Raw genomic sequence first — 110,973 nt, 5'->3', positions numbered from 1 at the left:
CTTCGGCGGCCAGGCGTTCGCGTTCGGCGTCCAGCAGCACGAGGAAGTCCACGGTGCCTTCGCGGTAGCGGGTGGCAGCCTGCTCGGCGGCGGCGCGGGTGGCTTCCGACTGGCGCACCAGGGACACCAGGCGCTGCTGGCGCTTGCCGTAGTCGCTGAAGGCGTTCTCCGATTCCTCCAGGGCGAGCAGCACCTGCTGTTCATAGCTGGCCAGCGCGCCTTCGGCGTCGGCTTCGGAGGCGCGGATCTGGGCGCGCACGCTGCCGAGGTCGAAGGCCGCCCAGGAAATGGTCGGCGCCACGGCCCAGGCCCGCGCGGCGGAGGAGCCGATCTGCGAGCCGCGCCCGGCGGTGAAGCCGAGGAAGCCGGACAGGCTCACGCGGGGGAACAGGTCGGCAGTGGCCACCCCCACGTTGGCGGTGGCGGCAGCCAGTTGGCGCTCGGCGGAGCGCACGTCCGGACGACGCCGCAGCAGTTCGGCGGGATCGCCAATGGGCAGCGCCTTGGCGATCACCGGCAGCGGCTTGGGCGCGAGGTCCACGGAGAGCTGTTCCGGGCGCTGGCCGAGCAGGGTGGCAATGCGGTTGCGAGCGCGGGCTTCCTCGGCCTGCAGCTGCGGCAGGCTGGCCTCGGTGGCGGCCAGGCGGCCGTCGGCGCGCAGCACGTCCAGTTCACTGCCGACGCCGGCGTCACGCAGTTGCTCGGTCAGGCCACGGGATTCCTGCTGGTTCTCCAGGTTCTCGCGAGCGATGCGTTCGCGCAGCTGGGCGCCGCGCAGGTTGCCGTAGGCGTCCACCAGTTCGGCGATCAGGCTGACCTGCAACTGCTGCAGGTCGGCCTTGGCCGCGTCGGTCTCGGCTTCGCTGGCTTCGATCTGCCGCTGGATGCGGCCGAACAGGTCCAGCTCCCAGGCCATGTCCAGGCCCAGGTCGTAGCGTTCGGTGTTGACCCGCGATTCCGTGATGCCGGGCTGCTGGCCCTTGCCGATCTCGGCGCTGGCGCCAGCGGTGACCACTGGCAACTGGTCGTTGCCAACGTCGTCCTGGATGGCGCGGGCGGCCTTGAGGCGGGCGAAGGCCACGCGCAGGTCACGGTTTTCCTGGAGGGACTGCTGCACCAGCTGGTTCAGGGTCGGGTCGTCGAACTGCTGCCACCAGAGGCTCTCGAAACGGGCGCGGTCGACCTTGACACTATCCGCCGAGGCGAGCCGCGCGGGCTCGCTCTCGGGGGCCTTGTAGTCCGGGCCCACGGCGCAGGCACTCAGGGCCAGGGCCAGCAGGGCGGGGGCAAAAGCCTTGTGCATCATGCGTGTACTTCCTTCAGTTGCGGGGCGCGAGCGGCCTTGCGGGCTTCGCGCTTCTCGACGAAGCCGCGGATCAGGACATAGAACACCGGGGTCAGCAGCAGGCCGAAGAAGGTCACGCCGATCATCCCGCTGAACACCGCTACACCCATGGCATGGCGCATTTCCGCGCCGGCGCCGGAGGACAGCACCAGGGGCACCACGCCCATGATGAAGGCGATGGAGGTCATCAGGATCGGGCGCAGACGCAGGCGGCAGGCTTCCAGGACGGCGGAGACGCGGTCCAGGCCTTCTTCCTGTTTCTCCTTGGCGAACTCGACGATGAGGATGGCGTTCTTGCACGCCAGGCCCACCAGTACGATCAGGCCGATCTGGGTGAAGATGTTGTTGTCGCTGCCGGCCAGGATCACCCCGGCAATGGCGGACACCAGCACGGTCGGCACGATCAGGATCACCGCCAGCGGCAGGCTCCAGCTCTCGTACTGGGCGGCCAGCACCAGGAAGGCCAGCAGCACGCAGAGCGGGAAGATGAACACCGCGGTATTGCCGGCGAGGATCTGCTGGTAGGTCAGGTCCGTCCACTCATAGGTCATGCCGTTGGGCAGTTCTTCCTTCAGCAGTTTCTCGATCGCCGCCTCGGCCTGGCCGGAGCTGTAGCCCGGGGCGGCCGCGCCGTTGATTTCGGCGGTGATGAAGCCGTTGTAGTGCATCACCCGGTCAGGGCCCGAGGTGCTGTCAATCTTGACGAAGGTGGACAGCGGGATCATCTCGCCACGGTTGTTGCGCACCTTCAGCTGGCCGATCTGCTCCGGTTCCATGCGGAACTGCTGGTCGGCCTGGACGTTGACCTGGTAGGTACGGCCGAAGCGGTTGAAGTCGTTGGCGTACAGCGAACCCAGGTACACCTGCATGGTGTCGAAGATGTCGCTGATGGCCACGCCGTGGGTCTTGGCCTTTTCGCGGTCGATGGCGGCATCGACCTGGGGCACGTTGACCTGGTAGCTGGTGAACAGCGACATCGGGTTCAGCTCGGGCAATTGGCGCGCCTTGGCGATGACGTTCTGGGTCTGCTTGTACAGCTCCTCGTAGCCCAGGTTGCCGCGATCCTCGACCTGCAGGCGGAAGCCGCCGATGGTGCCCAGGCCCCGCACCGGTGGCGGCGGGAAGATGGCGATATAGGCATCCTGGATGTCCGCGAACTGCTTGTTCAGCTCGGCGGCGATGGCGCCGGCGGACATGGACGGGTCCTTGCGCTCATCGAACGGCTTGAGCGGGGTGAACACGATGCCGCTGTTGGGGCTGTTGGTGAAGCCGTTGATCGACAGACCCGGGAAGGCCACCGAGTTTTCCACGCCCGGGTGCTTGCCGGCGATTTCCGACATGCGCTTGATCACCGCCTCAGTGCGGTCCAGGGTCGCGGCGTCCGGCAGTTGGGCGAAGGCCACCAGGTACTGCTTGTCCTGAGGCGGCACGAAGCCGGTCGGGGTGCTGGAGAAACCCAGGTAGCCCAGTACCAGCAGGCCGCCGTAGACGAACATGGCGATGCCGCTGCCGCGCAGCACGCGACGTACGGTGCCGACATAGCCGAAACCGGCGCGATCGAAGACGCGGTTGAACGGATTGAACAGCCAGCGGCCCAGCAGTGTGTCGAGGACGCGCGAGAAGCGGTCCTTGGGCGCGTGGTGATCCTTCAGCAGCACGGCGGCCAGGGCCGGCGACAGGGTCAGGGAGTTGAAGGCCGAGATCACCGTGGAGATGGCGATGGTCAGGGCGAACTGCTGGAAGAACTGACCGGTGAGGCCGGAGATGAAGGCAGTCGGCACGAACACGGCGCACAGCACCAGGGCGGTGGCGATGATCGGGCCGGTCACTTCCTTCATGGCCTGGCGGGTGGCCTCGATGGGCGACTTGCCGAGACCGATGTTCCGTTCGACGTTTTCGACCACCACGATGGCGTCGTCCACCACGATGCCGATGGCCAGCACCAGGCCGAACAGCGACAAGGCGTTGAGGGAGAAGCCGAACAGGTGCATCACCGCGAAGGTGCCGATCAGCGATACCGGTACGGCGGCCAGCGGGATGATCGACGCGCGCCAGGTCTGCAGGAACAGGATCACCACCAGCACCACCAGCACTATGGCTTCGAGCAGGGTGTGCACCACCGCCTCGATGGAGCCGCGCACGAAGATGGTCGGGTCATAGACGATTTCGTAGTCCATGCCCTGGGGGAAGCTCTTCTTCAGCTCGGCCATGCGAGCCCGGACTTGATCGGAGATGTCGATGGCGTTGGAGCCTGGACGCTGGAAGACCGGGATTGCGACCGCCGGCTTGTTGTTCAGCAGCGAACGCAGGGCGTACTGGTTGGAACCCAGCTCGACACGGGCGATGTCCTTCAGACGAGTGATTTCGCCGTCGTCGCCAGCACGGATGATGATGTTCTCGAACTCTTCCTCAGTGACCAGGCGGCCCTGGGTGTTGATCGAGAGCTGGAAGCTGTTGCCACCGTCCACCGGCGGGGCGCCGAGGGCACCGGCGGCGACCTGGCGGTTCTGTTCGCGGATGGCGTTGATCACGTCCGTGGCGGTGAGGTTGCGCGACGCCACCTTGTTCGGGTCGAGCCAGACGCGCAGGGAGTAGTTGCCCATGCCGAACAGTTGCACGTCGCCCACGCCGTCCAGGCGTGCCAGCTCGTCCTTGATGTTGAGTGCCGCGTAGTTCGACAGATAGAGCATGTCGTAGCGGTCATCCGGCGAAGTCAGGTGCACCACCATGGTCAGGTCCGGCGAGGACTTGTCGACGGTCACGCCCAGGCGCTGCACCTCGGTGGGCAGGGTGGGCAGGGTGCGGGTGACGCGGTTCTGCACCTGCACCTGGGCGTTGTCCAGGTCAGTACCCAGGGCGAAGGTGACGGTCAGGCTCAGCTTGCCGTCGTTGGTGGCCTGGGACGACATGTAGAGCATGCCTTCCACGCCGACGATGGCCTGTTCCAGCGGCGAGGCGACGGTTTCACCGATCACCTTGGGGTTGGCGCCGGGGAAGTTGGCGCGCACCACCACCGTCGGCGGGACCACTTCCGGGTATTCGCTGATGGGCAGCTGGAACAGCGAGATGGCACCGCCGATCAGGATCAGCAGCGACAGCACGGCGGCAAAGATCGGCCGCTGGATGAAGAACTGGGAGAAATTCATGGCGTGCTACCTCAGCCGCGCGGGCCGACGGAAGTTTTGGCGTTGCGCTCGGCCACACGCGGGGACTCGCGCTCTTCCACGGACTGGCGCAGGCGCGCCAACTGGTCGAGGGTGGATTCGTCGGCCATCGGCACCGCTTGCGGCTCTACCGGTGAACCGGGCATCGCGCGCTGCAGGCCGTTGACCACGATTTTCTCGCCCTTGGCCAGGCCATGGCGGACGATGCGCAGGCCTTCCAGCTTCGGCCCCAGCTCGATGGCGCGGTAATTCACCTTGTTGTCGTCACCCAGGACCAGGACGAACTTCTTGCCCAGGTCGGTGCCGATGGCCTCGTCCTTGACCAGCGCGGCCGGGTAGGTCTCGCTGCCCACCAGCTTGATGCGGGCGTAGAGGCCGGGGGTGAACTGGCCATCGCTGTTGTCGAACACGGCGCGGCCACGGATGGTGCCGGTGCGCGGGTTGACCTGGTTGTCGAGGAAGTCCAACTGGCCCAGGTGCGGGTTGCCGGTCTCGCTGGACAGGCCCATGTACACGGGGCTGGCGGCGCGGGTGTCGGAGCCGGACTTGCGGGCCAGTTCGACGTACTTGAGGAAGGCGCGCTCGTCGGCGTCGAAGTAGGCGTACACCTTGTCGGTGGATACCACCGAGGTCAGCAGCGACTGGCCGGCATTGACCAGGTTGCCTTCGGTGATCTCGGCCCGGCTGACGCGACCGTTGATGGGCGAGGTGACGCGGGTGAAGCTGAGGTTCAGTTTGGCGTTGTCCAGCTCGGCCTGGGTGGCGGCGACGGCGGCCTGGGCTTCGACAGCGGCAGTGGTGCGGGCGTCGGCCAGTTCGGCGGAAATGGCGTTGGTCTGGCGCAGGCGCTCGCCGCGACGGGCCTCATTGGCAGCACGGTTCTGGTTGGCGCGGGCCTGCTGCAGCTGGGCTTCCAGGCGCTTGACCTCGGCCTCGAAGGGGCGCGGGTCGATCTGGAACAGCAGGTCGCCTTTCTTCACCAGGCTGCCTTCATCGAAGGCTACGCGGTCGATATAGCCGGAGACGCGCGGACGGATCTCGACGGATTCGGGGGCTTCCAGGCGGCCGGTGAATTCGTCCCACTCGTTGAGGGGCTGCTCGATCACCTCGGCGACGCTGACCTTTGGGGTCGCATGGTTGAGCCCGGCTTCCGGTGCCCTGCCGCAGGCCACCAGCACCACCGCCGCCGCGAGGGTCAGGGGGTAACGCCAGAGATTCTTGTGAAGTGCTTCCATGGGACAGCTCCGCCATTTGGTTTTTTGATTGGGCGGAGTCTGCTTTCAGCGGTTGTGACAGACGAATCGAACGGCCTGAAGATGACTATCACTGGAAGTGATTGATTTGATCGGAGTTGCGGAACTGCTGATGTTTCGGATCATGGGACGTGGTGTTGTAGGGGCGAATTCATTCGCCAAGCAGGCCGAAGGTCTGCCCCATGGGCCATGTGGGGATGCTGCGCATCCCTTGGCGAATGAATTCGCCCCTACAGGAATCGGTGCAGATCAGCCTTATTCCAGGCTATCCGGGTCCCCGCAATACATTTGAATGCGCGAGCGCAGCCAGCGCTCGGCGGGGTCGTTGTCCTGGGCGCCGCGCCAGGCCATGGAGAGTTCGAAAGGCTGGGTAGGGAGAGGCGGGTCTTCGGCACGCAGGCCGCCAGCGGCGGTCAGGGCGGCAGCGGTGTAGTCCGGCACCATGGACACCAGGTCGGTGCCTGCCAGCAGGGTGGCGAGGCCATTGAACTGGGGCACCGCCAGCACCACCCGGCGCTTGCGGCCGACCTTGGCCAGCTCGTCGTCGACGAAACCGTTCAGGTCGCCGGCGAAGGACACCAGGGCGTGGGGTCGCTCGCAGTAGTCGTCCAGGCTCAGCGCGCCGGGCACCGTGTCGGCGCGCAGCAGCTTGGGCTTCGAGCGGCGCAGGGTCTTGCGCTTGGCGTTGGCCGGCAGTTCGTCGGTGTAGCTGACGCCCACGGATATCTCGCCTGAGGCCAGCAGGTTGGGCATCAGCAGATAATTGGTGCGCCGCACCACCAGCACCACGCCCGGCGCCTCGGCGCGCAGGCGACGGAGCAGGGCGGGGAGCAGGGCGAATTCCACGTCGTCCGACAGGCCGACGCGGAACACCGCGGTGCTGGTGGCCGGGTCGAAATCGGCGGCGCGGCTGACGGCGGTAGAGATGGAATCCAGGGCCGGGGAGAGCAGGGCGAAGATTTCCATGGCCCGTGCCGAGGGCTCCATGCTGCGGCCGGTGCGGACGAACAGCGGATCGTCGAACAGGGTCCGCAGGCGGGCGAGCGCCGCACTGATGGCTGGCTGGCCGAGGAACAGCTTTTCTGCCGCGCGCGTCACGCTCCGCTCGTGCATGAGCGTCTCGAACACGATCAGAAGGTTGAGGTCAACTCTTCGCAGGTCGTTCCTGTTCATGGAATCATCCGTAATTAATGTGTGAAAGGTGCAACCCCCGTGTCCGGTCGTCAAGGCTCACATCATCGCCGTTTATGACAACTATCAATGGTCGCGGGTGGTTTAATGGATAAAGCCCGGATAGAGTCCGTGGCTATGAAGAGTCACAGGCGAGGTATGTGATGTCCCGCATGATCCGTTTTCACCAGTTCGGGGGACCCGAGGTCCTCAAACTGGACGAGTTGCCAACCCCCGTTCCTGGCCCGGGCGAAGTCCTGGTGCGCACGCAGGCTTTGGGGGTGGGCTGGAGGGACGTGCTCTGGCGGCAGAACCTGGCAGCCGAGCAGCCGGCCCAGTTACCTTCCGGTCTCGGCTCCGAGTTGGCCGGCATTGTGGAAGCCGTGGGCGAGGGCGTTGACGACCTGGCCCCCGGCACGCCCGTGGCCAGCTTCCCGGCCAGTACGCCGAGCCACCATCCGGCCTGGGGCGACCTGGTGCTGATGCCGCGCAACGGCCTGGTCGCCTATCCCGACGTCCTGACGCCGGAGCAAGCCTGCATCCATTACACGCCGCTGCTGATGGCCTATTTCGCCCTGGTCGACCTGGGCGGCTTGAAGCCCGGCCAGCATGTGCTGGTCACCGAGGCCGGGCATTGCCTGGCGCCGCAGACGGTGCAGCTGGCCAAGGCGCTGGGTGCCAAGGTCATCGCGTCGACCAGCAACCCGGAAAGCCGAGCCTTTATTAAAGAGCTGGGCGCCGACAAGGTCATCGTCACCGAAGAGCAGGACCTGGTCCTGGAAGTCGAGCGATTCACCCAGGGCAAGGGTGTCGAAGTGGTTCTGGACCAGTGCGCCGGCCAGCAGATGAAGCTGCTGGGCGACGTCGCCGCGCAGCGCGGCAAGCTGGTGGTTTACGGCTGCAACGGTGGCAACGACACCGCGTTCCCGGCCTGCGCCGCGTTCAAGAAGCATCTGCAGTTCTATCGCCATTGTGTACTCGACTTCACCGGTTCTCCGGAGCTGGGCATCGAGGCCAATGAGGCTTCGGTCCAGCGGGCGCTGGACCATATCAATCAGATGACCCGTGATCATCTGCTGAAGCCTCCGGTTGATCGCGTCTTCGCGTTCGAGGACTTCGTCGAGGCCAACCGTCATATGGAAACCTGCCCGGCGGGTGGCCGGGTGGTGATGAAGGTCGCCGACTGAGGAAGGCGGGGCGGGCATTTTGCCCGCCCCGAATCTGTGTTGTTTTCGAATGTTGGGCAGTGTGCCGCGCGAGGCGCCCGGGTCGATAGCCGATTCCTGCTGGATTATTGCCTGATCCTCCTGAACCGCCTCCGGGCGCGAGACTAGCCTGCAATCCGTGGGTAGAGTTGGCCTATCTCCATCGAGGGTCATAACCATGAATGCACGCGCATTCGTCGCTCCGCAGGAGTCCGATACGGGCTCGCGCCAGCAGCGGGAGCTGGTGCAACTCATTGAACGATTCACTCGCCATGATGGCCTGCAGGAGACTGCCGTCCCGGGTCTCATCCTGTACCGCACCAGCAAGCCCAGCGAGCCGATTCACTGCCTCTACGAGCCCGCGCTTGGCCTGACCGTGCAAGGTCGCAAGAAGGTCCTGCTGGGTGAGGAAACCTTCGTCTATGGGCCCTCCCAGTATTTGGTGGTATCCGTGGACCTGCCGGTGATCGGCCAGGTCATCGAAGCCAGTCCCGAGGTGCCCTATCTCAGCCTGCGCCTGACCCTTGATCCCAAGGAAATCAGCACGCTGCTGATGGAACTACCGGTTCCCCCGCCGACGACCCAATCCTGCGCGCGTTGCCTGGCTATCAGCGGCCTGGGCGTTTCGCTGCAGGACGCGGTGCTGCGTCTGGTGCGGCTGTTGGACACCCCGGAAGATATTCCCGCCCTGGCGCCGCTGGTGCGCCGCGAGATCCTCTATCGTCTCCTGCGCGGTGAGCAGTGCGCTCAATTGCGCCAGATCGCCAGCAGCGGTACTCAGGGCCACCGCATCAGCCGCGCGGTGAACTGGCTGCGGCAGAACTTCCACCAGCCGCTGCAGGTCGAGCGCCTGGCCAACGAGGTGAACATGAGCACCTCGGCCCTGCACCACCATTTCAAGGCGATGACCGCCATGAGTCCGTTGCAATTCCAGAAGCAGCTGCGTCTGCAGGAAGCGCGCCGGCTGATGCTGGTGGAGTCCCTGGATGCCGCCAGCGCCGGCGGCCGGGTGGGCTACGAGAGCCCGTCGCAGTTCAGTCGTGAATACAGCCGGCTGTTCGGTGCTCCGCCGCTGCGGGACATCGCGCGCCTGCGCCAGTCGGCGTGAAGCTGCCCCGCGAGGGGCTCCCTGAACCATCATTGTCATTCCCCTGAATGTCCGTTCGGTGCTGCCGGACGGTCTTCCCCGAACCATCCAGCCAGAGGTGGTAAGCCTGATGATTACCCTGAACTTGAACGGCAAGGACCATGAACTCGACGTGCCCGCGGACATGCCCTTGCTCTGGGCCCTGCGCGACGTCGCCAACCTGACCGGCACCAAGTACGGCTGCGGCATGGCCCTGTGCGGTGCCTGCACTGTGCATATCGACGGCCAGGCGACCCGCTCCTGCATCACCCCGGTCTCCATGGTAGTGGGCAAGAAGGTCACCACCGTCGAAGCGGTGGCCGAGGACCCGGTGGGCAAGGCGGTTCAGGCAGCATGGCGCAAGCTCGACGTGGTGCAGTGCGGCTACTGCCAGTCGGGACAGATCATGTCCGCCACCGCGCTGCTGCACGGCAACCCCAAGCCGAGCGATGCCGACATAGACGCGGCCATGAGCGGCAATATCTGCCGCTGCGCCACCTACGTGCGGATTCGCGCCGCCATCCATGAAGCGGCCGGCGCGCTGGCGTGAGGAGAACCGATATGGGCACTTTCGAAACCGAAACCCGCGCCGCCAGCGGCATCCTCAATGTCAGCCGGCGCACCTTCCTCAAGGGCAGCGGCGGTCTCGCGCTGGGCGTCGCCCTGGCACCGCTGCTGCGGGGCGGCGAGGCGTTGGCCGCCAGCGCTGAACCCATCATGGCCAATGCCTTCGTGCGCATTGCGCCGGACAACACGGTGACCATCCTGGCCAAGCACGTAGAAATGGGGCAGGGCAGCTATACGGGCCTCGCCACCCTGCTGGCCGAGGAGCTGGACGCCGACTGGAGCCAGGTCCGGGTCGAGGGCGCGCCGGCCAATGCGGCGCTCTACAACAACCTGGCATTCGGCCCGATTCAGGGCACCGGCGGCAGCACCGCCATCGCCAACTCCTTCGAACAGATGCGGAAGGCCGGCGCCAGCGCCCGTGCCATGCTGGTCGCCGCCGCCGCCCAGCAGTGGAAGGTGCCGGCAGGGGAAATCACCGTGAGCAAGGGGGTGGTCAGCCATGCCGCTTCCGGGCGCAAGGCCGGCTTCGGCGAACTGGCCGAGGTGGCGGCTGGGCAACCGGTGCCGAGCGAGGTGAAGCTCAAGTCGCCCAAGGATTTCACCCTGATCGGCCAGGAGCGCCTGTCCCGCAAGGACAGCGCGGACAAGACCGACGGCAGCGCCGTCTTTACTCAGGACTTCAAGCTGCCCGGCATGCTGGTGGCGGTGGTGGCCTACCCGCCGCGCTTTGGCGGGGTGCCAAAGTCGGTGGATGCAGGCAAGGCCAAGGCCGTGCCCGGCGTGGTGGAAGTGGTCGAGTTCAAGGACACGCCCCACGGCCGCGCTGGCGTGGCGGTGCTGGCGACCAACACCTGGGCCGCGCGCCAGGGGCGTGATGCGCTGGTGATCGAGTGGGACGACAGCCGCGCCTTCAAGCTGGGCAGCGAAGAGATCTTCGCCCGCTACCGCGAGGCCGCCGGCAAGGAAGGACGGATCGCCAACAAGCAGGGCGATATCGGTGCCGCCATGTCCGCACCGGCCAAGCTGATCGAGGCTGACTACGAGTTCCCCTACCTGGCCCATGCCGCCATGGAGCCGATGAACTGTCTGGTGAAGCTGTCCGCCGGCCAGTGCGAGGTCTGGAACGGTGAACAGTTCCAGACCGTGGACCAGATGGCTATCGCCAAATACCTGGGCATTCCGGTGGAGAAGGTCAGCCTGACCCAGCTCTACGCCGGCGGCAGCTTCGGCCGCCGCGCCAACCCGCTGTCCGACTACCTGCTGGAAGCCGTGGCCATTGCCAAGGCGGCTCGTGCCAAGGGGCAGGAGGTTCCGGTGAAGCTGGTCTGGACCCGCGAGGACGACACCCATGCCGGCTTCTTCCGCCCGGCGTACCTGCACCGTGCGCGCCTGGCGCTGGACGCCGAGGGCCGACTGCAGGGCTGGCACCAGCGGCTGGTGGGGCAGTCCATCCTCAAGGGCACGGCCTTCGAAGGGGCGCTGGTGAAGGAAGGCATCGACCACACCTCGGTGGAGGGGGTTGCCAACCTGTCCTACGAAGTGCCCAACCTGCAAGTGGAGCTGTCCACGCCGGAGGACATCGGTGTGCCGGTGCAGTGGTGGCGTTCCGTGGGCCACACCCATACCGCCTACGCGGTGGAAACCCTGATCGACCAGGCCGCTACCACTGCTGGCAAGGACCCCTACGAATACCGTCGCAGCCTGCTCGCCAAGCACCCGCGCCACCTCGGCGCGCTGGAGCTGGCGGCGCAGAAGGCCGGCTGGGACCAGCCGTTGAAACCGGGCGCGGAGGGCGAGAAGCGCGGGCGTGGAATTGCCGTGCACGAGTCCTTCAATTCCTTCGTCGCCCAGGTGGCGGAGGTGACGGTGAAGGCCGACGGCAGCTTCAAGGTGGATCGGGTGGTCTGCGCGGTGGACTGCGGACTGGCGATCAACCCGGACGTGATCCGTGCACAGATGGAAGGTGGTATCGGCTTCGGTCTGGCGGCGGCGCTGCATGGCGCCATCACCCTGAAGGACGGGGTGGTGGAACAGTCCAACTTTCACCAGTTCGAGGTGCTGCGGATCAACGAGATGCCGGTGGTGGAGGTGCACATCGTGCCATCGGCGCAAGCGCCCTCCGGTGTGGGGGAGCCGGGCGTGCCGCCCATTGCGCCGGCGGTGGCCAACGCGCTGCATGCGGCGGTGGGCCAGCGATTCTACAGGCTGCCGTTGCCCAGGCAGGTGGGGCAGGCTTGATGTCGGCCGCCTGGGGGCGTCCCGAACGGCGTCGCGCTCAGGCGGCGAGACTGGCGTAGATCAGTTCGCGCAAGGCCTTGCGCTCGCCCGCCGGCGTGGGCGCCTTGCGCACGGCCAGGCTGCCATCGCCCAGGCTCACCACCACTTCGGTCTCGAAGTGCAGGTGGACTTCATCCAGGGTTACGTGGGTGACCTGATAGAGGTTTTCACTGATGCGTGGGTCGGCGGACATGGCGTTGGTCTCGTTCCGATGGGCCGCAAGGCCGATGAAACAATGGTGCCGCCGGTGCGCCCAGCGCGGAATTGAAAGGGCGTGATGGTGAAAATCATTCCCGTCGATGACGGAGGCTGGACCCCGCAACGCCGAAATGAGAAAGGCGGCCTGGGTGGCCGCCCTTTTTGTTGTGCCTATTTGCTCAGGAGTACCGCCAGTTCATCGGCCTCCTCGGCCCAGTCGGAGTCGTCCAGCAGGGCATCGCGCAGGAAGGAGGACTGCGCCTTGTTCCAGAAGGGGGCGTCGGGCAGGGCCTGGCCCACCGCCAGGCGATGTCCAGCGACAAAACGCTCTATTCCGCCCTTGTCGGAGGGCAGGCCGAGTTGGTCGAAGAGGGCGCTGAGGCTGTGGTGACTGGTGTCCATGGCGGGACCTCCGGGGACGTTCACTGGGAGAAAAAGGGCTCCATGGACTATAGACCCTGTGCCGACCAGGGGCGTCGGACGGCAGCATGTCGGCTGCGCAAGGCTTGGGGTTGCGCCTGCCGCAGCCTTGGCTAGCCTCTCAAAAAAAGCGCGGTCGTCGAACCGCAGGCCACCTGGCAGGGGGCGACATGAACGTTCATAGCGAGCAGAAACGTTCCTTGTGGAATCCGGTCGAGGCCACGCTGCTGCTGGCCCCCGTCTGGTCGCCGGTGCTTTTCATCTTCGTCGCCGAGCTTCTCCACGAATTCTTCCAGATCAACTGGCTGTTCAACTCCAGCCTGAGCACCTTCGGCATGTACCTGGTGCCGGCGCTCTCGGCCTTGCCATTGATCCACGATTCGCCCCGCCCGCTGGCCGTCAAACTGTTGCTGGCGGGCGGTTACTACCTGGTCGGGCTGGCGGCGATCTTCCTGATGTCCTGGGGGATGCTGCTCTATACCGGCTATTCCTGATCCGGCTGAGGAACCCGGCGCGGGGCGATGGATCAAAGGCCCCGGGTCCGCATATTCGGCGGATCGTCCCATTACGGAGTTATCCATGTCCCCTGTGAAGAAACTCGCGCTCGTCGGCCTTGTTGCCCTGCCATTGGTTGGCTGCCAGAAGGAGGAGCCCATCGACCAGGCAGTGCTCTGCACCTACAGCACCGATGCCGAGGCCAAGCTGTGCAAGCCTGGCCAGATGTCCTGGTTCAAGGCGGGGAAGGCGGTCAGCGCGGCGCTGCCGCTGAGCGTGGCGGCGGCCTATTGCGACTTCAATCATCAGGTCATGTACAACGAGGCGGGGGTGATCTGTGTCTTCACCGACAAGCGCCTGAGCCTGGTGAAATAGGGCTCTGCCAAGTAGGCGCATTTTCTCGTGGGAGCAAACGGGCGGGAGGTTGCAGGGCAGTTCTCCAACCTGCATTGCGATTGAAATCGCCCCCACAGGTAGAGCGGCGCTCTACCTCTTCGCTTTTGCTCCCTCCAAAAAGACTGAAGGCGCCACAGGTGGCGCCTTCTGCCTTTCGAGGGTTTGCATACATCGTGATTGCCTGCCTCTGAACGGCTCCGGGATCAGCTGATGCGGTTGGCGCCGCTGCGGTCGGCACCACCTTCGGCGACGCGGAAGGCGTTGGTGCGGTCGGAACCGCTTTCAGCCACGTCGAAGCCCTTGGTGCGATCGGAGCCACCTTCGGCGACGCGGAAGGCATTGGTGCGGTCGGAACCGCTTTCGGCCACATCGAAGCCCTTGGTGCGATCGGAGCCACCTTCGGCGACGCGGAAGGCGTTGGTGCGGTCGGAACCGTTTTCAGCCACATCGAAGCCTTTGGTGCGGTCGGAACCACCTTCGGCAACCCGCAGGGACTCGGAGCGCTCGGCACCACTTTCAGCCACACGGACGCTCTGGGTGCGATCGGAACCACCCTCAGCGACGACGGCACCCTGGGGCAGGGCAAAAGCGGTGGCGGACAGGCTGGCGATGAACAGGCTGGCAAGGATTTGCTTTTTCATGTTGGGCACCTCGGTGAGGGGGGTGAAATTCGTCTACGGGGCCCATGTTACTGATGTGATTTCGATGATGAAGTGATCCTGAGTGATGGTTGCCATCGACGCCATTGATAGTTGTTTTAGTCCTATAAAAAACAACATGTTAGGTGTGTTGAAAGAGCGCTTTTGCGCAAGGTGGAAAGGCTTTTTACTTGAATTGGTATAATCGATTTATTCGATAAAATTGCGCCATGGAAGCACTCCATCGCGGCCGGCCAAGGGGCGAGGCCTCATCGACTTCCTGGCGCGGCGCTTTTCTCCCTAGCCGCCGGGGACTAGGCTAGTGGCACTTTTCAGCAGACGGATAGTGCCATGTCCACCGAGATCCACGCCCAGTTCGCCGAAGCCCCCCTCAATGCCATCGAGGCTCGCCTGCTCGGCAGCCTGATCGAGAAGCAGGCCACCACCCCCGAGTCCTACCCGCTGACCCTCAATGCCCTGGTGCTGGCCAGCAACCAGAAGACCAGCCGCGAGCCGGTGATGAACGTCACCCCCGGCCAGGCCGGGCAGGCACTGCGTAATCTGGAGGCGCGCGGCGTGGTGAAACTGGTGATGGGCAGCCGCGCCGACCGCTGGGAGCAGCGCGCCGACAAGGCGCTGGAGCTGGTGCAGCCGCAGCTGATCCTGATCGGCCTGCTGCTCCTGCGCGGGCCGCAGACCCTGGGCGAATTGCTCACCCGCAGCAACCGCATGGCCGACTTCGATGACACCGAAGATGTCCGCCACCAGCTGGAGCGCCTGATCGGCCGTGGCCTGGTGGTGCTGATGCCACGCCAGGGCGGCCAGCGGGAGGACCGCTACATGCACCTGATGGGCGAGCCGGCCGATCTCGAGGCCCTGCTGGAGGCCCGCGCCAGCCAGCCGGAGCGGGGCGAGTCCCGCGCGGCTGCCGATGCCCGTATCGAAGAGCTGGAAGCCCGGGTCGCCGACCTGGAAGCGCGCCTGGCTCGCCTGGAAGACCGGGGCGAGTGACCCCCGTACGGGGCGCGCCGGCTATCCGTCGATGTCGCCCCGACGATTTCCCCGCACGAGAGGACCTGCGATCCTTTCCCGACCGTGAAACACCGCCTCTGAGGTATCCATGAAGATCAGCTCGGACTTCGACAGCGGCAATATCGAAGTGATTGACGCCAGTAACCCGCAACAGGTGCTCCTGGCCATGCGTCCGGACCTGAAGAGCCACCACTTCCAGTGGTTCCACTTCAAGGTCGAAGGCCTCACCCCCGGCCAGCGCTATGGTTTCAGCCTGACCAACGCCGGGCAGTCGGCCTACGCCCATGCCTGGACCGGCTACAACGCCGCCGCTTCCTATGACCAGGTCAACTGGTTCCGCGTCCCCAGCAGCTTCGACGACAAGGGCCTGCATTTCGCCCTGGAACCGACCCATGAAGACATCTGGTTCGCCTATTTCGAACCCTACAGCCGTGCCCGCCATGATTGGCTGATCAGCGAGGCCCTGGACAAGGCCGGCGCCGAGGCGATCGCCATCGGCAAGAGCATCGAGGGCCGCGAGATTCCGTTGTTGCGCATCAGCCGCAACCCGCAGGCCCAGCGCAAGGTCTGGATCATCGCCCAGCAGCACCCGGGCGAGCACATGGCCGAGTGGTACATGGAAGGGGTGATCGAGCGCCTGTCGCGCCGTGATGACGCCGAACTGGACGCCCTGCTGGCCAAGGCCGACCTCTACCTGGTGCCGAACATGAACCCGGACGGCGCCTTCCGCGGCCATCTGCGCACCAACGCCGCCGGCAAGGACCTCAACCGTGCCTGGCAGTCCGCCGACGACACGGAAACCCCCGAGGTGTTCTTCGTCCAGCAACAGATGCGCAAGGTCGGCGTGGACCTCTTCCTCGATATCCACGGCGACGAGGAGATCCCCCACGTGTTCACCGCCGGCTGCGAAGGCAACCCCGGCTACACGCCGCGCCTGGAAGCCCTGGAAAGCGAGTTCCGCCAGCGCCTGGTGGAGATGGGCGCGGAGTTCCAGACGGCATTCGGCTACCCCCGCGACGAACCGGGCAAGGCCAACACCACCCTGGCCTGCAATGCCGTGGGCATGGCCTTCGACTGCCTGTCCTTCACCATCGAGATGCCCTTCAAGGACCACGACGACAACCCGCATCCGCGCACGGCCTGGAATGGCGAGCGTTCCAAACGCCTGGGCAAGGATGTGCTGTCGGTGGTGGCGGCGATGGTGGACAAGCTGCGCTGAGGGCGAAGAAAACCGGCCCCGCAATGGGGTCGGCTCTAGTTGCGATGTAGGGTGGACCACGCTTTACCGGTCCACCATTCGTGGCCCACCCGGGCGACGGGTGGTGGAAATGAAAAGCGATTTCCACCCTACGATCTGGAACTCACACCCCGCTTTCGTTCTGCAGGTTGGCCTGGGTGATGTTGCTGCCTTCCGGCACGCTGCGGGTCAGCCAGACGTTGCCGCCGATGGTCGAGCCCTTGCCGATGGTGATGCGGCCGAGGATGGTGGCGCCGGCGTAGATCACCACTTCGTCTTCCACGATCGGGTGGCGTGGCTGGCCCTTCTGCAGGTTGCCTTCCTCGTCCGCCGGGAAGCGCTTGGCGCCCAGGGTCACCGCCTGGTAGATGCGCACCCGCTCGCCGATGATCGCGGTTTCACCGATGACGACGCCTGTGCCGTGGTCGATGAAGAAGCTCTTGCCGATCTGTGCGCCGGGGTGGATGTCGATACCGGTGGCCGAATGGGCGATCTCGGCGATCATCCGCGCCAGCAGCGGCAGGCCGGCCTGGTAGAAGTAGTGGGCGAGGCGGTGGTGGATCACCGCGTGCACACCCGGATAGCAGATCAGCACTTCGTCCACGCTGCGCGCCGCCGGGTCGCCCTGGAAGGCGGCGAGGACGTCGGTGTCCAGCAGCACCCGCAGCTTCGGCAGGGTGGTGGCGAAGCCCTTGACGATTTCGATGGCCTGGCAGGCGATGTCATCGCCGCTGGCGCCGTTGTGCCGCGCGGCATAGCTCAGTTCCCGGCGCACTTCGCCGGCCAGGGCGTTGAGCGCGACGTCCAGGGTGTGGCCGACGTAGAAGTCCTCGCTCTCTTCGCGCAGGTCGGCCGGGCCGAGGCGCATGGGGAAGAGGGCGCCGGAAAGGGCTTCGATGATATGCCCGACGGTGATGCGCGAGGGCAGTTCACGGCCGCCGCGGTCCTGCAGCCGGCCATGCTGGCTGCGCCATTGGGCGCGGGCGTCGCGCAGCTCGCTGACGATCTGGTCGAGCTGCCAGTTGACCGGCCGGCAGCCGGTGGCGACATAGGGAAGTCTGTTCATTGGGGTACCTGTAAGGCGCGGACCGGATCGCTATAGCCTGCGGAGAATCACCTGTTGTGCGCAAGCGCTTCTTCGCAGGATTCAGTCCGTCGGCACCAGCGGCTGGGCCTGTTGACGCGGTGCGGCGGTCAGGGTGCAGCCGACGGAGGCGAGGATAATGCAGCAGATGGCCAACCACTGCAGCGCCGACAGGTGCTCACCGAGGAAGATCAGTCCGGACAGCGCGGCGAAGGCCGGCTCGATGCTCATCAGGGTGCTGAAGGTCTGCGCCGGCAGGCGGGTCAGGGCGACCATTTCCAGGGTGTAGGGGATGGCGGTGGAGAGCAGCGCGACGCCCAGGGCCACCGGCAGCAGTTCCGGACGCAACAGCTCGGCGCCGGCGTGGGCGATGCCCACCGGGGCGACGAAGACGGCCGCCACCAGCACGCCGAGGGCGGCGCCCTGCATACCGTGGTCGCTGCCGGCGCGCGCACCGTAGAGGATGTAGAGCGCCCAGCAGATTCCCGCGCCCAGGGCGTAGGCCATGCCGGTCAGGTCCAGGTGGCCCTCGGCCTTGCCCAGCGGCAGCAGCAGCCAGAGCCCCACGGCCGCCAGGCCAATCCAGACGAAGTCGATGGCGCGCCGCGAGGCGAACAGCGCCACCGCCAGGGGGCCGGTGAACTCCAGGGCGACGGCGATGCCCAGGGGAATGCTGCGCAGGGACATGTAGAACAAGAGGTTCATCCCGCCCAGGGCCAGGCCGTACAGGATCAGTGGCCGCAGGGACTCCGTGCTGATGCGGGTGCGCCAGGGGCGCAGGATCAGGGTGAGCATGATGGCGGCGAATACCAGGCGCAGGGTCGTGGTGCCCTGGGCGCCGATCACCGGGAACAAGGATTTGGCCAGGGACGCGCCGCTCTGGATGGACGCCATGGCCACCATCAGGACGGCAACGGGCAAAAGGGTCGAAGCAAGGCGACTCGACAGCGAAGGCATGAAGGCTGATCCGACAGGCAAGTAAAGGGGTGGCGCGTTTGCGTGCTAATGTGCAACATAATGCGCAAAAAACAGGGTATGAGCAATATGTTGCCCAAATCGGATGAACGCCCCAACGTCCTGGAACATGTCTCCGAGAACGTCCGCCGCCTGCGCCGTGCGGCGGGTCTCAGTCAGGAAGCCCTGGCCACTGCCGCGGGCGTCAGCCGGCGCATGCTGGTGGGTATCGAGGGGGGCGATGTGAATGTCAGCCTGGCCACCCTCGACCGCATCGCCGCCGCCCTTGGCGTGCTGTTTCCCGACCTGGTGCAGCAACCGGACCGCCCCGACCGTTCACGCATCAACGCCGTGGCCTGGGTCGGCACCCGGCCCGGCAGCCGGGCGACCCTGCTGGCCAGCGCCGCCGCACGCCATGAAGTGGAACTCTGGAGCTGGTCCCTGGAGGCCGGTGAGCGCTACACCGCCGAACCCGATGCCGAGGGCTGGCGGGAGATGGTCTACGTGATCGAAGGCAGCCTCAGCCTGTTTCGCGGCGAGCAACGGCAGCAGGTGGAAGCGGGGGATTTCCTGGTCTTCGCCAGCGACAAGCCCTACACCTTCGCTAACGAAGGCGACGCCACGCTGCGCTTTGTCCGCAATGTGCTGACCTAGACCCGCTTCGCGGCCCAGCCTTGTGTAGGGTGGACCACGCTTCACCGGTCCACCATTCGCACTCCGGGTTGGCGCCGATGGTGGATGGAAAAGCGCCATCCACCCTACGGGATCAGGCGTTGCGTTGTGGGGGCGATTTCAATCGCTGTGCTGACCTGGACCCGCTTCGCGGCCCAGCCTTGTGTAGGGTGGACCACGCTTCACCGGTCCACCGTTCGCACTCCGGGTTAGCGCCGATGGTGGATGGAAAAGCGCTATCCACCCTACGGGATCAGGCGTTGCCCGATGGGGGGCGATGGGGCAGCCAGGCTGCCCATAGCGAATGAATTGCCCCCACAGGGGTTACTCCTGCTCGTTCTCATCCTCGGCGTCGCCACCGAAGGCATCCAGGCAGCGCAACGCGTGTTCGCCCTCTGTCCCGGTGAGTTTCCAGCAACCGCTGTCGGCATCGAAGCGCGCGGCTTGCACGACGGCCTGGGTGAAGCGCCATTCCCGGCGGGTGCGGCCATCCATGCATTCGATCCGCAGCAGTTGGGCCTCGGGCTCGCCCGGTTGCCCGGCCTCCAGGGCTTCCACCAGGGTTTCGTCCAACTCGAATTCCCAGGCGTGCAGGTCGTCGATGAACAGCATGTCGGCGGCCAGCAGGGCCTGAAGTAGCGTCTCGTGGGTCATGGAAGCGATCCGTCAATCAATCGAAGGCGCGGGATGATAAGCCAGGACTCGCGTCATTGCTCGTTGGGGATCTCCAGGTACTGCTGGTTCTCGTCGCGGATGCGCTTGCCTTCCTCGTCATAGAGGAAGGGCAGGAACATGTAGCGCTTGCCGGCGGTGACCGGCGTGGCTTCGTGCAGCAGCGAGCAGGAGAACACCACGGCGCCGCCCGTAGGTGCGCTGAAGAGGCTCTGGCCGAATTCCGGAAAGCGCAGGCAGCCGCCTTCGTATTCTCCGCTGTTGAGGAACAGCGAAACGGCGAAGCGTCGGTGGGCGGTGCCCTTGGTGGTGTTGTCGCGGTGCGGGCGGAAATGGCCGGCTTCTTCGGCGTCGTAGCAGGACACCAGGTAGCGTTCCATGCGCGTGGCCTGAAACTGAAAGGCCTTGCGGATCTCCGGGAGCAGGCGCGAGTTGATGCGCTGCAGGCAGCACTGGCGCAGGTTTTCGTCCTCCAGGGCGCGGTCGCGGCGGCGCTTGTGATCGTACTTGAGCACCTCCACCGTCTTGCCGTCGCGTTCGATCATGTAACCCGAGTCGGTGCCTCCATGGTGCTCGTAGTAATCGATCAGGGTCTTGCACAGGGTCGGCCCGAAAATGCGCGGCACCACCAGCACCGGTGCCTGGGGTTGGGCGGGCACGGCGGGGGGGATCGGGTCCTGGGCCTGGAGCAGGGCGAGGAGCGTGTCCACGTGTCCTTCGCCGCCGGGGGGGATCGGCACCACGGCGATCACCCGCAGGCGCGGGTCCAGCAGGTAGGTCATCTGGCGCACGGCGCCGCTGGGCTGTTGCACGCCGTAGAGGTTGCAGACGGCGCGGTCGAAGTCCCAGAAGAAGCGGATACCCGGCAAGAGGTCGCGGACGCGCCGCTGCTCGCGGTCACGCGGGTCGACGCTGACACCGAAGAAGGCGGCACGGCTGTCGTCGAAACGCTCGCGGCGGGCCAGCAGATCGGTGAGCACCCGCGCGGCCGTCGGGTCCGCCGAGGAGCCGAGGAAGGACAGGGCGATGTAGCGCCCGGCGACGGTGTCGAAGGTGAATTGCTCGCGGCTCGGGGTGCTGGTGGTGAACCAGGGCACCGCTTCGCCCGGGTCGAGGGGGGAATTGCGCTGGGTCATGGTTGCCTCCGCTGGCTTGCACTCAACCTAGACCAATTGCCGTCCACGTGCTTCTCCCGGCGCCGGACGCGTATTCACAGGGTCCGACCGGTGCTTGACTCACCTCCAGATGGTTCAAATGGAAAGGCTGGTCCTGACTCAGGGCCGAAGGGCGCAGGAGCGAGCTCTGCTCGCGAGCCGAGCTCGCTCCTGCGCGGGATACCGCGCGGTGCGGTGATCAGTATTCGTTCTTGCACCCGGTTCCCCAGACCAGGTACTCGAGGACTTTCGTCTGCATCTGGCTGTCTTCATAGGTCATGCGCGCCGGTCCGATACCACAGAAGGTGGTCAGGTCGGTCATCTCCACCACCCGGGCGATATCCAGGTGGACACCGTACTCGTACTGGGTGACCGGCGGGGATTCCTGGCCGTTGCTGGCGGCCAGCGCGGCGGTGGAGGCGAGACTGAAGCCGAAGGCGATGACGAGGGTTTTCATGGTGGATTCTCCTGCTGGAGAGGGTGAGTTGCGGGTGGCCCCTACTGACCGCCAGGCGTTGGCCGGATGCCGCTGCCGGTGGTCATGCTCGAGAGCACGCCATCCCTGCGGATGAGCGCGTGGTAGAGGGCCGCCGCCAGGTGCGCCAGGACGCCGATGAACAGCAGGTACGCCAGTACAGTGTGGGCCAAGCGCAGCAAGGCATAGAGCCGCGCGTCCTGCGGGACGATGGGCGGCATCGGCAGGCTGTCGTGCAGCGCCAGCGGATAGCCGCCGGCGGACTGCATGGCCCAGCCCACCAGGGGCAGGGCAAGCATCAGGGCATAGAGGAACAAGTGGGACAGCCTGGCGATGCGTTGTTGCCAGGCGGGCATGTCGCCGGGGAGGGGCGGGGTGGGGCGGGTGAGGCGTACGGCCAGGCGGATCAGCACCAGCACCAGCAGGATCAGTCCCAGGGGCTTGTGCACGGCCACCAGGACACTGTGGCGCGGGGACAGGTCGGCCACCATGCTGACGCCGATAAACAGCATGGCCAGCAGGAGAATCGCCATCAGCCAGTGGAGGATTCGCAGCAGCGGGGCGAAATGGGTGGGTGCGTTCATGGCCGGGCTCCTTGCTCGGGGCTGGGCGCACCTTCGCGGGTGCGGCGATTGAAGGACACGGCATAGGCGGCCGAGCGCGCGCTGAGGATCGGGTCGTCGGAGGCCTGGATACCGTCCGGCAGCACCAGGGGGTCGTAGTTGATGTCGCGGCAGGCGCCCCGGTCCTGGGGCTCGGCGCGCTCCACCACCAGGGTGCCGGCATCCACCTGGCGGCGGTCGGCGGGCCATTGGCGGGTCGCATCGCTGGTCGGGTCGCCGGGCTCGGCCAGGGTCAGCACCAGGTGCCAGCGCAGCGGGCCCCGGGCCAGGCGCTGTTGCAGGTCATGGCTGAGGAAGTCCGCATCCTTGCCGGCCTCGCCCAGGGGCTCGAAGGGCGTTTCCGGCTGCACCGCCCAGCGCACGGGGTGGCGCCCGCCGGCGGCATCTTCCAGGCGGAAGGCATTGATGCTGTGGTAGGCGACGTTGGCGAAGCTGTTGCTCGGCTTGACCGTCTGCGCCCATTGGCGGAACGCGGCGCTTTCCGGGTGGGCGGCGAAGAAGGCCTGCATCTTTGCCGGGTCGGGCTTGCCGGTGGCGGGATCGGGGCGAGACGCCAGCAACTGCTCGTAGAAGGCTTCCGGCGTGGCCACCGCCAGCACCGGCGGCGTATTCATTCCCGTGCGCCACTGCTCGCCCCCGGGCAACTGGAACAGCAGGGCCATGCTGCGGGTGGGCACGCCGGCATCCGGCGCGTGGGGATTGCTGCCGCCGATGGCCAGGCGCCCGATCACCGGCACCCGGCCGGGCGCGAAGACGCTGGCGCGGGAAAGGGCTGCCGCCTGGCCGTTGCTCTCGAAGTAGCCGGCGAAGCACATGCCTTTCGCGTGGTTCTTGCGGTAGCCGGGAAACTTGCCGGCGTTGTTCTCGAAGGCGTCGATGACGTGTTGCGGCGTCAGGCGTTCGCCGCCTATCCAGCCCGCGGCATAGGCGAATCCCGCCGCCAGGCCGCCAACGGCGAGACCGATCAAAGCCAGCCGTGCGGCCAGGTCGATCCCCGTGGGGGTTGCGTTGCTCATGCGATACTCCCGGGCACTGTGCCCTTGTCCATGAGCCGGTGAGACGCACTGGGCGATGCCTTATTCCCATCCGGGAATAAAATCCCGGCTCGTGCGTCTTTCCGTCGCACAATTGGCGAGAGACACAAGACCAGGCCATGAACATGATCGATGACGCGGAACTACGGGAGTTGCTGCAACGGCTGCGGCGCTTCGCGCTGTGGCTGACGCGCAATGCCAGCAGTGCCGACGACCTGGTCCAGGCGACTCTGGAGCGGGCGCTTTCCAGGTGGAGCAGCAAGGGTGACGGCAATCTGCGTGCCTGGCTGTTTTCCATTCTCTACCGGCAGTTCCTCGACGGTCAGCGCCGGGCCCGCCGCCATGCGCGGCTGCTGGAGTTCTTCGGCGTCTGTCGCGACGAAGCGCCGTCCACCGAGGAGCTGGTGGTCAACCAGGCCACCCTGGAGGCGTTCGGCCGGTTACCGGCGGAGCAACGCGCGCTGTTGCTGCTGGTGAGCGTCGAAGGGCTCAGCTACAAGGAGACTGCCGAGGCCCTGGGGATTCCCATCGGCACCGTAATGTCCAGGCTGTCCCGCGCACGCAAGGCGTTGCGCGAACTGGCCGAGGGCGAGATATCCAACCCTCAGCTGCGGGTACTCAAATGAATGCATTCCATCCCAGCGACGACGATCTGCACGCCTATCTCGACGGCCAGCTCGATGCCGAGCAGCAGCAGGCGGTGGAGGCTTACCTGGCGACCAATCCGCAAGTGGCTGCCCAGGTGGAGGCCTGGCGGCGCGATGCCCAGCAGCTTCGCGCAGCCCTGGCGCGTCACGGCATGGCGCTCAATCCACGCCTCGATCCGCTGGCGATTCGGGCTTCGCTGCGCACCCGCAAGCGGCGTCGCCTGGCCCTGGCGGCGTCCTTCGTACTGGCCCTGGGGGCGGGCGGCCTGGGCGGTTGGCAGGCCCGGGACATGAGCCTGCTGGCGGCCAACCCGCCCATGCAGGATGCCCTGCAGGCCCACCGGCTATTCGCCTCCAGCCCGGTGGTGGACATCCAGGTGCGCCGGCCCGGCGAGTTGCAGGCCTGGCTGGACCAGCGCTTCAGCCATGCGGCGCGGATTCCCGACCTCAGCCCCTATGGCTTCACCCCGGTGGGCGGACGCTGGCTGGTGACCGAGCAGGGTGCCGCAGCCTTGCTGCTGTTCGAGGATGGCCAGGGGCAGCGGGTCAGCCTCTACCTGCGCGCGCCGGGTTTGCTCTACCCGCGCATGCAGAAAGGGCAGCGCACCGATGGCGAGCTGGAAGCGCGCTACTGGTCGCGGGACGGCTACAACTACGCGCTGGTGAGCCGGGAAGGAGATCCGCGAGGGGAGGTGCTGGGGCGGGCGCTGGCGTTCTGAGCCTTTGGTGCCGCATTGGTCCGCCGGCCCCTCTCCCTGAAGAGAGAGGGATCATCAAAGGTAGGATGGGTATCGCTTCGCTCGCGGAACGCCGCCCGACCCTATCTTGGACTGAGCCTGGTGAGGGACCCCCGTTGTAGGAGCGAGCTCTGCTCGCGAAGACCTCCGCGCTGGATTCGCGAGCAGAGCTCGCTCCTACGCCATTACCTGGCTGCCAGGGATGGGATCAGGCCTGCATCGCCCCGCCATGCACGTCCATGGCCGCCTGGCGCAGGGCCTCGGAGCGGGTCGGGTGGGGGTGGCAGATCAGCGCGATGTCTTCGGCCGAGGCCGAGAACTCCATGGCCACGCAGTACTCGCCGATCATTTCGCTGACGCAGGGGCCCACCATGTGCACGCCCAGCACTTCGTCCGTGCGCTCATCGGCCAGCACTTTGACGAAGCCTTCGGTCTCGTGATTGATCTTGGCCCGGCTGTTGGCGGTGAAGGGGAACTTGCCGACCCGGTAGGGCCTGCCCTCGGCCTTCAGCTGTTCCTCGCTCTTGCCCACGCTGGCCACTTCCGGGCGGGTGTAGATCACATTGGGGATGACGTTGTAGTTCACCTCGGCGGCCTGGCCCGCGATGCGTTCGATGCAGACGATGGCCTCGTCTTCGGCCTTGTGCGCGAGCATCGGGCCAGAGGTGACGTCGCCGATGACGTAGACGCCCGGCGCGCCGGTCTGGTGGCGCTCGTTGGCGAGCATGCCGCGGGCGTCAGTGGCCAGGCCTACGCTCTCCAGCCCCAGGCCTTCGGTGTAGGGGCGGCGACCGATGGCCACCAGCACATAGTCGGCCTTGAGGGTTTCCGCCAGGCCGCCGGCGGCGGGTTCGATGGCGAGTTCCACGGCGCTCTTGCCGGCCTTGGCACTGGTGACCTTGGAGCTGAGCTTGAAGCTCATGCCCTGCTTGGTCAGGGCGCGCTGCAGGGTCTTGGCGGTTTCATCGTCCAGGCCGGGGCAGATGCGACCCAGGTATTCCACCACTGTCACCTGGGCACCCAGGCGGCGCCAGACCGAGCCCAGTTCCAGGCCGATCACCCCGGCACCGATCACCACCAGGTGCTTGGGAACCTCCGGCAGGGACAGCGCGCCGGTGGAGTCGAGAATGCGCTTGTTGTCGATGGTCACGCCGGGCAGCGGGGTCGGCTCGGAACCGGTGGCGATGACGATGTTGCGGGTTTCCAGGGTTTGCTGCTGGCCATCGGCGGCAGTCACCACCACTTTGCCGGCGCCGTCGATACGGCCCCAGCCCTTGACCCATTCCACCTTGTTCTTGCGGAAGAGGAACTCGATGCCCTTGGTCAGGGCGGCCACGCTTTCGGCCTTCTGCTTCATCATCTGCGCCAGGTCGAGGCTGGGCTGGACCTGGATGCCGAGCGTGGCGAATTCCTTGCCTGAGGCCGCTTCGAAGAGTTCGGACGCATGGAGCAGGGCCTTGGACGGCATGCAGCCGACGTTCAGGCAGGTGCCGCCCAGGGTTTCACGACCCTCGACGCATGCCACCTTCATGCCCAACTGGCCGGCCTTGATCGCCGCGTTGTAGCCGCCTGGGCCGCCGCCTACCACCACCACGTCATATGCGCTCATGGGAAGTACCCCGGTCGAAAAGTCCTAAAGGGAAAGCTCAAGCCTAGTGGACAACCCGCAGCCTTCCAGCCGGGTCGCATCCTGTTTGAATTATGCTTGTAATATTGTTTCCGTCATATCACTCGTCAAGCGCGGTAGCGTTCGCTGGGGTTTACCAGTCCAGGCGCAGGCGGCTCTCGAAGCGGCGTGGTTCGCCACTGATGGGGTCGTCGAAGGCGAGGTCGCGGGCCAGCAGCTTGAGGGGACGCTGGTAGTCGTCCGGGCCGCCCCTGTCGGTCAGGTCCGGATAGAAGCCGTCGTTGCAGATGGGCGCGCCGAGGGCGGCCAGGTGCACCCGCAGCTGATGCTGCTTGCCGGTGATGGGGGTGAGGGCATAGCGCCAGAGGTCGCCGTGCTTCTCCAGCACCTCCAGACGGGTACGGGTGTTGGGCGTGCCGGGCACTTCCTGCATGCGGAAGAAGGGTTCGCCCTTGGCCAGGCGCGTTTCCCGCAGCAGCGGGAAGCCGAGACCAGGCAGCGCCGGGGCTATGGCTTCGTAGCGCTTGTCGATCTCCCGGTCGCGGAACAGCGCGTGGTAGAGGTTGCGGCTGGCCGGGTTGGCGGAGAACAGCACCAGGCCGGCGGTGTGGCGGTCGATGCGGTGCAGCGGCACCAGGTGGGGATTGCCCAGGCGCCGGGTCAGGCGCGCCTGCAGGGTTTCCTCAACGTACTCGCCCGCTGGCATCACGGGCAGGAAGTGGGGCTTGTCGGCTACCACCAGGTGCTCATCGACGTGCAGGACCTGTTCCTGGAACGGAATGGACCTTTCTCCCTTCACCTCGCGGAAGTAATGCACCCGCAGCGCGACCTGGTAGGGATGCTCCGGCCCGAGGGGCTGGCCCTGCCCATCGGTCACCTTGCCGCCGGCCATGCGTTCCAGCCAGGTCTCGCGGGAGATGGCGGGAAAACGGTCGCAGAGGCAATCCAGTACGGTGCGCCACTCGCCCTGGGGGAGGTGGAGAGTGCTGGGGCGGATGCTCGGGGTGCGGGACATGGAGTGTATCGGCGAGTTTCAGGAGCGGGGCATTAGGCCGCACCTGACTGACCGGAGTCAAAGCTGGAGGATAGAATGCACCTCCTCGTGCGCCAGCGGGCAGGAGCCCCGCTGCGATGGAAGGTCCATTGCAGGCGCACGCCAGGATATTCGTTCAGAAGAGGACCGTTGTATGTACTTCAAGTCGATTTCCCTGAGTCTCGCCCTGGCCGGCCTGCTCCTGGCCGGTTGCAGTTCGGCGGACAAGCCCGCGGCCCCCGCTGCCGTCGCGCCGGCCGCCGCCGAAGAGTCTACGAGTGCCGCTGCGCCGTCCGTGTCCGGTACCTGCGACGCCGCCGCGGTGGCCTCGCTGGTGGGCAAGACCGCCACCGTTGCCCTGGTGGAACAGGCCAAGCGCCAGGCCGGTGCCGAGACCGCCCGGGTGCTGCGGCCCCAGGACCCGATGACCATGGACTACAACTCCCGCCGGCTGAATATCGACGTGGATGCCACCGACGTCGTCAAGCAGTTCACCTGCGGCTAGCGAACCGTCGGAACCCGGCCGCGTCGCCGGGTTCAGCCAGCGACCTGTCAAAGCGCTCGCAGCAGCACGACCCCGGCGGCGATGACCCCGCAGGCCAGCAAGCGGATCGGCGGCAGCGGCTCCTTGAGCAGCAGCGCGCCGATCAGCAGGGCGAACAGCACGCTGGTCTCCCTCAGTGCGGAAACCAGCGCCACCGGGGCCCGGGTCATGGCCCAGATGGCGATGCTGTAGGCCGCCAGGGACATCGCCCCGCCCGCGAGGCCGCCGCGCCAATGCGGCCCCAGTTGCAGGAAGGTCCGTGGGCCGCGGGTGATGGCGATCACCAAGGCCATCACCAGGGCATTCACCGTGAACAGCCAGAGCGAATAGGACAGCGCGTCGCCATTGCGCCGGGCCCCGCTCGCATCGGCGAGGGTGTAGCCGGCGATGAACAGCGCCGTCATCAGGGCACAGCCCAACAGCTCCGCGTTGATGCCAGCGGCGCCACGCCCGCCGCGCACCGCCATCAGCCAGATGCCGCCCACCAGCACCAGCAGGCCCACCAACTCGCCGGGACTCAGCCGATCCCCGAGCAGGGCCACCGACAGCAGCGCCACCAGCAGCGGCGAGCTGCCGCGCGCCAGTGGGTAGACCTGGCCCAGGTCGCCGTGCTGGTAAGCGCGGGCCAGATAGCTGTTGTAGCCGATGTGGAAGAGGGCGGAGAGGCCGATCCAGGGCCAGGCTTGCGGCTTGGGTATGGCAACGAAGGGCAGGGCGGCCAGGGCCACCACGCCGGCGGCAATCTGGATCAGCGAAGCGGTGAGGAAGCGATCCAGGCCGATTTTCAGCAGGGCGTTCCAGCCCGCATGCAGGGCGGCGGCGGTGAGGACCAGGAGAAAGACCGGGGTTTCCACGCGGGACTGTCCTTGTGCGCTTCAAGAAGCCGGGTTGGTGGATGGGACATAAAAATGACCACGACGCAGGTGAGGGCCTAGGACGCCTGCTGCGCCGTGGTCACCGGGGTCTAGCACGACCCCTGAACTCAGAGCTGCTTGAGCATCTCCTCCAGGTGCACGTAGTCCATGTGGTGGGCCGCGGCGACGCTGCCGTTGGTCAGGCGCCCCTTGGCCACATTCAGGCCATGGCGCAGGTGCAGGTCTTCTTCCAGCGCCTTGCGCGTGCCCTTTTGCGCCAGGGCGATGACGAAGGGCAGCGTGGCATTGTTCAGCGCCAGGGTGGAGGTCCGCGCCACCGCCCCGGGCATGTTGGCCACGCAGTAGTGCACCACGTTGTCCACCACATAGGTGGGCTCGGCATGGGTGGTGGCGCGCGAGGTTTCGGCGCAGCCGCCCTGGTCGATAGCCACGTCCACCAGCACCGCGCCGTCCTGCATTCGCGCCACCATTTCGGCGGTGACCAGTTTGGGCGCGGCCGCACCGGGGATCAGCACGCCACCGATGACCAGGTCTGCCGCCAGCACCTGTTCACGCACGGTGCCGTGGGTGGAGTAGAGGGTGGTGATGCGGTTGCCGTAGAGGGAGTCCAGGCGGCGCAGGGCGTCCATGCTCTTGTCCAGCACCGTGACGTCGGCGCCCAGTCCCACCGCCATGGCCAGGGCATGGGTGCCGACCACGCCGCCGCCGAGGATCACCACCTTGCCGGGGGCCACGCCGGGCACGCCGCCGAGCAGCACGCCACGGCCCCCCCGGGCTTTTTCCAGGCAGCTGGCGCCCGCCTGGATCGACATGCGCCCGGCCACTTCCGACATGGGGGCCAGCAGTGGCAGGCGGCCGTGGTTGTCGGTGACGGTTTCATAGGCGATGCAGGTGGCGCCGGAGGCGATCAACTCGTCGGTCTGGGGCCGGTCGGGGGCCAGGTGCAGGTAGGTGAAGAGGGTCTGTTCGGGGCGCAGGCGGGCACGTTCCTGGGTCAGGGGTTCCTTGACCTTGACGATCAGTTGGGCCTGCTCGAAGACCTCGGCGGCGCTGCCCGCCACCCGGGCACCGGCCGCCTGGTAGTCCTCATCAGCGAAGCCGATGGCGGCGCCGGCCCGGGTCTCCACCCAGACCTCATGCCCCAGGCGGGTCAGCTCGGCCACCGATTGAGGTGTCAGGCCGACCCGGTACTCGTGGTTCTTGATCTCCTTCGGCACTCCGATACGCATGACGACCTCCAGGGTTCTTGTTGTCCTTTCAACAAGTGTAGAAACCCGGCCACCGCGCCTCCGCCGAATAGTGGCGGCTTTTCAGGGAATCTCCCTGAAAATTGCGGGGAAAACAGGCGCTCTCGGGAATCCTGTCAGCTTTCCTGGTCCTTTCGCCCACCCTTGGCAATGCCGCCGAGCAAGTCCACTGGCAGGGGGAAGACAATGGTGGTGGTCTTGTCGTTGGCGATGGAGCCCAACGTCTGCATGTAGCGCAACTGCATGGCGCCAGCCTGGCGGCTGAGCATTTCGGCGGCCTGCATCAGTTTCTCCGAGGCCTGCAGCTCGCCTTCGGCGTGGATCACCTTGGCCCGCCGCTCCCGTTCCGCCTCGGCCTGGCGGGCGATGGCGCGGACCATGGATTCATTGATGTCGACGTGCTTGATCTCGACGTTGGAAACCTTGATACCCCAGGCGTCGGTCTGGGAGTCCAGGGCCTGCTGGATATCGACGTTGAGGCGTTCGCGCTCGGCCAGCATCTCGTCCAGCTCATGCTTGCCGAGCACCGCGCGCAGGGTGGTCTGGGCCAGCTGGCTGGTGGCCATGAGGAAGTTCTCCACCTGGATGATGGCGCGTTGCGGGTCCAGCACCCGGAAGTAGACCACCGCGTTGACCTTCACCGAGACGTTGTCGCGGGAAATCACGTCCTGGGGGGGGACGTCCAGCACCACGGTGCGCAGGTCCACCCGCACCACCTGCTGGATGGCGGGGATGATCAGCACCAGCCCCGGTCCCTTGACCTTCCAGAAGCGTCCGAGCTGGAAGACCACGCCTCGCTCGTATTCGCGGAAGATGCGGATGGCCGAAACCGCCAGCACGATCAGCAGGAACAGGAGGGTGGCAAAACTCAGCGGAAAGGCCATGTTCAGTCTCCTTCGGGCGGACCTTCAGCCGCCATGACGTCCAGCAACAGTCCGTTGCGCGCCAACACGAGTACGCGCTGGCCGCTCCTCAATGGGGATTCGCTGCGTACCTGCCAGCGCTCACCCTGCAACTGCACCCAGCCGCTGCGCGGGTCGTTCGCCATCAGCTCGAGCAGGATGGTCTGGCTGCCCACCAACCCGGCGTCGCCGCTGACCAGCGCACGCCGGCGGGCGCCGACGGCCATGGCGAGAATGGCGAAGATCAGCAGGGCACTGGACAGCGCCACGGTGATGATCACCGAGAGGGGAATGCCGAAGCCGGGCACTTCGGTGTCGATCAGGATCACCGCGCCGACCACGAAGGCGGCGATGCCGCCAAAGCCGATGATGCCGAAGCTGGGCATGAAGGCCTCGGCGGCCATGAACAGGATGCCGAGCAGGATCAGGGCGATGCCGGCGAAGTTCACCGGCAGCAGCTGCAGGGCGTACAGGGCCAGGATCAGGCAGATACCCCCGATCACGCCGCCGACGCCGCTGCCCGGGTTGGAGAATTCGAAGATCAGTCCATAGACCCCGATCATCATCAGGATCAGTGCGACGCTGGGGTTGGTGATCACCGCGAGGATTTGCGCGCGCCAGTCCGGTTCACGCTGGACGAGCGGGGCGCCGGCGGTGGCCAGGGTGAGTTTCTGTCCGGCGATTTCCAGCGTCTTGCCGTCCAGCTTCTTCAGCAGGTCGGCGACGTCATGGGCCAGCAGGTCCACCACCTTCAGGCGTTCGGCTTCGGCGGCGGAGAGGCTGACCGACTCGCGCACCGCGCGTTCCGCCCACTCGGCATTGCGTCCGCGCATCTGCGCCAGGCCGCGGATATAGGCGGCGGCATCGTTGACCTGCTTGCGGGCGAGGGTTTCCTCGTTGCCGGGCTGTGCGGATTTGTTGTCCTGCTTGCCGTCCTTGTCGCCGGTCGGTTTGTCGCCTTCCGGCTGGCCGGGCATGCCGCCGATCTGCACCGGCGTTGCGGCACCCAGGTTGGTTCCCGGGGCCATGGCGGCGATATGACTGGCGTAGAGGATGTAGGTGCCGGCACTGGCCGCGCGGGCGCCGCTTGGGGCGACGAAGCTGGCCACCGGCACCGGGCTGGCGAGGATCGCCTTGATGATGCTGCGCATGGAGGTGTCCAGCCCGCCGGGGGTGTCGATCTGTATGACGACCAGCTGCGCCTTGTCTTCCTCTGCGCGTTCGATACCGCGGGTCAGGTAGTCAGCCGTGGCCGGGCCGATGGGGCCATCCACCGTGAGCACGGTGACGCTCCCGGCGGCCAGCAGCGTGCCGGGCGATAACATAGCCAGGCACAGGAGCCTGCTTAGCAACCAGCGGATCATGAACGCCTCCCGCCACGCCGTTTTCACTTACAGCATAGTTGAGAGGTCTGGTTGGTTTTTTGGAGCGGAACAGCAGGCGACTGTAGGGGCGAATTCATTCGCCAAGGGCTGCGTAGCAGCCCCTGCGGAGTCCAAGGGCAGGCCTACGGCCTGCTTGGCGAATGAATTCGCCCCTACAGGGTTCGTGACCGCCAGTGGTCAGAGCGCAGCGCGGAACAACGGCTTGCAGGCCTTGGCGATCTGTTCGATATGGCGCTGGTCGGTACCGCAGCAACCCCCCATCACGTTGAGATGCGGCAGGCGTCGACGCAGGGCGGCGTACTGGGCACCGAGCTCCTCCGGGTCACCGCAGTCCAGGGCGATAGCCTCGTTCAGTTCGGCGTGGCTCTTGCGCGAGGCGTTGGCGCGCAGGCCGCGGATGCGCTGCACCCACCGACTGCCGGGCACCAGCACATCGTCGAAGTGGTCCGGGTGGGCGCAATTGATCATGTAGTAGGCGGGGTAGTTGGCGGTGGCGCTGTCCACCTGCTCGATGGCTTCCTGCAGTCCCTGCCCGGTGGGTAGCCGGCCATCGGTCTCCAAGGCGAAGGAGATGACCACCGGCATGCGTGCCTCGCGGGCTGCCAGGGCGATCCCCAACGCTTCCTCCGCATAGTTCATGGTGAGGGCCGTGACCATGTCGGCGGCGGATTCCGCGAAGAGGCCGAGCTGTTCGCTGTGGTACTGCTGGGCCTGGAATTCGTCCATGGCTTCGTCAGGTGTGTAGCCATCGCCGCGCGGACCCATGCAGCCGCTGATCACCACTGGCGTGCGGCCGCTCTCGACTTCACAGCGCAACTCCTCCAGCAGGGTGATGGCCTGGCGGTTGATCGCGGCCAGCCCCTGGGGCGTGAAGCCGAGGTGATTGGCCCAGTCGGGGTTGGCGCGCCAGGTGGGGCTTTCCAGGACCAGACCCGTGCCGTAGTGGCTGGCGATGGCGCAGTAGGCGCGAAAGTACTTGCGCAGGGCCTCCTGGCCATCGGGATAGTTGAGCAGTACGAATGCGGCGAAATCCGGGAGGGCGATGCCCTCGTGAAAGACCAGGGTGGTCTCTATGCCGCCATCAGTCAGGAACAGTTCGCCCTCCAGTTGCGGTAGGGCGCTGCGATATTGGGCCATGGCCTTGACTCCGTGACCTGTGGACGTTCGCTGTCCGGACAGGCTTCGGATCGAAAGCGGGGCGGACAGCCAGGCTGGCCTCGGGCGGTTTCCGTAGTGTGTGGGCTGGCCCGCAGGCGGTGCGCCGGGCGGGCGCTGGGCGCCCGGTGCGTACCAAAAAAGGCTAGCACCAGCGCGGGGCGCGGCTGAGATGGACTGATGGGTGGGGCCGAGGTTGAGGCAGGTATGGTTTGTGAGGGGAACCAACAAATGTAGGGGCGAATGAATTCGCCCCTACACGGTCGCAATCGCCCCCATTGGCAAGGCAGAAATACCTTCGATTCAGGGCCTGGTCGCGTCGCTCGCCCCGTTGCGCTCGTGCCGATAGGCGCTCACCGCTTCATACACCGCTTTGCGCAGGCGGTTGATGCCGCCGATGGGGCGGTGTTCCGCAAGGCCATGCCAGGGGTTGAAGGAGAGGTTGTCGCAAGCGAGGTTCTGCTCGCGGCTGTCGAAGTCCTGGGCCGGGACCTTGATTCGCGCGACGGTCACAAAGGGGGAAATCGCCTCGTCCCATTCGACGCTGGTGTCTTCGATCGGCATGTAGTGCTCGGCGTTCTGCTGCTGCACCTGGAAGGCGAAACAGGCCGGCACGCGGTCCAGGGACAGCTGCTGGTAGAGGGCGTTGCGCAGGAAGTTGGGCAGCGCGGTGTTCTGCTCCGGCAACTGGTAGGGCGGGCAGCTCTGCGGGTCGGGGATGACCCGGTACTTGATGTTCGCCAGACCCAGCTTGTACGGCGCGATGGAGCTGTAGGTGGCGTCGATCGGGCTGTCCGGTGCCGGCGCCAGGGTCTTCAGGGCGATGATCAGGTGGCGGACTTCCCAGCTGCGCGGGTCCCAGCCGGGGAAGAAGGCGCGGACCTTCTCGCCATTGGCCTGGGCGTTGAAGTTCTGCCGGTACTCGGCCACGTCGCGGACGAAGAACACCGGATGGTTGAACATCACGAAGTCCTGCTCATTGGCGTGGGTCGGACTCTTCATCAGCTTCTCACCGGGCACGTCGAGCAGCTTGATGGCCATGCCGCGGGCGTCGGGTGCGCTGTCGAATTGCGGGAAGCCGTTGCCGTTGGACAGGCGCATCACGGCGTTCCAGGTCTTGCCCGGTTCGGCAAAGACGCCGGCCCGCAGGCCGCTGTCGATATCCGGCAGCACGGTCACCTCGGCCTTCACGCAACCGTGGGCCTTGGCATGGGCGTCACGCAGTACGCGGGTATTGTCGCGGTGCTGTTCGACGATGCGGATGGCGTCGTCGATGATGGCCCGGGTCTGGGCCGCTTCGTCGGCGGGTACGACCTCTTCGGTGGGCGCCGGGCCGGAGAACTTCCAGCCGTAGTAGGCCTCGCCCAGCAGCCAGCCGCCAAGGCCGACCACCAGCAGGACGAGGGAGCTTTTGACGAGTACTCGGCCGAGCCAGAGCCAGAAGCGTATGAGCATGGGGGCTTGAATCCTTTGTCTGCTTCAGGGGTGGCGAGGGCTCAGCCCTCGCACGCGGGGCCTGGGGTCCAGGGGCGGGGTTGCACCGGGGTGAGCCGGCTTTCCAGTTCCGGGTTGCCCAGCACCTTGAGGTACTCGATCAGCGCCAGGCGCTCGTCCGGTTGCAGGAAGCGGCCGATCACGCCGTCCTTGCGGCAGCCATCGCGAAACTCGTGGCCGCGGTTACCGTTGCCCTTGACCGAGGTGTCCAGCAGGAAGCTGCCGGGGAAGGCCGCCGTCTGGAAGCCGACGAACTTCGGGTCGTACTCGAAGCTGCCGACATGGAAATGGTTGGCCCGCTCGCTGACCGGTGAGAGCACCTGGAACAGGGTCGGCACCGAGCCGTTGTGCAGGAAGGGCGGGGTGGCCCAGATGCCATCCAGCGGGCGCGCCTTGTAGCCGCGCTTTTCCTGCACGCCGATGGGCAGGCCGAAGCCGTCCATGCGCGCGCGTTCTTCGCCGGAAACTCCGGCCTGCTTGTAGGCCTGTTCTTCGACGAAGGATGTGATGTAGGCCAGGCCCTTGGCGCTGGAGATTTTGCTGAAATCCACCTGGTCGAGGCTGGCCCCGAACAGCTTGACGTCGAGCTTGGCCAATTGCTCGCGGGTCCAGCCCAGCTTGCTGATGTCGAAGCGGTGGTCGGCGATATTGTCGGCGGTGGTGGAATCTGTGCCGACGATGTCGACCGGTACGATGCGCATGTGCCATTCCGGGTTGCGGCCGGGCGCCATGCGTTGTTCCGCTGGCACCACGTTGGGTGCGTGGCAGTAGGCGCAGTTCTCCACGAACAGGGCGCGGCCCTGGCTGGCCCGGGGCAGGTCGATCTTGCCGAAGACCGCTTCCGGCCACCCGGGCGGGGTCAGTTTCTTCAGGGTTTCTTCCAGGGTGTGGAGGTCGCGCACGCGCACGCTGGAGGCATAGCGATCCGCCTCCGGGACCTGGCCGCCGTCCGCCTGGAACAGGTGCAGGCTGGCACCCACGCCGAGGGCTTCGCCGATATTGCGCGCCATGGGCTGCATGGCCGAGCCGTTCCACTGCACCCAGTCGAACTTCCAGATATCCCAGAGGTGCGGGTAGCTCACCGGGGCATCGGCGACCCGGTAGTTGTCCGGGCTGATGGCGTCGCCATACACGCTGTTGGCGATGCGGCCGAAGGCGTCGGTGCGGCCGAAGCCTTCCTCGGTGGGGTAGAGGCCGCGGTGGAAGTCGTTCCAGGCGGTGGCGAGCAGGCGGTCCAGCACCTGCTTGAACTCGGCGCGCAGCGCTTCCTTGCCTTGGGGGTAGCCGTCGCCGAGTACCTCCTTGGCGAAACGGCTGAATTTGAGCGGGTTGTAGTAGGTGAAGGCCATGCTCATGCCCAGTGCCTGGCCGAAGCCGCCACCACGCAGGGTGGGCACGGTGGAGGCCAGGGAGTGCAGGGCGGCGCCGCCGTCGATGCGCACGGCCTGGCCGTTGTAGCGCAACTCGCCGGTGTGGCAGGCGGCGCAACTGATATCCAGGTACTGCCTGCCGCTCTTCTCGTCTTCGTGGCGGGCCATGCCCACTGGCAGGTTGCCAGGGTTGAGCGGGGTGGGTTTCTGCTGCGGGTCGACCAGGAAACCGAAGCGCGCCAGGTATTCAGGACGGGCGAAGCGGTCGCTGGAGAAGGGCAGTTCCAGGGCGGTGAACCACTCGTAGCGCAGGCCCTTAACGGTGGTGCCCTGGGGCGTGTAGTAGTAGGTCTGGCGTTCCGCCGCGCTCCACTGGTCGAGGTAGTGCAGCTGGGTGGGGGGCTGGTACGCCGGCAGGTTGGGGTTGGCGATGTAGTAGAGGACCAGCGCCAGGCCTGCCAGGGCCAATGCCAGCACCAGCAGTAGGACACGACGAAGGGCGTGCATCGGTACTTCCTTGTAGCTCGGGGAAATTTCCTAGCTTATGCCAACAGACAGGGATGTTGGCAAGGTGCTATTACGCAAATGCGCTAAGGCTTTGGATAGAGCACCACGGCGGCGCGTTGCTTGGCCCGGCCGAAGCGACTGATGCGCTCGAACTCCTGGTGGGTGACGGGCACGTGCTGGCAGTCCTGGGGCCGCCTCTGCAGGCTGCGTTCGGCATTGGGGTCGTGGAGGTAGACGAAGGCGCGGTCGTAGTCGGTGACCAGTACCCAGTGGGGCGCCCGGCTGCGGCTGCGCCGATGACCGTCCACCAGCACCAGCGGCTGGCCGCCGGCTTCCAGCAGCGGCCCCAGGTCCAGTTCATCGCTGAGGTGCTGTTCGATATCGGTGTCCTGCAGGGCGCTGCAGAAGTCCTCGTGGGCCTGGAGGATCACCTCGCGCTTGCCGGCATCGCGCACCTCGTCGAGGAACAAGGGACCCTGGTGGCTCAGGTGCAACCTGACCCGGTAACCCCGTCGCCAGGCCGCCAGGGCCAGTCCGTGGGGGCCGCAACCGCCATGCCCGCCGGGCATGTGCACGCTGCTGGCCTCGCGCCAGAGACGCAATTCGTCCTGATGGTTGCCCGAAATCGAGCCGTCCAGGGCGCCCATGGCCATCAGCAGGCAGGCCGGGCCGCAGGTGAACTCGGTGGTCTGGTGGTAGTAGGGCACGTGACGTTGCAACGCCTGTGGATGGCAGACCACGCGCTTTTCCAGGCGCAGGGCGTCACGGTGATCGGGGAAGAAGTCCGGCAACAGGCCCAGGCTGCTGTAGCCATTGCGCTCGAACAGCGCCACGGCCTGGCGGCTTTCCGGACATACCTCCAGCCGCAGGTATGCGCACTGGTGTTCACGGGCACAGGCTTCGGCCGCCTCCAGCAGGCGCTGGCCGATACCGTTGCCTCGGGCGCGCGGGTCGGTGGCGATGGAATGGAGGCGGCCGAGGGTGCTGTCCTGGCGGAACAGCACCAGGGCGTAGCCGAGGATCTGGCCGTCACCCCCGGCGACCTTCAGGCTGGCATTGGCTTCTACCAGCATCCAGCGAAACTGCTGCCGGCCGAGGCGCGGGGGCTCGAAACAACGGTTTTCGAGTTCCACCAGCGCCGACAGATCGTCGAGCGTGGCGGGACGCAACAGAAGATTCATGGCAGGCCCCGCAAGGCAGGGAAGGAATCGCACGAGTATTGGCCCGGATTGGAACGCTGTCGAGACGCTTCCCGGGGGTGGCCGCCCGATTTAATCCCGAATGGGAATCGGGTCTATAGAAAAACGTTCCATAGCCCGTCAAGGTTCTTGCTAGCGTTACAAGTAGCCCGTTCAACCTATTGTTTTTATTGATAAATCAAATTTTTGACGTCAAGGAGCGCACACCTTGGACCTCATTTCCGCCGCACCGCGACGTCTACTGGTGGTCGACCCTTGCGAGCATTGCCGGCAGTTCCTGCCATTCCTGGTGGAGGCTGGCTGGTCTGTCTCCAGCCAGAGTCTGGACCAGGCCCTGGCGGCGAGCTACGACATTGGGCTTCTGCGTCTGCGCATCGACCACCTGGAGCAACCGGAAGGGGTCAAGCACCTGATCAGCCGCAGCGGCACCGAGTGGATCGCCCTGATCGATCCCTACACCGAAGCCCATTCGGGCCTCGATGAGTTCATTGGCGAATGGTTCTTCGATGCCCTTGCCCTGCCGGTGGACCTGCCTCGGCTGCAGGGGTTGCTCGGCCGTGCCTTTGGCATCGCACGCCTGCGCGGGATCGGCACCCGCCGTGGCGACCAGCATGAGCTGCTCGGCCAGAGCCGGCCGGCGCGGGAATTGCGCAAGCAGCTGGCGCGCCTGGGACCGAGCGAAAAGCCGGTGCTCATCTGCGGGGAAAGCGGCTGCGGCAAGGAATTGGTTGCGCATACCCTGCATCGGATGTCGCGACGGGTGGCAGAGCCGTTCGTCAGCTTCAACTGCGGCGTGCTGCCGGAACCGGAGACCGCCAGCCTGTTGTTCGGTCATCAGGGCAAGCTGGCGTCGGCCAATGGCGGCACCCTGTTCCTCGATGCCATCAGCGAATTGCCCCTGGGCCAACAGGAGCGCCTGCTGGCTTGCCTGCGCACCAGGACGCTGCGCCATGCCGATGGGGTGGGCCTGCCGCTGGACGTGCGGGTGCTGGCGTCGACCCGGGAAGAGCTGGGCGAGCTGGTGGAGCAGGGGCGGTTCGACCCGGGGTTGCGCCTGTGGCTCGAGCAGAACCGCCTCTGCATCACGCCGCTGCGCAAGCGCCAGGGCGACATCGCCCTGCTGGCCAGCTACTTCGCCGATCTCTACAGCCTGGAGGCCGGGCGCCGGCCCAGTCATTTCAGCGAGGAAGCGCTGTCAGCCATGTCTCGCCATCGCTGGCCGGGGAACGTACGCGAGCTGGCCAGCCGGGTGCGGCGTGGCTATGCCCTGGCGGAGAGTGGCCAGATCGAGGCGGATGACCTGGGGCTGCAGAGTTCGCCGGCGGACGGCGCCCCGCTGGGAACGCTGGAGGATTACAAGCGCCGGGCGGAGTACCAGGCGCTCTGCGATGCCCTGGCCCACTACAGCAGCAACCTCAGCCATGCGGCCAAGGTGCTGGGAGTGTCGCGGCCGACTTTCTATCGGCTGCTGCACAAGCATCAGTTGTTATAGGGGAGATCATTCGCAAGGCAGTCCGCAGGATTGCCCTCGGAAATCCCGGGGGGCAGCTGCGCTGCCCTTGGCGAATGAATTCGCCCCTACAGGAGCGCGTTGGTTACATCCCGTTGGCGAAGGCCGGGAGGCTAATGTCGATGGCGGCGCGCACCGGCTTCAGCGCCTCGGCGTAGCGGGCGAGGATATCCAGGTCGTAATCCATTCGGGCGCGGATGCGCTGGTCGTCTTCGCTCACCGGGTCGGTTTCGTTGAGCACTTTTTCGACGCCGCGGACGATCAGATGCTCCGGCAGGTAGCAGAGGCGGCAGTTCTTGTAGCTGGACGCACGCAGTTCGCTGATGGGGTAGCCGCCACCGATGCCGGAGGAGACGCCTACCAGCAGGCCCGGTTTGTGGGCCAGCTCGGCCTTGCTGGCGTAGATGAAGAAGTTCTTGATCGCCGGGCAGGCCATGCCGTTCCACTCGGGGGCGATCACTACCACGGCATCCGCGTCGCGCAGCAACTGCTGGTAGTCGGTCCAGGGGCCGGTGTCCTCGGCCGGCCACAGGGGCAGCGGGCCCTGGCCGAGGTCGATGATATTGCAGGAGCTGGGGCTGGCCTTGTCGAGGTCGATCAGGCGCTGGCGGATGAAGCGGGCGACCTTGCCCGATTGGCTGTTGGCGCGGCTGGAGCCGGCGATCAGGACGATGTTCAGCATCTTGGGTTCCTTGTTCAGGGATTCCTTGTTGAAAGCGCGGGGAGGCTAGCCGGACCTTTGCGGCTCGGCAAGGGAGAAGGGCTGCTCCTTTGTAGAGCGAGGGGCAGGACTGCGTCCTGCATTCGCGAATGAATTCGCTCCTACAGAGGTACAGGCTCAGTCGTCTGGCTGGGCGGTGCCGGCGCGAGTCACCCCTCTCCCTTTGGGAGAGGGGACGGGGGTGAGGGAGGTTTGGAGCTGCAGGGAATTCCAAGGGGCAGACCTGCGGCCTGCTTGGCGAATGAATTCGCCCCTACAAAAGAAAGCCACGGCGGTATCAGGCGCGGAACTGATCCATCAATCCCTGCTGCTGGTTGGCCAGGCGATTGAGCGACTGGCTGACCTGGGCCGACTCCTCGGCCTGCCCGGAGAGGGCTTCGGTGACGTCACGGATCGACGCCACGTTGCGATTGATCTCCTCGGCCACGGCGCTCTGCTCTTCGGCGGCACTGGCGATCTGCAGGTTCATGTCGGTGATCACGGTCACGGCTTCGCCTATGCGCTTCAGGGCGGCCACCGCCTGTTCGACCTGCGCCACGCTGCCCTGTGCCTGGCGATGGCTGCTGTGCATCGACCCCACCACCTCGCGGGTGCCGTGCTGCAGGCCTTCGATCACCTGGCGGATTTCCTCCACCGAGTCCTGGGTGCGTTTGGCGAGGTTGCGGACTTCATCGGCCACCACGGCGAAGCCGCGCCCGGCTTCGCCGGCACGGGCAGCCTCGATGGCGGCATTGAGCGCCAGCAGGTTGGTCTGCTCGGCAATGGCGCGGATCACTTCCAGTACCGAACCGATCTGCTCGCTGCTGCTGGCCAGGGCCTGCACTTCGTCCATGGCGGCACTCATCTCGCTGGCCAGTTGCTCGATGGAGCTGGTGGTGCGGCCAATCACCCCGAGGCCTTCGCGAGTGGCGTGGTCGGCACCGCGGGCGGCTTCGGCGGCCTGTGCGGCGCTGCGGGCAACGTCCTGGGCAGTGGCGCTCATTTCGTTGGAGGCGGTGGCCACCTGGTCGACTTCGCGGTACTGCTGCTGCATGCCGGCGCTGGTCTGGCTGGCGATGGCGGCGGACTGGTCGGCGGTACTGCGAGCGTCCTGCACCGAGCGTTTCACGTCGGCGATGGTCGGTTGCAACTTGTCGAGGAAGCGGTTGAACCAGCCGGCCAGCTCGCCCAGTTCGTCCTCACGGGCGTAGTGGAGGCGGCGGGTGAGGTCGCCTTCACCGCTGGCGATGTCCTTTAGCATCGTGGCGACGCCGAGGATGGGGCGGGTCACGCCGCGGGCGGTGAGCCACACCAGCAGCAGGCCGGCGATGGCGGCGACAAGGCCGACCAGCAGGCCGGTAAAGTTCGCGGCCCGGCCCTGCTGGTCGAGCTTGGCCTCGAGGTCCAGGGCCGGCGCCAGCAGCACCTGCTGCGGCACTTCCAGCAGGACGCTCCAGGGCGCGGCGGTAGGGATCGGCTTGAACGGCTGCATCACCCGCAGCATGCCGTCATGGCTCATTTCCACGGCATTGCCGGCGTTCAGGTTGCCGGCCAGTTCGCCGGCCTTGTCGCCGAAGGCCTTTTCCAGCCTGGCGCTGAGCAGCGACGCGTCGCGGCTGTGACCGGCGAGCAGGCCGGCGGGGCTGATGATGCTGACATGGCCATTGCCGTCGAAGAGTTCGTGGTTGCCCGCCACGCTCAGCTGCTGCAGGCGCTCGAGGCTGATGTCCAGGCCCATGACAGCCACTGTCTTGCCGTTCAGTAGCAGCGGGAAGGCAATGCTGGTCATCAACACCTGGCGACCGCCGACGTTATCGAAGTAGGGGTCGAGCACGCAGGCCTGGCCGGTCTTCATCGGGCAGGTGTACCAGGCGTTATAGGGCGCGCCGCTGGGGCCTGTGCTGCTGTCGGCGAGCATCTTCTCGTTCATCGACTCGGACTCCAGCTTGCCGGGAGTGGGCTGGGCCCAGTAAAGGGAAAAGCGGCCCTTGTCGTTGCTGCCGAGTTCGGGCTGGCCCTCGAAGAGTTCGTCCTTGCCGTCCAGAGCGTTGGGTTCGAAGACCAGGTAGAGGCCGAGGATTTCCGGGTTGGCCTCCAGGCTGGTGCGTACCTGGCGGGTCAGGTCCTCACGCAGGTCGAAGGCGTCGAGGAAGCGCTTTTCCGCTTGTTCCTTGAGGAACAGGACCTGGCGTGAGAAGCCTTTGCCGTACTGGTAGTTGTCCATGAAATAGCGCTGGATGCGGATCGCCTGCAGCTCCGCACGGGCCTGCAGCCGCAGGCGTGCGCTCTGCTCGAGCATCTGGCTGCTGTCGGCCTTCACCAGGCTGGCGCTGCGCTTGGACTGGTAGAGGGCGGATCCGATCAGGAGGGTCACTATGGCCAACAGGCAGAGGCCGGCCAGCAGGGTGATCTTCCACTGAATGGACAAGCGATTGAACGGCATCGAGGGCTTCCTTCTGTCTCGTCGGAACTTCATTCGTTGTCGGCGTCAGAGGCGACTTCTTGACGTGCCGGCGACGAAAAGCCGTGCGGAATGCACGAGGGCGGAATTTGCAGGCAAGAATTGTGCACAGTCCGGTCAATATTCCGAACGCTTTTTGACAGAGGGGCCACCTTTCGGCAGAGTGCGCGCTTTTTTTTCGCGGCAAGTCCGCGGCCGGCGTGGTCTGGAAACCAGAGGAGTGGCGATGAATGCGGTAGTGGCGGCGGTGGGGATCATGCTGGTCGCGCTGCTGCTGTGCGTGGCCATCTCCTCGCAGAACATCCTGCCGGTCCACATCGCCTTCATCCCGTTGCTGGTGCCGCCGCTGCTATATGTGCTGACGCGCCTGTCCATCGACCGCCGGCTGATCGCCTGCGTGATCACCTTCGGCCTGATCACGCCCTACATGTTCCTGCCGGTGGGCTTCGGCAACATCTTCCTGAACGAGATCCTGCTGGCGAATGTGGTGAAAAGTGGCGTCGACGTTACCGGCGTGAATGTCACCGAGGCGATGTTGATACCGGCCCTGGGCATGGTGTCCGACCTGCTGGTCGCGCTCTTCAGCTATCGCCGCAAACGCAGCTACGACCTGGGGCATATCGCCGAGGCCGAGCAGGTGGGCGTGGCCTACAACCCGCTGAGCCTGGCGGTGGCCGGCGTGGCGATCCTGGTGGCCTTCGCGATGCAGTTCTGGCTGGACTCGATGATCATCGGCGCGCAGCTGGGCTTCAGCCCGCTGGCCATCGTCAGCATCGTCGGCACCGCCGGCGCCCTGGGCGACGCCGGTTCGCCGGCCTCCGACTCCACCCTGGGCCCGACCGCGGGGCTGAATGTGGACGGCCAGCACAACCACATCTGGGACACCGTAGTGCCCACCTTCCTGCACTACAACCTGCCGCTGCTGGCCTTTGGCTGGGCCGCGGCGATGGTGCTCTGAACCGCGCCAACACTGGCCGGCGGTGGGGCACGGCTGCGACGTAGGTTGGTGCCGAGCCTGCGAGGCCCAACATGTGACCCGCAGGGCCACTCCTGCGAGGCCTTGGGCGACGCAAGCGTCGCCTTGTCGGGCTTCGCTTCGCTCAGCGCCAACCTACTTGGCGCCCGCTTGAATAATCAGCACCACGTAACCCAGTCACCACGGGCATCTGCCTGCATCGCGATTGAAGTCGCGCAATGACCGCGAAGTAGTGCAGGGCAACAGAACCCCCGAATGACGCCCATGAAAAACCCGGCACTTGGCCGGGTTTTTCGTTTCGCGGGTTCGCCTTAATTGGCGAGGGCCACCAGGCCGGAGTGATGGACCAGGTCCAGCAGCGGCTGCGGGTAGACGCCGAGGACGAAGGCCAGCAGGGCCACGAACAGCAGCATGATGCCGCCGGCGCGCTGGGCCCAGTGCAGTTCCGCGTCGTGGCGGCGCAGGTTCGGCTCGACCAGGAACAGGGTCACCATGACGCGCAGGTAGTAGAAGATACCGATGGCGCTGCCCAGCACCAGGGCGCCCAACAGCCACCAGAGGCCGGATTCGACACCGGCGGCGATCACGAAGAACTTGCCGATGAAGCCTGCGGTCAGCGGAATGCCGGCCAGCGACAGCATCATCACGGTGAGCACGGCGGTCAGGTACGGACGGCGCCAGAACAGGCCGCGGTACTCGTACAGGGCGTCGCAGTCACGGCCGCTGAAGGGGGTGGACATCAGGGTCACCACACCGAAGGCGCCAAGGCTGGTGAGCACATAGGTGGCCAGGTAGACACCGATGGCTTCAACGGCCAGGCCCTTGCTCGCGATCAGCGCCACCAGCAGGTAGCCGAAATGGGCGATGGAGGAGTAGCCGAGCAGGCGCTTGATGTTGTTCTGCACCAGGGCCAGCAGGTTGCCGAACAGGATGGAGGCGATGGCGATCACAGTCAGCAGGTCGTTCAGCCAGCCGCCGGCAGTGGCCGGGGACAGCTGGTACAGACGCAGCAGCACGGCGAACACGGCAACCTTGCTGGCGGTGGCCAGGAAGGCCGCCACTGGCGCCGGGGCGCCTTCGTACACGTCCGGGGTCCAGAGGTGGAAGGGCACCAGGGACAGCTTGAACGCCAGGCCGATCAGCATCATGCCGATGCCCAACTGGGAGAGGACGCTGGAGGTGCCGGCGGCGGCCAGCTGGCTGAAGCTCAGGCTGCCGGCGTCGGCATAGAGCAGGGCCATGCCGAACAGCAGGAAGGCGGAACCGGCGGCCGAGAGCACCATGTACTTGATGCCGGCTTCCAGGGAGCGCTTGTTGAAGAAGGCGTACGCCACCAGGCCGTAGATCGGCACCGAGAGCAGTTCCAGGCCGATGAACAGGCCGGCCAGGTGCTGCGCGGTGACCAGCACCAGGCCGCCGGCGGCGGACAGGAGGATCAGCAGGTACATCTCTTCGCGGTTGCCCGGGTAACCCTTGCCGGATTCACCGCCCAGGTAGGCGTGGATCAGGGTGACGCAGGCGAGGGTGCCCGCCAGGACCAGGGCCATGTAATAGGCGCCGAAGTTGTCCACCATCAGCAGCGGGGTCACCTCCAGCGGGGCGACCTTGAGGGCTGGGAGGATGGAAACCAGGGCCAGGTTCAGACCGATGACCGACAGGCCGAAGGTCCACGAGTGGTGCCGCTTCCAGGCGATGGCCAGCATGACCACCACGATGGTGGCGCAGGTGACCAGCAGCGGCAGCAGGGCGATCAGGTGTTGAGTCGTGAATTCCATAACCTACTTACCGGGCAACGAGTTGATTGACGGCGGAATCCAGCCACTGGTGCACGCCATGCATGGTCGCAGCGGAGGTATCCAGCACCGGTTGCGGGTAGATGCCGAGCAGGACCAGCAGGCCGGCGAGGCCCAGGACCATGACCAGCTCGCGGTATCTCAGGCCTTCGTAGACGCTCTCGGTCTTGGCCGGGCCGAAGTAGGCGCGGTGGATCATGATCAGCGAGTAGACCGAACCGAACACCAGGCCAGTGGAGGCCAGTACGGCGATCCAGGGCACTTGCTGGAAGGCGCCGACCAGGATCAGGAACTCGCCGACGAAGTTGCCGGTGCCGGGCAGACCCAGCGCGGCGGCGGCGAAGAACAGGCTGACGCCCGGCAGGTAGGGCATGCGTGCCCAGATGCCGCCCATCTCGCGCATGTCGCGGGTGTGCAGGCGCTCGTAGAGCTGGCCGCACAGGATAAAGAGTGCGGCGGCGGAGAGGCCGTGGGCGATCATCTGCACGATGGCACCCTGCAGGGCGATCTGGCTGCCGGAGTAGATGGCGATCAGCACGAAGCCCATGTGCGACACGCTGGAGTAGGCCACCAGGCGCTTGATGTCGGTCTGGGCGAAGGACAGCAGCGCGCCGTAGACGATGGCGAACACGCCGAGCCATTGGGCGATGGGGGCGAACTCGGCCGAGGCGTTGGGGAACAGCGGCAGGGCGAAGCGGATCATGCCGTAGGCGGCGGTCTTCAGCAGGATGCCGGCGAGGTCCACGGAACCCGCGGTCGGCGCCTGGGCGTGGGCGTCGGGCAGCCAGGAGTGCACCGGCACCACCGGGAACTTCACCGCGAAGGCGGCGAAGAAGCCGAGCATCAGCAGGTACTCGGTACCGGGCGCCAGTTCGGCCTTCAGCAGGTCGGCGTAGTTGAAGGTCAGCACGCCGGTGTTGCTGTAGTTCACCAGCACCAGGCCGAGGATGGCCACCAGCATGATCAGGCCGCTGAACTGGGTGTAGATGAAGAACTTGGTGGCGGCGTTGATGCGGCTCTTGCCCTTGCTTCCGCTATGACCCCAGAGCGCGATGAGGAAGTACATCGGCACCAGCATCATTTCCCAGAAGAAGAAGAACAGGAACAGGTCGACGGCGAGGAACACGCCGACCACGCCGCCGAGGATCCACATCAGGTTGAGGTGGAAGAAGCCGACGCGGTTCTGGATTTCGCGCCAGGAGCAGAGCACGGACAGCACACCGAGCAGGCCGGTGAGGACGATCATCAGGATGGAGATGCCGTCCAGGGCCAGGTGGATGGTGATGCCGAAACGCTCGATCCACTGCACCTTGAACTCTTGCGCCCACACCGGCTCGGTGCCGGGCGCGGGAGCCAGGGTGAAATCGCCGGTCGCCCACAGCCAGAGGCCGAGGACGAACAGCAGGGTCATGGTGAGCAGGGCGATCCAGCGGGGCAGGGTGGTGCCGAAGCGCTCACCTTGCCAGCAGAGCAGGCCGCCGATGAAGGGAATCAGGATTAGCCAGGGCAGAATCATGACGGGCTCAATTCCTTAAGAAGATTCAGGTCAGCAGCACGGCGCCGAGCACGAGCACGGCTCCGCCGACGATGGATACGGCGTACCAGCGCAGCTGGCCTGTCTGGCTGCGGCTGAGGGCACTGTTGCCACCACGTACCACGCGCGGGATCAGGCCGATGCTGCCGTCGATGGGGTCGCGGCGGAGCAGGCGGCAGGCCAGCAGGTAGGGTTTGACGAACAGCAGGTCATAGAGCCAGTCGAAGCCCCAGGCGGCGAACCACCAGGCACCGAGGAAGCGGCCCGGGGCGCTCTGGGCGACGGCGCTGACGAAGCGGCGCTTGCCAAGGAACAGCAGGGCGGCCAGCAGGATACCCGCCAGGGCGATGGCGCCCGAGGCGATTTCCAGGCTGTGCTTGGCCTCGCCGCCGGCATGGCCGACGCTTTCCGGCAGTACCCCGGCCAGCGGCGGGGTGATCAGCGCGCCGACGAAGGTGGAGAGCACCAGCAGGACCACCAGCGGCAGGCTGTGGGCGATGCCGTGGCCGGCATGGGCTTCGGTCTTCGCTTCACCGTGGAAGGCGATGAAGATCAGGCGGAAGGTGTAGATCGAGGTCAGGAAGGCGCCACCCAGACCGGCGTAGAGCAGGCCGGCATGACCACTGGCGAAGGCTTCCCAGAGGATCTCGTCCTTGGAGTAGAAGCCCGCGGTGACCAGCGGCAGGGCGGCCAGCGCAGCGCCGCCGACGATGAAGCAGGCGTACGGCAGCGGCAGCTTCTTCCACAGGCCGCCCATCTTGAAGATGTTCTGCTCGTGGTGCAGGGCGTTGATCACCGCACCGGAGGCAAGGAACAGCAGGGCCTTGAAGAAGGCGTGGGTCATCAGGTGGAAGATCGCCGCGTCCCATGCGCCAACGCCCAGGGCGAGGAACATGTAGCCGATCTGGCTCATGGTGGAGTAGGCGAGGATCCGCTTGATGTCGGTCTGCACCAGGGCGGCGAAGCCGGCCAGCACCAGGGTCACGCCACCGACGATGCCGACCAGTTCGAGGATTTCCGGGGTCAGCAGGAACAGGCCGTGGGTACGGGCGATCAGGTAGACGCCCGCGGTCACCATGGTGGCCGCGTGGATCAGCGCGGAGACCGGGGTCGGGCCCGCCATCGCGTCCGCCAGCCAGGTCTGCAGCGGCAGCTGGGCGGATTTGCCCACGGCGCCGCCGAGCAGCATCAGGGTGGCGACCCAGAGCCAGGCGTCACCGGCCACGTACTTCTCAGGGGCCAGCTTCACCAGCTCCTGGATGTTCAGGGTGCCGAGGTGGAAGAACAGGATGAACAGGCCGATGGCCATGAACACGTCGCCGACTCGGGTGACGATGAAGGCCTTGAGTGCCGCGTTGCCGTTGGGCGTGTGGCTGAAGTAGAAGCCGATCAGCAGGTACGAGCACAGACCCACGCCTTCCCAACCGAAGTAGAGGAACAGCAGGTTATCGCCCAGCACCAGGAACAGCATGCTGGCGATGAACAGGTTGGTGTAGGCGAAGAAACGCGAGAAACCCTCGACGCCGCTCATGTACCAGGAGGCGAACAGGTGGATCAGGAAGCCGACGCCGGTGACCACGCCGAGCATGGTCAGGGATAGGCCGTCCAGGTAGAGGGTGAAGCTGGGGGCGAAGCCCGCCACGCTCATCCACTGCCAGAGCACCTGGGTGTAGACGCCACCTTCCGGCGGGGCCACGTTGAACTGCCAGATGATATAGGCGGCGACCAGGGCCGAGAGACCCACGGAACCGACGCCGATGACGGCGGAGGTGTTTTCGGAGAAACGCCCGCGGGAGAAGGCCAGGATGAACCAGCCAAGCAGCGGGAACAGGCAAGTGAGGAATAGAAGGTTCATCCGCGCATCTCGCTGGCAGCGTCGATATCGAGGGTATGGAAGCGGCGGTACAGCTGCAGCAGGATCGCCAGGCCGATACTGGCTTCGGCGGCTGCAAGGCTGATCACCAGAATGAACATGATCTGGCCGTCAGCCTGGGCCCAGCGGGCGCCGGCGACCACGAAGGCCAGGGCGGCAGCATTCATCATGACTTCCAGGCTCATGAGCACGAAGAGGATGTTGCGGCGCACCATCAGGCCGGTCAGGCCCAGGCAAAACAGTACGCCGGAGAGCGCCAGGCCGTGTTCCAGTGGGATGCCAGTCATGGCGTTACTCCTTTGCTTCGTGGCGGCCGAGGTGGAAGGCGGCGACCAGGGCTGCCAGCAGCAGCATGGAGGCCAGTTCCACGGCCAGCAGATAGGGGCCGAAGAGGGCGATGCCGACCGTCTTGGAGTCCACGGTGGCGTGGCCGATGCCGGCACCGCTTGCGTTGCCGAACAGCACGTAGAGCAGCTCGGCCAGCAGGGCGGCTGACAAAATGGCCGGTCCCGTCCAGATGCCGGGCTTGAGCCACTTCTTCTCCTGCTCGGCGATGGCCGGGCCAAGGTTCAGCATCATCACCACGAAGACGAACAGCACCATGATGGCGCCGGCGTAGACGATGATCTCCAGGGCGCCGGCAAAGGGCGCGCCCAGGGCGAAGAAGCACATCGACACCGCCAGCAGCGAGACGATGAGGTTGAGCAGGGCATGCACCGGGTTGGTGTTGGTGATCACCAGCACGGTGGAGGCTACCGCCACGGCGGCGGCGAAATAGAAGGCGAATTCCACGCGCGTCTCCTTAGGGCAGCAGGCTCTTCACGTTGATCGGCTCGGCCTCGTTCTGCGCGGCGCCTTTCGGCTTGCCGGCGATGGCCATGCCTGCCACGCGATAGAAGTTGTAGTCCGGGTTCTTGCCGGGGCCGGAGATCAGCAGGTCTTCCTTCTCGTACACCAGGTCCTGGCGCTTGAACTCGGCCATCTCGAAATCCGGGGTCAGCTGGATCGCGGTGGTGGGGCAGGCTTCCTCGCACAGGCCGCAGAAGATGCAGCGGGAGAAGTTGATGCGGAAGAATTCCGGGTACCAGCGACCATCCTCGGTCTCGGCCTTCTGCAGGGAGATGCAGCCCACCGGGCAGGCCACGGCGCAGAGGTTGCAGGCTACGCAGCGCTCCTCGCCATCGGGGTCGCGAGTGAGGACGATACGGCCACGGTAGCGCGGCGGCAGGTAGACGGGCTCTTCCGGGTATTGCAGGGTGTCACGCTTGCGGAAGGCATGGCCGAAGATCATCACCAGGCTGCGAAGCTGGGTGAAGGTGCCATGCACGACATGGATGATTTCTTTGATCATGGCATTACTCCTTACTGGGCCGCGGCCAGCACCAGGGCGCCGGTCACCAGCAGGTTGATCAGGGTCAGCGGCAGGCACACCTTCCAGCTGAAGGCCATCACCTGGTCATAGCGCGGGCGCGGGATGGACGCACGCAGCAGGATGAACAGCATGATGAAGAAGCCGGTCTTGAGCGCGAACCAGATGAAGGGGATCTGCGGCAGGATGCCGAACGGGCCGTGCCAGCCGCCGAAGAACAGGGTCACCAGCAGGGCGGAGATCAGCACGATGCCGATGTACTCGCCCACGAAGAACATGCCCCACTTCATGCCGGCGTACTCGATGTGGTAGCCGTCGGCCAGTTCCTGTTCCGCTTCCGGCTGGTCGAACGGGTGACGGTGGGTCACGGCGACGCCGGCGATGATGAAGGTACAGAAGCCGAAGAACTGCGGAATGATGAACCACAGGTGCTGGGCCTGGTATTCAACGATGTCGCGCATGTTGAAGGAACCGACCTGGGCCACGATGCCCATCAGCGACAGGGCCAGGAACACCTCGTAGGAGATGGTCTGGGCCGAGGCGCGCAGGCTGCCCAGCAGGGCGAACTTGTTGTTGCTCGACCAGCCGGCGAAAAGCACCGCGTAGACCGCGATGCCGGCCATGGCGAAGAAGAACAGGATGCCGATGTTCAGGTCGGCCACGCCCCAGGTGGGGGTGACCGGGATCACGGCGAAGGCGACCAGCAGGGCACTCATGGCGATGATGGGCGCCAGGGTGAAGATCAGCTTGTCGGCGAACGGCGGGGTCCAGTCTTCCTTGAAGAACATCTTGATCATGTCCGCGCCCAGCTGGAAGGCGCCGAAGGGGCCTACGCGGTTCGGACCATAGCGGTCCTGCCACAGGCCCAGCAGGCGGCGTTCCACCCAGGAGAGCAGCGCGCCGCTCACCACCACCGCCAGGAGGATGACGATGGACTTGAGGACAGCGATGACGATGTCGATCAGTTCGGGCGTCAGCCAGCTCATTGTGCGGACTCCTGTACGGCGGTGACGACGGCGCCGGCGAAGGCGGCCGGGATGCCCGGCAGGCCGGCGGGCAGGCCGACCAGGCCGATGCCCATTTCTTCCTTGACGGCCAGCGGCAGACGCAGGGTCTGGCCATTGACGGTCAGGGCGAGCAGGGCGCCGTCATTGACGCCGAGGCGATCGGCCTCGTCCTTGGCCATGGCCACGTAGGGCTGCGGGATGCGCTCCTGCACCGGGGCTGCGCGGGAGCTGTTCTCCTCGCTGCCGAACAGGTGGTGCAGCGGCACGGCCTGCCAGGTGCCCTGGGTCGGGTTGAAGGCGGCATTGACGCTGAACCAGGGCAGGACCTGGCCCTTTGCCTCGATCAGGCGCACGCCCGGGTCGCCGGCGCGCAGGTGACCGCCGACTTCGTCCTGGAACTTGTTCCAGGCCTGCGGCGAGTTCCAGCCCGGGGACCAGGCGAAGGGGATCTGCTGACGGGGCTCGACGCTGCCGGCATAGCCTTCCATGGAGAAGGCGAAGGGCGAGTCCTTGTCCTGGGGCTGGCGCGGCTCGTGCACGCTGATATCCGCGCGCATGGCGGTACGGCCGCTGTAGCGATGCGGCTCGCGGGCGAGCTTCAGGCCCTTGATGCGGAATGAGGCGGTCGGTGCGGCATCACGGATGCCGGCCAGCAGCGGGCTGCTGTCGGCGCAGGCGGTGGTGACCTGGTCCAGCTGGGTCCAGTCCACGGCCTTGCCCTGCAGGGTGCTGTGCAGCGCGTGCAGCCAGCGCCAGCCTTCGCGGACGATGATCTGGTCGTCGTAGTAGCTTGGCTCGAAGACCTGGAAGAAGCGCTGGGCGCGGCCTTCCAGGCTGACCAGGGTGCCGTCGCCTTCGGCGAAGCTGGCGGCCGGCAGCACCAGGTGGGCGCGTTCGACGGTAGCGGTCTGTTGGTGGTCGGCGACGATCACGACTTTCGCCGCGGCCAGGGCGGCATCCACCTTGGCGGTGTCGGCGCGGCGGTACAGGTCGTTCTCGAGCACGACCACGGCGTCGGCCTTGCCGGAGGTCAGGGCGTCCAGGGCGGCGTCGACGGACTCGCCGCCGAACAGGGCCAGGCCCATGCTGTTGGCTTCCGGTACTACCAGGCTGAGGGAGCCGTTCTTCTCACGGTTCTTCAGCGCGCTGGCGATGTTGGCGGCGGCTTCGATCAGGGCACTCTCGCCCAGGGAGGCGCCGGAGATCACCAGCGGGCGCTTGGCGGCCAGCAGGGCTTCGGCGATGCGCTTGACCAGCGCGGCGGCCTCGGCTTCAAGGCCTTCCACGGCCGGGGCGCTCGGATCGATGGCGTGGGCCACGGCGAAACCGATGCGGGCGAGGTCGGCCGGCGCGGCGTGGACGCTCTCGGCGGCCACATCATCCAGGCGGGTGGCGGCGACGCTGGCGATGAACAGCGGGTTCAGGGCGTCCTGGGCGACGTTCTGCACGGCCGCCATGTGCCAGTCCTGGATCTTCATCGAGGCGGCGATCTCGGTGGCCTTGCCCTTGACGGCCTGGCGCAGGGCGAGGGCCATGCGGGCGGCGGTCTGGGTCAGGTCCTCGCCGAGGACGAAGATCGCGTCGTGCTTCTCGACGTCGCGCAGGGTGGGCACCGGCAGCGGGCCGTTCTGCAGGATGTCGCGGATCAGGCGCAGGTTGGCCAGTTCCTGGGCGGCGATGCCGGAGTAGTAGTGCTCGGCGCCGACCAGTTCGCGCAGGGCGAAGTTGCCTTCGAGGCTGGCACGCGGCGAGCCGATGCCGATCACGCGCTTGCCTTTGAGCAGCTCGGCGGCCTTGTCCAGGGCGGCGTCCAGGCTCAGTTTCTGGTTGCCCAGCAGCGGTTGGCGCGGACGGTCTTCACGGTTCACGTAGCCATAGCCGAAGCGGCCGCGGTCGCAGAGGAAGTATTGGTTCACCGAGCCGTTGAAGCGGTTCTCGATGCGGCGGATCTCGCCGTAGCGCTCGCCGGGGCTGATGTTGCAGCCGCTGGAGCAGCCGTGGCATATGCTCGGGGCGAACTGCATGTCCCACTTGCGGTTGTAGCGCTCGGAGTGGGTCTTGTCGGTGAACACGCCAGTGGGGCAGACCTCCACCAGGTTGCCGGAGAATTCGCTCTCCAGCACACCGTCTTCGACGCGGCCGAAATAGACGTTGTCGTGGGCGCCATAGACGCCGAGGTCGGTGCCGCCGGCGTAGTCCTTGTAGTAGCGCACGCAGCGGTAGCAGGCGATGCAGCGGTTCATCTCGTGGGAGATGAACGGGCCGAGCTGCTGGTTCTGGTGGGTACGCTTGGTGAAACGGTAGCGACGGGCGTTGTGGCCGGTCATCACCGTCATGTCCTGCAGGTGGCAGTGACCGCCTTCCTCGCAGACCGGGCAGTCGTGCGGGTGGTTGGTCATCAGCCATTCGACGACGCTGGCGCGGAACTGCTTGGCCTCTTCGTCGTCGATGGAAATCCAGGTGTTGTCGGTGGCGGGGGTCATGCAGGACATGACGAGGCGACCGCGTTTGTCGTTCTCGTCGGTGTACTGCTTCACCGCGCACTGGCGGCAGGCGCCGACGCTACCGAGCGCCGGGTGCCAGCAGAAGTAGGGGATGTCGAGTCCGAGGGACAGACAGGCCTGCAGGAGGTTGTCTGCACCATCGACTTCGAGCGTCTTGCCGTCTACGTGGATAGTGGCCATGGTTCAGTCTTCATCTGCCCGTGTGACCGGGCTTTGGCTAATGGAATCAGTGTGCGCGCGGGGCCGGGTGAGCGGCCGCCGCTGCGCGAATTCTTCTTCTCAGGCGCCGACGGGAATCGGTCGCGCTGCCGGGATCTGGCGGGCGATGCCTGCCTCGAACTCCGGACGGAAATACTTCATCGCACTGCCCAGCGGCTCGACGGCGCCCGGTGCGTGGGCGCAGAAGGTCTTGCCTGGGCCGAGGAAGCTGACGAGCTGCTCCAGGGTCTCCAGGTCGCCGGGTTGGCCTTCGCCGCGCTCCAGGGCGCGCAGGAGCTTCACGCTCCAGGGCAGGCCGTCGCGGCAGGGGGTGCACCAGCCGCAGGATTCACGGGCGAAGAACTCTTCCATGTTGCGCAGCAGGGAGACCATGTTGATGCTGTCGTCCACGGCCAGCGCCAGGCCGGTACCCATACGGGTGCCCACCTTGGCGATGCCGGCGGCGTACATGGGGGCGTCCAGGTGTTCCGGGAGCAAGAAGCCGGTACCGGCGCCGCCGGGTTGCCAGGCTTTCAGCTTGTAGCCGTCGCGCATCCCACCAGCGTAGTCCTCGAACAGCTCGCGAGCCGGGACGCCGAAGGGCAGTTCCCAGAGGCCGGGGTTCTTCACCTTGCCGGAGAAGCCCATGAGCTTGGTGCCCATGTCTTCGCTGCCCGGGCGGGCGAGGGTCTTGTACCAGTCCACGCCGTTGGCGACGATCGCCGGCACGTTGCACAGGGTCTCGACGTTGTTGACGCAGGTGGGCTTGCCCCAGACGCCGACGGCGGCGGGGAAGGGCGGCTTGGAGCGCGGGTTGGCGCGGCGGCCTTCCAGGGAGTTGATCAGCGCGGTCTCTTCACCACAGATGTAGCGGCCGGCGCCGGTGTGGACGAAGAGCTCGAAGTCGAAACCGCTGCCGAGGATGTTCTTGCCCAGCAGGCCGGCGGCCTTGGCTTCCTCGATGGCGCGGTTCAGGTTGTTCGCCGCGTCGACGTACTCGCCGCGCAGGAAGATGTAGCCGCGATAGGCCTTGAGGGCGCGCGCGGAGATCAGCATGCCTTCCACCAACAGGTGGGGCAGCTGTTCCATCAGCATGCGGTCCTTCCAGGTGTTGGGCTCCATTTCGTCCGCGTTGCACAGCAGGTAGCGGATGTTCATGGATTCGTCGGCCGGCATCAGGCCCCACTTCACGCCAGTGGGGAAGCCCGCACCGCCGCGGCCCTTGAGGCCGGAGTCCTTGACCTGCTGCACGATGTCGGCCTGGGCCATTTCGGTCAGGGCCTTGCGTGCGGCGGCGTAGCCGTTCTTCTGCTGGTACTCGTCGAGCCATACCGGCTGCGCGTCTTCGCGCAGGCGCCAGGTCAGCGGATGGGTTTCTTCGCTGCGATTGATGCGGTTGGCCGGTCCGATGGAAGTCAGGGTCTTCATTCGTAGGCCTCCAGCAGCTTGGCAACGCCGTTGGGCTGGACGTCGCCGAAGGTGTCGTCGTCGATCATCACGGCCGGGGCTTTGTCGCAGTTGCCCAGGCAGCAGACCGGCAGCAGGGTGAAACGGTTGTCGGTGGTGGTCTGGCCGAGGCCGATGCCGAGTTGCTTTTGCATCTCGGCAACGACGGACTCATGGCCGCCGACGTAGCAGGTCATGCTATCGCACACGCGGATCACGTGGCGGCCCACCGGCTGGCGGAAGATCTGGCTATAGAAAGTCGCCACGCCTTCGACGTCGCTGGCAGGGATGCCGAGGATCGCGCCGATGGCGTCAGCGGCGCCGTCCGGCACCCAGCCACGCTCCTTCTGGACGATCTTCAGGGCTTCGATGGACGCCGCGCGCGGGTCCTCGTAGTGATGCATTTCGTGCTCGATGGCCGAGCGCTCGGTTTCGCTGAGAACGAAACGGTCGGTCTGGATAAGGGTGCTCATATCAGCGGTCCACGTCAGCCATTACGAAGTCGATACTGCCCAGGTAGGCGATCAGGTCTGCCACCATGCTGCCGCGGATCACCGAGGGGATCTGCTGCAGGTGGGGGAAGCTGGGCGTCCGGATCCGGGTGCGGTAGCTCATGGTGCTGCCGTCGCTGGTGAGGTAGTAGCTGTTGATGCCCTTGGTCGCCTCGATCATCTGGAAGGCTTCGTTGGCCGGCATGACAGGGCCCCAGGAAACCTGCAGGAAGTGGGTGATCAGGGTCTCGATGTGCTGCAGCGTGCGCTCTTTCGGCGGCGGCGTGGTCAGCGGGTGGTCCGCCTTGTACGGGCCTTCCGGCATGTTCTTCAGGCACTGGTCGATGATGCGGATGCTCTGGCGCATCTCTTCCACGCGGACCATGCAGCGGTCGTAGGCATCGCCATTGTGGGCCAGCGGTACTTCGAACTCGAAGTTCTCGTAGCCGGAGTAGGGGCGGGCCTTGCGCAGGTCGAAGTCGCAGCCGGTGGAACGCAGGCCGGCACCGGTGACGCCCCACTCGAGGGCTTCCTTGGTGTTGTACTGGGCGACGCCGATGGTACGGCCACGCAGGATGCTGTTCTTCAGGGCGGCCTTTTCATACTCGTCGAGGCGCTTGGGCAGCCATTCGACGAACTCTTTCACCAGGCCGTCCCAACCGCGCGGCAGGTCGTGGGCAACGCCGCCGATGCGGTACCAGGCAGGGTGCAGGCGGAAGCCGGTAACGGCCTCGATCACCTTGTAGGCGCGCTGGCGGTCGGTGAAGGTGAAGAACACCGGGGTCATGGCGCCCACGTCCTGGATATAGGTACCCAGGAACAGCAGGTGGCTGGTGATCCGGAAGAACTCGGCCATCATCACGCGGATGAAGTCGACGCGCTGCGGCACCTTGATGCCGGCGAGCTTCTCCACCGCCAGGACGTACGGCAGGTTGTTCATCACGCCGCCGAGGTAGTCGATGCGGTCGGTATACGGAATGAAGCTGTGCCAGGACTGGCGCTCGGCCATCTTCTCGGCGCCGCGGTGGTGGTAACCGACTTCCGGCACGCAGTCGACGATCTCTTCGCCGTCCAGTTGCAGGATGATGCGGAAGGCACCGTGGGCGGAGGGGTGGTTCGGGCCGAGGTTGAGGAACATGTAGTCCTCGTTCTCGCCGTGGCGTTTCATGCCCCAGTCTTCCGGGCGGAAGCGCGCAGCTTCTTCTTCGAGCTGGTGCTTGGCCTGGGTCAGGCTGAAGGGATCGAATTCGGTGGCGCGCGCCGGGTAGTCCTTGCGCAGCGGGTGACCTTCCCAGGTGTTGGGCATCATGATCCGCGACAGGTGCGGGTGGCCGGCGAAGGTGATGCCGTACATGTCCCAGACTTCCCGCTCGTACCAGTTGGCGTTCGGCCAGATACCGGTGACGGTGGGCAGGTTGAGGTCGCCCTCGGACAAGGCCACCTTGATCATTACGTCACTATTACGCTCCAGCGACATCAGGTGGTAGAACACCGTGAAATCGCCGGCCGGCAGGCCGCGGCGCTGGGTGCGCAGGCGCTCGTCCACGCCATGCAGGTCGTACAGCATGACGTAGGGGCGCGGCAGGTTGCGCAGGAATTTCAGGACGTCGATCAGCTTGTCTCGGCCGACCCAGATCACCGGCATGCCGGTGCGGGTCGACTGAAGGGTGAAGCTTTCGGCGCCGAAGCGGGAATTCAGTTCTACGACGACGTCTTGGTCGTCTGCCTTGTAAGGCGGAATGGACAGAACGGTGTCTGCAGTCATGGTCTCGGTCGCTATTCGTCAACGTAAAGAATGAGCCTTGAGTCTTCCGGGGAAGAACAGGCTCAGACTTCGTCGGGGCTGCGCAGGTTGGTGACCTGAATACGCTGTTCGCGGCGCTTTTCCCGCTCGGAGGGCATGTCGGCACGGTAGATGCCCTGGTCCCCCACGACCCAGGATAGCGGGCGGCGCTCCTGGCCGATGGATTCCTGCAGCAGCATCAGGCCTTGCAGGAACGCCTCCGGACGGGGCGGGCAGCCGGGAATGTAGACGTCCACGGGGAGGAACTTGTCCACGCCCTGAACGACCGAGTAAATATCGTACATGCCCCCGGAGTTCGCGCACGAACCCATGGAGATCACCCACTTGGGCTCCAGCATCTGCTCATAGAGGCGCTGGATGACCGGCGCCATCTTCACGAAGCAGGTGCCGGCAATGACCATGAAGTCCGCCTGGCGTGGTGATGCACGAATGACCTCCGCACCGAAGCGCGCGATGTCGTGCGGCGCGGTGAAGGCGGTGGTCATCTCCACATAGCAGCAGGAGAGGCCGAAGTTGTACGGCCACAGGGAGTTCTTGCGACCCCAGTTGACTGCGCCGTTGAGAACATCCTCGAGCTTGCCCAGGAAGATGTTCTTGTGCACCTGATCTTCTAGCAGCGGGTCGGAAACGGTCTCCCGTTCGCCGATCGGATACTGCTCGTAAGTCGCATCCGGATCGATCCGAGTAAGTTTGTATTGCATTGCCAAAGCCTCATTGTTTTAGCTTCGCCTGCCGCTTGCGACGACCTTCGGGAGCCCAATCGAGCGCCCCGATGCGCCAAAGGTAGACAAGACCTGCCAACAGAATTGCTATGAAAATGGTTGCTTCGATAAAACCGGCCCAACCGCTTTCACGGACGGAGACGGACCAAGCGAAGAGAAAGAGGGCTTCGACGTCGAAGATCACGAAGAGCATCGCGACCAGATAGAACTTGGCGGAGAGGCGCAGGCGAGCGGTGCCGGTGGGGAGCATGCCGGATTCGAAGGGTTCGTTCTTGCTGCGGCCGATGGCCTTGCTGCCGAGCAGGCTCGAGACCCCGATCATGAAGGCGCAGAGGCCCACGACACCCAGCAGGAAAACAGCGAAACCCCAGTTGTGGGACATGATGGCAGTAGCTTCCGACATGCCGGAACTCCTTAAGACAAGGAACGGCGTTCACTTGCGTTAAAAGGTTTAATGCCGGGATCAAATGATGCCCTGGCAATCGATTCCGACAATTTTATGCCCGAGCGGGTGTGCAAGTAAATTTTTCAGGCCAAAAATTTGCCCGAGGCGCCCTTTTTTTGCTGCCTCTCTCCTCTGTAAACCACGTGTGGTGCGGCTTTCAGGATTTCGTTAGGCCTTGGTCTGATTGCGGCCTTATGTCGCACGGGGTGTGGCTGTGGGTGGTGTAATGAGAGTCATTAGCGTTTGACTGGCGGTTAATTAATCACTACATGGGAATTGTTCCGTAGAACTAAGAAACTGCTTGTACAAATACGTCCTAATCCTCCTAAGTTGCTCTCCGGATCACTTTCATAATTGCGACAAATCCTATTGCTTTTCTTCCGCTAAGGATCTTCGCATGTGAAAAAAAGGCCGGCCATCGCTGGCCGGCCGAAAGTTTCGAGGGGGATCAGAGTAACCGGCGGCCATCCTCGCGGGTGATGACCACGGTGGAGGAGCGCGGACGCTTGCCCGGGCCATCCGGCCAGGTGCTGAGCAGGTTGGTGCCCGTGGAGCCTTCGCCCGGATGCTGGATGTTGACGAACAGGGTGCGGAAGTCCGGCGTTGCGCTGATGCCGGTCACCTCGGCGCCCAGCGGACCGACCAGGAAGCGCTTCAGTTCGCCGCTGCGCGGATCGGCCACCAGCATCTGGTTGTTGCCGAAGGGGCCGGCGCTCAGTTGGCTGCCGCTCATGTCGGTCTGGATCCAGAGGCGGCCTTCGTCGTCGAACCAGAGGCCGTCGGGGCTGGCGAGGATGTTCTGGGCGGTGAGGGCCTGGCCGTTGGGGCCGCGGCTGTCGGCTTGCGGGCCGGCGAGCAGGAAGATGTTCCAGTCGAAACGCTGGCCAGCGTGGTCGCGGCTGTTTTCGCGCCAGCGGATGATGTGACCGTAGGCATTGGCCGGACGCGGGTTGGCGGCGTCGGCGGTGGTGCGTGCGGTGTTGTTGGTGAGGGTGAAGTACACCTCGCCGTTGTCCGGGTTCACCGCGCCCCATTCAGGGCGGTCCATACGGGTGGCGCCGACGATGTCGGCAGCCAGGCGGGTATTGATCAGCACCTCGCCCTGGTCGGCGAAACTGACACCGGCAGCCTGGCAGGCCTTGAGGAAGTTGCTGTCGTTGATGTCCAGGGCCAGCCAGTCGCCGCTGCCATCGGCATTGAAACGCCCGACGTAGAGGGTGCCGTCGTCCAGCAGGCTGCCGTTGGCCTGACCAGGGCGGTACTTCTCGCGGCTGACGTACTTGTAGATGTACTCGTTCTGCGAGTCGTCGCCGGAGTAGCAGACCACCGGGCGGCCCGGTTTCACCGGGGCGAAGATCAGGCCTTCGTGGGCGAAGCGGCCGAGGGCGGTGTGCTTGACCGGGGTGGACTCCGGGTCGAAGGGGTCGATCTCGACTATCCAGCCGAAGTGGTTGGGCTCGTTGCGGTAGTCGCCCTTGGCCTCGGCGGCCTTGCGGGTGGCGTCAAAGCGCTCGAACTCGTCGCCGGAGAGGGTTTCCCAGCCGAAGCGGCTGGCGTTGCGCAGGCCGTAGCGCTTGAGTTCCCGCGGCAGGTCCGCATCGCGGGTGGCGAAGTAGCCGGCCCAGTTCTCCTCGCAGGTGAGGTAGGTGCCCCAGGGGGTGAAGCCGTTGGAGCAGTTGTTCTGGGTGCCGCGGGTGGCGGTACCTTGTGGGCTGTAGCGGGTCTGCAGCAGTTTGTGGCCGCGGGCCGGGCCGGTGATTTCCATATGCGTCGCGGCGGTGATGCGGCGGTTGCGGCGGCTCGGCACCACTTCCCACTCACCGCTCACATTGCGGCGGATTTCCACCACCGAGACGCCGTGGGCGTTGATTTCCTTCCGTACTTCCTCGGCACTGACGCGCTTGCCGTCCACCAGGGTCGCGCCGTTGGGATGCAGCAGCGGGGCGTCGATGTATTCATGGTTCAACACCAGCAGCCCGTGGTCCGAGCGCTTGCCTGAGCCGCGACGGGCGTCGATGGGGAAGAAGTGCATGCCGTCGTGGTGCATGCCGACCTGCTCAGCCTGGTCCTGGGCGCTATTGCTGGCGTCATCGGCGAATGCCGGATAGCGACCGGTGATGGGGGTGCCCCAGGGAATGAAGGGGGTCGCCTTGTAGCCCGGCGGCACGCTGATGGTGTCGGCGCGGCCGGTAGGAATGGCGTCGAAGGGCAGGCGCGAACGGAACCGGAAGGGCTGGCCGTTGGGCTGGGGCTCAGCCGCCAGTGCTTCGCCCGGAATGGCTGCGCCGAGGAAGGCGAGGGCGCTCATGGCGGCTCCGCCGACCAGTACCTGGCGACGATTGAGGCCACCGATCAGGTCGTTGATGTGCGGATTGTTGGTGGTGTTGCTCGGGAGCTCGTCGCCATTGCCAAAGAGCACGGCATTCTCGTTGTGTTGATTCAAGGTGGATCTCCATGCGGGCGAATCGACGGAGCTCTGACGCTAATGGTTGAACGCGACGGAACTGTTACAGGTGAGTGGCGATGTTGTTGCGTGGGGGGTGAGGTTTCGTCTTCAGTGATGTGCGAGAACCTGCTCAGTCTGCCTGATGGCGAAGATCAGGGCGCCGCCTTGTAGCTGCTGGATGACCTGGTTGCGGTCGGCGTTCGAGAGGACGAGGCAGCCGTAGCTGCGTCCGGGTACGCCGTGCCGGCGGATGAAGTCGTTTTCCATATAAGCATTGGCATGGATGACGATCGCCCGCTCCTCGGCGTTGCTGTTGCTCAGGCTGAGCCCGATCAGGCGCATGGAGCGACCGTGGCCCGGTTCTTCGCTGTCGAACACCTGCGCGGTGCGGAATAGGCCGAGCGAACTGGCGCGGCTGCCGAAGTCATTGGAGAAGCTGTCGGCGTATCCGTCATGGTCCGGGTCCGAGCCTTTGCCGTGGGAGACCCGGAAGCTGCCCAGCAGCGCGTGGCTGCGGCTGTCGAACAGGTAGAAGCGGGGCAGTGTGGAGGCACGGCCGTAATCGACCACGGCGAACCGCGGGTGCTGGTTCTTCTTCAGGTCGACAAGGATTTCGTCCAGCGCGGGTTGGGAGACCAGCAGTTCGAGGTCCCCTGCTCGAAGGAAGGGGGAGATGAACAGCAGGATCAGTAGCAGGGCTTTCGGCACGGCCGATTCTCCGGGGCGCTTTCTGCTGATTCTAGGAATAGCTCTCGGTCTGGCAACTGCTTGCGGACGACGGGGGCGATCACCTTGCCGATTACGCCTTGTGATGGCGCCAGGAAATCGGGCGCCGCAAAAAAGGAAAACCCCGGTGCAAGCACCGGGGTTCTCTGACTCGCCATGTCCGGCCGATGCGTGGTCGGCCGGTGGCAGTTCCAATTAGTGGAACTGGTTCATGGTGTTGTCTTTACCGCTGGCCTTCAGAGCCGCTTCGCCAGCGAAGTACTCCTTGTGGTTGTCGCCGATGTCGGAGCCAGCCATGTTCTGGTGCTTGACGCAGGCGATGCCCTGACGCAGTTCCTGACGCTGTACGCCTTTGACGTAGGCCAGCATGCCCTGGTCGGCGAAGTACCCTTTGGCCAGGTTGTCGGTGGACAGCGCGGCGGTGTGGTAGGTCGGCAGGGTGATCAGGTGGTGGAAGATGCCGGCGTGGGCCGAACCGTCGCGCTGGAAGGTGCGGATCTTCTCGTCTGCAACCTGGGCCAGCTCGGTTTCGTCGTACTCGACGCTCATCAGCTTGGTACGGTCGTAGGCGGATACATCCTTGCCTTCAGCAACGAACGCATCGAACACTTGCTGACGGAAGTTCAGGGTCCAGTTGAAGGACGGGCTGTTGTTGTACACCAGCTTGGCGTTCGGAATGACCTGACGGATGCGGTCAACCATGGCCTTGATCTGGCCAACGTGGGGCTTCTCGGTCTCGATCCAGAGCAGGTCGGCGCCGTTCTGCAGCGAGGTGATGCAGTCCAGGACGCAGCGGTCTTCGCCGGTGCCCTTGCGGAACTGGAACAGGTTGCTCGGCAGACGCTTGGGACGCAGCAGCTTGCCGCCGCGGTTGATCACCACGTCGCCGTTCTGCAGGTCGGCCGCGCTGATCTCGTCGCAGTCCAGGAAGGAGTTGTACTGGTCGCCCAGGTCGCCCGGTTGCTTGGTCACGGCGATCTGCTTGGTCAGGCCGGCACCCAGGGAGTCGGTACGGGCAACGATCACACCGTCGTCAACGCCCAGCTCGAGGAAGGCGTAGCGAACGGCGTTGATCTTGGCGAGGAAGTCCTCGTGCGGAACGGTCACTTTGCCGTCCTGGTGGCCGCACTGCTTCTCATCGGAAACCTGGTTCTCGATCTGGATGCAGCAGGCACCGGCTTCGATCATTTTCTTGGCCAGCAGGTAGGTGGCTTCCGGGTTACCGAAACCAGCGTCGATGTCGGCGATGATCGGTACCACGTGAGTTTCGTAACCGTCGATCTGGGCCTGGATCTCGTCCTGCTTGGCCTTGTCGCCAGCGGCGCGGGCGGCGTCCAGCGCGGTGAACAGCAGGTCCAGTTCGCGGGCGTCAGCCTGGCGCAGGAAGGTGTAGAGCTCTTCGATCAGGCCGGAGACGGCGGTTTTCTCGTGCATGGACTGGTCGGGCAGCGGGCCGAAGTCGGAACGCAGCGCGGCAACCATCCAGCCGGACAGGTAGAGGTAGCGCTTGTTGGTGGTCTTCAGGTGCTTCTTGATGGAGATCAGCTTCTGCTGACCGATGAAGCCGTGCCAGCAGCCCAGGGACTGGGTGTAGACGGAGGAGTCGGCGTCGTACTCAGCCATGTCCTTGCGCATGATGGCCGCGGTGTACTTGGCGATATCCAGACCGGTCTTGAAGCGGTTCTGGGCGCGCATGCGGGCAACCGACTCGGGGTTGATAGCGCTCCAGCTGTTACCGTTCACTTCTTTCAGTGCGGCAATGGCCTTGATGTCGTTCTGATATGCGGACATGGTCAATCCTTCAAAGTGTGTATTGGTTGAGCACCGACTTTCCCACTCAACAACCTGCGATCTGAAGGTTATTGCGGGTTGCTCACCGCAGCGCGTCGAAGGGTCGACTGGAGGAGATGGAGCCAAGGGCAGAGGGGGACGATATGCAGACTCTCGCACAGATCGTCGGGTGGTTTTGCGCTCTTCGATCGCTTGCCGGTTCGTGGTAACCGATGGGCGATTCGCCGGGCACTGCCTCCGATCTTGCGGTTGTTGCGGGCGCTTCCCCGTCCCTCAGGACAACTTCGTTCCAGTCGCAACCTCGTCGCACTGCCTTGTGGGCTGTCGCAACACGGATCGGCTCGGCTGGTTGGCTGAGAGCGCGGTCCGAAGGCCCTTCTCAGGGCCCCTGGCTAGCGGGAGCGAGGCCATCATGCTCTTTCAAACAGGTGTTCGTCAAACGTTTTGTAGTGTTTTTTTTGGACTACTACATAAGACTTTAGGCGGAGACCGGAGAGTCGAAAAATGCGCGGTCAGTCGACCGCTTCGACCTTGAGGCGCAGGGTCGTGTTCTCCTGGCCCTGGGTGGTGCGGTGGCGCAGGAAGCCGCTCTGGTCGGACTGGCTGCTCTCGTTGATCGCGCCAATGGTGATCCATTCGCCGAGACGGCCGCTGACCGTGGTGTCGGTGCTTTGCACGTCGATGACGCCGGATTGGGTGCTGTTCAGACGGTCGCGGTTATTGCTGATGCTGACGCGCACGAGGTCACCGCTGAGGGTGGCGGTGACATAGAAGCCGCGGGTGACGTTGCGGTACTCGGTATTGCTGTAGAGCTCGCCGTAGGGGCCGCTGCTGGTGGTGGTGAGAGGCACGCTCTGGCCGACCTGGATCAACGCCGGGTAGCCCTCTGTGGTCTGCACCTGCTGCACGCCGCCGCCACGACTGTCGGTGCTGCGACGGATGATGCGCACCTGGTCGCGTCCATGGACTTCACCGCGCCCGGCCTGGACCTCGACGTCGCCGGCGCTGGCCGAACCGTTCACCGCATAGCCGCGGTCACTCTGGAAGTTGCTGTCGCTGGTGTCGACGCTGATCAGCAGGCGCCGTGGCTGGGTGTCCAGTTGGTCGAGCAGGTTGCGCAGCTCGCTGATCTTCGCCGGTTCGGCGTTGACGATGAGCTGGTTGCCGTAGGCGCTGACGCGGCCCTCGTTGCCAAGCACCGACTGCGCCATGGGCAGCAGTTCGTCGGCGGTGCGATAGCGCAGCTGGATCAGCTCCGTGGCGGCCTGCAGGGGCAGGCAGACCAGCAGCAGGAGGGCGGCGAGCAGGGTGCGTGGGGTCATAGCAGGAAGCTCCGCAGGTCGGGGTCGGTGATGCTGAGGTCCCAGGCCTGGTCGAAGCGGGTTTGCTGCAGTCGGGTCCTTCCGGGGTCGTTGTACAGGGCGTAGCCGGAGAACTGTTCAGGCTCGGGACGCACCAGCAGGCCGCGGTCGTCGGCGATGAGATAGGCCAGGTCTTCCGAGGGATGGTCGGGATTGATCCGGCGGATCTGGAAATTGCTGGAAAGGCGTCGGCTCAGGTTGAGGAGGCGGTGACCTTCCTTCACGGCGCGGCTGAGGTCGCGTACCAGGATGCGCAACTGGCATTTCGGGTCGCTGGTCAGCAGGCGGGTGCAGGCCTGCTGGATGGCGCTGTTGTGATAGAGCCAGGGCTCCAGGTCGGGGCTGTACAGGCAGAGGCTGCGGCGTGCCTGCTGCATCAGCGCCAGGGCATGGGCGCGTGCCTCTTCCGGGGCGCTGAAGCGTTCCAGGTGATCGTGGCTGCCCAGGGTGAAGGGCGCCGGTTCACAGCCAGGCGTTTCGCCCTGGGCGGGGGCGGGGTTGTGAACGCTGAAGCGCCCCGGCGACTGGAATTCGATTGCCGGCAGTTCGACGTCGTTCTCAGCGGGGTCCGGGGCGTTCTCGTTCATCTGGGCCTCTACTGGTTTTCGCGCACCATATCCACGTGGGGGATGCCAGCCTCGAGGAACTCGCTGCTGACGACCTTGAAGCCGTGGCGCTCGTAGAATGCGGTGGCATGGACCTGGGCGGAGAGCATCTGGCGCTTCAGGCCGCGACGTTCAGCTTCGGCGATGGCAGCTTGCAGCAGCCGGTCGCCGACCTTCAGTCCACGCCAATCCTTGAGTACCGAAACACGCCCGATGTGGCCATCAGGCAGCAGGCGGGCGGTGCCGATAGCATAGTCCCGCTCGAAGGCGAGAAAGTGCACGGCGTCCGCATCTTCGGTATCCCACTCCAATTCCGGCGCGACGGACTGCTCGGCGATGAATACGGTTTCGCGGATACGTCGCAGGTCGGCATTGTCCTTCTGCCAGTCTGCAACACGGACATGTATCTCACTCATCGGCAAACTCCAGGCTCCCTTGCTTGACCAGTTCCAGAAGAAGCTTACGCCCCTCGTCATCGGCCAGCCATTGGCCGAGATTCTCCAGATGCAGTGCGTCGGCGGCGCAGATCAGCTTCAGCAGTTCCCGCAGGTTGACCGGCAGCAGGCGGCTCTGGCCGCTGGCGAAGAGCACCAGGCCGATATCCACTTCGGACCAGGCCAGACGGGCGCTGGGATTGCGCACCAGCACGGCGCCGTCCTCGATGGCGGCGAGGAAGTCGTCTTCCTCCACCTCGGCGCCGGCCACCAGTTCCGGGTAGCGCGGCTCGGTCATGAACTGGCCGAACCAGGTCAGCAGCAGGCGCTCGTCGCTCATGTGTTCATTGAGCAGCGCCTTCAGGCGATCGAGCGCGTCGCGCTGGATCTGGTGCGGATCGCTGGTGGGTTCGGTGCCGGCGTCGCTGTAGCGCTCTTCGTCCGGAAGGAACTGGGCCAGGAAGTCGGTGAAGTGGGTCAGCACTTCGGCGGCGCTGGGGGCGCGGAAGCCGACGGAGTAGGTCATGCAGTCGTCCTCGGCGATGCCGAAGTGGGCCAGGCGCGGCGGCAGGTAGAGCATGTCGCCCGGCTCCAGTACCCATTCGTCGGTCTGCTGGAAGTCGGCGAGGATGCGCAGGTCGGCATGGGGCAGGAGCGCGCTTTCGGCGTCGCACATCTGGCCGATCTTCCAGCGGCGGCGGCCCTGGCCTTGCAGCAGGAAGACGTCGTAGTTGTCGAAGTGCGGCCCTACACCGCCACCCGGGGCGGCGAAGCTGATCATCACGTCGTCGATGCGCCAGCTGGGCAGGAAGCGGAACTGCTCCAGCAGTTCGGCGACATCCGGGACGAACTGGTCGACTGCCTGGACCAGCAGGGTCCAGTCCTTCTCGGGCAGGTTCTGGTAGGTGTCTTCGGCGAAGGGGCCGCGGCGCAGCTCCCAGGGGCGTTCGCCGTGTTCGAGCACCAGGCGCGATTCGACTTCCTCTTCCAGGGACAGGCCCGCCAGCTCGTCAGGCGAGATGGGGCTTTCGAAATCGGGGATGGCTTGGCGAATCAGGAGCGGCTTTTTCTGCCAGTAATCGCGCAGGAATTCGCGCGCGGTAAGGCCGCCCAGAAGTTGAAGAGGAGTATCAGGATTCATGTCTAAGCCTTTGAAATAAAAACGCCCGGCACAGCCGGGCGTGCATTGGTTCAAAACCGATCAGATGCGCTTGGCCTGGGCTACGGCGTTACCGATGTAGCTGGCGGGGGTGAGTTTGCGCAGTTCGGCCTTGGCCTCGGCCGGGATGTCCAGGCCATCGATGAAAGTCTGCAGGGCTTCAGGGCTGATGCCTTTGCCACGGGTCAGTTCCTTGAGCTTCTCGTACGGATTCTCGATCGCGTAGCGGCGCATCACGGTCTGGATCGGCTCGGCGAGGACTTCCCAGCAGGCATCCAGATCTTCAGCAATGCGCTGAGCATTCAGCTCCAACTTGCTGATTCCCTTGAGGGTGGCTTCATAGGCGATGACGCTGTGGGCGAAGCCGACACCGAGGTTGCGCAGCACGGTGGAGTCGGTCAGGTCGCGCTGCCAGCGGGAAATCGGCAGCTTGCTGGCCAGGTGCTGGAACAGCGCGTTGGCGATACCCAGGTTGCCTTCGGAGTTTTCGAAGTCGATCGGGTTGACCTTGTGCGGCATGGTGGATGAACCGATCTCGCCGGCGATGGTCTTCTGCTTGAAGTAACCGAGGGAGATGTAGCCCCAGACGTCGCGGTCGAAGTCGATGAGGATGGTGTTGAAGCGGGCGATGGCGTCGAACAGCTCGGCGATGTAGTCGTGCGGCTCGATCTGGGTGGTGTAGGGGTTCCAGGCCAGGCCCAGGTCGCCTTCGATGAATTCGCGGGCGTTGGCTTCCCAGTCGACCTCCGGGTAGGCGGACAGGTGGGCGTTGTAGTTGCCCACGGCGCCGTTGATCTTGCCCAGCAGCGGCACGGCGGCGACTTGGGCGATCTGGCGCTCCAGGCGGTAGACCACGTTGGCCATTTCCTTGCCCAGGGTGGTGGGCGAGGCCGGCTGGCCGTGGGTGCGGGAAAGCATCGGGATGTCGGCGAAGCGCACGGCTAGCTCGCGGATGGCGCCGGCCAGTTGGCGCATCAGCGGCAGGATCACCTGGTCACGACCCTCGCGCAGCATCAGGGCGTGGGACAGGTTGTTGATGTCCTCGCTGGTGCAGGCGAAGTGGATGAATTCGCTGACCTTGGCCAGTTCCGGCAGCTTGGCGGCCTGCTCCTTGAGCAGGTACTCCACGGCCTTGACGTCGTGGTTGGTGGTGCGTTCGATTTCCTTGATGCGCTCGGCGTGCTCCAGCTGGAAGTCTTCGGCCAGCTTGTCGAGCAGGGCGTTGGCTTCGGCGGAGAAGGGCGCGACCTCCGGGATGCCGGCATGGGCGGCAAGGCGCTGCAGCCAGCGAACCTCTACCTGGACGCGGCAACGGATCAGGCCGTATTCGCTGAAGATCGGGCGCAGGGCGCTGGTTTTGCCGGCGTAGCGGCCATCTACGGGGGAAACCGCGGTGAGCGAGGAAAGCTGCATGAGGGCGTTCTCGGACAATCGGTCAACGAAAAGGGGCGCACATCATACATGTATTTCGTCGCGCTCGCTGCAGAAGCGCCATGGTCGTCGATACATGGCGCGTCAGGAGTCAGCCGCGCAGGAGGGGATAGAGCTCGTTGAGCAGCTTGCGGCGGCCGAACAGCAGCTGCCAGCGATTGCCGCCGAGCTGGCGCCAGAGGCGCGCGGCACGAATGCCGGTGAGGAGCAGGGCGCGGATTTTCGCGGCGTTGCTGGATTGCTGCAGGTGGCGCATGTCGCCGTGTACCTGGATGCGCTGGCGGAAGGTGCTCAGGGTGTCCTGGTACAGGCTGGCGCAGGCGGCGATGACGTTGTCGTGCACCAGGCCGAAGTGCTGCACCTGCTGCTGGATCTGGTCCAGGCGATTGCCGATGACTTCCAGCATGTCGCCGCGCTTGGCCAGCTGACGTTCCAGGGTGAGCAGGGCGAGGGCGTAGCGCAGGGGCTCGCGCTGCAGGCTGGCGGGTTCGCGCTCCAGGGCGCTGGCCAGGGCCTTGTAGCCGTCGCGCAGGTTGAGGTCGTCGCCGCCGTAGACCTCGAGGGTGTCCTTCGGGTCGCGCACCAGCAGGCTGCCGAGCATGCAGCCCAGCGGCGGCTCGCTGATCTGGCCGGTCTTGGCGATGCGGTCCACCAGGGCGGCGGCTTCGAAGACGGCGCCGAGGGCGACCAGTTGTTCGCGGGTCTGGTTCATGGGCGCTGCACTCCGGCATCCCAGGGCTCGGTGCTCTCGATCACGCCGCCGCCGAGGCAGATATCTCCATCGTAGAACACCACCGACTGGCCGGGCGTGACCGCGCGTTGCGCTTCGTCGAACAGTGCGACGTAACCGTCGGCGGTCTTTTCCAGCGTGCAGGGCTGGTCGCCCTGGCGGTAGCGCACCTTGGCCTTGAGGCGGCGCGGCTGGCTGAGGTCGATGGGGTTGACCCAGTAGATCTCGGAGGCCTTGAGGGTGCGCGAGAACAGCCAGGGGTGTTCGTTGCCCTGGCCGACCACCAGCACATTGCGCGCCAGGTCTTTGGCCAGCACGTACCAGGGCTCGTCGCTGGCATCTTTCATACCGCCGATGCCCAGGCCCTGGCGCTGGCCGATGGTGTGGTACATCAGGCCGTGGTGACGACCGATGACTTCGCCTTCGGTGGTCTCGATATCGCCGGGCTGGGCTGGCAGGTACTGCTTGAGGAAGTCGGTGAAGCGGCGTTCGCCGATGAAGCAGATGCCGGTGGAGTCTTTCTTCTTGGCCGTGGCCAGGCCGTACTTCTCAGCGATGGCGCGTACTTCCGGCTTCTCCAGTTCGCCCACGGGGAACAGGGTGCGGGCGATCTGCTCGCCGCCGACGGCATGGAGGAAGTAGCTCTGGTCCTTGTTCGGGTCCAGGCCCTTGAGCAGTTCGGTGCGATCGTCGATATCGCGGCGGCGCACGTAGTGGCCGGTGGCGATCAGGTCGGCGCCGAGCGACAGGGCGTAGTCGAGGAAGGCTTTGAACTTGATCTCGCGGTTGCAGAGGATGTCCGGGTTCGGCGTGCGACCGGCCTTGTACTCGGCGAGGAAATGCTCGAACACGTGGTCCCAGTATTCCGCGGCGAAGTTGGCGGTGTGCAGCTTGATGCCGATGCGGTCGCAGACGGCCTGGGCATCGGCCAGGTCCACCTTGGCGGTGCAGTACTCGGTGCCGTCGTCCTCGTCCCAGTTCTTCATGAACAGGCCTTCCACCTGGTAACCCTGTTCGAGGAGCAGGAGGGCGGAAACCGAAGAGTCGACGCCGCCGGACATGCCGACTATGACGCGGGTATTGGCTGGATCACGCATGGGAATCTGCACTGGCTGTTAAGCAAAAGCGGAATTCTATCAGGCTGGGCGGTGGTCAGGCGACGCGGATCAGGCTGAGGGGGAAGCGCTCGCCGTCCAGGTAGTCGTCTATGCAGCGCAGGACCAGATGGCTGCGCCAGCGGTCCTGCTCGGCCAGCAGCTCGTCACGGGTCAGCCAGCGCGGGCCGATGATGCCTTCGTCCAGCGGCCGGTCGGGGTGGTGATGCAGAGGGCGTGCCGCGAAGCACACGCGCTGGTAGGTCACGCCGTTGCTCGGCGCCGTATAGAGATAGATGCCGGTGACGGCGGTGAGTTCGACTTCCCAGCCGGTTTCCTCGAGGGTCTCGCGCAGCGCGGCCTGGAGCAGGCTTTCGTCGGCCTCCAGATGGCCGGCCGGCTGGTTGAACACGGCGCGGCCATCGGCTTCTTCCTCCACCAGGAGGAAGCGGCCCTGGTCCTCGACCACGGTTGCGACGGTGATGTGGGGTTGCCAGGTCATCGGAGGGCTCCGGAAAAAGAAAGGCGACATGATAAGGCGCGCAAAGCGCAAAAAAGAAACCCCGGGCACTGGCCCGGGGTCTCCTGTTGCGTCCTGCGGCGATTACGCCAGCAGGCCGTCGATCGCAGCGTTCAGGGTGGCGCTGGGGCGCATTACCTGGCTGGTCAGCTCCGGGTTGGAGCGGTAGTAGCCGCCGATGTCCACGGCCTTGCCCTGGACGCCGTTCAGTTCGGCGACGATGGCCGCTTCCTGTTCGGTCAGGGTCTTGGCCAGCGGAGCGAAGTGGGCCTTCAGCTCGGCATCTTCGTCCTGGGCGGCCAGGGCCTGGGCCCAGTACAGTGCCAGGTAGAAGTGGCTGCCGCGGTTGTCGATTTCACCGACCTTGCGCGAGGGCGACTTGTTGTTGTCCAGCAGCTTGCCGGTGGCTTCGTCCAGGGTCTTGCCGAGCAGCTTGGCCTTGGCGTTGCCGGTCTTGATGCCGGTCTCTTCCAGGGAAACGGCCAGGGCCAGGAACTCGCCCAGGGAATCCCAGCGCAGGTAGTTCTCTTCCACCAGCTGCTGTACGTGCTTCGGAGCCGAACCGCCGGCGCCGGTCTCGTACATGCCGCCGCCCGCCATCAGCGGAACGATGGACAGCATCTTGGCCGAGGTGCCCAGTTCCATGATCGGGAACAGGTCGGTCAGGTAGTCGCGCAGGACGTTGCCGGTCACCGAGATGGTGTCCAGGCCGCGGATCTGGCGCTCCATGCTGGTGCGGATGGCTTCGTTGTAGCCCTTGATGCTGATGTCCAGGCCGGTCAGGTCGTGGTCCTGCAGGTACAGCTCGACCTTCTTCTCCAGCTCGCGGTCGTGGGCGCGCTCCGGGTCCAGCCAGAAGATGGCCGGGGTGTTGGACAGGCGGGCGCGGGTAACGGCCAGCTTGACCCAGTCACGGATCGGGGCGTCCTTGGTCTGGCAGGCACGCCAGATGTCGCCGGCTTCCACTTCATGCTGCATCAGCACGGTGCCATCGGCGGCCACGACGCGCATGGTGCCGTCGGCGGTCATTTCGAAGGTCTTGTCGTGAGAGCCGTATTCCTCGGCCTTCTGCGCCATCAGGCCGACGTTCGGCACGGTACCCATGGTGGTCGGGTCGAAGGCGCCGTTGGTCTTGCAGAAGTTGATCATCTCTTGGTAGATGCGGGCGTAGGTGCTCTCCGGCATCACCGCCTTGGTGTCCTTCTGCTTGCCGTCCTTGCCCCACATCTGGCCGGAGTTGCGGATCATGGCCGGCATGGAGGCGTCGACGATGACGTCGCTCGGGATGTGCAGGTTGGTGATGCCCTTCACGGAGTCGACCATCGCCATTTCCGGACGATGGCTGTACACCTCGTGGATGTCGTGGAGGATCTCTTCCTGTTGGGAAGCCGGCAGCGCCTTGATCTTGTCGTAGACGCTGCTGATGCCGTTGTTCGGGTTGACGCCCAGTTCCTTGAACAGTTCGCCGTACTTGTCGAACACGTCCTTGTAGTAAACGCTGACCGCGTGGCCGAAGACGATGGGGTGGGAGACCTTCATCATGGTGGCCTTGACGTGCAGGGACCACATCACGCCGGTTTCCTTGCAGTCTTGCAGGGTCTTCTCGAAGAAGGCGCGCAGCTTGTTGCAGCTCATGAACATGCTGTCGAGGACTTCGCCGTCCTGCAGGGGGAGCTGCTTCTTGACTTCGACCTTGCCGTCCTTGCCGACGAACTCGATGCGCACGTCACCGGCCTTGGCCATGGTGATGGACTGCTCGCTGGAGAAGAAGTCGCCGCCGCGCATGTAGTCGGCGTGGGAGCGGGAGGCCATGCTCCACTTGCCCATGGAATGCGGGTGCTTGCGGGCGTAGGCCTTGACGGCTGCCGGGGCGCGGCGGTCGGAGTTGCCTTCGCGCAGGACCGGGTTCACGGCGCTGCCCAGGACCTTGGCGTAGCGGGCGCGGACGTCCTTCTCTTCTTCGGTCTGCGGGTCTTCCGGGAATGCCGGAACGCTGTAGCCCAGGGCCTGCAGTTCGGCGATGGCGCCTTTGAGCTGCGGCACGGAGGCGCTGATGTTCGGGAGTTTTACGATGTTGGCGTCGGGCGAGGTGGCCAGAACTGCCAGGTAGGCCAGGTCGTCTTCGATGCGCTTGTCGGCTGCGAGCTTGTCAGCGAAGGAGGCCAGGATGCGTCCTGCAAGAGAGATATCGCGGGTTTCGACGTCGATGCCTGCTGAGGCGGCGAAGGCTTTGACGATGGGGAGGAGCGAGTAGGTGGCGAGCGCGGGGGCTTCGTCGGTGAAGGTGTAGGTTATCTTCGGACGGTTGGACATGAACGTTTAACTCTCTTCTTTTCTGGGCGCGCACAGACTCTCGAAGCGCACTGGTAGACGCATTCGCTCAATGTCGACGTTGAGCTCAGCCGAGAATTGCCGCGGGGGTAATGGAGCGCCAGTAGAGCGTTGTACGACTGAACCATGGTGGTGGTCCGGCCGCTGCGAGGACAGTGAGTCTGGTCCCAGACTGCTCGACCCCGATGACTGTCAAGTCACGGCGCGCAGTATACCACTCCTTTCGGTGGGGCGACGCAGGCCTGTGTTTTCGACTAAGGAAGATATGGTCGATCACCGATTAACTGGAGTAGGCTCACGAGCTGCAAGAGCGTTCTCAACCACAACATGGAGCTCAGCATGGGATACCAAAAGATCCAGGTGCCCGCAGTCGGTGACAAAATCACCGTCAATGCAGATATGTCCCTGAAGGTACCGAACAACCCGATCATCCCCTTTATCGAAGGTGACGGCATCGGCGTCGACATCAGTCCGGTCATGATCAAGGTGGTGGATGCCGCGGTCGCCAAGGCCTATGGCAGCGATCGCAAGATTTCCTGGATGGAAGTCTACGCCGGAGAGAAGGCCACCCAGGTGTATGACCAGGACACCTGGCTGCCGAAAGAGACCCTGGAAGCCGTTCGTGACTACGTCGTTTCCATCAAGGGCCCCCTGACCACGCCGGTCGGTGGCGGTATCCGTTCGCTGAACGTGGCCCTGCGCCAGGAGCTGGACCTCTATGTCTGCCAGCGTCCGGTGCGCTGGTTCGAAGGCGTGCCGAGCCCGGTCAAGAAGCCTGGCGACGTGGACATGGTGATCTTCCGCGAGAACTCCGAAGACATCTACGCCGGCGTCGAGTGGAAGGCCGGCAGTCCCGAGGCCGAGAAGGTCATCAAGTTCCTCACCGAGGAAATGGGCGTCAAGAAGATCCGCTTCACCGAGAACTGCGGCATCGGCATCAAGCCGGTCTCCCAGGACGGCACCAAGCGCCTGGTGCGCAAGGCCCTGCAGTACGCCGTGGATAACGATCGCAGCTCCGTGACCATCGTCCACAAGGGCAACATCATGAAGTTCACCGAGGGTGCCTTCAAGGAGTGGGGCTACGAAGTCGCTCGCGATGAGTTCGGGGCCGAGCTGCTGGACGGCGGGCCGTGGATGCAGTTCAAGAACCCGCGTACCGGCAAGAACGTCGTGGTCAAGGATGTGATCGCCGATGCCATGCTGCAGCAGATCCTGCTGCGTCCGGCCGAGTACGACGTGATCGCCACCCTGAACCTGAACGGTGACTACCTGTCCGACGCCCTGGCGGCCGAGGTGGGGGGGATCGGCATCGCCCCCGGCGCCAACCTGTCCGACACCGTCGCCATGTTCGAGGCGACCCACGGCACCGCGCCGAAGTACGCCGGCCAGGACAAGGTGAACCCGGGTTCGGTCATCCTCTCCGCCGAGATGATGCTGCGCCACATGGGCTGGACCGAGGCGGCCGACCTGATCATCAAGGGCACCAATGGTGCCATCGCCGCGAAGACCGTGACCTACGACTTCGAGCGTCTGATGGATGGCGCCAAGCTGCTGTCGTGCTCCGAGTTCGGCGACGCCATCATTGCTCATATGTGAGCCTGAGGGCGGACACAAAAAGGCCGGTCATCTGACCGGCCTTTTTCATGCCCAAATATTGCGGGGGCTCAAACCTGTACCGTGCTGCCCTGGGGTTGGCTGATGGTGGCAGGTGCTTCGGTGGTGGCCGTGACCGGGCGAATATTCACGGCATGCAGCCCTTTCGGGCCCTGGATGATATCGAAGCTTACCGGCTGTCCAGCCTTTAGCGTCTTGTAGCCGTCCATCTGGATGGCCGAATAGTGGGCGAACAGGTCCTCATCTCGGCCTTCGGCCAGGATGAATCCGTAGCCTTTGGCGTTGTTGAACCACTTGACCTTACCGCTAAGCATGCTGATATCCCTCTGCAAAGGACTCCATCACTGGAGTATCATCCACTTCGACTCCACGCCCTGAAGGCCACCTTGGCCACGCGCGCGGAACCCCTGATACCCGAAGACGGGTATCCACTGGTTGTAACACCGTTTTGCCGTTAGTCAAGGCGTTCTCCGCATCGCCTGAGAAACGGATCAAAGACTTTCCAACGGCCGTTTTTCATTCATCCATGACCTTTATTTCCAGCATGCATGCAAGCAGCCAGATTCGACTAACATTCAATCAGGATGGTCCGCAGCATCATGAGGACGACTCCACCGGCCTGGCGGTGCAAGAGGCCAAGCCGGCCCTGCAGGCGCCACCTATGTATAAGGTGGTGATGTTTAACGATGACTACACCCCTATGGATTTCGTGGTCGAGGTGCTCGAGACGTTCTTCGGTATGAACCGGGAACTCGCCACCAAGATCATGCTGACCGTGCATACGGAAGGCCGGGCGGTTTGTGGCGTGTTCACTCGCGACATAGCCGAAACCAAGGCCATGCAGGTCAATCAATATGCGAGAGAGAGCCAGCATCCGCTGCTCTGTGAGATCGAGAAGGACGGTTAAAGCCGCCGCTTGGGTATGAGGTGAAGCCATGTTGAACCGCGAGCTCGAAGTCACCCTCAATCTTGCTTTCAAGGAGGCCCGCGCCAAGCGTCACGAATTCATGACGGTCGAGCACCTGCTGCTCGCCCTGCTGGACAACGACGCTGCGGCCACCGTGCTGCGCGCCTGTGGCGCGAATATGGACAAACTGCGGCATGACCTGCAGGAGTTCATCGACTCCACCACCCCGCTGATCCCGCAGCACGACGAAGATCGCGAAACCCAGCCGACGCTCGGTTTCCAGCGCGTCCTGCAGCGTGCGGTGTTCCATGTGCAGAGTTCCGGCAAGCGAGAGGTGACTGGCGCCAATGTACTGGTGGCGATCTTCAGTGAGCAGGAAAGCCAGGCCGTATTCCTGCTGAAGCAGCAGAGTGTGGCGCGCATCGATGTCGTCAATTACATCGCCCATGGGATTTCCAAGGTCCCGGGCCACGGTGAGCAGCACGATCACGACCAGGAGATGCAGGACGAGGAGGGCGGGGAGGCCGCTGCTTCCGGCCATCCCCTGGATGCCTATGCCAGTAACCTGAACGAACTGGCCCGCCTGGGGCGCATCGACCCGCTGGTCGGTCGCGAGCCCGAAGTGGAGCGCGTCGCGCAGATCCTGGCGCGCCGCCGCAAGAACAACCCGCTGCTGGTGGGCGAGGCGGGTGTGGGCAAGACTGCCATCGCCGAGGGGCTGGCCAAGCGCATCGTCGACAACCAGGTCCCCGACCTGTTGGCCGACAGCGTGGTCTATTCCCTGGATCTCGGAGCCTTGCTGGCGGGCACCAAGTACCGTGGCGATTTCGAGAAGCGCTTCAAGGCGCTGCTCAACGAGTTGCGCAAGCGCCCGCACGCCATCCTCTTCATCGACGAGATCCACACCATCATCGGTGCCGGTGCGGCGTCGGGTGGGGTGATGGATGCGTCCAACCTGCTCAAGCCGCTGCTGTCGTCCGGTGAGATCCGTTGCATCGGCTCCACCACCTTCCAGGAGTTCCGCGGCATTTTCGAGAAGGATCGCGCCCTGGCGCGGCGCTTCCAGAAGGTCGACGTCACCGAGCCTTCGGTGGAAGACACCGTCGGCATCCTCAAGGGGCTCAAGGCGCGCTTCGAGCAGCATCACCACATCGAATACAGCGACGAGGCGCTGCGTGCCGCGGCAGAGCTGGCGGCTCGCTACATCAATGACCGGCACATGCCCGACAAGGCGATCGACGTGATCGACGAAGCGGGTGCGTACCAGCGTCTGCAGCCGGAGGAAAAGCGTGCCAAGCGTATCGAGGTGGCCCAGGTCGAGGACATAGTCGCCAAGATCGCGCGTATTCCTCCGAAGCACGTGAGCAGTTCCGACAAGGAGCTGCTGCGTAACCTGGAGCGCGACCTGAAGCTGACGGTGTTCGGCCAGGACGCCGCGATCGATTCCCTGTCGACCGCGATCAAGCTTTCCCGAGCCGGTCTGAAGTCGCCGGACAAGCCGGTGGGCTCCTTCCTCTTCGCCGGTCCCACTGGTGTCGGCAAGACCGAAGTGGCGCGCCAGTTGGCCAAGGCCATGGGTATCGAGCTGGTTCGCTTCGACATGTCCGAGTACATGGAGCGGCACACCGTCTCGCGCCTGATCGGTGCGCCTCCGGGCTATGTCGGGTTCGACCAGGGTGGTCTGTTGACCGAAGCCATCACCAAGATGCCGCACTGCGTCCTGTTGCTGGATGAGATCGAGAAGGCCCATCCGGAAGTCTTCAACCTGCTGCTGCAGGTGATGGACCACGGCACCCTGACCGACAACAACGGCCGCAAGGCGGACTTCCGCAACGTGATCCTGATCATGACCACCAATGCCGGGGCTGAGACCGCCGCGCGTCCGTCGATCGGCTTCACCCTGCAGGATCACTCCTCGGATGCCATGGAGGTCATTCGCAAGAGCTTCACGCCGGAATTCCGCAACCGCCTGGATACCGTCATCCAGTTCGGCCGCCTGAGCCATGAGGTGATCAAGAGCGTCGTCGACAAGTTCCTCACCGAACTGCAGGCACAGCTGGAAGACAAGCGTGTGCAGCTGGTGGTCAGTGATGAGGCGCGTGGATGGCTGGCTGAGCGCGGTTATGACGCGCAGATGGGGGCTCGTCCCATGGCGCGGCTGATCCAGGACAAGATCAAGCGGCCGCTGGCAGAGGAGATCCTGTTTGGCGAGCTGGCTGAGCACGGCGGCGTGGTGCACGTCGATGTCAAGGATGAGGAGCTCAGCTTCGAGTTCGAGACCACGGCGGAAATGGCCTGAGGGCCAGAAACAAAAAAGCCCGGCGATTGCCGGGCTTTTTTGTGACTATCCGATCAGCGGGCGCGGTAGGTGATGCGGCCCTTGCTCAGATCGTACGGCGTCAGCTCGACGCGAACCTTGTCGCCGGTGAGGATGCGGATGTAGTTCTTGCGCATCTTGCCGGAAATGTGCGCGGTGACGACGTGCCCATTTTCCAACTCCACACGGAACATGGTGTTGGGCAGGGTGTCGATGACAGTGCCTTCCATTTCGAAGCTGTCTTCTTTCGACATGCAGTAAAGCCCTCGGTATTCAAAGATGAGCCCTGTCGCAGGGGGCGACGGGCAAAAACGGCGTGCATTGTGCCCGAAAACTGCGTCATTCGCCAAGGGCTTCAGCTGAGAGTCACCCAGCGCTGGTTGACGAACAGCTCGATCGGTCGGTACTGGGTCTTGTAATTCATCTTGCGACAGTTCTTGATCCAGTAGCCGAGATAGACGGCCTGGAGTCCCAGGCGGGCGGTTTCGCCGATCTGCCAGAGGATGGCGTAACGGCCGAGGCTGCGGCGTTCCTCGTCAGGGTCGTAGAAGGTGTAGACCGCGGAAAGACCGTTGGGCAGGACGTCGGTAACCGCCACGGCTTTGAGCTCGCCGTTGAGGCGGAATTCGTAGAAGCGGGAAAAGGGCAGGTCGCGCACCAGGAAGGTGGAAAACTGGTCCCGGCTGGGCGGATACATGTCGCCATCGGAATGGCGCTGTTCGATATAGCGGACGTAGAGCGCGTAGTACTCCTCGGTGAACGCTGGGCGTACCGCTGCGACGCTCAGGTCGGCGTTGCGCTTGAGGATGCGCTTCTGCTGGCGGTTGGGGATGAACTGGTCGGCAGGAATGCGCGCTGGCACGCAGGCGTTGCATCGTTGGCAATGGGGGCGGTACAGGTGGTCACCGCTACGCCGGAAGCCCATTTCCGAAAGCTCGGCGTAAACTTCCACGTCCATCGGCTGGCTGGGGTCGAGGAACAGGGTGGTGGCCTGCTCCTCGGGCAGGTAGCTGCATGGATGCGGTTGAGTGGCATAGAACTTGAGGCGAGCCAGCTCGGTCATGATCAACCCCCGGGAAAACCCTTCAGCAAGTGTATGTCAGCCTGCGGGGCTCGCCTAGGCGATCCAGTCTGCGATGTTCGGCTGGTCGAGGTAGAGCTGCAGGTAACGGGAGAACTTCTCCCGGCCGATGGTGCGGGCGCCGAAGCTTTGCAGGTGCTGTGTGGGCATCTGGCAGTCGATCAGCACGAAACCCCATTGGTTCAGGCGCCGAACCAGGGTTGCGAAACCGACCTTGGACGCGTTATCGGTGCGGCTGAACATGGATTCGCCAAAGAAGAGCCGGCCCATGGCCAGTCCATAGAGGCCGCCGACCAGTTCGCCGTCTTTCCAGACTTCCACCGAATGGGCAACGCCACGGCGATGCAGTTCGATGTAGGCAGCCTGCATCTCGGTCGTGATCCAGGTGCCGTCGGTATACCCGCGGGGGCCGGCGCATCCTTCGATGACGGCTGGGAAAGCCTGGTCGAAGGTCACGCTGAAGCGTTCCTGGCGCAGCAGCTTGGCCAGGCTGCGGGATATGTGGATTTCCTGTGGTGGCAGAACGGTGCGCGGATCGGGTGACCACCAGAGGATCGGCTGGCCTTCCTGGTACCAGGGGAAGCAGCCATGGCGGTAGGCCTGGATCAGTCGTTCCGGTGAAAGGTCGCCGCCGGCGGCGAGCAGGCCATTGGGTTCGCGCAGGGCGCGCCCTAGCGGGGGGAAGGCGAGGGAATCGCGTTTGAGCCAGGTGAGCATCGGGGAGGGGAGGGCGGGCCGAAGCCCGCCTTGCCTGTCAGTTGTCGTCGAGGAACTTCTCGGCGTCCAGCGCGGCCATGCAGCCGGCGCCCGCCGAGGTGATGGCCTGGCGATAGACGTGGTCGGCCACGTCGCCAGCGGCGAAAACGCCCGGGATGGCGGTGGCGGTGGCATTGCCTTCCGAGCCGCCCTGGATCAGCAGGTAGCCGTCGCGCATTTCCAGCTGGCCTTGGAAGAGGTCGGTGTTCGGCTTGTGGCCGATGGCGATGAACACGCCGGCCAGTGCCAGTTCCTTGGTGCTGCCGTCGGCGGTGCTCTTCAGGCGAGCGCCGGTCACGCCGGTGTTGTCGCCCAGGACTTCGTCCAGGGTGTGGTTCCAGTGCAGGCGGATGTTGCCGTTGGCGGCCTTCTCGAACAGCTTGTCCTGGAGGATCTTCTCGGAGCGCAGTTTGTCGCGACGGTGGATCAGGTGGACTTCCTTGGCGATATTGGCCAGGTAGAGGGCCTCCTCGACCGCGGTGTTGCCGCCGCCGACCACGCAGACCACCTGGTTGCGATAGAAGAAACCGTCGCAGGTGGCGCAGGCGGAAACGCCCTTGCCGGCGAAGGCTTCCTCGGAGGGCAGGCCCAGGTACTGCGCGGAGGCGCCGGTGGCGATGATCAGTGCGTCGCAGCTGTAGGTACCGCTGTCACCCTTGAGGATGAAGGGGCGTTTCTGCAACTCGGCAGTGTGGATGTGGTCGTAGACAATCTCGGTATCGAAGCGCTCGGCGTGCTTCTGCATGCGCTCCATCAGGACCGGACCGGTGAGGCCTTCGACGTCGCCGGGCCAGTTGTCGACTTCAGTGGTGGTGGTCAGTTGGCCGCCGGGCTGGATGCCGGTGATGACGGTCGGCTTGAGGTTGGCGCGCGCCGCGTACACCGCAGCGGCGTAACCTGCAGGGCCGGAACCCAGAATGATCAATCGGGAATGCTTGACTTCGCTCATAAAAAGGCTCCATAAGTCTTTGTCACGAAAGAGAATGCATGCTCCAATTGAGCATCACGCAAATCGTTGCCGGCTATGCTACACCGAAGCGCGAGACGTCGCCAAAACGCTGGAGCGACAATCCATTCCCCGCATGGCGTCGCGCGGTCAAATCCGTACAATGGGCAACGTTCAGAATGGGCTGGAACCTGTGATGGCACACTGCCTGGCGGTTTTTCACCCTCGACCGACTCTTGAGCGCGCCCGGTGCGCAGGAAAAGACGCGTTTTGAAGAATTCCACGACCAGAGCCCAGACACCGGTCTGGCGCCAGCAATTGCATTATCGCCTCAAGGAAGGTGCGTTGATCGCGCTGGGCGCCGTCTGCCTCTACTTGTGGATGGCGCTGCTCACTTACGACTCATCTGATCCGGGCTGGACCCACACCAGCAATGTCGAGCAGGTGCAGAACTCCGCCGGCAGACTGGGCGCCTGGTTCGCCGATATCCTGTTCATGGCCCTGGGCTATTTCGCCTACATCTTCCCGCTGCTGCTGGCGATCAAGACCCTGCAAGTCTTCCGTCATCGTCACGAGCCCATCGACTGGAGCGGCTGGCTGTTCTCCTGGCGCCTGATCGGCCTGGTGTTCCTGGTGCTGTCCGGCGCGGCCCTGGCCGATATTCACTTCCAGGACCATGCCGGCCTGCCCGCCTCGGCAGGCGGTGCCCTGGGCGAAAGCCTCAGCCACCTGACAGTCAACGCACTCAACGTGCAGGGCAGCACCTTGCTGTTCTTCGCACTCTTCCTCTTCGGTTTGACCGTGTTTACCGACTTGTCCTGGTTCAAGGTCATGGACCTGACCGGGAAGATCACCCTGGATCTCTTCGAACTCATCCAGAGCGCCATCAACCGTTGGTGGGCGGCGCGCTCGGAACGCAAGCAACTGGTGGCCAAGCTGCGCGAAGTGGATGACCGTGTCAGCGCGGTGGTGGCGCCTACGGTGCCGGATCGCCGTGAACAGGCCAAGGCCAAGGAGCGCCTGATCGAGCGCGAAGAGGCCCTGACCAAGCACATGACCGAGCGTGAGAAGCGTCCGGCCCCGGTCATCGCGACACCGCCGCCGCCCAAGCCGGCCGAGTCGAGCAAGCGCGTGCAGAAGGAAAAGCAGGCGCCGCTGTTCATCGACACTGCGGTCGAAGGCACCCTGCCGCCGATTTCCATTCTCGACGTGGCCGAGAAGAAGCAGAAGAGCTTTTCCCCGGAATCCCTGGAGGCCATGTCGCGCCTGCTGGAAATCAAGCTGAAGGAGTTCGGCGTCGAAGTGCTGGTGGAATCGGTGCATCCTGGCCCGGTGATCACCCGTTTCGAAATCCAGCCGGCCGCCGGCGTGAAAGTCAGCCGTATCTCCAACCTGGCCAAGGACCTGGCGCGTTCCCTGGCGGTGATCAGCGTACGCGTGGTGGAAGTCATCCCCGGCAAGACCACGGTCGGCATCGAGATCCCCAACGAGGACCGCCAGATCGTGCGCTTCTCCGAGGTCCTGTCTTCGTCCGAGTATGACGAGGCCAAGTCGCCTGTCGCCCTCGCCCTGGGCCATGACATCGGCGGCAAGCCGATCATCACCGACCTGGCCAAGATGCCGCACCTGCTGGTGGCCGGTACCACGGGTTCGGGTAAGTCGGTGGGCGTGAACGCCATGATCCTGTCGATCCTGTTCAAGTCCACGCCCGAGCAGGCGCGGATGATCATGATCGACCCGAAGATGCTGGAACTCTCCATCTACGAAGGCATTCCGCACCTGCTCTGCCCGGTGGTCACCGACATGAAGGAGGCGGCCAACGCCCTGCGCTGGAGCGTTGCCGAGATGGAGCGGCGCTACAAGCTGATGGCGGCCATGGGCGTGCGTAACCTGGCCGGCTTCAACCGTAAGGTGAAGGATGCCGAGGAGGCCGGCACCCCGCTGACCGATCCGCTTTACCGCCGCGAGAGCATGGAAGACCAGGCGCCTCTGCTGAAGGCCCTGCCGACCATCGTGGTCGTGGTCGACGAATTCGCCGACATGATGATGATCGTGGGCAAGAAGGTCGAAGAGCTGATCGCGCGTATCGCCCAGAAGGCCCGTGCCGCCGGCATCCACCTGATTCTCGCGACCCAGCGCCCGTCGGTGGACGTGATCACCGGCCTGATCAAGGCCAACATCCCGACCCGCATGGCGTTCCAGGTCTCCAGCAAGATCGATTCGCGTACCATCCTCGACCAGGGTGGCGCCGAGCAATTGCTGGGCCATGGCGACATGCTCTACCTGCCTCCCGGGACTGGTCTGCCGATCCGCGTCCACGGCGCCTTCGTCTCGGACGATGAAGTGCACCGAGTGGTGGAAGCCTGGAAGCTGCGCGGCGCCCCCGACTACATCGAGGACATCCTGGCCGGCGCGGAAGAGGGCGGCGGTGGCTTCTCCGGCGGTGGCGAGGGTGGTGAAGGTGGCGGTGAAGGCAGCGAAGACGATCCGCTCTATGACGAGGCCGTGCGCTTCGTCGTGGAAAGCCGACGCGCTTCGATCTCCTCCGTGCAGCGCAAGCTGAAGATCGGCTACAACCGTGCCGCGCGGATGATTGAGGCGATGGAAATGGCCGGGGTGGTGAGCCCCATGAACGGCAACGGCTCGCGCGAGGTGATCGCGCCGGCGCCGATGCGAGACTGATCCGAACGGATTCTTGAAGAGGATTTCCATGCGACTGATCCGCATGCTGATGGTGGCCGTGCTCGGCCTGGCTGCAATGCAGGTCCAGGCCGACGACAAGGTCGCCATCAACCGACTGACCGAAATGCTGAACAAGGCCCAGACCATTACCGGCCGATTCTCGCAGCTGACCCTGGACGGCTCCGGCACGCAATTGCAGGAGACTTCCGGCGAGCTGTCGCTGAAGCGCCCGGGACTGTTCCGCTGGCACACCGACGCGCCCATGGAGCAACTGCTGGTTTCCAATGGCGACAAGGTCTGGCTCTACGACCCGGACCTGCAGCAGGTGACCATCCAGACGCTGGACCAGCGCCTGACCCATACGCCGGCGCTGCTGCTGTCGGGCGATATCTCGAAGATCAGCGAGAACTTCGAGATCACCCACAAGGAAGGTGGCGACGTGGTGGACTTCATCCTCAAGCCAAAGGCCAAGGACACCCTGTTCGACACCTTGCGCCTGTCCTTCCGTAATGGCGTGATCAACGACATGCAACTGATCGACAGCGTTGGCCAGCGCACCAACATCCTCTTCCTCGGGGTCAAGATGAACCAGGCCATCGATGCCGCGCAGTTCAACTTCAAGATCCCGGAAGGCGCCGACGTCATTCAGGAATAAGCCGTAACCCCTATGGACCTGTTCCGCTCCGAACCCATCGCCCAGCCTCTGGCGGCACGTCTGCGCGCCGCCAGCCTGGATGAATACGTCGGCCAGGAGCACCTGCTGGCACCCGGCAAGCCACTGCGTGAAGCCCTGGAGCAGGGCGCATTGCACTCGATGATCTTCTGGGGCCCGCCCGGGGTGGGCAAGACCACCCTGGCCAAGCTGCTGGCCCAGGTCACCGATGCCCACTTCGAGACCATCTCCGCGGTACTGTCCGGGGTGAAGGAAATCCGTCAGTCGGTGGAAATGGCCAAGCAGCAGGCGGCCCAGTACGGCCGGCGCACCATCCTCTTCGTCGACGAAGTGCACCGTTTCAACAAGTCCCAACAGGATGCCTTCCTGCCTTACGTGGAAGACGGCACCCTGATCTTCATCGGTGCGACTACCGAGAACCCGTCCTTCGAACTCAACAATGCGCTGCTCTCCAGGGCCCGCGTCTATGTGCTGAAGAGCCTGGACGAGGCGGCCCTGCGCAAGCTGGTGGCCCGTGCGCTGAATGAGGACAAGGGCCTCGGCAAGCGTCGGCTGAGCCTGCCGGAGGAGAGCTTCGCCATCCTCATGGCCGCTGCCGATGGCGATGGCCGGCGTCTGCTCAACCTGTTGGAAAACGCCGCGGACCTGGCCGAGGACGGTGGCGAGATCGGCTCCGAGCTGCTGCAGAACCTGCTGGGCGACAGCCGCCGCCGCTTCGACAAGGGCGGCGAGGCCTTCTACGACCAGATTTCCGCGCTGCACAAGTCGGTGCGCGGTTCCGACCCGGACGCCGCGCTCTACTGGTATGCGCGCATGCTGGACGGCGGTTGCGATCCGCTCTACATCGCCCGCCGGGTGGTGCGCATGGCCAGCGAGGACATCGGCAATGCCGACCCGCGCGCCTTGAGCCTGTGCCTGTCGGCCTGGGACGTGCAGGAGCGCCTCGGCAGTCCGGAAGGCGAACTGGCAGTGGCTCAAGCCATCACCTACCTGGCCTGCGCACCGAAGAGCAATGCCGTCTATATGGCCTTCAAGGCGGCGATGGCCGACGCTGCCGCGAACGGCTCGCTGGAAGTACCGCTGCACCTGCGCAACGCGCCGACCAAGCTGATGAAGCAACTGGGCTATGGCGAGGAATACCGCTACGCCCATGACGAGCCGGATGCCTATGCCGCAGGGGAGGATTATTTCCCCGAGCAGCTCGAACCACGCCAGTACTACCAACCGGTGCCCCGTGGCCTGGAGCTGAAGATCCGCGACAAGCTGCAGCACCTGAAGAACCTGGACCGCAACAGCCCCTGGCAGCGGAGAAAACCGTGATCGGACTGATCCTGGCGGTCTCCGCCGGCGGTGTAGCCGGTACCCTGCTGCGCTTCGCCACTGGCAATCTGGTGGCTGCCTACTGGCCACGCCACTTCTACGCCGGTACCCTTGCGGTCAATATCGTTGGCTGCCTGCTGATCGGCTACCTGTATGGAATGTTCCTGCTGCGCCCTGAAGTGCCAGTGGAAATCCGCTCCGGACTCATGGTGGGCTTCCTGGGCGGGCTGACGACTTTTTCATCCTTTTCCCTCGACACGCTGCGCCTGCTGGAAAGCGGCCAGCTGCCACTGGCCCTGGGCTATGGGGCGCTGAGCGTGCTGGGCGGTCTGCTCGCCACCTGGGCCGGCCTGATACTGACGAAAATCTGAGAGACGAGAACCTGACATGCTCGATGCCAAACTGGTCCGCACCCAGACCCGGGAAATCGCGGAACGCCTCGCCACCCGTGGCTTTGAACTGGATGTAGCACGCCTGGAAGCGCTGGAGAACCAGCGCAAGTCCGTGCAGACCCGCACCGAACAGCTGCAGGCCGAGCGCAACTCCCGTTCCAAGGCCATCGGCCAGGCCAAGCAGCGTGGTGAAGATATCGCCCCTCTGCTGGCCGATGTGGATCGCATGGGCAGCGAACTGGAAGAGGGCAAGCGCGAGCTGGAAAGCATCCAGGCCGAGCTGGACAACCTGCTGCTGAACATCCCCAACCTGCCGCACGAATCCGTGCCGGTAGGCGAGGACGAAGATCACAACGTCGAAGTGCGCCGCTGGGGTACCCCGCGCAGCTTCGACTTCGAGATCAAGGACCATGTGGCCCTTGGCGAGCAGCATGGCTGGCTGGACTTCGAGACCGCGGCCAAGCTCTCCGGCGCCCGTTTCGCCCTGCTGCGCGGCCCCATCGCCCGCCTGCATCGCGCCCTGGCACAGTTCATGATCAACCTGCACGTCACCGACCACGGTTACGAAGAGGCCTACACGCCGTACCTGGTGCAGGCTCCGGCCCTGCAGGGCACCGGCCAGCTGCCGAAGTTCGAGGAAGACCTGTTCAAGATCTCCCGCGAGAACGAAGCCGACTTCTACCTGATCCCGACCGCCGAGGTATCCCTGACCAATATCGTGTCCGGCGAGATCCTCGAGGCCAAGCAACTGCCGCTGAAGTTCGTCGCCCACACACCGTGCTTCCGCAGTGAAGCCGGCGCTTCCGGCCGCGACACCCGCGGCATGATCCGCCAGCACCAGTTCGACAAGGTGGAAATGGTGCAGATCGTCGAGCCGGCGAAGTCCTTCGAGGCCCTGGAAAGCATGACCGGCAACGCCGAGCGCGTACTGCAGCTGTTGGAGCTGCCCTACCGGGTTCTGGCCCTGTGCACCGGCGATATGGGCTTTTCCGCCACCAAGACCTACGACCTGGAAGTCTGGGTGCCGAGCCAGGACAAGTATCGCGAGATTTCCTCCTGCTCCAACTGCGGCGACTTCCAGGCCCGCCGCATGCAGGCGCGCTATCGCAACCCGGAAACTGGCAAGCCCGAGCTGGTACACACCCTGAACGGCTCCGGCCTGGCGGTGGGTCGCACCCTGGTAGCGGTGCTGGAGAACTACCAGCAGGCTGATGGCAGCATCCGCGTGCCCGAAGTGCTCAAGCCCTACATGGGCGGCATCGAAGTCATCGGCTGATCGCCGTTCCCCTGCCCGGGCAGGAGCACGGAAAGCCTCACCGCCCGCGTCGCAGCCCACCTGCACGCGGGCGGTGACCGTTCGAGCTTTACCTCCAATCGATACTGCAAGAAGGCGCTGCTATGGATTTCCTCCCGCTGTTCCACAATCTTCAAGGGCGCCAGGTGCTCGTGGTCGGTGGGGGTGAAGTGGCCCTGCGCAAGGCACGCCTGCTGGCTGACGCCGGTGCGCGGCTGCGGGTGGTGGCGCCGGAGATCGAGGCGCAGTTGCTGGAGATGGTCGAGGACAGCGGTGGCGAGTCCCGGCAGCGCGGATATCAGCAAGCGGATGTGGATGCCTGTGTGTTGGTGATTGCCGCCAGCGATGACCAGGTCCTCAATGCCGAGGTTTCGGCCCAGGCCCAGGCGCGCGGCATTCCGGTCAACGTGGTGGATGCGCCGAAGCTCTGCAGCGTGATCTTCCCCGCGATAGTCGACCGCTCGCCGCTGATCGTGGCCGTTTCCAGCGCGGGTGATGCGCCGGTGCTGGCGCGCCTGATCCGCGCCAGGATCGAAACCTGGATTCCCGCCGCCTACGGCCAACTGGCCGGCCTGGCTAAGAAGTTTCGCGACCAGGTGAAGGCATTATTCCCCGACGTACAGCAGCGTCGGGTGTTCTGGGAGGAGGTCTTCCAGGGGCCGGTGGCCGAGCGCATGCTGGCCGGGCAGGGCGCCGAGGCCGAACGCTTGCTGGCCGAGCGGGTAGCCGGCGGTGCTCCGCGAGCATTGGGCGAGGTTTATCTGGTGGGCGCCGGGCCGGGCGATCCCGACCTGCTGACCTTCCGCGCCCTGCGCCTGATGCAGCAGGCCGATGTGGTGCTCTATGACCGCCTGGTGGCGTCGTCGATCATCGAAATGTGTCGGCGTGACGCCGAGCGCATCTACGTCGGCAAGCGCCGAGCCGATCATGCGGTTCCCCAGGATGAGATCAATCGCCTGCTCATCGAGCTGGCCAAGCAGGGCAAGCGTGTGTTGCGCCTGAAGGGCGGCGATCCCTTCATCTTCGGCCGTGGCGGCGAGGAGATCGAAGAGCTGGCCGCCAATGGCATTCCGTTCCAGGTGGTGCCCGGCATCACCGCCGCCTCGGGTTGTGCCGCCTATGCCGGCATCCCGCTTACCCACCGCGACTATGCGCAGTCGGTGCGCTTCGTGACCGGCCACCTCAAGGACGGCAGCTGCGACCTGCCCTGGGGTGACCTCACTGCACCGGGCCAGACACTGGTGTTCTACATGGGCCTGGTGGGCCTGCCAGTGATCTGCGAGCAACTGATCAAGCACGGCCGCGCTGCCGAAACCCCGGCGGCCCTGGTCCAGCAAGGCACTACCAGCCACCAGCGGGTGTTCACCGGAACCCTGGCCGATCTGCCGCAACTGGTAGCCGAGCACGAGGTTCATGCGCCGACCCTGGTGATAGTCGGCGAAGTGGTGACCCTGCGCGACAAGCTGGCCTGGTTCGAGGGCGATCAGGCCGGAGTCTGATCCTGCCGCGCCACCGCTGCACCCTTCAGGTGCCCACGACCGTGGGGGCGGCTGAAGTCCTGCACCGGGCCCAGCGGCACGACCCCCGTCGGGTTGATGGTTCGGTGACTGGCGTAGTAGTGGTGCTTGATGTGGGTGAAGTCCACCGTCTCCGCTACACCTGGCCACTGGTACAGCTCGCGCAGCCAGCCTGAAAGGTTGGGATAGTCCGCCAGGCGTTGCCGGTTGCACTTGAAGTGGCCGTGGTACACGGCATCGAAACGGATCAGGGTGGTGAACAGGCGCCAGTCCGCTTCGGTGATGCGCTCGCCGGTCAGGTAGCGCCGGGTTTCCAGCAGGGCGTCGAGGCGATCGAGTTCATCGAACAGCACGTGGAAGGCTTCTTCGTAGGCTTCCTGGGTGGTGGCGAAACCGGCACGGTAGACGCCGTTGTTGATCGCCGGGTAGATGCGCTCGTTGAGCGCGTCGATCTCCGCCCGCAGGGGTTCCGGATAGAAGTCCAGGTGATTGTCGGTGAGGTGGTCGAAGGCGCTGTTGAACATCCGGATGATCTCGGAGGATTCATTGCTGACGATTTGTCCGGTCTTCCGGTCCCAGAGCAGCGGTACCGTCACCCGGCCGCTGTAGTCCGGAGTGTCCCGGGTGTAGCGCTGGTGCAGGTAGTCGAGCCCGTCCAGCTTGTCGCCAGTGGAGCCGTATTGCGGGTCGAAGGTCCAGCCCTGTTCCAGCATCAGCCAGCTCACCACCGAGACGTCGATCAGGGACTCCAGGCCCTTGAGCTTGCGGAAGATCAGGGTGCGGTGTGCCCAGGGGCAGGCCAGGGATACATAGAGATGATACCGGCCGGCTTCGGCGGGGAAGCCGCCCAGACCCGATGGTCCGGGCGCGCCGTCGACGGTGATCCAGTTGCGACGCCGCGCGCTTTCGCGCTGGAAGCGCCCGTCCTTGGCCGTGTCGTACCACTTGTCATGCCACTTGCCATCGATCAGCAGGCCCATGATTGGTCTCCGAGGTTGAGTTCGGTGTCCAGTCTATCGAGAGCTGATCGATGGAAAAGCGCAAATTGATGGACTCAAGTATCGATCAGTTCGATATCTTTCGGTTCGCCCAGATGCGCTGTGCTTCCGCGAACGCCTGATCGCGGTCCATGCCGAGTCCGCGCAAGGCCAGGGCCATTGTCGCGCTGACGGCCAACTGGCCATAGGCGTCCTCGGCCTCGCCCCGCCAGACCTCAACCAGATGGTGGGCATCCAGGCTTTCCGGCTTCAAATGGCGAAGTGCGGACAGCGCCGGCCATTCCTCGTCCCAGGCCTGGCCGGCGGTGGTGCCATAGAGGTGGCAGATGGCATCGGGGTTGACTTCGATCTCGCCACCTTCGCCCTTGATCACGATGGCGTGGTCGCCGAGCAACTGGCTGGCCTGCCGGTGTTCCGCCTGATAGCCGGGATGGAAGATGCTCTGCAGGCCGCAGCGGGCGCCGAGCGGGTTGAGGATGCGCGCCAGGGAATGGATGGGGGAACGCAGGCCGAGTGTGTTGCGCAGGTCGATCATCCGCTGCAGCTGCGGTGCCCAGGCGCCCAGGGGGATGAAAGCCAATTGGCGCTCGTCGAGAGCCATGGCGACCTGGTCCCAGTCCTGACAAAGTGGAATGTCCAACAGCTCCAGCAGTTGTTCGCTATACAGGCGACCGGCCGTGTGAGCGCCACCCCCGTGCATGAGGATGCGCAGGCCGCTGTCGGCCAGGGCCTTGGCCGCCAGCAGGTACCAGGGCAGGTGGCGCTTCTTGCCGGCGTAGCTCGGCCAGTCCAGGTCCACCGCGATCTTCGGCGCCAGGTTGCGCTGACGGAAGGCGTCGGTGAAGCCGGCCAGCTCCTCGGCATTCTCTTCCTTGTGCCGTAGCAGCATGAGGAAGGCGCCCAACTGGGTGTCTTCCACCTCGCCATCGAGGAGCATGCCCATGGCTTCGCGGGCTTCCTCGCGCGTCATATTGCGTGCGCCGCGTTTGCCCTTGCCGAGGATGCGGACGAATTGTGCGAAGGGATGTTCCGCTGGAGTGATGAGATTCATAGGCAATTTGTCGGTTTCGGCAGACCGGCGAGCTTGGCGGCAAGCTTGGCCGGTGCGCCCTTGAACAGGCGGTTGAGGTGCAGGCTGTTGCCCTTGTCCGGGCCGAGCTTCTGCGCCACGTACTTGACCAGCGGCCGGTTGGCCGGCGACAGCTGGAATTCGGCATAGAAGCCGCGCAGCAGTTCGAGGATCTCCCAGTGGTCCGGCTGCAGTTCGAGTTCTTCACGGGCGGCCAGGGCGTCGGCCACGGCCGGGCTCCAATCGCTCAGATGCTGCAGGTAGCCATCCTTGTCCAGGGGGATGGCGCGGCCGTCGATCAGCAGTTCGCTCATAGCCAGCTGTTCACCTTGTCGAAGTGGCAGCAGCGCTCGACGAAGGCCGGATAGTCCAGCGTCTTCACGCGCGGCGGCAGGTCAGCGAGGGCGCGGGCTTCGAGGTCTTCCGCCAAGGCGTAGAGGGCGATGTGGTCGGGCATCAGTTCCAGGGCCTTGCGCGCGACACTGCCGGGCTGCAAGGCATATACGGCATCGCCGCTGAGGAGAAGGCCGTCAGCATTGCCCAACAGGCGCAGGCAGCTGGCGAGGCGGCTGTCGGCGAACGGGGAGTGAGAAAGGATGTGCAGGGTGGCCATCAGAGGGTGAGCACCTGGTCGTAACGGTCGATAAGGGCGGTCAAGGCGCTGTCTTCGAGGACCTCCACCGCGAGGTTCAGGGTGCTGGCGTCCAGTCCCCGTTCCTGCAGGCTGCGCGCGGAGACGTAGAGCGACTCCACGCCGAACAGGGGCAGGGCCTGGAGGTTGGCGGTCAGGTCCTTCTGCTGGAGTGCCTTCGGCTGCTGGTTGACTGCCAGCTGGAACACCCCGTCATCGAGAAACAGCAGGCCCAGCGGCAGATCGAAGGCGCCGCCGGCCAGGGCGATATCCAGTGCCTCGCGGGCGCCAGGGCCGCTCCAGGGGGCCTGGCGACTGATGATCAACATGGATTTCATCTCAGTTGCCTCCGAAGGTGACCAGGCGATCGGCCATCTGCGCCGCTTCATGCAGCTGCCCCAGGCCGGACAGCTCCCAGCCTTCGGCGAGGTTGGCCGCAGGCCGCTGGTAGCGCTGCGCCTCTTCGCCGTTCAGCACACCGCGGCGTAGCGCCGCCGCGATGCAGACGACGCCATCCAGCCGATGCTGGCGCACGAATGCGCTCCATTCGGCAGAGAGGTCCGGTTCATCCTGGGGGGCCACGACATTGGCGGACGCGCTATGCACGCCGTCCTGATAGAAGAACAGGCGGACGATCTCATGGCCGCCGGCCAGGCAGGCCTCGGCGAAACGCAGCGCGCGCCGGGAGGAGGGCGCATGGGGCGGGGCGAACAGGGCGATGGCGAATTTCATGGTCGCTCAGGCAAATGGAAAACAGCTGGAATGATAAGGCCAGACAGGTTCGTTTGTCCGTGCGAGCAGAAAAAAGCCCGCCGAAGCGGGCTAGTCCGAGTAGGCGGATGGCAGTCAATCGTCGCTGCTGAATACGCCAACCAGTTGCAGCAGGCTGATGAACAGGTTGTAGATGGACACGTAGAGGCTGATGGTGGCCATGATGTAGTTGCGTTCGCCGCCATGGATGATGGCGCTGGTCTGGAAGAGGATGCAGACCGAGGAGAACAACACGAAACCGGCGCTGATCGCCAGCTGCAGGCCGCTGATGTTGAAGAAGAGGCTTGCCAGCGTGGCACCTATCAGTACGAAGAAGCCCGCGGTGATGAAGCCGCCGAGGAAGCTCATGTCCTTGCGGGTGGTCAGCACATAGGCGGAAAGGCCGCAGAACACCAGGGCGGTCATGGCGAACGCCGAGCTGACCACCTCGCCACCGTTGGGCATGCCGAGGTACATGTTGAGGATCGGGCCGAGGGTGTAGCCCATGAAACCGGTGAGGGCGAAGGTGGATACCAGGCCCCATGCCGAATCACGCAGTTTCACGGTGAGGAAGAACAGCCCGTAGAAGCCGATCAGGACCACAAAGATGCTGGGGTAGGGCACGCGCATTTGCTGGGCGACGTAGGCGACCAGACCGCTGAACGCGAGGGTCAGGGCCAGTAGCCCGTAGGTGTTGCGCAGGACGCGGCTGACTTCCAGCTGCTCCGCCTGCGCGTGGTTGAGGGCATAGTTCTGTTCGTTCATCGCGACGCTCCCGAAATGGATTCCGTGACCTTGGTCAGTTCCGGATATTAACAGAGGGCCGCAACACGCCAATTGCAAGAGTTTGACAGCGTGTTGCGTTCCGGTACTATGGCGCCCCGCGCAAGCGGAGGTGTGGCCGAGTGGTTTAAGGCAGCGGTCTTGAAAACCGCCGAAGGGGAGACTCTTCCGTGAGTTCGAATCTCACCGCCTCCGCCATCTTTATAGCTGAAAGCCCCGGTATCCGGGGCTTTTGCGTTTCTGGGGTGTTCCCAACCTGTTCCCAGGGACGACCAATCGTTTCCGCAACTTTTCAGATCGTTTCCGCAACTCCACGTTAGCGGGTCGGATCGACGACCTCACCGACACGGCGATACACGGTCTCGGTAATCCGCTTGTCGGTGTGCCCCAGGAGCTTCGAGGCGCGGCCCAGCAGTTGGCGGTAGCTCGACGTGCCAGCAGTTCCTGATGAAAGGAGGCAGGCAGAATGCCTGCCAGACACCAAAGGTCAATTTCAGTGGGCGATGCACACCGACTTCAGCTCGGTATAGGCCTCGATCACTGCGCGGCCGAACTCGCGGCCCATGCCGGACTGCTTGACGCCGCCGAAGGGCATGTTCGGGTCCAGCAGCACGTGGGCGTTGACCCAGACGGTGCCGGCCTCGATGCGCGGCACCAGGTTCATCGCCTTGGACAGGTCGTTGGTCCAGAGGCTGGCGGCCAGGCCGTAGGGGCTGTCGTTGGCCAGTTCGATCATGGCGTCTTCGTCGGTGAAGGGGATCACCGAGAGCACCGGGCCGAACACCTCTTCGCGGGCCACGGTCATGTCATGGTTCACGTCCGCCAGCACCGTGGGCTGGACGAAGAAGCCGTCGCCTTCCAGGCGCTCGCCACCGGCCACCACGCGGGCGCCTTCCTGGCGGGCCAGGTCGATGTGCTTGAGCACGTTCTGTTGTTGCTTGCGCGACACCAGCGGGTTGATCGCTGCTTCCTGATCCATGCCGGCACCGATGGACAGACCCTTCACCGCAGCGGCCAGGCCCTGGACGAACGCTTCGTAGAGGGACTGGTGCACATAGAAGCGCGAGGCCGCGGCGCAGACCTGGCCCTGGTTCAACAGGCCACCCAGCAGCGCGCCCTGGATGGCCTTCTCCACGTCGGCGTCTGCCAGCAGGATCATCGGGTTCTTGCCGCCCAGCTCCAGGGCGAAGCGGGTCATGTTCTCCATGCAGGCCACGCCGACGCTCTTGCCCACGGCGGTGGAGCCGGTGAAGGACACCTTGCTGACCAGCGGGTGCGACGCCAGGGCATTGCCCACGGTGCTGCCGCCGCCGGTGATGACGTTGAACACGCCGGCCGGGATGCCCGCCTCGAAGGCCAGTTCGGCCAGGCGCAGGGCAGTCAGCGGGGTTTCGCTGGCCGGTTTGATGACCACGGTGCAGCCGCAGGCGAGCGCCGGCATCAGCTTCCAGGTGGTGATCATCAGCGGGAAGTTCCACGGCACGATGCCGGCCACCACGCCCACCGGCTCACGGCGGGCGAAGGCGGTGAAACGCGAGCCCGGCGGGATCGGGATGGACACGTCCAGGGTCGTGCCTTCGATCTTGGTGGCCCAGCCGGCCATGTAGCGCATGAACTCGACCGTGGCGCCGACATCCAGCATGCGCGAGATGTTGATGGACTTGCCCTGGCTCAGGGTTTCCAGCTGGGCCAGTTCCTCGCCGTGCTCTTCCACCAGGGCGGTGAAGCGCAGCAGGATGCGCTCGCGGTCGGCCGGGCGCAGGCCGGACCAGACTTTTGACTCGAATGCTTGGAAGGCGGACTGCACGGCCTGGTCGACGTAGTCGAGCGATATATCCGGCACCGTGGCGATGGTCTCGCCCGTAGCCGGGTTCAAGACCTGAGTGGTCGGGCCTTCCGGCAGCACCCACTGGCCATCGATGAAGCAGCCATGGCGGCGCTCCAGGAATGCCGCCACCTGGGGCAGGATTTCAACTTTGCTCATGTTCGATCCTCATGGTGTTGAACGGACGTTGCCTCGATTTTGGGCAAGGCGACGCCATCGGCAGAAGTGCCGGGTTGTCTGGAAAGTGGGGAATCAGAAAATCTTGACCAGGCGCAAGCTGACGCGGAAGTCTTCCTTCGGGCCGTTGCGAACCTCCAGGTCCTGGCCCACCTGGCCCATCAACTGCACGGTTGGAGCGACCATGTGTGCAACCGACAGCAGGTAGCGTTTGGTGTTGAGCGAGTCGTCGAGGTCGACTCCGTTCAAGCGATTCTCGCCGCCTGTCGTGTGGAAGTAGCTCGCACCGACGAAGCTGCCTGGCGAGAAGTCGTAGCGAAGGTGGGTTTGCAGCTCGAAGATGTGGGACTGCTTGCGGGTCATCCCGGCGAAGTCATCGTTCTCGCCGAAGAAATCCCACTCCGCCGTGACCTCGCCTGAGAGATTCCCGAACAGCGACTGCGTGTAAGACGTGTGGAGAACGCCCTTCCAGCGGTTCTCACCGATGTTGACCGGGCCATCGTCAGCGTCGTAGTTGCCGAGGGGAGGGGCGAACCAGGTGCCGAATGACAGGTAGCGTTTGCGTGCAGGATCATTGATGAGCCAGAACGCGCTGCCGATGAGGGGATCGCCCACACCACTGGCGCTTGTGTCCGCAGCGCCTTTCATTCGCAGGCTGCCGAACGGGACTATGACCTGCGGTGCAGCCAGGAGCGGTCCGAGTTCGACGTAATGCACGGCGCGAAATGCCGCGAAGTCGTTGTCCAGCCCGAACCCTTGCGTGTCTTGCTTGTGGCCGTTCAGGTAAACGTCGTTGCGTTCGGCATGGTTGTAGTAGAGGACGGCCAGATTGGTGCCGGCGGGAAAGGCGACGTAATCACCGGGGTCGGTGGCGATGACACCTGCGCTGGCACTGGCACCGTACAGGGCACTCAGCAGCAGGAGGGTGCGAATCAGGCGTGTTACCCGATTTGAAGGCGGAGTTGGGGCGTGGGCGTTGCTGGATTTCATTGTTGCGACTCACTTTCTTGGATTTGTTTTGAGTGGCGACGTCAATGACTGCTGGTGGCGCGTGCTACGGGTGGAACACCGTGGAAAGGGAGTCGTAGCCGTCCTGCTTCATCAGCTCGTGAAGCTGGCGGCGGCGCACCCCCATGTTCCCGCCGTCGAACAGCGGAAAGGCGAGAGCATCCTGGAGTAGTGAGGCGAGGGGCGAAGTGGCGTGGTCGTAGCTGTCGATGCCGACGACGCGCATCAACTCGGTGATAACCCGCACGGCGGTCTCCGAGCCGAATACCTTGGCGTGCAAGGCGAGTTCCAGGGCCTCGGGGGCTTGCTGGTCGAGTGCGAAGCAGGCCCGATAGCTGAGGCTGCGCACGGCTTCGATGGAAGCCTTGGCATCGGCGAGCGCGTAGCCCACAGCTTGATGTTCGATGACGGGAACAGGGCCTCCCCGTCGTTGGGTCCTGGCGAAGTGCAAGGTGAAGTCGAACGCCGCGCGCAGGACGCCAAGCGACATGACACCGACCAGGGCCGCGGTAGCCGAGAAGCTGGCGTCCACCACCTGTAGTCCCCGACCGACTCCGCCGACGACGTTGCCTTCGGGAACCCGCACCTGGTCCAGGGAAAAATTGGAGGTCAGGTGGCCCCGGTGCCCGGGGGATTCGTGATAGCGATTTACCCGGAAACCTGCGGCAGGCCCTGGTACGAGGAGAACGGAAACGCCGTTCTGCGGCGCTACCCCGGTATCAGTGCGGCACACGACGCAAAGCAGGTCAGCACCTTTGCCGTCCCACCCCGAAGCGCCAGAGATCCATTGCTTGGCACCGTCGATAACCCACTGCTGGCCGTCCAGACGAGCACGGGTGCGAACGCCGCCGCCCACTGTGTTGGAGTGGTAGTTCGCGCTGCCGCCCGGCTCACTGGATGCAAGCGCGGCCAGCGGTACGCCACGGCATTCGAGAAAGGGAGCGACGAAGATCTTTCGCTGTTCCGGGGTGCCGGCAAGGAAGATCGGCATCAGGCCTAGCAGGTTGGCAAAAGCCGTTAGCGGGACATTGGCATCCTCGGCATAGAACTCTTCGGCGACTATGGCCATGTCGACCATGCCGCCTCCCTCTCCACCGAAGGGCTGCGGGATCAGCCGGCGAAGGAAACCCTCCCGGACCAATTCCTCATAGAACGGGCGGGTTGCCAGGAAGCGGCTTTCCGGGGTGGGCAGGTAGTGGATGGCTTCCCTGACCTGGCTCAGGGTTTCCCGGGCGAACTGGCGCGCGGCGGCTTTTAGCTCGGCCTGGGCATCTGTCAGGGTGAAATCGATCGACATGAGACGACTCTCCGAAAGGGCACTGGAACCGGGAAAAGCCGCGGGATATGCGGCTTTCCGTCGATCCGGATGCTACGGAAGGTCGGGAGCGGACTCTTCGCCGTGGAGGAACGGCTTTATTGACTGTCAGCGCAGTGCGGGACCGGGCTGCTTTGCGTGCAGGGCGCGAAAGTCCCGGGCAGTCAGTTGGAAGCGGTTGCGGAAGGTGCGGCTGAAATGGGCAGAGTTTTCGAAGCCCCAGGAATAGGCCAGGTAACTGATGGAGTATGCATCGGCGGGGAGACTGGCGAGGTCGCGCGCGCAGCCGTCCAGGCGCATTTCCTGGATATGTCGGCCAACGGTTGCTCCGGTTCCCTGGAATAGTTGATGGAGGTAACGAACCGAGATGCCCAGCGCCCTGGCAATGGTTTCGGGGCAAAGCTCGGGCTGCCGGATATGTTCGGTGATATAGGCATAGGCCCGATTGAGGTGGTAAGTCTGCAGATTGCTCGCGGCGATGGGGGCCCGGTCGCTCAACTCGCTCAGGGCACCACCGAGCAGGTCAAGGGTGCTACCGGCCATGAAACGGAAAGTCGAGGGCTGGATTGCGTGCCGCTCATCGAGTAGTGATCGCAGATGCCCCGTCAGCAATCGACCGACCCCGCGCCCTCCATCCACCCGCAGGGCCGTGCATTTTTCGGCGCCTTTCACATAGCGCTGGAACAAGTCCCGGGGCAGGCGCACGACCAACTGCTGCAAGTCGCCGTTGAACTCCCAGCGAAACGGCTCCGTGCAATCGTAAAGTGCTCCGTCGCCGGGCTGGAGAACCACGCTGCGGTCGCTCTGGATCAGGCGCCCTTCGCCGCGCAATTGCAGGCTGTAGAGAAAGGCATCGTCCGTACCCTGACGGATGTGCGCTTGGTCGTGTGCGCATTGGCAGCTGACCGAAGTCACGCGGCTGAGATACAGCTCTCCGAACATCCGCTCGATCAGCGTCGCCTTGAGTCTGTGCTCCGGCTGCAAGGTGATGCGCAGCGGCGCACAACTGCGTTCGACGGCCGCTTCCCAGGCATCGACCTCGTCGAAAAAGAACTCATCGATGGCGGAGGAGGGCCGCTGGCTTGAACTGGCCGGGAGTACTTCGCTCATCTGCGTATTTCCTCACACCGTATCTCGACTATTGGGGATCTCCGCTGCTCCCAACTGGGAGGCGTTCGGTCGCTCTTCGCGCCCGGCGAAGGCAGTTTCCACCCGGGCGACAGAGGCTTGTCAATGCTGTGCACGGAGAGTCAAGCAAGTCCTTCACTGTCAGCAAAGTGGGCTTTCCGGCAGCGCATAAGATTGCCGTGCCGACGCTATGAAACTGACGATTCCGCCTTCTGCAGATTCCGTTCAAGTTCATCCAGCGCAGTGGCATTTCGCGCTGCCCAGTCATAGAGCTCGCGCAGTGGCTCGACGAAGGTTTCCCCCAGTGGGGTCAGCGAATACTCGACCCGGGGAGGCACCACATTGAACACCTTGCGATTGACCAGACCGCTGTTTTCCACGTCCCTCAGCGTCTGCGTGAGCATTTTCTTGGATATGCCAGGGAGTGTGCGCTCCAGCTGGCCGGTACGCATTGCGCCATGACTCAACGCGTAGATGACCATAGAGGTCCACTTGCCATTGAGGATGTAGTGGATGCGTCGCTGCGGGCAGTTTTCCCTGAGTACGAATGCGGATTCAGCGAGTTCGGTAGTTGCGTTCATTCCGGTTACCAAAAGGTGCCTATGAAACTGTTTGGTATCTACGGCACCAAAATGTGCCTACTTACATAAAGGTTCATACGTTGATTAGGATTGTATCACCCGGTTGGTGACCTCAACTGAAAGTCGCCAAACGGTCAGCGCAAGACTCCAAACAGGGGCTGACTTGCGAACACGTTCAACCTGATTACGAGATACCACCATGAAAGCAGCTGTCATCCACGCCTTCGGCGGCCCCGAACAACTCCGACTCGAAGACGTTCCCACGCCGGTTCCCGGTCCGGGGGAGGTCCTGGTGAAGGTGCTGGCTGCCGGCATCAACCGCCTGGATCACTACGTGCGTCTCGGCCAGATTGCGCCGCAGCTGGCTTTCCCTCATATCCTCGGTTCCGACGCGGTGGGCGAAGTGGCGGGGCTGGGCGTTGGCGTGACGCGCTTCAGTCTCGGCGAGCGAGTGATCTCGATGCCGGGATACCCGCTCGACCCAGCGGAAGCGCAGGTTCGCCCTGTCACCAACGCGGCCAGCTATGCCATTCCGGGTATCCACGTACCAGGAACTTATGCGCAGTACATCGTCGTGAATGAGCGTTGGCTACTTCGGGACACTACGGGGCTGCCGGTCGAGCAGATCGCTGCGCTGCCGGTTGCCCTGCTCATCGCGATCCGCTCCGTGCAGATCGTGGGCGAAGTGAAGGCGGGTGATCGGGTGCTCATCCATGCGGGGGCATCCAGCACCGGCATCATGAGCATCCAGGTAGCCCGTGCCCTCGGGGCGCGCGTGGCGGTCACTGTGCAGAACGAGTCGTCGGCAGCACTTGCCGCCAGCCTGGGCGCCGAGCTGGTCATCAACAGCAACGAAGAGGACTTCGTCGAAGCGCTTGGCACCTGGACGGAGGGGAAGGGCGTCGATGTCGCGATCGACAATTTGGGTGGCGACGTACTGGCCCGGACCATCACCGCGGTCAGGCCCATGGGGATCATCGTGGCCATGGGGTTCATGGCGGGCAGTGAAGTCACCTTCGACATCAGGAACTTCTTCTTCACCCAGAAGCAGTTGCGCGGAACCCTGGTGGGGGACATCGAAGACTTCGCCGCTTGGCTCGACCCCATCAAGGAAGGCAAGGTCAAGCCGGTGATCGACAGTGTCCTGCCATTGTCCCGTGCGGCAGAAGCGCATGAGCGCATTGCCAGCAATCAGGCGCGCGGCAGCATCGTCCTGCTGCCATGGGAGGAGTGATGGACCTCCATGGAGGCTCCGATACCGAGCGCAGAGGTGGCATCACCGACTTGGCGATGCAACGCCTTGCGGCGCTCGGAATCGGCCTGCCCAAAGCTCCGCAGCCGCTAGGTGCCTACCTGGCGGTTGTGGAGGCCGGGACGACGTTGCATGTATCGATGCAAGGGCCGGTAATCGATGGCAAGCCGGCGCTCACCGGACTACTCGGACGCGCGCTTTCAACCGAAGAGGGCCGTATGGCGGCCAGGCTTTCCGTGCTCAATGCGCTTGCCCAGGTGCACCAATACCTAGGCGGATTCGAGCGCATTCGCCAGGTGGTTCGCCTGGAGGGATACGTGGCTTGTGATGAAGACTTCATGGGGCATCCGCAGGTGCTGGATGGTGCATCCGATCTGCTGGTCAGCATCTTCGAAGGCCGGGCCGGCCATGTGCGTTCGGTGTGCGGGGTTCGCAACCTGCCGGGCAATCTGCCGGTAGCCGTTGCTCTGACCTTCGAGCTCGATCCCGGAATGACCTGTTGAACAAGGAGAAAAGAGGCCTTCGCTGGCCAGCAAGATGGTGGCGGTGATGAATTCGATTTGCGATCGCCAGTCCAGAAACGGCTTGGTCCGTCCGGATCGAAATGGGCTGGGCTCGCTCAGAAGGCGAACGCGTGTGGATGACAAGGGGCAAAGCCCCTTGATATTGAGAATTGGGGGCCAGGGGGATCATCCCTCTGGTCTTTGCTACTCGCAGTTGAAATACCTGCCACGTTCCCGTAGCTCACGGGTAATCAGTGCCTTAGCGAATTGCGGCGTGACCTGCTTGAGCTGCTTCGCCATCGGTCGCTGCCGGGCCTCGGCCTTACGCTTGGCACTTCAGCCCTGGCCTGCTTTCGATCTCGGAAAGTCCACGCAAACGCCGTAGTCTTGCGGCTCGCACTGCTTCCACACCTCCAAAATGTCGGCAGGGATAGCCGTCCTTGCTCGACTTCTGGGTGGCGTTGGAAATGCCCGCCATCACGTCCTGGAACAGCGACAACATCAGCGCCCGCCAGTGCGTTCCGCCCAGTGGTTATCGATCCACGCCTGCGTGCCACTGGCCCCCATGGGACCGGCGCCCAGGCTGTCCAGGCGCACCCGGACAGGCCGATCCGAGCCGTTGTTGGCCTCCATCTCCGTCCATGCCGTGAACACCCGTTGCTGCCCTTGCTTCACCGATGTGCTCTGCTCGCCGAACAGGCGAGCACCGGCCTCGGCCAGCACCGTCCTGCCGTTCGCGAAATACAGCGGATCGGTCAGCCGGCACTCAATCAGCCCCGGGTTATCCGTGATGATTTCCGTGTATAGCGCGCAGCGCGCGTAGGTGTTATGGGTCAGCAGGTAAGTCCCCTCCGGTGCCAACTTCGACTTGGTGCTGGCGAAGCGGGTACCGCCCAGGTTGTTCAGCTCCGATCGCTCCGAGCCGTTGGCGGGTTGGTCTTCTTCGTCTCCAGCAGCAGCGGGTTTCGTTCGGCCTCCGCCGTGATCACCACCTGCGGCCTGCATCACCACGCCACCGTTCAAGCGGCGTTGCGCCGGCGTCAGCGGTTCACCCTTCGCTGCAGCAGATCCCTTGGCCCCAGTGCGTGGCCCCTGCGCAGCCTTACCTTCCCCCTTGCCGGTATCAGACGGGGGAGCGGTCTCCGCCTCCTGGCTGGCCAGCTGCTCCTGCCTGGCTTTTTCATCGGCCTCCGTCTGCATCTGCAGGCGCTTTTTCTTCAGCATCTGCTCGCAGCTGTCATCGTCGGTCTCCTTGCGCTGCAGCGCCGGATCCGCGAAAGCCGTTGTCTCATCGACCTCGTTGGATTTCGGCGCAGACTTGAAAATGACCATGAACCGCTGATGCACACTGCAGTCTCAGCCGGCGACCAACCTACTACGAACTGGTTCTTGCCTGTCGCGAAATGAAAAGTTCTTGTCATCAAATGCGAGGCCGCCCATTAGGCCTTAATAAATACTGAGGGCCTGTAGGAACGGGCGTGCAAAGTTTAAAATTGGATCTTCTCTGCCCTGGTTTTCCTTTTGATTGTGTTGATGGGAAGGCTCTCCATAAAGATTGTCCTCATTCAGTAGTTTTGTGCAATTCGTAGCTTATGGGTGGGTTTTTAAATGAACAGGCTTAAGGTTGCTTCGGTTTTATTGGCTGCGTCGTTAGTTGTTTCGGCTTGCGCGACGATAGTTGACGGAAAAACTCAGTCGGTAACTTTCAATTCTGAGCCGCAAGGTGCTGAAGTGTCCGTGGCTGGTCGAGTAATGGGGACAACCCCTGTTACTGCACAGGTTGATAGAGATAAAAACTTGGCGGTTACTTTCAGTAAGGATGGCTATAAGCAATATACGACGCAGATGGGAACTACCACAAATAGCTACTTCTGGGGAAATATTGTGCTGGGTGGCTTGATCGGCTCAACTGTAGATGCTTCAACCGGCGCAATGTATGAGTATTCGCCGAATCAGTACTTTGTAACCCTCAAGCCCGATGCTCCGCTGGCGGTCACCACGTCCAAGCCGCGTAAAATCAAGGAAATAGTCGTTGGCGCGGGTGCCGAATTGCGCCATGAGCTGGCAACTGGTGGTGGTGAGAATACCAACGCGATTCTTGCTGTCGTTGGTGTCGGCAGTACGGATGCTCCGGCAGCGGTCAAGGCCCTCGCCAAGATGGCGGCAAGCACCAAGAATGATCTCGATTTTGCCGAGTCGATCATCGCAATGTATGAGGTGCGGTGATTGCCGAGGGACGTTTAGGGGCCTGTGTTCCTGGTGATACAGGCTCAGTTCGTGAGAGTTCGGTCGTGCCCAGACCGCGACTGCAATTCCAGCGAAGTCGATAGACCCGTTCCGCCCAGTAGGTGTGTTAACCGCTCCAGTGTCGCTCCAGCCGAGCCAGAGCCGCAGTTTGGCGCTGCGCGGGGGGATGGAGAAGAGGCCGTCGTGGTCGCTGAGTTAGATGTCGACCGGAAAGCGCTGACGCTTCGGAGTGAGGGCGCTGGGGCGAAAGCGAATCAGGAGCTGAGCCGGAAGCCGTCGTTTTCGGCCATCTACTGTCGGCCGAGGGTGACTGCCAGCCGTTCCCGAGGGATAGGAGTGGCTCACCTGGTGGGGTGTTCAAACTGTTCTCCGAATCCGTATTGGCTCGATTTGCCAGGTTGCAACGATATCTTCGCCGTACTCCGCCACCCAGGCCCGATAAGTGAGGTTCCGGCAAGCGCGAACCTGTATGGACCGTTGAGTGTGCGGATTGAGATAGGTCTTCAGTGGTTGAGGCGTCGGGCCTGGTACCGCCCGCCGGGGGCTTCGATCCAGCATCGCGAGCAGCTGTGATCGACTGATGTTGTACTCACGCATCAGTGCATGGACGGCGTAACTGAACTGGCGGTCAACTTCCGAGAGGGCGGGCATGGCATTCTCCTAAAAGCGCTGCCACAGCGGTACGGGACGCCATGGAAGCCAGGGGAGCATGCTGAGCAATCTGAACGGTTCGGGGTTATCCGCGACCGACTACTTGCGGTGTTGGGACGCCATGCTCGGCACTCAGCCGAACTGAACCAAGGTCTGCCGCGCTCATCGATGTACTTGGGCTTGCCAAGAGGCTGGGCCGGACGCAGACGCACGTTTCACCTCGTCAGATTCCGCCATCATCAGCGCGCGCCGTCGTCCCCCCGCCACGCCTCCGCGCTAGATAGGTCGATTTTTCTGCCTCCCTTTGATGCCCTGGAAAGCGGGCAGGGTGGCTGCCTCCCGCACGTAGGCGATAGGGATCGACCCTGCGTATTTCTGCAGCTGCCGCTGTATCTGGAGCAGATCTGCGGCTCTACGGGGCCATGCAGGGGAGGGAGTGGTCCCTTTGATTTTCAGGAGCGCGATCGGGAAAAGGTAATTTCGGGAAATTGGTGGTTTCGCGTTGCTGGAAGCCGCGCCGCACTAGGCTTTGTAGCGGAAAAGGGGACAGATTTGAATGGCACTTACTTAGCCCTTTTGGGATGACCGCTCCGCTGTAGTTCGGCGCGAGCTGATCGGCGTGTGCGGGTCAATAAGGGGTAGGGTTTCGGCCTTTGTTTGAGTGCGCGCGGCTCCATTCGCCCGGCCCGGTTGCCGACGCGTTGCTGAGCCACCAGGAGCAAGAGACCAGTCAGGTTTTCGTGTTGGCTCGCCGCCTCAGCCAATGGCCGCCACGCCAGCCAGAGCTGGAGGCTGTGCTTAAAGCTCAGTTCCCGTGGCAAGCAGTCGGCCAAGGAGGCCGATTGCGCCATGATCAAGCGGATCAGGTTGTGCGCCAGCAGATACACCCAGAGCTCCTTGATGGTCATCGCCGAGGTTTTGCAGCTCAGCATCTCGAGCCCCATCGTGGCCTTGAGATTGCGCAGATCCAGCTCGACGTGCCAGCGGCTTCTAAAGAGGCTCTTCAAGGCGGCCTTGGGGGTTTGGCTGGTACAGCGCAGGGTGGTGACCAGAATCTTCTCACCCACTTTCAACTCCCGAACTTCCAACCGGTCAGGCACTTGCTCGTAAGACGCAACGCTCATCCACGCCGGACGTTTGCGGGGCTTTTCCAAGGCAATCAGGTGGTCCCGTGTGCCCAGACGCTTACCGCGTCGAAAGTCGGTACTGCGGCGGCGCGCGCCATATTGCTCGAACACGCCATCCACGCCGCGGCGTTGCAATTCGCACAGCAGAAAATAGGTGGCGTAGTAGGCGTCGCCCACCAGGACATCACCAGCGTTCAAGGTGTCGAGCATCGACCGCAGCAGGGTCTGCTCATCGCCCCCCTTGCCCCGAAAACGCCCCAGTGCCGCGTTCAGCACCGCACCACTGGACAGGCAGACAATGCCCTCCAGCCGGCAAAGTGGAAAGCCCAGCCCCGCCTTCTGCCCCCGCGATAGCGGATAGGCCGCCTGATTGGCGGCCGTATCCGGCATGGACACCGTCGTCCCATCCACGAGCCGCACCGGTCGACCCATCCATCGCCAGGTCTGGGCGACATAGGTGCTGATCAGCTTGCCGGTGTTTTGGACCAGGGTGGACACCATCTCCAGCGGGAGCCGCTGACGCGCTCGACAGTAGCCCCCGGTATGCGTGCTACAGGGGCTCAGGCCACCGAGCAGTTGCTTGATGGCCAGGTCATTGACGGCCTTCTGGCAGGAACGATCGGCGCTTAATGCCTGGGCCATGAACATCGACAGCGTCTCCGTCGGCGGGAACAGACGCTCGCGATGATCCGGCAGCAAGGACTCGACGCAGTCGAACAACTCGGGGCTGGTCAGCAGATTGAAGAAGGCATAGGCATCGGTATTTGACGCTTGCCGGCGGGCGCGCTGCTGTTGATGAAGGATGGCTTGGCACCTAGGATTCATGTGGGCTGCTCCTTGGGCTCGGTGTGTGTTCGCAACTATCACCGTAGACCAGGAGCAGCCTTTCTTTTTCTAATCAATGAGTTAGCGCTAAGTAAGTGCCATTCGGGACAGATTTATTTTCGCCACTCTAATCCTGCCCATCCAGACAGCTCTAGAGTATGAAATATAAATCTGTCCCCTTTCAGTCCCGTCCCCTTTCAGTCCCTGTCCCCTTTCAGTCCGTCCCCTTTCAGTCCACGCTTGGCTCCCCAGGCTTTCCTGAAGTGCCTCATCGATGCTGCCAGGTTATTCCTCGCAAGAGAGGTGGAGATCAACGAGGTTGGTGCGGCATCAGTTGATGCCGTACTTCTGATCGATCTTGCGTTTTTCCAGTGTGTACTGGGTCATGTCGATCTGGCCGGTCTGAAGGTTGGAGTCGAGTGTGCTCAGCTCCTTCTCGCGCTCACCGCGCAGGTGTTCCTTCGTGGCGTGGTAGTTGATGGCCTCAGCGGCGTCGTGTCCGCTCACCGGATCCCAGAGGATCGAAAGCGGCCAAAGCAACAGGTTCACTACGCCCAGGCCATACTCACGGCCATAGAAGGAACCGCCACCAGGAAGCAGTCCAAGGGCTGCGCCGGTGCCCGGGTTCTTTTCCTGGACGGCCTGGCCACGGGCTTCATACTGCCGCAGCTCGGCTTTCTGGTGAGAATTCAGGCCGGTTGCGCAACCGGTGCATGCTACAGCTAATCCAGCGGCCAGGATCAAACGATGCGCTTTCATGCGCCAACTCCTTGTAGTAATTCGGTACTGCTCTGCGAGCATCTCTATGATATCAATTTGATATCGATCGAAAACAGATCTCTGGCACGTCAAGGACGGGCTTTTTGGTGCTTAAAGGGTGATGTGCATCACATTTTTGCGGGCTCAATGTCGGGGGCTGTTCAGGAAAGGTTCAGCGCCTTATTGAGCATGCCGACGATGTCAGGGCCGTCCTTGCTGATGAACTTGGCGTAGTGCTTGAAGACCATGGCCGTCGAGCTATGGCCCAACTTGTCGGCGATCCACCCGGGTGAGGCCACGCTGCTGCTGAGCGTCTGGCTGGCAAACGTGTGGCGGCATTGGTTGGGGCCGCGGTAGCGCGCCAGGACAGAAGGGCTACACGCCGCGTATTCTTTCCAGCGAGCGCTGCATTGTCACCGGGCTGTTGGTATTGATGGTGGTCCGCTTGCCGTGAGTCATGAAGTCGATTCGGACAACGGAGGGGCCCGTGCCGTCAGTGGGCGCCGCCTTGCAGGTAGTGGCGGACGCGAATTCCCACGCCTGGGGTCTGGAACTGCCGGGCGGCCGCCTCGATCCGCAGTTCGCCACGGGTGACCCGCTGGTGGTGGCGCAGGTGTTCCAGCCAGGACTCGTCGACGAAGCACTCCAGCCACAGGCGCGGGTTCTCGCTGTCTTGCACAAGGGTCCAGGAAATTGCCCCGTTGCGCCGGCGCATGCTGTGCACTTCCGCCATGGCGACCTGGAAATCCGGCGCCTTGGCGGCGTCGATGTCGTATTCCAGGGTGACCATCACCGGGCCGCGTTCCTGGTCCATGCCTTCGGCCAGGATTGGCGCTGGCCAGTGCAATGAGGGTGCCAGGTCCTCCACCGCGGTTACAGGCAGGCGGAAGCGCAGGGCAGCAAGCAGCCCCAGCAACAGCAGGACGCTGGCGCCCAGCAGCGCCACGGAAATGGAGGTGCGGCTGGCGACCAGGCCCCAGAGGGTACCGCCAGCGGCCATGCTGCCGAAGAACACGAGGATATACACGGCGAGGCCACGCGCCCGCACCCAGCCGGGCACCGAGGTCTGCGCCGCTACCTGCAGGCTGGACAGCACGGCGATCCAGGCCGCGCCGCTAACTAGCATCACCGGCACCAGCAGGTACAGGTTGCGTAGCAGCGCCAGGGCGACCAGCACCAGGGCATAGAGTGCGCTGGCCAGCACCACCAGGCGATTGCTACCCAGCCGCTCGCGCAGGTGCGGCAGGAGCATGGCGCCGAACACCGCGCCGACGCCGACGCTGCCTAGCAGCAGACCGAAGTCGGTGGCGCTGCCCTGCAGCTCGCCGCGGACGATCAGCGGCAGCAGCGCCATGCCGGCGCTGGCGCCGAGGAAGAACGCCGCCGCTCGCACCAGCACCGCCTGCAGCGGCCGGGAGCTGCGGCTGTAGCGCCAGCCGGCACGCAGCGCGCCGAAGAGTCGCTCGGCGGGTAGCACGGAAGGGCTGGTTTCGCGTTTCCAGGCCGCCAGCACGGCGATCACCGCGAAGAAGGAGACCGCGTTCAGGGCGAAGGTCAGCCAGGGGCCGAACAGGCTCACCACGACCCCGGCGATGGCAGGGCCGACCGCCCGCGCCAGGTTGACGCCGACGCTGGACAGCGCCACCGCCGCCGGCAGTTCGTCTTTGCCCACCAGTTCCGGCGTCGTCGCGCTCCAGGCCGGCATCATCAGCGCGGTGCCGATGCCCATGCACAGGGTGAGCGCCAACAGCAGCCAGACGGTGGTCAGCCCGAGCAGGGTGAGCGCCGCCAGCAGAGTGGCCACCGCCGCCATCCACAGCTGCACGCCGAGCAAGTAGCGGCGCTTGTCGACGATGTCCGCCAGGGCGCCGGCGGGCAGCGCCAGGAAGAACATCGGTAGGGAACCGGCCACTTGGACCAGCGCCACGTTCAGGGGATTGGCCGAAAGCGAGGTCATCAGCCATCCGGCGCCCACCTCGTGCATCCAGGTGCCGATGTTGGAGGCGATGCTGGCCAGCCACAGCCAACGAAAGAGGACATTGTGCAGTGGGCTCCAGGAGGAGGTGGTGGGTGCGGTCATGGTCAGGGCAAACCTTCGAGCGAGTACACCAGGATCAGGTATAGCCGGTCGACGTCGGGACGCCCGATTGCTGATGAATTCGCCCCTGAAGGGATGGTGTGGCCTATCGTAGCCGGATGGAATCCGGGGGCTCTGGTGGGCAGCTCCCCGGATTTCATCCGGGCTCCAGGGCTCCTCTCACGCCTTTGCAACCACGCTCGTGCGCACTGTGGAGCGCGCCCGCCAGGACATCGGCGTGGCCTTGGGCTTTCGGGCGTCCGTGTCCATTGGCGGACGGACTCTGGGACGATCTGCTGTTTGCCTGTCCGACGCGATCCAAGCGGCAGAAGACGCCCTCAGCAGTCCGCTGGAAAACATCGTGCGCCGCATGCATCGCCCGCTCCACTTGAACTTGGGAAACATCCTTGGGGCGTGATTCATCGGCTCTGCCTGTGACGATCGAAATGCCTCGAGTGGCCGGGTCTCTGTAGATGGGACGGGGGCTACGATTTGCCAACTTGCTCCGAAATGCCCCCTGATAGGGGACCAAAAGCAAGTCTACGTTCTACGAGCGTGGATGTTCCCTCCGTCCAATGGCGCCTGCGGTGACAGTCTTGGACCTGTTTATTATAATTTGATTAACATTCGTCGACTGAAATCAGCAGACACGTTATGGAAAGCAAGACTGCCCGCCTTACCGTTCTCATCGACCCGCACAAGAAGAAGGCGTTCGAAGAACTGTGCGCCGCACAGGACCTGACGCCGTCGCAGGTGGTGCGACAACTGATCCGGGATTACCTGGAGCACCATGGCGTCACCTATGCGACCAAGAGCAAGTTGGCGGCCAACGCCAAGGCCTGAGGCCATGTAAGCATCGGCCGCGACGGGCCGGCGCCTCTGTATTAGTGCGGGGGCGGTGTCGCTTCTTCATCCATCGCCAGCGCGGCCACGAACTCGTCGTGGTAATGCGCCGGTCCAAGGGTGCGCAGGATACCCGTCTTGTCGAGCTTGCTGAGCACCTTGCGGTTCGCTTCGCAGAGCTTCACCACGATCTGCCGCTTGTGCAGCTGCTGAATGACTTCCTCCAGTGTCTGCAAGCCGGTGATGTCCATGAACGGCACCCGTTTCAGGCGAATCACCAGCAGGCGCGGGTCGGTGTGGGTCTGGGCCAGGACGCGCTCGAAGGTTTCCGCCGCACCAAAGAACAACGGTCCTTCGATCGTATACACCAGCACCCCGGGTGGTAGCCGGACCTGGCCATTGGCGCGTAGCTCACTGGCCAACTCCTCCTCGACGACCTGTTGCACCTCGACCGACGAGGCCATGCGCCGCATGAACTGCAGCATGGCGAGGATGACGCCGATGTTCACCGCGATCACCAGGTCGCTGAACACGGTCAGGCAGAAGGTGATGAGCAGGATCGCCACGTCGGCCCGCGGCGCGCGTTGCAGCATGCGCTTGAAGTGTTTCAGTTCGCTCATGTTGTAGGCGACGACGAACAGGATCGCCGCCAGGGCGCAGAGCGGGATGTTCGAGGCCAGCGGTGCCAGGAACAGAATGATCAGTACCAGGGTCAGGGCATGGGTCACGCCGGCCAATGGCCCGGTGGCGCCATTGCGGATATTGGTGGCGGTTCTGGCGATTGCACCGGTGGCGGCGAAGCCGCCGAACAGCGGGACGGCCAGATTGGCGAGGCCCTGACCGATCAGCTCCTGATTGGAGTCGTGCTTGGTTCCCGCCATGCCATCGGCCACCACGGCGGACAGCAACGACTCGATGGCACCGAGCATGGCGATCGCGAACGCCGGGCCAATCAGTTCGATGACGCGTGACAGGGTGATGTCCGGCCAGGCGAACTCAGGCAAGCCCTGGGGAATACCACCGAAGGCGCTGCCGATGGTGGCCACCCCATCGAAGTGGAACAGCGACTGGACCGCCGTGGCGAACACCATCGCCACCAGCGGCCCGGGTATGCGCGTCAGGCCGGGCAGCCTGGGCGCCGCGATGACCAGGGCGAGACTGGTCGTGGCGAGCAATGTGGTGGCGATATGCAGGTCCGGTAGCGCCTGCAGCAGGTGCCACACCTTCTCGTGGAAGTGCCCGCCGCCGACCTTCGGCAGGCCGAAAAAGTCCTGCCACTGCCCGACCCAGATGATCACTCCGATCCCGGCGGTGAAGCCGACGATCACCGGATCGGGAATGAACTTGATGATGGCGCCGAGGCGGGTGACGCCGAGGAGCAGCAGGATGGCGCCGGCCATCATGGTGGCGAGCTGCAGGCCGTCCACGCCGTATTGGGCAGTGATCCCCGCGAGGATCACGATGAAGGCGCCGGTCGGTCCGGCAATCTGCAAACGGCTGCCGCCCAGCAGGGAAACCAGCAAGCCGCCGATGATCGCGGTGTAGATGCCT

General features: G+C 64.5%; 100 protein-coding genes, 1 tRNA gene and 2 pseudogenes (2 of these 103 only partly in view). 28 read left to right on the top strand and 75 right to left on the bottom strand.

What is annotated here, in order from left to right; genetic code table 11:
* The 4 genes from ACFW0H_RS01900 to ACFW0H_RS01885 form a co-directional block, all read right to left on the bottom strand.
* Positions 1–1,306 carry the 5' portion of an efflux transporter outer membrane subunit gene (locus tag ACFW0H_RS01900; protein WP_422912193.1) on the bottom strand. It extends 89 nt beyond the left edge of the window, so the window shows 1,306 of its 1,395 coding nt (coding positions 1–1,306); the start codon lies at positions 1,304–1,306; its stop codon lies beyond the left edge, outside the window.
* Positions 1,303–4,491, bottom strand: a complete 3,189-nt coding sequence (locus ACFW0H_RS01895) for an efflux RND transporter permease subunit (RefSeq protein WP_422912192.1) — start codon at positions 4,489–4,491, stop codon at positions 1,303–1,305. The genes ACFW0H_RS01900 and ACFW0H_RS01895 overlap by 4 nt, the downstream gene beginning before the upstream one ends.
* An 11-nt stretch (positions 4,492–4,502) precedes the next feature.
* Positions 4,503–5,744, bottom strand: a complete 1,242-nt coding sequence (mexE, locus tag ACFW0H_RS01890) for a multidrug efflux RND transporter periplasmic adaptor subunit MexE (RefSeq protein ID WP_422912191.1) — start codon at positions 5,742–5,744, stop codon at positions 4,503–4,505.
* Positions 5,745–6,017: 273 nt separating this feature from the next.
* Positions 6,018–6,935, bottom strand: coding sequence for a LysR substrate-binding domain-containing protein (locus tag ACFW0H_RS01885; protein ID WP_422912190.1), 918 nt, complete (start codon positions 6,933–6,935; stop codon positions 6,018–6,020).
* A 161-nt stretch (positions 6,936–7,096) separates the two neighbouring features.
* Here ACFW0H_RS01885 and ACFW0H_RS01880 point away from each other — a divergent pair, with 161 nt between their 5' ends.
* The 4 genes from ACFW0H_RS01880 to ACFW0H_RS01865 all read left to right on the top strand — a co-directional run bounded on the left by ACFW0H_RS01880 (position 7,097) and on the right by ACFW0H_RS01865 (position 12,068).
* The gene (locus tag ACFW0H_RS01880; protein WP_422912189.1) at positions 7,097–8,119 is read left to right on the top strand and encodes a zinc-dependent alcohol dehydrogenase family protein; all 1,023 of its coding nucleotides are present in this window, start codon (positions 7,097–7,099) and stop codon (positions 8,117–8,119) included.
* A gap of 196 nt (positions 8,120–8,315) precedes the next feature.
* Positions 8,316–9,245 carry an AraC family transcriptional regulator gene (locus tag ACFW0H_RS01875; protein ID WP_422912188.1) on the top strand — a complete coding sequence of 310 codons (930 nt, stop codon included), beginning with the start codon at positions 8,316–8,318 and terminating at the stop codon, positions 9,243–9,245.
* A 109-nt stretch (positions 9,246–9,354) separates the two neighbouring features.
* Entirely contained in the window at positions 9,355–9,813 is a 459-nt protein-coding gene (locus tag ACFW0H_RS01870) for a (2Fe-2S)-binding protein (RefSeq protein WP_422912187.1), read from the top strand.
* 11 nt (positions 9,814–9,824) lie between these two features.
* Positions 9,825–12,068, top strand: a complete 2,244-nt coding sequence (locus ACFW0H_RS01865) for a molybdopterin cofactor-binding domain-containing protein (protein ID WP_422912186.1) — start codon at positions 9,825–9,827, stop codon at positions 12,066–12,068.
* A gap of 37 nt (positions 12,069–12,105) precedes the next feature.
* Here ACFW0H_RS01865 and ptrC read toward each other — a convergent pair whose 3' ends face one another.
* The gene (gene ptrC / locus ACFW0H_RS01860) at positions 12,106–12,300 is read right to left on the bottom strand and encodes a type III secretion system co-regulatory protein PtrC (RefSeq protein WP_422912185.1); all 195 of its coding nucleotides are present in this window, start codon (positions 12,298–12,300) and stop codon (positions 12,106–12,108) included.
* 176 nt (positions 12,301–12,476) lie between these two features.
* Positions 12,477–12,707 carry a DUF2789 domain-containing protein gene (locus tag ACFW0H_RS01855; RefSeq protein WP_422912184.1) on the bottom strand — a complete coding sequence of 77 codons (231 nt, stop codon included), beginning with the start codon at positions 12,705–12,707 and terminating at the stop codon, positions 12,477–12,479.
* A gap of 188 nt (positions 12,708–12,895) precedes the next feature.
* On the opposite strand from ACFW0H_RS01855, the gene ACFW0H_RS01850 reads away from it, so the two are divergent.
* Positions 12,896–13,219 carry a hypothetical protein gene (locus tag ACFW0H_RS01850; RefSeq protein ID WP_422912183.1) on the top strand — a complete coding sequence of 108 codons (324 nt, stop codon included), beginning with the start codon at positions 12,896–12,898 and terminating at the stop codon, positions 13,217–13,219.
* An 85-nt stretch (positions 13,220–13,304) separates the two neighbouring features.
* Complete coding sequence (locus ACFW0H_RS01845) at positions 13,305–13,595, top strand: hypothetical protein (RefSeq protein WP_422912182.1); 291 nt, start codon at positions 13,305–13,307, stop codon at positions 13,593–13,595.
* Positions 13,596–13,819: 224 nt separating this feature from the next.
* On the opposite strand, the gene ACFW0H_RS01840 is transcribed toward ACFW0H_RS01845, so the two are convergent.
* Positions 13,820–14,257: a hypothetical protein gene (locus ACFW0H_RS01840; RefSeq protein WP_422912181.1), complete on the bottom strand. Its 438-nt coding sequence runs from the start codon at positions 14,255–14,257 to the stop codon at positions 13,820–13,822.
* Between the two features lie 348 nt (positions 14,258–14,605).
* On the opposite strand from ACFW0H_RS01840, the gene ACFW0H_RS01835 reads away from it, so the two are divergent.
* Together ACFW0H_RS01835 and ACFW0H_RS01830 are read left to right on the top strand one after the other, a co-directional pair.
* Complete coding sequence (locus ACFW0H_RS01835) at positions 14,606–15,265, top strand: YceH family protein (protein ID WP_422912180.1); 660 nt, start codon at positions 14,606–14,608, stop codon at positions 15,263–15,265.
* A 109-nt stretch (positions 15,266–15,374) separates the two neighbouring features.
* Entirely contained in the window at positions 15,375–16,505 is a 1,131-nt protein-coding gene (locus tag ACFW0H_RS01830) for a M14 family metallopeptidase (RefSeq protein WP_422912179.1), read from the top strand.
* Between the two features lie 142 nt (positions 16,506–16,647).
* Here ACFW0H_RS01830 and epsC read toward each other — a convergent pair whose 3' ends face one another.
* Entirely contained in the window at positions 16,648–17,589 is a 942-nt protein-coding gene (gene epsC / locus ACFW0H_RS01825; RefSeq protein WP_422912178.1) for a serine O-acetyltransferase EpsC, read from the bottom strand.
* An 81-nt stretch (positions 17,590–17,670) separates the two neighbouring features.
* The gene (rhtA, locus tag ACFW0H_RS01820; RefSeq protein WP_422912177.1) at positions 17,671–18,564 is read right to left on the bottom strand and encodes a threonine/homoserine exporter RhtA; all 894 of its coding nucleotides are present in this window, start codon (positions 18,562–18,564) and stop codon (positions 17,671–17,673) included.
* Between the two features lie 60 nt (positions 18,565–18,624).
* Here rhtA and ACFW0H_RS01815 point away from each other — a divergent pair, with 60 nt between their 5' ends.
* On the top strand, positions 18,625–19,215 hold the full coding sequence (locus ACFW0H_RS01815; protein ID WP_422912176.1) for a helix-turn-helix domain-containing protein: 591 nt from the start codon (positions 18,625–18,627) through the stop codon (positions 19,213–19,215).
* A gap of 342 nt (positions 19,216–19,557) precedes the next feature.
* Here ACFW0H_RS01815 and ACFW0H_RS01810 read toward each other — a convergent pair whose 3' ends face one another.
* The 5 genes from ACFW0H_RS01810 to ACFW0H_RS01790 form a co-directional block, all read right to left on the bottom strand.
* Positions 19,558–19,887, bottom strand: coding sequence for a DUF5629 family protein (locus ACFW0H_RS01810; RefSeq protein ID WP_422912175.1), 330 nt, complete (start codon positions 19,885–19,887; stop codon positions 19,558–19,560).
* Between the two features lie 53 nt (positions 19,888–19,940).
* Positions 19,941–21,041: a 2OG-Fe(II) oxygenase gene (locus ACFW0H_RS01805; RefSeq protein ID WP_422912174.1), complete on the bottom strand. Its 1,101-nt coding sequence runs from the start codon at positions 21,039–21,041 to the stop codon at positions 19,941–19,943.
* Positions 21,042–21,258: 217 nt separating this feature from the next.
* Positions 21,259–21,516 carry a DUF2790 domain-containing protein gene (locus ACFW0H_RS01800; protein ID WP_422912173.1) on the bottom strand — a complete coding sequence of 86 codons (258 nt, stop codon included), beginning with the start codon at positions 21,514–21,516 and terminating at the stop codon, positions 21,259–21,261.
* 41 nt (positions 21,517–21,557) lie between these two features.
* Positions 21,558–22,118 (bottom strand): cytochrome b, encoded by a 561-nt coding sequence (locus tag ACFW0H_RS01795; protein ID WP_422912172.1) that lies wholly within the window; start codon positions 22,116–22,118, stop codon positions 21,558–21,560.
* Positions 22,115–23,173: a catalase family peroxidase gene (locus tag ACFW0H_RS01790; RefSeq protein ID WP_422912171.1), complete on the bottom strand. Its 1,059-nt coding sequence runs from the start codon at positions 23,171–23,173 to the stop codon at positions 22,115–22,117. Before ACFW0H_RS01790 ends, ACFW0H_RS01795 begins: the two co-directional genes overlap by 4 nt.
* 137 nt (positions 23,174–23,310) lie before the next feature.
* Here ACFW0H_RS01790 and ACFW0H_RS01785 point away from each other — a divergent pair, with 137 nt between their 5' ends.
* Together ACFW0H_RS01785 and ACFW0H_RS01780 are read left to right on the top strand one after the other, a co-directional pair.
* A complete protein-coding gene (locus ACFW0H_RS01785; protein ID WP_422912170.1) occupies positions 23,311–23,817 on the top strand; it encodes a sigma-70 family RNA polymerase sigma factor in 507 nt (168 codons plus the stop codon).
* Complete coding sequence (locus ACFW0H_RS01780) at positions 23,814–24,557, top strand: anti-sigma factor family protein (RefSeq protein WP_422912169.1); 744 nt, start codon at positions 23,814–23,816, stop codon at positions 24,555–24,557. Before ACFW0H_RS01785 ends, ACFW0H_RS01780 begins: the two co-directional genes overlap by 4 nt.
* Before the next feature lie 226 nt (positions 24,558–24,783).
* Here ACFW0H_RS01780 and lpdA read toward each other — a convergent pair whose 3' ends face one another.
* Together lpdA and ACFW0H_RS01770 are read right to left on the bottom strand one after the other, a co-directional pair.
* A complete protein-coding gene (lpdA, locus tag ACFW0H_RS01775; RefSeq protein WP_422912168.1) occupies positions 24,784–26,184 on the bottom strand; it encodes a dihydrolipoyl dehydrogenase in 1,401 nt (466 codons plus the stop codon).
* Positions 26,185–26,335: 151 nt separating this feature from the next.
* On the bottom strand, positions 26,336–27,217 hold the full coding sequence (locus tag ACFW0H_RS01770; protein ID WP_422912167.1) for a pseudouridine synthase: 882 nt from the start codon (positions 27,215–27,217) through the stop codon (positions 26,336–26,338).
* Between the two features lie 172 nt (positions 27,218–27,389).
* Between ACFW0H_RS01770 and ACFW0H_RS01765 the strand changes: the two genes are divergently transcribed.
* On the top strand, positions 27,390–27,740 hold the full coding sequence (locus ACFW0H_RS01765) for an I78 family peptidase inhibitor (protein WP_422912166.1): 351 nt from the start codon (positions 27,390–27,392) through the stop codon (positions 27,738–27,740).
* A gap of 47 nt (positions 27,741–27,787) precedes the next feature.
* On the opposite strand, the gene ACFW0H_RS01760 is transcribed toward ACFW0H_RS01765, so the two are convergent.
* From ACFW0H_RS01760 to ACFW0H_RS01725, 8 genes are all read right to left on the bottom strand, one after another.
* Positions 27,788–28,633 (bottom strand): EamA family transporter, encoded by an 846-nt coding sequence (locus tag ACFW0H_RS01760; RefSeq protein ID WP_422912165.1) that lies wholly within the window; start codon positions 28,631–28,633, stop codon positions 27,788–27,790.
* Positions 28,634–28,761: 128 nt separating this feature from the next.
* Positions 28,762–29,883 (bottom strand): alanine dehydrogenase, encoded by a 1,122-nt coding sequence (ald, locus tag ACFW0H_RS01755; protein WP_422912164.1) that lies wholly within the window; start codon positions 29,881–29,883, stop codon positions 28,762–28,764.
* Between the two features lie 134 nt (positions 29,884–30,017).
* On the bottom strand, positions 30,018–30,785 hold the full coding sequence (locus ACFW0H_RS01750; protein ID WP_422912163.1) for a slipin family protein: 768 nt from the start codon (positions 30,783–30,785) through the stop codon (positions 30,018–30,020).
* A 2-nt stretch (positions 30,786–30,787) separates the two neighbouring features.
* Positions 30,788–32,167 (bottom strand): NfeD family protein, encoded by a 1,380-nt coding sequence (locus tag ACFW0H_RS01745; protein ID WP_422912162.1) that lies wholly within the window; start codon positions 32,165–32,167, stop codon positions 30,788–30,790.
* A gap of 198 nt (positions 32,168–32,365) precedes the next feature.
* Complete coding sequence (locus ACFW0H_RS01740) at positions 32,366–33,325, bottom strand: homocysteine S-methyltransferase family protein (protein ID WP_422912161.1); 960 nt, start codon at positions 33,323–33,325, stop codon at positions 32,366–32,368.
* 321 nt (positions 33,326–33,646) lie between these two features.
* Entirely contained in the window at positions 33,647–34,798 is a 1,152-nt protein-coding gene (locus tag ACFW0H_RS01735; RefSeq protein WP_422912160.1) for a catalase family protein, read from the bottom strand.
* 41 nt (positions 34,799–34,839) lie between these two features.
* Positions 34,840–36,714: a di-heme-cytochrome C peroxidase gene (locus ACFW0H_RS01730; RefSeq protein WP_422912159.1), complete on the bottom strand. Its 1,875-nt coding sequence runs from the start codon at positions 36,712–36,714 to the stop codon at positions 34,840–34,842.
* 83 nt (positions 36,715–36,797) lie between these two features.
* On the bottom strand, positions 36,798–37,895 hold the full coding sequence (locus ACFW0H_RS01725) for a GNAT family N-acetyltransferase/peptidase C39 family protein (RefSeq protein ID WP_422912158.1): 1,098 nt from the start codon (positions 37,893–37,895) through the stop codon (positions 36,798–36,800).
* 235 nt (positions 37,896–38,130) lie between these two features.
* Between ACFW0H_RS01725 and ACFW0H_RS01720 the strand changes: the two genes are divergently transcribed.
* Positions 38,131–39,405, top strand: coding sequence for a sigma-54-dependent transcriptional regulator (locus ACFW0H_RS01720; protein WP_422912268.1), 1,275 nt, complete (start codon positions 38,131–38,133; stop codon positions 39,403–39,405).
* A gap of 103 nt (positions 39,406–39,508) precedes the next feature.
* Here ACFW0H_RS01720 and ACFW0H_RS01715 read toward each other — a convergent pair whose 3' ends face one another.
* Both ACFW0H_RS01715 and ACFW0H_RS30140 read right to left on the bottom strand, forming a co-directional pair.
* Positions 39,509–40,105 carry an NADPH-dependent FMN reductase gene (locus tag ACFW0H_RS01715; RefSeq protein ID WP_422912157.1) on the bottom strand — a complete coding sequence of 199 codons (597 nt, stop codon included), beginning with the start codon at positions 40,103–40,105 and terminating at the stop codon, positions 39,509–39,511.
* 316 nt (positions 40,106–40,421) lie between these two features.
* On the bottom strand, positions 40,422–42,566 hold the full coding sequence (locus tag ACFW0H_RS30140; RefSeq protein WP_459077278.1) for a methyl-accepting chemotaxis protein: 2,145 nt from the start codon (positions 42,564–42,566) through the stop codon (positions 40,422–40,424).
* A gap of 274 nt (positions 42,567–42,840) precedes the next feature.
* On the opposite strand from ACFW0H_RS30140, the pseudogene ACFW0H_RS01700 reads away from it, so the two are divergent.
* Positions 42,841–43,542 (top strand): annotated as a pseudogene (locus ACFW0H_RS01700) (Na+/H+ antiporter NhaC family protein); the annotation flags it as partial.
* 329 nt (positions 43,543–43,871) lie between these two features.
* On the opposite strand, the gene nuoN reads toward ACFW0H_RS01700, so the two are convergent.
* The 25 genes from nuoN to ACFW0H_RS01575 all read right to left on the bottom strand — a co-directional run bounded on the left by nuoN (position 43,872) and on the right by ACFW0H_RS01575 (position 73,356).
* Positions 43,872–45,335 (bottom strand): NADH-quinone oxidoreductase subunit NuoN, encoded by a 1,464-nt coding sequence (gene nuoN / locus ACFW0H_RS01695; protein ID WP_422912156.1) that lies wholly within the window; start codon positions 45,333–45,335, stop codon positions 43,872–43,874.
* Between the two features lie 7 nt (positions 45,336–45,342).
* The gene (gene nuoM / locus ACFW0H_RS01690; protein WP_422912155.1) at positions 45,343–46,869 is read right to left on the bottom strand and encodes an NADH-quinone oxidoreductase subunit M; all 1,527 of its coding nucleotides are present in this window, start codon (positions 46,867–46,869) and stop codon (positions 45,343–45,345) included.
* A gap of 25 nt (positions 46,870–46,894) precedes the next feature.
* Positions 46,895–48,742, bottom strand: a complete 1,848-nt coding sequence (gene nuoL, locus ACFW0H_RS01685) for an NADH-quinone oxidoreductase subunit L (RefSeq protein WP_422912154.1) — start codon at positions 48,740–48,742, stop codon at positions 46,895–46,897.
* On the bottom strand, positions 48,739–49,047 hold the full coding sequence (nuoK, locus tag ACFW0H_RS01680; RefSeq protein WP_422912153.1) for an NADH-quinone oxidoreductase subunit NuoK: 309 nt from the start codon (positions 49,045–49,047) through the stop codon (positions 48,739–48,741). Before nuoK ends, nuoL begins: the two co-directional genes overlap by 4 nt.
* A 4-nt stretch (positions 49,048–49,051) precedes the next feature.
* Positions 49,052–49,552, bottom strand: coding sequence for an NADH-quinone oxidoreductase subunit J (nuoJ, locus tag ACFW0H_RS01675; protein WP_422912152.1), 501 nt, complete (start codon positions 49,550–49,552; stop codon positions 49,052–49,054).
* A gap of 10 nt (positions 49,553–49,562) precedes the next feature.
* Positions 49,563–50,111 carry an NADH-quinone oxidoreductase subunit NuoI gene (nuoI, locus tag ACFW0H_RS01670; RefSeq protein ID WP_422912151.1) on the bottom strand — a complete coding sequence of 183 codons (549 nt, stop codon included), beginning with the start codon at positions 50,109–50,111 and terminating at the stop codon, positions 49,563–49,565.
* A gap of 11 nt (positions 50,112–50,122) precedes the next feature.
* The gene (gene nuoH, locus ACFW0H_RS01665) at positions 50,123–51,115 is read right to left on the bottom strand and encodes an NADH-quinone oxidoreductase subunit NuoH (RefSeq protein ID WP_422912150.1); all 993 of its coding nucleotides are present in this window, start codon (positions 51,113–51,115) and stop codon (positions 50,123–50,125) included.
* Positions 51,112–53,820: an NADH-quinone oxidoreductase subunit NuoG gene (gene nuoG / locus ACFW0H_RS01660; RefSeq protein WP_422912149.1), complete on the bottom strand. Its 2,709-nt coding sequence runs from the start codon at positions 53,818–53,820 to the stop codon at positions 51,112–51,114. Before nuoG ends, nuoH begins: the two co-directional genes overlap by 4 nt.
* 99 nt (positions 53,821–53,919) lie before the next feature.
* Complete coding sequence (gene nuoF / locus ACFW0H_RS01655; RefSeq protein ID WP_422912148.1) at positions 53,920–55,266, bottom strand: NADH-quinone oxidoreductase subunit NuoF; 1,347 nt, start codon at positions 55,264–55,266, stop codon at positions 53,920–53,922.
* Positions 55,263–55,757: an NADH-quinone oxidoreductase subunit NuoE gene (gene nuoE, locus ACFW0H_RS01650; RefSeq protein WP_422912147.1), complete on the bottom strand. Its 495-nt coding sequence runs from the start codon at positions 55,755–55,757 to the stop codon at positions 55,263–55,265. The genes nuoF and nuoE overlap by 4 nt, the downstream gene beginning before the upstream one ends.
* Position 55,758: 1 nt before the next feature.
* Positions 55,759–57,540 carry an NADH-quinone oxidoreductase subunit C/D gene (gene nuoC / locus ACFW0H_RS01645; protein WP_422912146.1) on the bottom strand — a complete coding sequence of 594 codons (1,782 nt, stop codon included), beginning with the start codon at positions 57,538–57,540 and terminating at the stop codon, positions 55,759–55,761.
* A gap of 62 nt (positions 57,541–57,602) precedes the next feature.
* Complete coding sequence (locus ACFW0H_RS01640) at positions 57,603–58,280, bottom strand: NuoB/complex I 20 kDa subunit family protein (protein WP_377691370.1); 678 nt, start codon at positions 58,278–58,280, stop codon at positions 57,603–57,605.
* A gap of 10 nt (positions 58,281–58,290) precedes the next feature.
* Positions 58,291–58,704 (bottom strand): NADH-quinone oxidoreductase subunit A, encoded by a 414-nt coding sequence (locus ACFW0H_RS01635; RefSeq protein WP_377691371.1) that lies wholly within the window; start codon positions 58,702–58,704, stop codon positions 58,291–58,293.
* 490 nt (positions 58,705–59,194) lie between these two features.
* Positions 59,195–61,189, bottom strand: a complete 1,995-nt coding sequence (locus ACFW0H_RS01630; protein ID WP_422912145.1) for a PhoX family protein — start codon at positions 61,187–61,189, stop codon at positions 59,195–59,197.
* A gap of 111 nt (positions 61,190–61,300) precedes the next feature.
* Positions 61,301–61,900, bottom strand: coding sequence for a murein L,D-transpeptidase catalytic domain-containing protein (locus tag ACFW0H_RS01625; protein ID WP_422912144.1), 600 nt, complete (start codon positions 61,898–61,900; stop codon positions 61,301–61,303).
* Positions 61,901–62,113: 213 nt separating this feature from the next.
* Positions 62,114–63,709 (bottom strand): isocitrate lyase, encoded by a 1,596-nt coding sequence (locus ACFW0H_RS01620; RefSeq protein ID WP_422912143.1) that lies wholly within the window; start codon positions 63,707–63,709, stop codon positions 62,114–62,116.
* A 512-nt stretch (positions 63,710–64,221) separates the two neighbouring features.
* Entirely contained in the window at positions 64,222–65,031 is an 810-nt protein-coding gene (locus ACFW0H_RS01615) for a secretin N-terminal domain-containing protein (RefSeq protein WP_422912142.1), read from the bottom strand.
* Positions 65,028–65,657 carry a DUF7931 domain-containing protein gene (locus ACFW0H_RS01610; protein WP_422912141.1) on the bottom strand — a complete coding sequence of 210 codons (630 nt, stop codon included), beginning with the start codon at positions 65,655–65,657 and terminating at the stop codon, positions 65,028–65,030. Before ACFW0H_RS01610 ends, ACFW0H_RS01615 begins: the two co-directional genes overlap by 4 nt.
* A gap of 8 nt (positions 65,658–65,665) precedes the next feature.
* Complete coding sequence (locus tag ACFW0H_RS01605) at positions 65,666–66,091, bottom strand: GNAT family N-acetyltransferase (protein WP_422912140.1); 426 nt, start codon at positions 66,089–66,091, stop codon at positions 65,666–65,668.
* Positions 66,084–67,250: a ribosomal protein uL16 3-hydroxylase gene (locus tag ACFW0H_RS01600; protein ID WP_422912139.1), complete on the bottom strand. Its 1,167-nt coding sequence runs from the start codon at positions 67,248–67,250 to the stop codon at positions 66,084–66,086. Before ACFW0H_RS01600 ends, ACFW0H_RS01605 begins: the two co-directional genes overlap by 8 nt.
* 60 nt (positions 67,251–67,310) lie before the next feature.
* Positions 67,311–68,681 carry an adenylosuccinate lyase gene (gene purB / locus ACFW0H_RS01595; protein ID WP_422912138.1) on the bottom strand — a complete coding sequence of 457 codons (1,371 nt, stop codon included), beginning with the start codon at positions 68,679–68,681 and terminating at the stop codon, positions 67,311–67,313.
* Positions 68,682–68,790: 109 nt separating this feature from the next.
* Entirely contained in the window at positions 68,791–69,411 is a 621-nt protein-coding gene (gene hflD, locus ACFW0H_RS01590) for a high frequency lysogenization protein HflD (protein WP_422912137.1), read from the bottom strand.
* On the bottom strand, positions 69,408–70,526 hold the full coding sequence (mnmA, locus tag ACFW0H_RS01585) for a tRNA 2-thiouridine(34) synthase MnmA (RefSeq protein WP_422912136.1): 1,119 nt from the start codon (positions 70,524–70,526) through the stop codon (positions 69,408–69,410). Before mnmA ends, hflD begins: the two co-directional genes overlap by 4 nt.
* A 55-nt stretch (positions 70,527–70,581) precedes the next feature.
* Positions 70,582–71,025, bottom strand: coding sequence for an NUDIX hydrolase (locus tag ACFW0H_RS01580; RefSeq protein ID WP_422912135.1), 444 nt, complete (start codon positions 71,023–71,025; stop codon positions 70,582–70,584).
* A 102-nt stretch (positions 71,026–71,127) separates the two neighbouring features.
* On the bottom strand, positions 71,128–73,356 hold the full coding sequence (locus ACFW0H_RS01575) for an NADP-dependent isocitrate dehydrogenase (protein WP_422912134.1): 2,229 nt from the start codon (positions 73,354–73,356) through the stop codon (positions 71,128–71,130).
* Positions 73,357–73,713: 357 nt separating this feature from the next.
* Here ACFW0H_RS01575 and icd point away from each other — a divergent pair, with 357 nt between their 5' ends.
* Positions 73,714–74,970, top strand: coding sequence for an NADP-dependent isocitrate dehydrogenase (gene icd, locus ACFW0H_RS01570; protein ID WP_422912133.1), 1,257 nt, complete (start codon positions 73,714–73,716; stop codon positions 74,968–74,970).
* A gap of 68 nt (positions 74,971–75,038) precedes the next feature.
* Here the strand turns inward: icd and cspD are convergent, their stop codons facing one another.
* Complete coding sequence (gene cspD / locus ACFW0H_RS01565) at positions 75,039–75,302, bottom strand: cold shock domain-containing protein CspD (RefSeq protein ID WP_422912132.1); 264 nt, start codon at positions 75,300–75,302, stop codon at positions 75,039–75,041.
* A gap of 230 nt (positions 75,303–75,532) precedes the next feature.
* Here cspD and clpS point away from each other — a divergent pair, with 230 nt between their 5' ends.
* Complete coding sequence (gene clpS / locus ACFW0H_RS01560) at positions 75,533–75,895, top strand: ATP-dependent Clp protease adapter ClpS (RefSeq protein WP_044872983.1); 363 nt, start codon at positions 75,533–75,535, stop codon at positions 75,893–75,895.
* Positions 75,896–75,923: 28 nt separating this feature from the next.
* Complete coding sequence (gene clpA, locus ACFW0H_RS01555) at positions 75,924–78,194, top strand: ATP-dependent Clp protease ATP-binding subunit ClpA (protein ID WP_422912131.1); 2,271 nt, start codon at positions 75,924–75,926, stop codon at positions 78,192–78,194.
* A 53-nt stretch (positions 78,195–78,247) separates the two neighbouring features.
* On the opposite strand, the gene infA is transcribed toward clpA, so the two are convergent.
* From infA to trxB, 4 genes are all read right to left on the bottom strand, one after another.
* Entirely contained in the window at positions 78,248–78,466 is a 219-nt protein-coding gene (gene infA / locus ACFW0H_RS01550) for a translation initiation factor IF-1 (protein ID WP_016492441.1), read from the bottom strand.
* A 101-nt stretch (positions 78,467–78,567) separates the two neighbouring features.
* Positions 78,568–79,275 carry an arginyltransferase gene (locus ACFW0H_RS01545; protein ID WP_422912130.1) on the bottom strand — a complete coding sequence of 236 codons (708 nt, stop codon included), beginning with the start codon at positions 79,273–79,275 and terminating at the stop codon, positions 78,568–78,570.
* A 54-nt stretch (positions 79,276–79,329) separates the two neighbouring features.
* Positions 79,330–80,010 (bottom strand): leucyl/phenylalanyl-tRNA--protein transferase, encoded by a 681-nt coding sequence (aat, locus tag ACFW0H_RS01540; protein ID WP_422912129.1) that lies wholly within the window; start codon positions 80,008–80,010, stop codon positions 79,330–79,332.
* 37 nt (positions 80,011–80,047) lie between these two features.
* Positions 80,048–80,998 (bottom strand): thioredoxin-disulfide reductase, encoded by a 951-nt coding sequence (gene trxB / locus ACFW0H_RS01535; RefSeq protein WP_422912128.1) that lies wholly within the window; start codon positions 80,996–80,998, stop codon positions 80,048–80,050.
* Between the two features lie 246 nt (positions 80,999–81,244).
* Between trxB and ftsK the strand changes: the two genes are divergently transcribed.
* The 6 genes from ftsK to cysG all read left to right on the top strand — a co-directional run bounded on the left by ftsK (position 81,245) and on the right by cysG (position 88,855).
* Positions 81,245–83,677 carry a DNA translocase FtsK gene (gene ftsK, locus ACFW0H_RS01530; RefSeq protein WP_422912127.1) on the top strand — a complete coding sequence of 811 codons (2,433 nt, stop codon included), beginning with the start codon at positions 81,245–81,247 and terminating at the stop codon, positions 83,675–83,677.
* Between the two features lie 28 nt (positions 83,678–83,705).
* Positions 83,706–84,332, top strand: coding sequence for an outer membrane lipoprotein chaperone LolA (gene lolA / locus ACFW0H_RS01525; RefSeq protein WP_422912126.1), 627 nt, complete (start codon positions 83,706–83,708; stop codon positions 84,330–84,332).
* 12 nt (positions 84,333–84,344) lie between these two features.
* A complete protein-coding gene (locus tag ACFW0H_RS01520; protein WP_422912125.1) occupies positions 84,345–85,670 on the top strand; it encodes a replication-associated recombination protein A in 1,326 nt (441 codons plus the stop codon).
* Positions 85,667–86,041, top strand: a complete 375-nt coding sequence (gene crcB, locus ACFW0H_RS01515; protein WP_422912124.1) for a fluoride efflux transporter CrcB — start codon at positions 85,667–85,669, stop codon at positions 86,039–86,041. The genes ACFW0H_RS01520 and crcB overlap by 4 nt, the downstream gene beginning before the upstream one ends.
* Positions 86,042–86,057: 16 nt before the next feature.
* Positions 86,058–87,338, top strand: a complete 1,281-nt coding sequence (gene serS, locus ACFW0H_RS01510; protein ID WP_422912123.1) for a serine--tRNA ligase — start codon at positions 86,058–86,060, stop codon at positions 87,336–87,338.
* A gap of 122 nt (positions 87,339–87,460) precedes the next feature.
* Positions 87,461–88,855 carry a siroheme synthase CysG gene (gene cysG / locus ACFW0H_RS01505; RefSeq protein WP_422912122.1) on the top strand — a complete coding sequence of 465 codons (1,395 nt, stop codon included), beginning with the start codon at positions 87,461–87,463 and terminating at the stop codon, positions 88,853–88,855.
* Here cysG and ACFW0H_RS01500 read toward each other — a convergent pair.
* From ACFW0H_RS01500 to ACFW0H_RS01470, 7 genes are all read right to left on the bottom strand, one after another.
* Positions 88,840–89,853, bottom strand: coding sequence for a glutathione S-transferase family protein (locus ACFW0H_RS01500; protein ID WP_422912121.1), 1,014 nt, complete (start codon positions 89,851–89,853; stop codon positions 88,840–88,842). The genes cysG and ACFW0H_RS01500 overlap by 16 nt on opposite strands.
* Positions 89,854–89,938: 85 nt before the next feature.
* Complete coding sequence (locus ACFW0H_RS01495) at positions 89,939–90,922, bottom strand: glycosyl transferase family protein (RefSeq protein WP_422912120.1); 984 nt, start codon at positions 90,920–90,922, stop codon at positions 89,939–89,941.
* On the bottom strand, positions 90,919–91,254 hold the full coding sequence (locus tag ACFW0H_RS01490; RefSeq protein ID WP_422912119.1) for a TusE/DsrC/DsvC family sulfur relay protein: 336 nt from the start codon (positions 91,252–91,254) through the stop codon (positions 90,919–90,921). Before ACFW0H_RS01490 ends, ACFW0H_RS01495 begins: the two co-directional genes overlap by 4 nt.
* On the bottom strand, positions 91,251–91,553 hold the full coding sequence (gene tusB, locus ACFW0H_RS01485) for a sulfurtransferase complex subunit TusB (protein WP_422912118.1): 303 nt from the start codon (positions 91,551–91,553) through the stop codon (positions 91,251–91,253). Before tusB ends, ACFW0H_RS01490 begins: the two co-directional genes overlap by 4 nt.
* Positions 91,553–91,909, bottom strand: coding sequence for a sulfurtransferase complex subunit TusC (gene tusC / locus ACFW0H_RS01480; RefSeq protein WP_422912117.1), 357 nt, complete (start codon positions 91,907–91,909; stop codon positions 91,553–91,555). Before tusC ends, tusB begins: the two co-directional genes overlap by 1 nt.
* A 1-nt stretch (position 91,910) precedes the next feature.
* Positions 91,911–92,303, bottom strand: a complete 393-nt coding sequence (gene tusD / locus ACFW0H_RS01475) for a sulfurtransferase complex subunit TusD (RefSeq protein WP_422912116.1) — start codon at positions 92,301–92,303, stop codon at positions 91,911–91,913.
* A 114-nt stretch (positions 92,304–92,417) separates the two neighbouring features.
* Positions 92,418–93,086 carry a Bax inhibitor-1/YccA family protein gene (locus ACFW0H_RS01470; protein ID WP_422912115.1) on the bottom strand — a complete coding sequence of 223 codons (669 nt, stop codon included), beginning with the start codon at positions 93,084–93,086 and terminating at the stop codon, positions 92,418–92,420.
* Between the two features lie 126 nt (positions 93,087–93,212).
* Here ACFW0H_RS01470 and ACFW0H_RS01465 point away from each other — a divergent pair.
* Positions 93,213–93,302 (top strand) — tRNA-Ser (locus tag ACFW0H_RS01465).
* 118 nt (positions 93,303–93,420) lie between these two features.
* Here the strand turns inward: ACFW0H_RS01465 and ACFW0H_RS01460 are convergent.
* The 6 genes and pseudogenes from ACFW0H_RS01460 to ACFW0H_RS01435 all read right to left on the bottom strand — a co-directional run.
* Positions 93,421–93,516 (bottom strand): annotated as a pseudogene (locus tag ACFW0H_RS01460) (tyrosine-type recombinase/integrase); the annotation flags it as partial.
* 81 nt (positions 93,517–93,597) lie between these two features.
* Positions 93,598–95,088 (bottom strand): aldehyde dehydrogenase family protein, encoded by a 1,491-nt coding sequence (locus tag ACFW0H_RS01455; RefSeq protein ID WP_422912114.1) that lies wholly within the window; start codon positions 95,086–95,088, stop codon positions 93,598–93,600.
* A 93-nt stretch (positions 95,089–95,181) separates the two neighbouring features.
* Entirely contained in the window at positions 95,182–96,096 is a 915-nt protein-coding gene (locus tag ACFW0H_RS01450; protein ID WP_422912113.1) for a transporter, read from the bottom strand.
* A gap of 64 nt (positions 96,097–96,160) precedes the next feature.
* The gene (locus tag ACFW0H_RS01445; protein WP_422912112.1) at positions 96,161–97,411 is read right to left on the bottom strand and encodes an acyl-CoA dehydrogenase family protein; all 1,251 of its coding nucleotides are present in this window, start codon (positions 97,409–97,411) and stop codon (positions 96,161–96,163) included.
* 126 nt (positions 97,412–97,537) lie between these two features.
* Positions 97,538–98,539: an AraC-like ligand-binding domain-containing protein gene (locus ACFW0H_RS01440; RefSeq protein ID WP_422912111.1), complete on the bottom strand. Its 1,002-nt coding sequence runs from the start codon at positions 98,537–98,539 to the stop codon at positions 97,538–97,540.
* Between the two features lie 206 nt (positions 98,540–98,745).
* On the bottom strand, positions 98,746–99,138 hold the full coding sequence (locus ACFW0H_RS01435) for a winged helix-turn-helix transcriptional regulator (protein WP_422912110.1): 393 nt from the start codon (positions 99,136–99,138) through the stop codon (positions 98,746–98,748).
* Between the two features lie 199 nt (positions 99,139–99,337).
* On the opposite strand from ACFW0H_RS01435, the gene ACFW0H_RS01430 reads away from it, so the two are divergent.
* Together ACFW0H_RS01430 and ACFW0H_RS01425 are read left to right on the top strand one after the other, a co-directional pair.
* Positions 99,338–100,372 carry a quinone oxidoreductase family protein gene (locus ACFW0H_RS01430; RefSeq protein ID WP_422912109.1) on the top strand — a complete coding sequence of 345 codons (1,035 nt, stop codon included), beginning with the start codon at positions 99,338–99,340 and terminating at the stop codon, positions 100,370–100,372.
* The gene (locus ACFW0H_RS01425) at positions 100,372–100,893 is read left to right on the top strand and encodes a RidA family protein (RefSeq protein ID WP_422912108.1); all 522 of its coding nucleotides are present in this window, start codon (positions 100,372–100,374) and stop codon (positions 100,891–100,893) included. Before ACFW0H_RS01430 ends, ACFW0H_RS01425 begins: the two co-directional genes overlap by 1 nt.
* A 501-nt stretch (positions 100,894–101,394) precedes the next feature.
* Here ACFW0H_RS01425 and ACFW0H_RS01420 read toward each other — a convergent pair.
* The gene (locus tag ACFW0H_RS01420) at positions 101,395–102,225 is read right to left on the bottom strand and encodes a TraB/TrbI/VirB10 family type IV secretion system protein (RefSeq protein ID WP_422912107.1); all 831 of its coding nucleotides are present in this window, start codon (positions 102,223–102,225) and stop codon (positions 101,395–101,397) included.
* A 276-nt stretch (positions 102,226–102,501) separates the two neighbouring features.
* Between ACFW0H_RS01420 and ACFW0H_RS01415 the strand changes: the two genes are divergently transcribed.
* Positions 102,502–103,119 carry a PEGA domain-containing protein gene (locus tag ACFW0H_RS01415; protein WP_422912106.1) on the top strand — a complete coding sequence of 206 codons (618 nt, stop codon included), beginning with the start codon at positions 102,502–102,504 and terminating at the stop codon, positions 103,117–103,119.
* Positions 103,120–104,354: 1,235 nt separating this feature from the next.
* On the opposite strand, the gene ACFW0H_RS01410 is transcribed toward ACFW0H_RS01415, so the two are convergent.
* The 4 genes from ACFW0H_RS01410 to ACFW0H_RS01395 form a co-directional block, all read right to left on the bottom strand.
* Positions 104,355–105,743 (bottom strand): IS4 family transposase, encoded by a 1,389-nt coding sequence (locus tag ACFW0H_RS01410; RefSeq protein ID WP_422912105.1) that lies wholly within the window; start codon positions 105,741–105,743, stop codon positions 104,355–104,357.
* A 330-nt stretch (positions 105,744–106,073) separates the two neighbouring features.
* Positions 106,074–106,502, bottom strand: a complete 429-nt coding sequence (locus tag ACFW0H_RS01405) for a hypothetical protein (protein ID WP_422912104.1) — start codon at positions 106,500–106,502, stop codon at positions 106,074–106,076.
* Between the two features lie 161 nt (positions 106,503–106,663).
* Positions 106,664–106,801, bottom strand: coding sequence for a hypothetical protein (locus tag ACFW0H_RS01400; RefSeq protein WP_422912103.1), 138 nt, complete (start codon positions 106,799–106,801; stop codon positions 106,664–106,666).
* Between the two features lie 194 nt (positions 106,802–106,995).
* Positions 106,996–108,582 (bottom strand): MFS transporter, encoded by a 1,587-nt coding sequence (locus ACFW0H_RS01395; RefSeq protein WP_422912102.1) that lies wholly within the window; start codon positions 108,580–108,582, stop codon positions 106,996–106,998.
* A 651-nt stretch (positions 108,583–109,233) separates the two neighbouring features.
* On the opposite strand from ACFW0H_RS01395, the gene ACFW0H_RS01390 reads away from it, so the two are divergent.
* Positions 109,234–109,422: a ribbon-helix-helix protein, CopG family gene (locus tag ACFW0H_RS01390; RefSeq protein WP_422912101.1), complete on the top strand. Its 189-nt coding sequence runs from the start codon at positions 109,234–109,236 to the stop codon at positions 109,420–109,422.
* A gap of 41 nt (positions 109,423–109,463) precedes the next feature.
* Here the strand turns inward: ACFW0H_RS01390 and ACFW0H_RS01385 are convergent, their stop codons facing one another.
* Positions 109,464–110,973, bottom strand: partial view of a SulP family inorganic anion transporter gene (locus ACFW0H_RS01385; protein ID WP_422912100.1) — the 3' portion only. Its footprint extends 146 nt past the window's final position; only the last 1,510 of its 1,656 coding nucleotides appear in the window; its start codon lies beyond the right edge, outside the window — the gene reads right to left on this strand; its stop codon occupies positions 109,464–109,466.

Source organism: Metapseudomonas cellulosilytica, assembly GCF_049334135.1.
In the GTDB taxonomy this organism is placed as follows: domain Bacteria; phylum Pseudomonadota; class Gammaproteobacteria; order Pseudomonadales; family Pseudomonadaceae; genus Metapseudomonas.
Note: the sequence above shows the minus strand (reverse complement) of the source record. Positions and strands in the feature narration are given on the sequence as shown.

What these genes read in the sequence shown, in the direction of transcription:
- ACFW0H_RS01895 (WP_422912192.1), bottom strand. Translation starts at nt 4,491, where the DNA reads ATGAATTTCTCCCAGTTCTTCATCCAGCGGCCGATCTTTGCCGCCGTG.
- mexE (WP_422912191.1), bottom strand. Translation starts at nt 5,744, where the DNA reads ATGGAAGCACTTCACAAGAATCTCTGGCGTTACCCCCTGACCCTCGCG.
- ACFW0H_RS01885 (WP_422912190.1), bottom strand. Translation starts at nt 6,935, where the DNA reads ATGAACAGGAACGACCTGCGAAGAGTTGACCTCAACCTTCTGATCGTG.
- ACFW0H_RS01880 (WP_422912189.1), top strand. Translation starts at nt 7,097, where the DNA reads ATGTCCCGCATGATCCGTTTTCACCAGTTCGGGGGACCCGAGGTCCTC.
- ACFW0H_RS01875 (WP_422912188.1), top strand. Translation starts at nt 8,316, where the DNA reads ATGAATGCACGCGCATTCGTCGCTCCGCAGGAGTCCGATACGGGCTCG.
- ACFW0H_RS01870 (WP_422912187.1), top strand. Translation starts at nt 9,355, where the DNA reads ATGATTACCCTGAACTTGAACGGCAAGGACCATGAACTCGACGTGCCC.
- ACFW0H_RS01865 (WP_422912186.1), top strand. Translation starts at nt 9,825, where the DNA reads ATGGGCACTTTCGAAACCGAAACCCGCGCCGCCAGCGGCATCCTCAAT.
- ptrC (WP_422912185.1), bottom strand. Translation starts at nt 12,300, where the DNA reads ATGTCCGCCGACCCACGCATCAGTGAAAACCTCTATCAGGTCACCCAC.
- ACFW0H_RS01855 (WP_422912184.1), bottom strand. Translation starts at nt 12,707, where the DNA reads ATGGACACCAGTCACCACAGCCTCAGCGCCCTCTTCGACCAACTCGGC.
- ACFW0H_RS01850 (WP_422912183.1), top strand. Translation starts at nt 12,896, where the DNA reads ATGAACGTTCATAGCGAGCAGAAACGTTCCTTGTGGAATCCGGTCGAG.
- ACFW0H_RS01845 (WP_422912182.1), top strand. Translation starts at nt 13,305, where the DNA reads ATGTCCCCTGTGAAGAAACTCGCGCTCGTCGGCCTTGTTGCCCTGCCA.
- ACFW0H_RS01840 (WP_422912181.1), bottom strand. Translation starts at nt 14,257, where the DNA reads ATGAAAAAGCAAATCCTTGCCAGCCTGTTCATCGCCAGCCTGTCCGCC.
- ACFW0H_RS01835 (WP_422912180.1), top strand. Translation starts at nt 14,606, where the DNA reads ATGTCCACCGAGATCCACGCCCAGTTCGCCGAAGCCCCCCTCAATGCC.
- ACFW0H_RS01830 (WP_422912179.1), top strand. Translation starts at nt 15,375, where the DNA reads ATGAAGATCAGCTCGGACTTCGACAGCGGCAATATCGAAGTGATTGAC.
- epsC (WP_422912178.1), bottom strand. Translation starts at nt 17,589, where the DNA reads ATGAACAGACTTCCCTATGTCGCCACCGGCTGCCGGCCGGTCAACTGG.
- rhtA (WP_422912177.1), bottom strand. Translation starts at nt 18,564, where the DNA reads ATGCCTTCGCTGTCGAGTCGCCTTGCTTCGACCCTTTTGCCCGTTGCC.
- ACFW0H_RS01815 (WP_422912176.1), top strand. Translation starts at nt 18,625, where the DNA reads ATGCGCAAAAAACAGGGTATGAGCAATATGTTGCCCAAATCGGATGAA.
- ACFW0H_RS01810 (WP_422912175.1), bottom strand. Translation starts at nt 19,887, where the DNA reads ATGACCCACGAGACGCTACTTCAGGCCCTGCTGGCCGCCGACATGCTG.
- ACFW0H_RS01805 (WP_422912174.1), bottom strand. Translation starts at nt 21,041, where the DNA reads ATGACCCAGCGCAATTCCCCCCTCGACCCGGGCGAAGCGGTGCCCTGG.
- ACFW0H_RS01800 (WP_422912173.1), bottom strand. Translation starts at nt 21,516, where the DNA reads ATGAAAACCCTCGTCATCGCCTTCGGCTTCAGTCTCGCCTCCACCGCC.
- ACFW0H_RS01795 (WP_422912172.1), bottom strand. Translation starts at nt 22,118, where the DNA reads ATGAACGCACCCACCCATTTCGCCCCGCTGCTGCGAATCCTCCACTGG.
- ACFW0H_RS01790 (WP_422912171.1), bottom strand. Translation starts at nt 23,173, where the DNA reads ATGAGCAACGCAACCCCCACGGGGATCGACCTGGCCGCACGGCTGGCT.
- ACFW0H_RS01785 (WP_422912170.1), top strand. Translation starts at nt 23,311, where the DNA reads ATGAACATGATCGATGACGCGGAACTACGGGAGTTGCTGCAACGGCTG.
- ACFW0H_RS01780 (WP_422912169.1), top strand. Translation starts at nt 23,814, where the DNA reads ATGAATGCATTCCATCCCAGCGACGACGATCTGCACGCCTATCTCGAC.
- lpdA (WP_422912168.1), bottom strand. Translation starts at nt 26,184, where the DNA reads ATGAGCGCATATGACGTGGTGGTGGTAGGCGGCGGCCCAGGCGGCTAC.
- ACFW0H_RS01770 (WP_422912167.1), bottom strand. Translation starts at nt 27,217, where the DNA reads ATGTCCCGCACCCCGAGCATCCGCCCCAGCACTCTCCACCTCCCCCAG.
- ACFW0H_RS01765 (WP_422912166.1), top strand. Translation starts at nt 27,390, where the DNA reads ATGTACTTCAAGTCGATTTCCCTGAGTCTCGCCCTGGCCGGCCTGCTC.
- ald (WP_422912164.1), bottom strand. Translation starts at nt 29,883, where the DNA reads ATGCGTATCGGAGTGCCGAAGGAGATCAAGAACCACGAGTACCGGGTC.
- ACFW0H_RS01750 (WP_422912163.1), bottom strand. Translation starts at nt 30,785, where the DNA reads ATGGCCTTTCCGCTGAGTTTTGCCACCCTCCTGTTCCTGCTGATCGTG.
- ACFW0H_RS01745 (WP_422912162.1), bottom strand. Translation starts at nt 32,167, where the DNA reads ATGATCCGCTGGTTGCTAAGCAGGCTCCTGTGCCTGGCTATGTTATCG.
- ACFW0H_RS01740 (WP_422912161.1), bottom strand. Translation starts at nt 33,325, where the DNA reads ATGGCCCAATATCGCAGCGCCCTACCGCAACTGGAGGGCGAACTGTTC.
- ACFW0H_RS01735 (WP_422912160.1), bottom strand. Translation starts at nt 34,798, where the DNA reads ATGCTCATACGCTTCTGGCTCTGGCTCGGCCGAGTACTCGTCAAAAGC.
- ACFW0H_RS01730 (WP_422912159.1), bottom strand. Translation starts at nt 36,714, where the DNA reads ATGCACGCCCTTCGTCGTGTCCTACTGCTGGTGCTGGCATTGGCCCTG.
- ACFW0H_RS01725 (WP_422912158.1), bottom strand. Translation starts at nt 37,895, where the DNA reads ATGAATCTTCTGTTGCGTCCCGCCACGCTCGACGATCTGTCGGCGCTG.
- ACFW0H_RS01715 (WP_422912157.1), bottom strand. Translation starts at nt 40,105, where the DNA reads ATGCTGAACATCGTCCTGATCGCCGGCTCCAGCCGCGCCAACAGCCAA.
- ACFW0H_RS30140 (WP_459077278.1), bottom strand. Translation starts at nt 42,566, where the DNA reads ATGCCGTTCAATCGCTTGTCCATTCAGTGGAAGATCACCCTGCTGGCC.
- nuoN (WP_422912156.1), bottom strand. Translation starts at nt 45,335, where the DNA reads ATGGAATTCACGACTCAACACCTGATCGCCCTGCTGCCGCTGCTGGTC.
- nuoM (WP_422912155.1), bottom strand. Translation starts at nt 46,869, where the DNA reads ATGATTCTGCCCTGGCTAATCCTGATTCCCTTCATCGGCGGCCTGCTC.
- nuoL (WP_422912154.1), bottom strand. Translation starts at nt 48,742, where the DNA reads ATGAACCTTCTATTCCTCACTTGCCTGTTCCCGCTGCTTGGCTGGTTC.
- nuoK (WP_422912153.1), bottom strand. Translation starts at nt 49,047, where the DNA reads ATGACTGGCATCCCACTGGAACACGGCCTGGCGCTCTCCGGCGTACTG.
- nuoI (WP_422912151.1), bottom strand. Translation starts at nt 50,111, where the DNA reads ATGATCAAAGAAATCATCCATGTCGTGCATGGCACCTTCACCCAGCTT.
- nuoH (WP_422912150.1), bottom strand. Translation starts at nt 51,115, where the DNA reads ATGAGCTGGCTGACGCCCGAACTGATCGACATCGTCATCGCTGTCCTC.
- nuoG (WP_422912149.1), bottom strand. Translation starts at nt 53,820, where the DNA reads ATGGCCACTATCCACGTAGACGGCAAGACGCTCGAAGTCGATGGTGCA.
- nuoF (WP_422912148.1), bottom strand. Translation starts at nt 55,266, where the DNA reads ATGAAGACCCTGACTTCCATCGGACCGGCCAACCGCATCAATCGCAGC.
- nuoE (WP_422912147.1), bottom strand. Translation starts at nt 55,757, where the DNA reads ATGAGCACCCTTATCCAGACCGACCGTTTCGTTCTCAGCGAAACCGAG.
- nuoC (WP_422912146.1), bottom strand. Translation starts at nt 57,540, where the DNA reads ATGACTGCAGACACCGTTCTGTCCATTCCGCCTTACAAGGCAGACGAC.
- ACFW0H_RS01640 (WP_377691370.1), bottom strand. Translation starts at nt 58,280, where the DNA reads ATGCAATACAAACTTACTCGGATCGATCCGGATGCGACTTACGAGCAG.
- ACFW0H_RS01635 (WP_377691371.1), bottom strand. Translation starts at nt 58,704, where the DNA reads ATGTCGGAAGCTACTGCCATCATGTCCCACAACTGGGGTTTCGCTGTT.
- ACFW0H_RS01620 (WP_422912143.1), bottom strand. Translation starts at nt 63,709, where the DNA reads ATGTCCGCATATCAGAACGACATCAAGGCCATTGCCGCACTGAAAGAA.
- ACFW0H_RS01615 (WP_422912142.1), bottom strand. Translation starts at nt 65,031, where the DNA reads ATGACCCCACGCACCCTGCTCGCCGCCCTCCTGCTGCTGGTCTGCCTG.
- ACFW0H_RS01610 (WP_422912141.1), bottom strand. Translation starts at nt 65,657, where the DNA reads ATGAACGAGAACGCCCCGGACCCCGCTGAGAACGACGTCGAACTGCCG.
- ACFW0H_RS01605 (WP_422912140.1), bottom strand. Translation starts at nt 66,091, where the DNA reads ATGAGTGAGATACATGTCCGTGTTGCAGACTGGCAGAAGGACAATGCC.
- ACFW0H_RS01600 (WP_422912139.1), bottom strand. Translation starts at nt 67,250, where the DNA reads ATGAATCCTGATACTCCTCTTCAACTTCTGGGCGGCCTTACCGCGCGC.
- purB (WP_422912138.1), bottom strand. Translation starts at nt 68,681, where the DNA reads ATGCAGCTTTCCTCGCTCACCGCGGTTTCCCCCGTAGATGGCCGCTAC.
- hflD (WP_422912137.1), bottom strand. Translation starts at nt 69,411, where the DNA reads ATGAACCAGACCCGCGAACAACTGGTCGCCCTCGGCGCCGTCTTCGAA.
- mnmA (WP_422912136.1), bottom strand. Translation starts at nt 70,526, where the DNA reads ATGCGTGATCCAGCCAATACCCGCGTCATAGTCGGCATGTCCGGCGGC.
- ACFW0H_RS01580 (WP_422912135.1), bottom strand. Translation starts at nt 71,025, where the DNA reads ATGACCTGGCAACCCCACATCACCGTCGCAACCGTGGTCGAGGACCAG.
- ACFW0H_RS01575 (WP_422912134.1), bottom strand. Translation starts at nt 73,356, where the DNA reads ATGTCCAACCGTCCGAAGATAACCTACACCTTCACCGACGAAGCCCCC.
- icd (WP_422912133.1), top strand. Translation starts at nt 73,714, where the DNA reads ATGGGATACCAAAAGATCCAGGTGCCCGCAGTCGGTGACAAAATCACC.
- cspD (WP_422912132.1), bottom strand. Translation starts at nt 75,302, where the DNA reads ATGCTTAGCGGTAAGGTCAAGTGGTTCAACAACGCCAAAGGCTACGGA.
- clpS (WP_044872983.1), top strand. Translation starts at nt 75,533, where the DNA reads ATGCATGCAAGCAGCCAGATTCGACTAACATTCAATCAGGATGGTCCG.
- clpA (WP_422912131.1), top strand. Translation starts at nt 75,924, where the DNA reads ATGTTGAACCGCGAGCTCGAAGTCACCCTCAATCTTGCTTTCAAGGAG.
- infA (WP_016492441.1), bottom strand. Translation starts at nt 78,466, where the DNA reads ATGTCGAAAGAAGACAGCTTCGAAATGGAAGGCACTGTCATCGACACC.
- ACFW0H_RS01545 (WP_422912130.1), bottom strand. Translation starts at nt 79,275, where the DNA reads ATGACCGAGCTGGCTCGCCTCAAGTTCTATGCCACTCAACCGCATCCA.
- aat (WP_422912129.1), bottom strand. Translation starts at nt 80,010, where the DNA reads ATGCTCACCTGGCTCAAACGCGATTCCCTCGCCTTCCCCCCGCTAGGG.
- trxB (WP_422912128.1), bottom strand. Translation starts at nt 80,998, where the DNA reads ATGAGCGAAGTCAAGCATTCCCGATTGATCATTCTGGGTTCCGGCCCT.
- lolA (WP_422912126.1), top strand. Translation starts at nt 83,706, where the DNA reads ATGCGACTGATCCGCATGCTGATGGTGGCCGTGCTCGGCCTGGCTGCA.
- ACFW0H_RS01520 (WP_422912125.1), top strand. Translation starts at nt 84,345, where the DNA reads ATGGACCTGTTCCGCTCCGAACCCATCGCCCAGCCTCTGGCGGCACGT.
- serS (WP_422912123.1), top strand. Translation starts at nt 86,058, where the DNA reads ATGCTCGATGCCAAACTGGTCCGCACCCAGACCCGGGAAATCGCGGAA.
- cysG (WP_422912122.1), top strand. Translation starts at nt 87,461, where the DNA reads ATGGATTTCCTCCCGCTGTTCCACAATCTTCAAGGGCGCCAGGTGCTC.
- ACFW0H_RS01500 (WP_422912121.1), bottom strand. Translation starts at nt 89,853, where the DNA reads ATGGGCCTGCTGATCGATGGCAAGTGGCATGACAAGTGGTACGACACG.
- ACFW0H_RS01495 (WP_422912120.1), bottom strand. Translation starts at nt 90,922, where the DNA reads ATGAATCTCATCACTCCAGCGGAACATCCCTTCGCACAATTCGTCCGC.
- ACFW0H_RS01490 (WP_422912119.1), bottom strand. Translation starts at nt 91,254, where the DNA reads ATGAGCGAACTGCTGATCGACGGCCGCGCCATCCCCCTGGACAAGGAT.
- tusB (WP_422912118.1), bottom strand. Translation starts at nt 91,553, where the DNA reads ATGGCCACCCTGCACATCCTTTCTCACTCCCCGTTCGCCGACAGCCGC.
- tusC (WP_422912117.1), bottom strand. Translation starts at nt 91,909, where the DNA reads ATGAAATCCATGTTGATCATCAGTCGCCAGGCCCCCTGGAGCGGCCCT.
- tusD (WP_422912116.1), bottom strand. Translation starts at nt 92,303, where the DNA reads ATGAAATTCGCCATCGCCCTGTTCGCCCCGCCCCATGCGCCCTCCTCC.
- ACFW0H_RS01470 (WP_422912115.1), bottom strand. Translation starts at nt 93,086, where the DNA reads ATGAACGAACAGAACTATGCCCTCAACCACGCGCAGGCGGAGCAGCTG.
- ACFW0H_RS01455 (WP_422912114.1), bottom strand. Translation starts at nt 95,088, where the DNA reads ATGAGCAAAGTTGAAATCCTGCCCCAGGTGGCGGCATTCCTGGAGCGC.
- ACFW0H_RS01450 (WP_422912113.1), bottom strand. Translation starts at nt 96,096, where the DNA reads ATGAAATCCAGCAACGCCCACGCCCCAACTCCGCCTTCAAATCGGGTA.
- ACFW0H_RS01445 (WP_422912112.1), bottom strand. Translation starts at nt 97,411, where the DNA reads ATGTCGATCGATTTCACCCTGACAGATGCCCAGGCCGAGCTAAAAGCC.
- ACFW0H_RS01440 (WP_422912111.1), bottom strand. Translation starts at nt 98,539, where the DNA reads ATGAGCGAAGTACTCCCGGCCAGTTCAAGCCAGCGGCCCTCCTCCGCC.
- ACFW0H_RS01435 (WP_422912110.1), bottom strand. Translation starts at nt 99,138, where the DNA reads ATGAACGCAACTACCGAACTCGCTGAATCCGCATTCGTACTCAGGGAA.
- ACFW0H_RS01430 (WP_422912109.1), top strand. Translation starts at nt 99,338, where the DNA reads ATGAAAGCAGCTGTCATCCACGCCTTCGGCGGCCCCGAACAACTCCGA.
- ACFW0H_RS01425 (WP_422912108.1), top strand. Translation starts at nt 100,372, where the DNA reads ATGGACCTCCATGGAGGCTCCGATACCGAGCGCAGAGGTGGCATCACC.
- ACFW0H_RS01420 (WP_422912107.1), bottom strand. Translation starts at nt 102,225, where the DNA reads ATGGTCATTTTCAAGTCTGCGCCGAAATCCAACGAGGTCGATGAGACA.
- ACFW0H_RS01415 (WP_422912106.1), top strand. Translation starts at nt 102,502, where the DNA reads ATGAACAGGCTTAAGGTTGCTTCGGTTTTATTGGCTGCGTCGTTAGTT.
- ACFW0H_RS01410 (WP_422912105.1), bottom strand. Translation starts at nt 105,743, where the DNA reads ATGAATCCTAGGTGCCAAGCCATCCTTCATCAACAGCAGCGCGCCCGC.
- ACFW0H_RS01405 (WP_422912104.1), bottom strand. Translation starts at nt 106,502, where the DNA reads ATGAAAGCGCATCGTTTGATCCTGGCCGCTGGATTAGCTGTAGCATGC.
- ACFW0H_RS01395 (WP_422912102.1), bottom strand. Translation starts at nt 108,582, where the DNA reads ATGACCGCACCCACCACCTCCTCCTGGAGCCCACTGCACAATGTCCTC.
- ACFW0H_RS01390 (WP_422912101.1), top strand. Translation starts at nt 109,234, where the DNA reads ATGGAAAGCAAGACTGCCCGCCTTACCGTTCTCATCGACCCGCACAAG.